General features: G+C 62.2%; 104 protein-coding genes and 1 pseudogene (2 of these 105 running past the window's edge). 60 read left to right on the top strand and 45 right to left on the bottom strand.

The window, feature by feature from the left end; translation table 11 throughout:
- The 3 genes from ACIQH5_RS05715 to ACIQH5_RS05705 form a co-directional block, all read left to right on the top strand.
- Positions 1-550, top strand: the end of a protein-coding gene (locus tag ACIQH5_RS05715) for a 3-deoxy-7-phosphoheptulonate synthase (protein ID WP_400401055.1). The gene continues 599 nt to the left of window position 1, outside the view; the window shows 550 of its 1149 coding nt (coding positions 600-1149); the start codon falls outside the window, past its left edge; its stop codon occupies positions 548-550.
- A gap of 225 nt (positions 551-775) precedes the next feature.
- Positions 776-988: a helix-turn-helix domain-containing protein gene (locus ACIQH5_RS05710; RefSeq protein WP_017199160.1), complete on the top strand. Its 213-nt coding sequence runs from the start codon at positions 776-778 to the stop codon at positions 986-988.
- A 164-nt stretch (positions 989-1152) separates the two neighbouring features.
- On the top strand, positions 1153-1251 hold the full coding sequence (locus ACIQH5_RS05705) for a 30S ribosomal protein bS22 (protein ID WP_003792170.1): 99 nt from the start codon (positions 1153-1155) through the stop codon (positions 1249-1251).
- 264 nt (positions 1252-1515) lie between these two features.
- Here ACIQH5_RS05705 and ACIQH5_RS05700 read toward each other — a convergent pair whose 3' ends face one another.
- Complete coding sequence (locus ACIQH5_RS05700) at positions 1516-2478, bottom strand: DUF559 domain-containing protein (protein WP_400401053.1); 963 nt, start codon at positions 2476-2478, stop codon at positions 1516-1518.
- Between the two features lie 179 nt (positions 2479-2657).
- A complete protein-coding gene (locus ACIQH5_RS05695) occupies positions 2658-3521 on the bottom strand; it encodes an HAD family hydrolase (RefSeq protein ID WP_400401051.1) in 864 nt (287 codons plus the stop codon).
- Between the two features lie 161 nt (positions 3522-3682).
- Between ACIQH5_RS05695 and ACIQH5_RS05690 the strand changes: the two genes are divergently transcribed.
- Both ACIQH5_RS05690 and ACIQH5_RS05685 read left to right on the top strand, forming a co-directional pair.
- Complete coding sequence (locus ACIQH5_RS05690) at positions 3683-3937, top strand: glutaredoxin family protein (protein ID WP_400401049.1); 255 nt, start codon at positions 3683-3685, stop codon at positions 3935-3937.
- Positions 3938-4013: 76 nt separating this feature from the next.
- Positions 4014-4721: a redox-sensing transcriptional repressor Rex gene (locus tag ACIQH5_RS05685; RefSeq protein ID WP_043456823.1), complete on the top strand. Its 708-nt coding sequence runs from the start codon at positions 4014-4016 to the stop codon at positions 4719-4721.
- Positions 4722-4769: 48 nt separating this feature from the next.
- On the opposite strand, the gene ACIQH5_RS05680 is transcribed toward ACIQH5_RS05685, so the two are convergent.
- The 3 genes from ACIQH5_RS05680 to ACIQH5_RS05670 all read right to left on the bottom strand — a co-directional run bounded on the left by ACIQH5_RS05680 (position 4770) and on the right by ACIQH5_RS05670 (position 7324).
- The gene (locus ACIQH5_RS05680; RefSeq protein ID WP_400401047.1) at positions 4770-5576 is read right to left on the bottom strand and encodes a hypothetical protein; all 807 of its coding nucleotides are present in this window, start codon (positions 5574-5576) and stop codon (positions 4770-4772) included.
- 262 nt (positions 5577-5838) lie between these two features.
- Positions 5839-6567 carry a hypothetical protein gene (locus tag ACIQH5_RS05675; RefSeq protein WP_400401045.1) on the bottom strand — a complete coding sequence of 243 codons (729 nt, stop codon included), beginning with the start codon at positions 6565-6567 and terminating at the stop codon, positions 5839-5841.
- A gap of 205 nt (positions 6568-6772) precedes the next feature.
- Entirely contained in the window at positions 6773-7324 is a 552-nt protein-coding gene (locus tag ACIQH5_RS05670) for a YceI family protein (RefSeq protein ID WP_024817916.1), read from the bottom strand.
- A gap of 207 nt (positions 7325-7531) precedes the next feature.
- Here ACIQH5_RS05670 and ACIQH5_RS05665 point away from each other — a divergent pair, with 207 nt between their 5' ends.
- From ACIQH5_RS05665 to ACIQH5_RS05620, 10 genes are all read left to right on the top strand, one after another.
- Entirely contained in the window at positions 7532-8197 is a 666-nt protein-coding gene (locus ACIQH5_RS05665; RefSeq protein WP_400401043.1) for a histidine phosphatase family protein, read from the top strand.
- A gap of 4 nt (positions 8198-8201) precedes the next feature.
- Complete coding sequence (locus ACIQH5_RS05660; RefSeq protein ID WP_400401041.1) at positions 8202-8807, top strand: TlpA family protein disulfide reductase; 606 nt, start codon at positions 8202-8204, stop codon at positions 8805-8807.
- Between the two features lie 5 nt (positions 8808-8812).
- Positions 8813-9568: a cytochrome c biogenesis CcdA family protein gene (locus tag ACIQH5_RS05655; protein ID WP_014922639.1), complete on the top strand. Its 756-nt coding sequence runs from the start codon at positions 8813-8815 to the stop codon at positions 9566-9568.
- A complete protein-coding gene (locus ACIQH5_RS05650) occupies positions 9568-11289 on the top strand; it encodes a cytochrome c biogenesis protein ResB (protein ID WP_400401039.1) in 1722 nt (573 codons plus the stop codon). Before ACIQH5_RS05655 ends, ACIQH5_RS05650 begins: the two co-directional genes overlap by 1 nt.
- Positions 11289-12356 (top strand): c-type cytochrome biogenesis protein CcsB, encoded by a 1068-nt coding sequence (ccsB, locus tag ACIQH5_RS05645; protein WP_400401037.1) that lies wholly within the window; start codon positions 11289-11291, stop codon positions 12354-12356. The genes ACIQH5_RS05650 and ccsB overlap by 1 nt, the downstream gene beginning before the upstream one ends.
- A 209-nt stretch (positions 12357-12565) precedes the next feature.
- A complete protein-coding gene (locus ACIQH5_RS05640; RefSeq protein ID WP_400401035.1) occupies positions 12566-14644 on the top strand; it encodes an Hsp70 family protein in 2079 nt (692 codons plus the stop codon).
- Positions 14645-14647: 3 nt separating this feature from the next.
- Positions 14648-16489 (top strand): LuxR C-terminal-related transcriptional regulator, encoded by a 1842-nt coding sequence (locus ACIQH5_RS05635; protein ID WP_400401034.1) that lies wholly within the window; start codon positions 14648-14650, stop codon positions 16487-16489.
- A gap of 174 nt (positions 16490-16663) precedes the next feature.
- Positions 16664-18031: an IniB N-terminal domain-containing protein gene (locus ACIQH5_RS05630; protein WP_400401032.1), complete on the top strand. Its 1368-nt coding sequence runs from the start codon at positions 16664-16666 to the stop codon at positions 18029-18031.
- A 146-nt stretch (positions 18032-18177) separates the two neighbouring features.
- Entirely contained in the window at positions 18178-20061 is a 1884-nt protein-coding gene (locus tag ACIQH5_RS05625; RefSeq protein WP_400401030.1) for a dynamin family protein, read from the top strand.
- Entirely contained in the window at positions 20058-21542 is a 1485-nt protein-coding gene (locus ACIQH5_RS05620) for a dynamin family protein (protein ID WP_400401028.1), read from the top strand. The genes ACIQH5_RS05625 and ACIQH5_RS05620 overlap by 4 nt, the downstream gene beginning before the upstream one ends.
- A gap of 12 nt (positions 21543-21554) precedes the next feature.
- Here ACIQH5_RS05620 and ACIQH5_RS05615 read toward each other — a convergent pair whose 3' ends face one another.
- Together ACIQH5_RS05615 and ACIQH5_RS05610 are read right to left on the bottom strand one after the other, a co-directional pair.
- The gene (locus tag ACIQH5_RS05615) at positions 21555-22157 is read right to left on the bottom strand and encodes a hypothetical protein (RefSeq protein ID WP_400401026.1); all 603 of its coding nucleotides are present in this window, start codon (positions 22155-22157) and stop codon (positions 21555-21557) included.
- Between the two features lie 5 nt (positions 22158-22162).
- Positions 22163-22603 (bottom strand): PLD nuclease N-terminal domain-containing protein, encoded by a 441-nt coding sequence (locus ACIQH5_RS05610; RefSeq protein WP_400401024.1) that lies wholly within the window; start codon positions 22601-22603, stop codon positions 22163-22165.
- An 87-nt stretch (positions 22604-22690) separates the two neighbouring features.
- Between ACIQH5_RS05610 and ACIQH5_RS05605 the strand changes: the two genes are divergently transcribed.
- Positions 22691-23002 (top strand): DUF4229 domain-containing protein, encoded by a 312-nt coding sequence (locus ACIQH5_RS05605; RefSeq protein WP_400401022.1) that lies wholly within the window; start codon positions 22691-22693, stop codon positions 23000-23002.
- A gap of 87 nt (positions 23003-23089) precedes the next feature.
- Here ACIQH5_RS05605 and ACIQH5_RS05600 read toward each other — a convergent pair whose 3' ends face one another.
- The 5 genes from ACIQH5_RS05600 to ACIQH5_RS05580 form a co-directional block, all read right to left on the bottom strand.
- Entirely contained in the window at positions 23090-23971 is an 882-nt protein-coding gene (locus ACIQH5_RS05600; protein ID WP_400401020.1) for a 1,4-dihydroxy-2-naphthoate polyprenyltransferase, read from the bottom strand.
- 60 nt (positions 23972-24031) lie between these two features.
- Entirely contained in the window at positions 24032-25171 is a 1140-nt protein-coding gene (locus ACIQH5_RS05595) for an AMP-binding protein (RefSeq protein ID WP_400401018.1), read from the bottom strand.
- Positions 25172-25178: 7 nt separating this feature from the next.
- A complete protein-coding gene (locus ACIQH5_RS05590; protein ID WP_062071869.1) occupies positions 25179-26129 on the bottom strand; it encodes a 1,4-dihydroxy-2-naphthoyl-CoA synthase in 951 nt (316 codons plus the stop codon).
- 21 nt (positions 26130-26150) lie between these two features.
- Positions 26151-26588: a VOC family protein gene (locus ACIQH5_RS05585; protein ID WP_400401016.1), complete on the bottom strand. Its 438-nt coding sequence runs from the start codon at positions 26586-26588 to the stop codon at positions 26151-26153.
- 123 nt (positions 26589-26711) lie between these two features.
- On the bottom strand, positions 26712-27440 hold the full coding sequence (locus ACIQH5_RS05580) for a lysostaphin resistance A-like protein (protein WP_400401014.1): 729 nt from the start codon (positions 27438-27440) through the stop codon (positions 26712-26714).
- A gap of 51 nt (positions 27441-27491) precedes the next feature.
- On the opposite strand from ACIQH5_RS05580, the gene ACIQH5_RS05575 reads away from it, so the two are divergent.
- Genes ACIQH5_RS05575 through ACIQH5_RS05565 form a run of 3 tightly spaced genes read left to right on the top strand, consistent with a single transcriptional unit; the run spans position 27492 to position 30043 of the window.
- Positions 27492-28436 (top strand): metal ABC transporter substrate-binding protein, encoded by a 945-nt coding sequence (locus ACIQH5_RS05575; RefSeq protein WP_400401012.1) that lies wholly within the window; start codon positions 27492-27494, stop codon positions 28434-28436.
- Entirely contained in the window at positions 28433-29167 is a 735-nt protein-coding gene (locus tag ACIQH5_RS05570) for a metal ABC transporter ATP-binding protein (RefSeq protein WP_400401010.1), read from the top strand. Before ACIQH5_RS05575 ends, ACIQH5_RS05570 begins: the two co-directional genes overlap by 4 nt.
- 3 nt (positions 29168-29170) lie before the next feature.
- On the top strand, positions 29171-30043 hold the full coding sequence (locus ACIQH5_RS05565) for a metal ABC transporter permease (RefSeq protein WP_400401008.1): 873 nt from the start codon (positions 29171-29173) through the stop codon (positions 30041-30043).
- Here the strand turns inward: ACIQH5_RS05565 and ACIQH5_RS05560 are convergent.
- Complete coding sequence (locus ACIQH5_RS05560; protein ID WP_400401006.1) at positions 30030-30893, bottom strand: DUF4097 family beta strand repeat-containing protein; 864 nt, start codon at positions 30891-30893, stop codon at positions 30030-30032. The two genes, ACIQH5_RS05565 and ACIQH5_RS05560, sit on opposite strands and share 14 nt — an antisense overlap.
- On the bottom strand, positions 30893-31402 hold the full coding sequence (locus ACIQH5_RS05555) for a histidine kinase (protein WP_400401004.1): 510 nt from the start codon (positions 31400-31402) through the stop codon (positions 30893-30895). The genes ACIQH5_RS05560 and ACIQH5_RS05555 overlap by 1 nt, the downstream gene beginning before the upstream one ends.
- Before the next feature lie 203 nt (positions 31403-31605).
- Between ACIQH5_RS05555 and ACIQH5_RS05550 the strand changes: the two genes are divergently transcribed.
- The 4 genes from ACIQH5_RS05550 to ACIQH5_RS05535 all read left to right on the top strand — a co-directional run bounded on the left by ACIQH5_RS05550 (position 31606) and on the right by ACIQH5_RS05535 (position 36383).
- A complete protein-coding gene (locus tag ACIQH5_RS05550) occupies positions 31606-33288 on the top strand; it encodes an ABC-F family ATP-binding cassette domain-containing protein (RefSeq protein ID WP_400401002.1) in 1683 nt (560 codons plus the stop codon).
- 157 nt (positions 33289-33445) lie between these two features.
- A complete protein-coding gene (locus tag ACIQH5_RS05545; protein ID WP_400401000.1) occupies positions 33446-33793 on the top strand; it encodes a molybdopterin oxidoreductase in 348 nt (115 codons plus the stop codon).
- Positions 33794-33806: 13 nt separating this feature from the next.
- Positions 33807-34700: an NAD(P)/FAD-dependent oxidoreductase gene (locus ACIQH5_RS05540; protein ID WP_400400998.1), complete on the top strand. Its 894-nt coding sequence runs from the start codon at positions 33807-33809 to the stop codon at positions 34698-34700.
- 219 nt (positions 34701-34919) lie between these two features.
- Positions 34920-36383, top strand: coding sequence for an amino acid permease (locus tag ACIQH5_RS05535; protein WP_024817890.1), 1464 nt, complete (start codon positions 34920-34922; stop codon positions 36381-36383).
- 174 nt (positions 36384-36557) lie between these two features.
- Here ACIQH5_RS05535 and ACIQH5_RS05530 read toward each other — a convergent pair whose 3' ends face one another.
- Positions 36558-37427: a DUF1295 domain-containing protein gene (locus tag ACIQH5_RS05530; RefSeq protein ID WP_400400996.1), complete on the bottom strand. Its 870-nt coding sequence runs from the start codon at positions 37425-37427 to the stop codon at positions 36558-36560.
- 47 nt (positions 37428-37474) lie between these two features.
- On the opposite strand from ACIQH5_RS05530, the gene ACIQH5_RS05525 reads away from it, so the two are divergent.
- From ACIQH5_RS05525 to paaZ, 10 genes are all read left to right on the top strand, one after another.
- Positions 37475-37954: a MarR family transcriptional regulator gene (locus ACIQH5_RS05525; RefSeq protein WP_400400994.1), complete on the top strand. Its 480-nt coding sequence runs from the start codon at positions 37475-37477 to the stop codon at positions 37952-37954.
- Positions 37951-39819, top strand: coding sequence for an AMP-dependent synthetase/ligase (locus ACIQH5_RS05520; RefSeq protein ID WP_400400992.1), 1869 nt, complete (start codon positions 37951-37953; stop codon positions 39817-39819). The genes ACIQH5_RS05525 and ACIQH5_RS05520 overlap by 4 nt, the downstream gene beginning before the upstream one ends.
- A gap of 110 nt (positions 39820-39929) precedes the next feature.
- Positions 39930-40388: an SRPBCC family protein gene (locus ACIQH5_RS05515; RefSeq protein WP_400400990.1), complete on the top strand. Its 459-nt coding sequence runs from the start codon at positions 39930-39932 to the stop codon at positions 40386-40388.
- The gene (locus ACIQH5_RS05510) at positions 40388-41044 is read left to right on the top strand and encodes a pentapeptide repeat-containing protein (RefSeq protein WP_024817885.1); all 657 of its coding nucleotides are present in this window, start codon (positions 40388-40390) and stop codon (positions 41042-41044) included. The genes ACIQH5_RS05515 and ACIQH5_RS05510 overlap by 1 nt, the downstream gene beginning before the upstream one ends.
- Before the next feature lie 141 nt (positions 41045-41185).
- On the top strand, positions 41186-42412 hold the full coding sequence (locus ACIQH5_RS05505) for a thiolase family protein (protein ID WP_400400988.1): 1227 nt from the start codon (positions 41186-41188) through the stop codon (positions 42410-42412).
- On the top strand, positions 42412-43233 hold the full coding sequence (locus ACIQH5_RS05500; RefSeq protein ID WP_400400986.1) for an enoyl-CoA hydratase/isomerase family protein: 822 nt from the start codon (positions 42412-42414) through the stop codon (positions 43231-43233). Before ACIQH5_RS05505 ends, ACIQH5_RS05500 begins: the two co-directional genes overlap by 1 nt.
- Positions 43230-44093, top strand: coding sequence for a 3-hydroxyacyl-CoA dehydrogenase family protein (locus ACIQH5_RS05495; protein ID WP_400400984.1), 864 nt, complete (start codon positions 43230-43232; stop codon positions 44091-44093). The genes ACIQH5_RS05500 and ACIQH5_RS05495 overlap by 4 nt, the downstream gene beginning before the upstream one ends.
- 16 nt (positions 44094-44109) lie before the next feature.
- Positions 44110-44706 (top strand): GNAT family N-acetyltransferase, encoded by a 597-nt coding sequence (locus tag ACIQH5_RS05490; protein WP_400400982.1) that lies wholly within the window; start codon positions 44110-44112, stop codon positions 44704-44706.
- A 114-nt stretch (positions 44707-44820) separates the two neighbouring features.
- Entirely contained in the window at positions 44821-45543 is a 723-nt protein-coding gene (locus ACIQH5_RS05485; protein ID WP_400400981.1) for a tyrosine-protein phosphatase, read from the top strand.
- 134 nt (positions 45544-45677) lie between these two features.
- Positions 45678-47777 carry a phenylacetic acid degradation bifunctional protein PaaZ gene (gene paaZ, locus ACIQH5_RS05480; protein ID WP_400400980.1) on the top strand — a complete coding sequence of 700 codons (2100 nt, stop codon included), beginning with the start codon at positions 45678-45680 and terminating at the stop codon, positions 47775-47777.
- Between the two features lie 379 nt (positions 47778-48156).
- Here paaZ and ACIQH5_RS05475 read toward each other — a convergent pair whose 3' ends face one another.
- The 3 genes from ACIQH5_RS05475 to ACIQH5_RS05465 are packed head-to-tail and all read right to left on the bottom strand — an operon-like array spanning position 48157 to position 50615.
- Positions 48157-48759 (bottom strand): TetR/AcrR family transcriptional regulator, encoded by a 603-nt coding sequence (locus tag ACIQH5_RS05475; RefSeq protein ID WP_014922600.1) that lies wholly within the window; start codon positions 48757-48759, stop codon positions 48157-48159.
- Between the two features lie 37 nt (positions 48760-48796).
- Entirely contained in the window at positions 48797-50146 is a 1350-nt protein-coding gene (gene paaK / locus ACIQH5_RS05470) for a phenylacetate--CoA ligase PaaK (protein WP_400400979.1), read from the bottom strand.
- A 7-nt stretch (positions 50147-50153) separates the two neighbouring features.
- The gene (locus tag ACIQH5_RS05465; protein WP_400400977.1) at positions 50154-50615 is read right to left on the bottom strand and encodes a hotdog fold thioesterase; all 462 of its coding nucleotides are present in this window, start codon (positions 50613-50615) and stop codon (positions 50154-50156) included.
- A 108-nt stretch (positions 50616-50723) separates the two neighbouring features.
- On the opposite strand from ACIQH5_RS05465, the gene ACIQH5_RS05460 reads away from it, so the two are divergent.
- Positions 50724-51302, top strand: coding sequence for a GNAT family N-acetyltransferase (locus ACIQH5_RS05460; RefSeq protein ID WP_400400975.1), 579 nt, complete (start codon positions 50724-50726; stop codon positions 51300-51302).
- Here ACIQH5_RS05460 and ACIQH5_RS05455 read toward each other — a convergent pair.
- Both ACIQH5_RS05455 and ACIQH5_RS05450 read right to left on the bottom strand, forming a co-directional pair.
- Entirely contained in the window at positions 51295-52848 is a 1554-nt protein-coding gene (locus tag ACIQH5_RS05455; RefSeq protein WP_400400973.1) for a putative bifunctional diguanylate cyclase/phosphodiesterase, read from the bottom strand. The two genes, ACIQH5_RS05460 and ACIQH5_RS05455, sit on opposite strands and share 8 nt — an antisense overlap.
- A 2-nt stretch (positions 52849-52850) precedes the next feature.
- On the bottom strand, positions 52851-53903 hold the full coding sequence (locus tag ACIQH5_RS05450) for a hypothetical protein (RefSeq protein WP_400400971.1): 1053 nt from the start codon (positions 53901-53903) through the stop codon (positions 52851-52853).
- A gap of 107 nt (positions 53904-54010) precedes the next feature.
- Between ACIQH5_RS05450 and ACIQH5_RS05445 the strand changes: the two genes are divergently transcribed.
- Positions 54011-54181: a hypothetical protein gene (locus ACIQH5_RS05445; protein ID WP_017199100.1), complete on the top strand. Its 171-nt coding sequence runs from the start codon at positions 54011-54013 to the stop codon at positions 54179-54181.
- 204 nt (positions 54182-54385) lie between these two features.
- Here the strand turns inward: ACIQH5_RS05445 and ACIQH5_RS05440 are convergent, their stop codons facing one another.
- On the bottom strand, positions 54386-56029 hold the full coding sequence (locus tag ACIQH5_RS05440) for an ATP-binding protein (protein WP_400400969.1): 1644 nt from the start codon (positions 56027-56029) through the stop codon (positions 54386-54388).
- Between the two features lie 217 nt (positions 56030-56246).
- Here ACIQH5_RS05440 and ACIQH5_RS05435 point away from each other — a divergent pair, with 217 nt between their 5' ends.
- Positions 56247-56630, top strand: a complete 384-nt coding sequence (locus ACIQH5_RS05435; protein ID WP_400400967.1) for an STAS/SEC14 domain-containing protein — start codon at positions 56247-56249, stop codon at positions 56628-56630.
- 19 nt (positions 56631-56649) lie between these two features.
- Entirely contained in the window at positions 56650-57462 is an 813-nt protein-coding gene (locus ACIQH5_RS05430; protein ID WP_400400965.1) for a class I SAM-dependent methyltransferase, read from the top strand.
- 66 nt (positions 57463-57528) lie between these two features.
- On the opposite strand, the gene ACIQH5_RS05425 is transcribed toward ACIQH5_RS05430, so the two are convergent.
- The gene (locus tag ACIQH5_RS05425) at positions 57529-59748 is read right to left on the bottom strand and encodes a S9 family peptidase (protein ID WP_400400963.1); all 2220 of its coding nucleotides are present in this window, start codon (positions 59746-59748) and stop codon (positions 57529-57531) included.
- A gap of 268 nt (positions 59749-60016) precedes the next feature.
- On the opposite strand from ACIQH5_RS05425, the gene ACIQH5_RS05420 reads away from it, so the two are divergent.
- The 5 genes from ACIQH5_RS05420 to ACIQH5_RS05400 are packed head-to-tail and all read left to right on the top strand — an operon-like array spanning position 60017 to position 67263.
- Positions 60017-60748: a glycosyltransferase gene (locus ACIQH5_RS05420; protein WP_400400961.1), complete on the top strand. Its 732-nt coding sequence runs from the start codon at positions 60017-60019 to the stop codon at positions 60746-60748.
- Positions 60745-62223, top strand: a complete 1479-nt coding sequence (locus tag ACIQH5_RS05415) for a glycosyltransferase family 4 protein (protein WP_400400959.1) — start codon at positions 60745-60747, stop codon at positions 62221-62223. Before ACIQH5_RS05420 ends, ACIQH5_RS05415 begins: the two co-directional genes overlap by 4 nt.
- Positions 62224-62251: 28 nt before the next feature.
- Positions 62252-65296, top strand: a complete 3045-nt coding sequence (locus ACIQH5_RS05410; protein WP_400400957.1) for an oligosaccharide flippase family protein — start codon at positions 62252-62254, stop codon at positions 65294-65296.
- Between the two features lie 2 nt (positions 65297-65298).
- Positions 65299-66444 (top strand): glycosyltransferase family 4 protein, encoded by a 1146-nt coding sequence (locus ACIQH5_RS05405; protein ID WP_400400955.1) that lies wholly within the window; start codon positions 65299-65301, stop codon positions 66442-66444.
- Positions 66445-67263 (top strand): PIG-L deacetylase family protein, encoded by an 819-nt coding sequence (locus tag ACIQH5_RS05400; RefSeq protein ID WP_400400953.1) that lies wholly within the window; start codon positions 66445-66447, stop codon positions 67261-67263. It begins immediately after the preceding gene.
- Here the strand turns inward: ACIQH5_RS05400 and ACIQH5_RS05395 are convergent.
- The gene (locus ACIQH5_RS05395) at positions 67255-68175 is read right to left on the bottom strand and encodes a diguanylate cyclase (protein WP_400400951.1); all 921 of its coding nucleotides are present in this window, start codon (positions 68173-68175) and stop codon (positions 67255-67257) included. The genes ACIQH5_RS05400 and ACIQH5_RS05395 overlap by 9 nt on opposite strands.
- Entirely contained in the window at positions 68172-71672 is a 3501-nt protein-coding gene (locus ACIQH5_RS05390; RefSeq protein WP_400400949.1) for a response regulator, read from the bottom strand. Before ACIQH5_RS05390 ends, ACIQH5_RS05395 begins: the two co-directional genes overlap by 4 nt.
- A gap of 304 nt (positions 71673-71976) precedes the next feature.
- Here ACIQH5_RS05390 and ACIQH5_RS05385 point away from each other — a divergent pair, with 304 nt between their 5' ends.
- From ACIQH5_RS05385 to lepB, 3 genes are all read left to right on the top strand, one after another.
- The gene (locus tag ACIQH5_RS05385) at positions 71977-72393 is read left to right on the top strand and encodes a VanZ family protein (RefSeq protein ID WP_400400947.1); all 417 of its coding nucleotides are present in this window, start codon (positions 71977-71979) and stop codon (positions 72391-72393) included.
- Positions 72394-72469: 76 nt separating this feature from the next.
- Positions 72470-73111: a hypothetical protein gene (locus ACIQH5_RS05380; protein ID WP_400400945.1), complete on the top strand. Its 642-nt coding sequence runs from the start codon at positions 72470-72472 to the stop codon at positions 73109-73111.
- Positions 73112-73139: 28 nt separating this feature from the next.
- On the top strand, positions 73140-73853 hold the full coding sequence (lepB, locus tag ACIQH5_RS05375; protein WP_400400943.1) for a signal peptidase I: 714 nt from the start codon (positions 73140-73142) through the stop codon (positions 73851-73853).
- Positions 73854-73856: 3 nt separating this feature from the next.
- Here the strand turns inward: lepB and ACIQH5_RS05370 are convergent, their stop codons facing one another.
- Positions 73857-75020 (bottom strand): LCP family protein, encoded by a 1164-nt coding sequence (locus ACIQH5_RS05370; RefSeq protein ID WP_400400941.1) that lies wholly within the window; start codon positions 75018-75020, stop codon positions 73857-73859.
- A gap of 327 nt (positions 75021-75347) precedes the next feature.
- Here ACIQH5_RS05370 and ACIQH5_RS05365 point away from each other — a divergent pair, with 327 nt between their 5' ends.
- Complete coding sequence (locus ACIQH5_RS05365; protein ID WP_400400939.1) at positions 75348-76385, top strand: LysM peptidoglycan-binding domain-containing protein; 1038 nt, start codon at positions 75348-75350, stop codon at positions 76383-76385.
- 7 nt (positions 76386-76392) lie between these two features.
- Here ACIQH5_RS05365 and ACIQH5_RS05360 read toward each other — a convergent pair whose 3' ends face one another.
- Positions 76393-76989 carry a low molecular weight phosphatase family protein gene (locus tag ACIQH5_RS05360; RefSeq protein ID WP_400400937.1) on the bottom strand — a complete coding sequence of 199 codons (597 nt, stop codon included), beginning with the start codon at positions 76987-76989 and terminating at the stop codon, positions 76393-76395.
- Positions 76990-77188: 199 nt separating this feature from the next.
- On the opposite strand from ACIQH5_RS05360, the gene paaA reads away from it, so the two are divergent.
- From paaA to ACIQH5_RS05330, 6 genes are read left to right on the top strand one after another with little or no spacing between them, the layout of a single operon-like run.
- On the top strand, positions 77189-78184 hold the full coding sequence (gene paaA, locus ACIQH5_RS05355) for a 1,2-phenylacetyl-CoA epoxidase subunit PaaA (protein WP_400400935.1): 996 nt from the start codon (positions 77189-77191) through the stop codon (positions 78182-78184).
- Positions 78184-78612, top strand: a complete 429-nt coding sequence (paaB, locus tag ACIQH5_RS05350) for a 1,2-phenylacetyl-CoA epoxidase subunit PaaB (protein ID WP_400400933.1) — start codon at positions 78184-78186, stop codon at positions 78610-78612. The genes paaA and paaB overlap by 1 nt, the downstream gene beginning before the upstream one ends.
- The gene (gene paaC / locus ACIQH5_RS05345) at positions 78609-79529 is read left to right on the top strand and encodes a 1,2-phenylacetyl-CoA epoxidase subunit PaaC (RefSeq protein WP_400400931.1); all 921 of its coding nucleotides are present in this window, start codon (positions 78609-78611) and stop codon (positions 79527-79529) included. Before paaB ends, paaC begins: the two co-directional genes overlap by 4 nt.
- Positions 79530-79534: 5 nt before the next feature.
- Positions 79535-80092, top strand: a complete 558-nt coding sequence (paaD, locus tag ACIQH5_RS05340; RefSeq protein ID WP_400400930.1) for a 1,2-phenylacetyl-CoA epoxidase subunit PaaD — start codon at positions 79535-79537, stop codon at positions 80090-80092.
- Positions 80093-80102: 10 nt separating this feature from the next.
- The gene (gene paaE / locus ACIQH5_RS05335; RefSeq protein ID WP_024817852.1) at positions 80103-81308 is read left to right on the top strand and encodes a 1,2-phenylacetyl-CoA epoxidase subunit PaaE; all 1206 of its coding nucleotides are present in this window, start codon (positions 80103-80105) and stop codon (positions 81306-81308) included.
- 8 nt (positions 81309-81316) lie between these two features.
- Positions 81317-82096, top strand: a complete 780-nt coding sequence (locus tag ACIQH5_RS05330; RefSeq protein ID WP_400400928.1) for an enoyl-CoA hydratase/isomerase family protein — start codon at positions 81317-81319, stop codon at positions 82094-82096.
- Between the two features lie 95 nt (positions 82097-82191).
- Here the strand turns inward: ACIQH5_RS05330 and ACIQH5_RS05325 are convergent, their stop codons facing one another.
- The 3 genes from ACIQH5_RS05325 to ACIQH5_RS05315 all read right to left on the bottom strand — a co-directional run bounded on the left by ACIQH5_RS05325 (position 82192) and on the right by ACIQH5_RS05315 (position 85876).
- On the bottom strand, positions 82192-83376 hold the full coding sequence (locus ACIQH5_RS05325) for a hypothetical protein (RefSeq protein ID WP_400400926.1): 1185 nt from the start codon (positions 83374-83376) through the stop codon (positions 82192-82194).
- A 472-nt stretch (positions 83377-83848) separates the two neighbouring features.
- Positions 83849-84298, bottom strand: a complete 450-nt coding sequence (locus ACIQH5_RS05320) for a hypothetical protein (protein WP_400400924.1) — start codon at positions 84296-84298, stop codon at positions 83849-83851.
- 12 nt (positions 84299-84310) lie between these two features.
- Positions 84311-85876 (bottom strand): chitinase, encoded by a 1566-nt coding sequence (locus tag ACIQH5_RS05315; RefSeq protein ID WP_400400922.1) that lies wholly within the window; start codon positions 85874-85876, stop codon positions 84311-84313.
- 158 nt (positions 85877-86034) lie between these two features.
- Between ACIQH5_RS05315 and ACIQH5_RS05310 the strand changes: the two genes are divergently transcribed.
- Positions 86035-88395, top strand: a complete 2361-nt coding sequence (locus tag ACIQH5_RS05310) for a glycosyltransferase family 2 protein (protein WP_400400920.1) — start codon at positions 86035-86037, stop codon at positions 88393-88395.
- A gap of 482 nt (positions 88396-88877) precedes the next feature.
- A complete protein-coding gene (locus tag ACIQH5_RS05305) occupies positions 88878-90341 on the top strand; it encodes a YdiU family protein (RefSeq protein ID WP_400400918.1) in 1464 nt (487 codons plus the stop codon).
- 400 nt (positions 90342-90741) lie between these two features.
- On the opposite strand, the gene ACIQH5_RS05300 is transcribed toward ACIQH5_RS05305, so the two are convergent.
- The 5 genes from ACIQH5_RS05300 to ACIQH5_RS05280 form a co-directional block, all read right to left on the bottom strand.
- Entirely contained in the window at positions 90742-91158 is a 417-nt protein-coding gene (locus ACIQH5_RS05300; protein ID WP_400400916.1) for a MarR family winged helix-turn-helix transcriptional regulator, read from the bottom strand.
- Between the two features lie 148 nt (positions 91159-91306).
- Entirely contained in the window at positions 91307-91606 is a 300-nt protein-coding gene (locus ACIQH5_RS05295; RefSeq protein ID WP_400400914.1) for a DUF4193 domain-containing protein, read from the bottom strand.
- Between the two features lie 98 nt (positions 91607-91704).
- Positions 91705-92409, bottom strand: a complete 705-nt coding sequence (locus ACIQH5_RS05290) for a flavodoxin (RefSeq protein WP_400400912.1) — start codon at positions 92407-92409, stop codon at positions 91705-91707.
- 13 nt (positions 92410-92422) lie between these two features.
- Positions 92423-93280 carry an aldo/keto reductase gene (locus tag ACIQH5_RS05285; RefSeq protein ID WP_400400910.1) on the bottom strand — a complete coding sequence of 286 codons (858 nt, stop codon included), beginning with the start codon at positions 93278-93280 and terminating at the stop codon, positions 92423-92425.
- Positions 93277-93717 (bottom strand): cupin domain-containing protein, encoded by a 441-nt coding sequence (locus ACIQH5_RS05280; RefSeq protein WP_400400908.1) that lies wholly within the window; start codon positions 93715-93717, stop codon positions 93277-93279. The genes ACIQH5_RS05285 and ACIQH5_RS05280 overlap by 4 nt, the downstream gene beginning before the upstream one ends.
- Before the next feature lie 134 nt (positions 93718-93851).
- Between ACIQH5_RS05280 and ACIQH5_RS05275 the strand changes: the two genes are divergently transcribed.
- Positions 93852-94736: a helix-turn-helix transcriptional regulator gene (locus tag ACIQH5_RS05275; RefSeq protein ID WP_400400906.1), complete on the top strand. Its 885-nt coding sequence runs from the start codon at positions 93852-93854 to the stop codon at positions 94734-94736.
- A gap of 13 nt (positions 94737-94749) precedes the next feature.
- On the opposite strand, the gene ACIQH5_RS05270 is transcribed toward ACIQH5_RS05275, so the two are convergent.
- From ACIQH5_RS05270 to ACIQH5_RS05250, 5 genes are all read right to left on the bottom strand, one after another.
- The gene (locus ACIQH5_RS05270; protein WP_400400904.1) at positions 94750-95262 is read right to left on the bottom strand and encodes a hypothetical protein; all 513 of its coding nucleotides are present in this window, start codon (positions 95260-95262) and stop codon (positions 94750-94752) included.
- Positions 95263-95387: 125 nt separating this feature from the next.
- The gene (locus ACIQH5_RS05265; RefSeq protein ID WP_400400902.1) at positions 95388-95969 is read right to left on the bottom strand and encodes a DUF1349 domain-containing protein; all 582 of its coding nucleotides are present in this window, start codon (positions 95967-95969) and stop codon (positions 95388-95390) included.
- Between the two features lie 150 nt (positions 95970-96119).
- On the bottom strand, positions 96120-97490 hold the full coding sequence (locus ACIQH5_RS05260; RefSeq protein ID WP_400400900.1) for an APC family permease: 1371 nt from the start codon (positions 97488-97490) through the stop codon (positions 96120-96122).
- Positions 97491-97544: 54 nt separating this feature from the next.
- Positions 97545-98246: an alpha/beta fold hydrolase gene (locus ACIQH5_RS05255; RefSeq protein ID WP_400400898.1), complete on the bottom strand. Its 702-nt coding sequence runs from the start codon at positions 98244-98246 to the stop codon at positions 97545-97547.
- 29 nt (positions 98247-98275) lie between these two features.
- A complete protein-coding gene (locus ACIQH5_RS05250) occupies positions 98276-99493 on the bottom strand; it encodes an FG-GAP repeat domain-containing protein (RefSeq protein WP_400400896.1) in 1218 nt (405 codons plus the stop codon).
- A 167-nt stretch (positions 99494-99660) separates the two neighbouring features.
- On the opposite strand from ACIQH5_RS05250, the gene ACIQH5_RS05245 reads away from it, so the two are divergent.
- Positions 99661-100020, top strand: a complete 360-nt coding sequence (locus ACIQH5_RS05245) for an iron chaperone (protein ID WP_400400894.1) — start codon at positions 99661-99663, stop codon at positions 100018-100020.
- Positions 100021-100228: 208 nt separating this feature from the next.
- Here ACIQH5_RS05245 and ACIQH5_RS05240 read toward each other — a convergent pair whose 3' ends face one another.
- From ACIQH5_RS05240 to ACIQH5_RS05225, 4 genes are all read right to left on the bottom strand, one after another.
- Positions 100229-101206: a hypothetical protein gene (locus tag ACIQH5_RS05240; RefSeq protein WP_400400892.1), complete on the bottom strand. Its 978-nt coding sequence runs from the start codon at positions 101204-101206 to the stop codon at positions 100229-100231.
- A 95-nt stretch (positions 101207-101301) separates the two neighbouring features.
- Entirely contained in the window at positions 101302-102300 is a 999-nt protein-coding gene (locus ACIQH5_RS05235) for a class C sortase (RefSeq protein ID WP_400400890.1), read from the bottom strand.
- A gap of 9 nt (positions 102301-102309) precedes the next feature.
- Positions 102310-103812, bottom strand: a complete 1503-nt coding sequence (locus tag ACIQH5_RS05230; RefSeq protein ID WP_400400888.1) for a SpaH/EbpB family LPXTG-anchored major pilin — start codon at positions 103810-103812, stop codon at positions 102310-102312.
- A 90-nt stretch (positions 103813-103902) separates the two neighbouring features.
- Positions 103903-108078 carry a hypothetical protein gene (locus tag ACIQH5_RS05225; RefSeq protein ID WP_400400886.1) on the bottom strand — a complete coding sequence of 1392 codons (4176 nt, stop codon included), beginning with the start codon at positions 108076-108078 and terminating at the stop codon, positions 103903-103905.
- A 664-nt stretch (positions 108079-108742) separates the two neighbouring features.
- Here ACIQH5_RS05225 and ACIQH5_RS05220 point away from each other — a divergent pair.
- From ACIQH5_RS05220 to ACIQH5_RS05205, 4 genes and pseudogenes are all read left to right on the top strand, one after another.
- Entirely contained in the window at positions 108743-109168 is a 426-nt protein-coding gene (locus tag ACIQH5_RS05220) for a hypothetical protein (protein WP_400400884.1), read from the top strand.
- 189 nt (positions 109169-109357) lie between these two features.
- A pseudogene (locus ACIQH5_RS05215) lies at positions 109358-109789 on the top strand (prevent-host-death protein); the annotation flags it as partial.
- A gap of 3 nt (positions 109790-109792) precedes the next feature.
- Positions 109793-110149: a hypothetical protein gene (locus ACIQH5_RS05210; RefSeq protein WP_400400882.1), complete on the top strand. Its 357-nt coding sequence runs from the start codon at positions 109793-109795 to the stop codon at positions 110147-110149.
- Positions 110150-110301: 152 nt separating this feature from the next.
- Positions 110302-110919 carry a hypothetical protein gene (locus ACIQH5_RS05205; RefSeq protein ID WP_400400880.1) on the top strand — a complete coding sequence of 206 codons (618 nt, stop codon included), beginning with the start codon at positions 110302-110304 and terminating at the stop codon, positions 110917-110919.
- Between the two features lie 56 nt (positions 110920-110975).
- On the opposite strand, the gene ACIQH5_RS05200 is transcribed toward ACIQH5_RS05205, so the two are convergent.
- Both ACIQH5_RS05200 and ACIQH5_RS05195 read right to left on the bottom strand, forming a co-directional pair.
- On the bottom strand, positions 110976-111653 hold the full coding sequence (locus tag ACIQH5_RS05200) for a response regulator (RefSeq protein ID WP_400400878.1): 678 nt from the start codon (positions 111651-111653) through the stop codon (positions 110976-110978).
- Positions 111650-113444, bottom strand: partial view of a DUF4118 domain-containing protein gene (locus tag ACIQH5_RS05195; RefSeq protein ID WP_400400876.1) — the 3' portion only. 797 nt of this gene lie beyond the right edge of the window; the window shows 1795 of its 2592 coding nt (coding positions 798-2592); the start codon falls outside the window, past its right edge; it ends in the stop codon at positions 111650-111652. The genes ACIQH5_RS05200 and ACIQH5_RS05195 overlap by 4 nt, the downstream gene beginning before the upstream one ends.

Raw genomic sequence — 113444 nt, 5'->3', positions numbered from 1 at the left:
CATGCCCATCGGCTTCAAGAACGGCACCGACGGCGACCTCCAGGTAGCCATCGACGCGTGCGGCGCTTCTGCCGCTGAGCAGGCCTTCCTGGGAATCGACGACGACGGCCGCGCAGCTCTCGTAGCGACCTCCGGAAACCCCGACACCCACGTGATCCTCCGCGGCGGACGCAAAGGCCCCAACTACGCTGCCGACGACGTCGCAGCGGCCTCGGCCAAACTCGCAGCCAAGGGCCTCAACCCGCGCCTGATCGTGGACGCCAGCCACGCCAACAGCGGCAAGAGCCATCACCGCCAGGCCGAGGTTGCACTGGAAATCGGTGCGCAGCTCGAAGCAGGAGAGACCTCGCCGATTGCCGGGGTCATGCTGGAGAGCTTCCTCGTAGGAGGCGCGCAGAACCTGGATGTGGCTGCTCAGCTCGCGGGAACGCAGGAGCTCGTCTACGGCCAGAGCGTCACCGATGCCTGCATGGAGTGGGACGTCACCGCCTCAGTGTTGGAGCAGCTCGCGGCGTCGGCACGGAAACGCCGGGCAGTGGTTGCGGCTTAGGCTCGGGTGGGCCGCGGCCCGCTACGGGGGTTCCCTGCCGAGCATGCCGTGCGCCCGGCACGGCTGGCAGGGAACCCACGGAATGGGCAGAACCAAGGACCAGGCTCTTTCACATTGGCCCCATCAGCCTCTAGAGTATCTAGCACATGGTTGTTTGATGGCTCAGCATCGGCACACCGTTCCACTGGGGGTGTCCTACTGTCTGAGAGCAAAGGAATATGGGAAATGTCCGCGGAGACTAACTTCTCGAATGCGCGTTTCATGACGGTGGCCGAAGTCGCCGACGTCCTGCGTGTTTCCAAAATGACCGTGTATCGCCTGGTCCACTCAGGGGAAATGCCCGCCGTGAGGTTCGGCCGTTCCTTCCGGGTCCCTGAAGAGGCTGTTGCCCAGTACCTCAAAGGTGCTGTGGTGGACGGACAATCCGAGACCGCCTGAGGCCTGCCGGGGTCCGTCCTCCGGACCGTGGTCATGGGGTGCCCCTTTGAAGCGGTACTCTGTTAAGGAACGTTTTACGTCAATGTAAGAATCTGTCAGTTGTACTGTCTGCTTCCGCGGATCGGTTCCAACAGACAGGAACTTCTAGTTTGTAAGGAACTTTCGTGGGTTCAGTTATTAAGAAGCGCCGCAAGCGTATGGCCAAGAAGAAGCACCGCAAGCTGCTTCGCAAGACTCGCCACCAGCGCCGCAATAAGAAGTAGAGATACTTCATCAAGCGTGAATGCCCGCTGCCTTTCGAGGCGGCGGGCATTTTTGCATCCCCCGATCCTCTCTCACGTCCCTCGGGTTAGGCGTGGACGCTCTCTCACGTCCCTCGGGTTTGGCGTGGACGCTCTCTCACGTCCCTCGGGTTTGGCGTGGACGCTCTCTCACGTCCCTCGGGTTTGGCGTGGACGCTCTCTAACGTCCCTCGGGTTTGGCGTGGACGCTCTCTCACGTCCCTCGGGTTTGGCGTGGACGCTCTCTCACGTCCCTCGGGAAAAGCCCGAGCTGACGGCAGGATCCTGCCATGCTGATCGCAGAGCGCTCTTAATCTTTTTCGTGGCTGACGCAAAGTTGTCGGCCAGGTCATCTTTTCCGAATTTCAAGACTGTCCAGCCTGCTGATTCAAATGCTCTGTCGCGTCGCCGATCGCTAAATATTTGATCCTGCTCAAGGTGATGACCGCCGTCGTACTGTATTGCTACTCGCCGATCACGGAAGCCTAGGTCGGCAGACGGTGAGAACGGATCGTTCTGCCGGAGCTTGACCTGTAGTTCGGGTTCGGGAATGCCTGCGTCCAGCATTGCCAAGCGGAGCAGCGACTCGGGTGCAGAATCGGCGCCCACGCGCATGAGGCCGAGTGCTTCCCTCGCCCGAACAACACCCTGCAAATTCTTGTGTCTGTCTACCATTTTGCGAAGAGCCTCAAGCGTAGTGAAGGGCGTCTCGCGTTCTTCGAACTCGGGCCTTGGAGTTCGAATGAGTTCGTCACCCAGGCATACGAGGTCGGGGACCGGCAAGCGTCGTGCGAGATCCAACCATGTCCGCGCACGAGTGCTCATCCAGATGCCCTCAACGTATTCGATCTCATCCTCGGATGCTGTGACCGTATGACCAATCACTCCTTTGCGGCGCACTGACGGGAGGTTCCTCGGCTTACTGAGGTGCAATTCGTTGGAGTCTGACAACCAAGGTGGAAGACAGATGCCGTGTAGTCTCGCGGCCGTTACATGGGAAATCCAAGCACCGGGAGTGGCAGCTGACAGCGATCTAGCAGCCGCCGACAGCTCGAAATCCCAATCGGAGGGTCGATATAGACCGCGGCTAACCCCGTCGATCCTGACACGATTCCATAGATACGAACGCTTCAGGCCCGCGGCCTCGGCTTCTTCAAGAGTGAAGGGCGCAGCGATCAGTTGGGAAGGAAATGGGGCGGGGTTCTGCATACGGGCATTCTCGCCCAGAAACGCTTGCGGCATCGGAAGTTATCCACAGGCTAGGTGAAGCGCTCGAGGGATGTGAAAGAGCGTTGGGTTGAAGGGGGTGGGATGTGAGAGAGCGTTGGGTTGAGGGGGGTGGGATGTGAGAGAGCGTTGGGTTGAAGGGGGTGGGATGTGAGAGAGCGTTAGAGGCGGGGGCCGCGGAACTTTGAGAATCCGCGCCACAGGCCGTAGACGGCTCCGCCGACGGTCGCGGCTTTGAGCCCAAGTGTTGCGGCGCGGCGTCCGGAACGGAAATCGTAAACGGGCCAATTGTTTTCACGGGCATGGCGGCGCAGCTTCGCGTCCGGGTTGATGACCACGGGATGTCCCACCATGGTGAGCAGGGGGATGTCGTTGGCGGAGTCGCTGTAGGCCCAGCAGTGGTCCAGATCCAGCCCCTCGCGGTCTGCCACGAGTTGGACCGCGATTGCCTTGGCGGGTCCGTGCAGGATGTCGCCCACAAGCTTTCCCGTGTACACGCCGTCGTCCACCTCGCCGACGGTCCCCAGTGCGCCGGTCAGGCCGAGCCGGGTGGAAATAACGGTGGCCACTTCGATGGGCGTGGCCGTCACGAGCCACACTTTCCTGCCAACCCGAAGGTGTTGTTCTGCCAGCGCCTTGGTTCCCGGCCAGATCCGTGACTCGATCATTTCGTCATAGACCTCTTCGCCCAGGGCTTTGATGTCTTTAACGGTGATACCTGCTGCAAGAGTCAGGGCGGAGTCGCGTACCGAATGGACGTCTTCCATGTTCTCGCCCCGCATGACGAACTTGAACTGCTTCCACGCGAATCCAGCGGCCTGGGAAAGCGTGAACGCTTTGCGCTCGTACATCTTGCGCGCCACGTGGAAGAGACTTGCACCCTTCATCAACGTGTTGTCGACGTCGAAGAAAGCGGCCTCGCCAGCATACTTCCGGGCGATGTCCTTCTTGGCCGCGTCCCTCTGTACGGCGTCCTGCTGCACCAAGGCATCTGCGACCACGGCGGCGTTCTTCTCCTCGGGCATGCCTTGAGTCTAGTCAATCACCGGGGCCGGCGTTGAGGACGCGTGCGCTGTCACCCCGGTGCGTGGCATGTGGGAGAGCAGCTGGGTGGGGCACGGATGTGAGAGCGCGTGGTGGGAAGGGTGTGAGATGTGAGGCGGCGTTGGGCCGGTACCTTTGAAACATGGCTATTCCCGACGTCGTTCTCCTCACTAAAGCTGACTGCCACCTCTGCACGGCGGCGCGTGCCGCCGTCGAGCGCGTCACAAAAAGTCTTGGCGTGCAGTGGACCGAGCAGAAGATCGACGGCGACCCCCAACTGCAGGAGCGGTTTGCAGAGGAGATTCCAGTGGTGCTGGTGGACGGCATCCAGCGCGATTTCTGGAAGATCGACGAAGAGCGGCTCACCCGGACCTTGAAGAAAGCCATGGAGGGCTGAGGGTGGAACTACCCGCAAGTAATGGCTTTTGTTGAGTCCGGCCGAGGGTCATAGAGTGGAACAACAAAGCGACGCAATGGAGAGTACCGTGACTGCGCTGGAACCGTCCCCGGAAGCAACAACCGGGGACAACGAACCTGCCACAAAGCAGATCCCGCCCGCGGCTGTGGCCCGGATGACTCTCTATTTGCGCGCACTGAACTCTCTGTTGGCCGAAGGCGTTGAACGGGTTTCCTCTGAAGCCTTGGCGGAAGCCTCGGGCGTCAGTTCATCCACGCTCCGCAAAGACCTCTCCTACGTCGGCTCCTACGGGACCCGCGGCGTCGGTTACGAAGTCCAGTATTTGAGCCGCCACATCGCGGCGGCCCTCGGCCTGACCCACGACTGGAAGGTCGCGATCGTCGGCGCCGGTAACCTCGGCAAAGCCCTTGCCCGGTACGGCGGCTTCGAATCCCGCGGCTTCGACGTCGTAGCCATTTTCGACGCCGACCCCATGGTGATCGGCAACGAGGTGGGCTGGTTGCGGGTTAGTGACTCCGCTGAACTGGAACGGGTCCTGGAACGGACCCACACCAACATGGTGGTGCTGGCACTGCCGGCCACCGTGGCCCAGGCTGTGTGTGACCGGGTCATTGCCGCCGGGATCCGGAGCGTCCTCAGCTTCGCCCCGGTGCTGCTGCAGGTCCCCCCGCACGTCAACCTCCGCAAGGTGGATATGGCAACCGAGCTCCAGATCCTCGCCTACCACGCACAACGGGCGCAGACGCCGGGTCAGGCCGTTTAGCCTTCGCCGGGTCCGCGCCCGCGTGGTGTGTTGGGAGTCCCTGCGTGTTCAGCGGCCGTAGGGGTTCTGGTACGTGTTGCCGAAGGGCTGCGCCTTACGGAAGTAAGGAGCCGACGCCGGTAGGTACAGCAGGACGATTCCGGCAATTCCCAGGAGCGCGGCAAGCGTGGCGAGGCTCAGCGGCACCAGCATGAAGATGGAGATTGCGGCCAGCACTGTTCCAAGGATTCGCGCCCAGTTGCGGCCCTTGCGCACATTAAGGGCAACCAGGGCGTAGAGCCCGGCCCCGATGATTCCGACAGCTACCATGATGCCCACAAAGACACCTTGAAGGTCCTCGAACCTCATATCACCCGCACCGCTGGCTGCCATCTGGTCCTCAAACATGGCCCGCGTCGCGGGGTCGTTGATGGCTGCGATGGAAATGATGATGGAGATGAGCCAGATAGCCGCGGCGCCAACAATCAGCCAGAAAGCAATGTTGACCATTTGCGGCACGGTGGTGGGTCCGGGCTGTTGGCTCGGCCAGTTGGTGTCTTGGCCATACTGCGGGGCCGCAGGAGGCTGGCCGTACTGGGGAGCAGCGGGGGTCTGCTGACCGTACTGCGGAGCAGCGGGGGATTGCTGGCCATACTGCGGAGCCGCCGGAGGCTGACCTTCAGGGGACATCTGGCCGTACTGCGGAGCTGCGGGCTGACCGGGAGACTGCTGGCCGTACTGCGGAGCTGCGGGCTGACCGGGAGACTGCTGGCCGTACTGGGGTGCGGGGGGCTGCGGTGCAGAAGGCTGGGAGCCGCTGGTTTCGGGCTGGTTGTTCTCGCCCGGGTTGGACGGCGGGTACGGAGGGTTGCTCATGGCATTCCTTTGCTTGTTCGACTGCTTGTGCGGCCGCCGGGATCAGCAAAATGACCCTGCCCCCAGCGTGGTTCTGCTACCACCGTACCTCCCGGGTCCTTTTGCGGCAGACGATCACACGCAGGTATTTCACGCTGACGGGAAAAATCATCATGTGGGCTTACGCCTTCATGATGAAGGCCGCGGGATCCCGGAGGATTCAACCGCGGCCTTCAGACTGTTTTTCCACCGACAACGCACGACGGCGGCAGCTGCGTCAGCGTTAGACCTGGCCCTTCACTGCCTTGAACCAGAGCTGCGAATTCGGCAGCCACATGAGGACGACTGCTACAGCACTGACGAGGAAGCCGAACCAGTTGCCTCCAAGTCCCATGCCCGATCCGCCGCCATTTGCTGCGCCGAAAATTGCCAGTAGCAGAGAGACGGCGGCCACGATGGTCAACGCCAGCCGTGCCCACTCCTTGCCTTCCTTCATTTTCATGGCCAGGACAACCTGCGCGGCGGCCACAGCCAAAGCGAGCAGGAGAAGGATCAGTGCGATAGCGGCAAAGGCCGGAGCGAAGGCGAATGCTGCGACGACGGCGAAGAATCCGATGAGCCCAAACAAGAGGCCCAGAAGCCCGGAGATCACCCAAATGAAGTAGGAAACCTTGAGTTCCGTCGGCAGGCCTTGAGTTTTGAACATTCCCGAGAAGCCGCCCTGCGGCATGACGTCGTTGAAGTTGCGGGGGCCGTCCGTGGGCATTTCGAAATGGAATCCAGGCTGCCCCGGGGCAGGCTGGCCGGGGCCGGGGCCGGGGCCGGGGCCGGGGCCGGGGCCGGGCTGCGGCGGTGCGGGCTGTGAATACTGGCCCGGTTGCGACGGCGGCTGGTAACCCTGCGGTGGCTGGTATCCCTGGGGCGGTTGGTAGCCCGCAGGAGGAACATTGCCGGGCTGCGGAGGCTGGGAGCCGGGCTGCTGTGGCTGTGGTGTTTCGTCTGGGGTACTCATGGCATCACTTTAGACCGCAGGTTGAAGGATGCATAGGAAATTTGGAGCTAACGCGCAGCTAAATACAGGCTTTTTACCGAACAATTGCGTAGTGACTTCTCCATATGCGAAACGGCGCCCCCACAGCGTGAGCTGTGCAGGGCGCCGTTTACGGACGCAGGTAGGGAGGATCGGGCCTGCCGTGGATCGGGCCAGCGTTGAAGGACTACGCGGCGGCCGGTGCGATGAACGCGAGCTCGAGATTGATGACTACCTTGTCGCTGACCAGGACGCCACCGGCTTCGAGGACAGCGTTCCACGTGAGGCCGAAGTCCTTGCGGCTGATGGTGGTTTCACCGGAAACACCGGCGCGGGTGTTGCCGAAGGGATCCACTGCTACACCGTTGAATTCGGTCTCGATGGAAACTTCCTTGGTGACGCCTTTGATTGTGAGATCGCCCACGAGGTCGAAGCTGTTTCCGTTGGCCTTGACGTGGCGGGACACGAAGGTGATTTCCGGGAACTTCTCTACGTCGAAGAAGTCTTCGCCCTTGACGTGGCCGTCGCGGTTGACGTCGCCGGAGTCGAAGCTGGCGGTCTGGATGGTGGCGGTGACCTTGGAATCGGTCAGCGTCTCGCCAACTTCCAAGGTGGCCGTGGCGTCCTTGAACTGGCCGCGGACCTTGCTGATGCCTGCGTGGCGGACGGTGAAGCCGATTTCGCTGTGGGAAGCGTCGAGGGTCCAGGTGCCGGTGGTGACGGAAGCGGGGAGAGTCATCATGGTGTTGCTCCTATATCAAGTGGTGGGTACTGCTTGCTTGCCCGGTCGAGCTCATTGCTTGAAGCGTCAACCGAGCTTCGTACCCAGTATAAACATGCATATGCATCTTTTATTCCAACTCCACGGAACATTTCGGGAAAACTTTGAGTTCTACTAGCGGTAGAAGATTTCGGATCGCCCCGCTTCTTTGAGAAACTGGTAAACATGCCCCAAGCAACTGTCCATCTGCTTCGCCATGGCGAGGTCCACAATCCCGACGCTGTCCTCTATGGCCGGCTGCCGGAATTCCACCTCTCCGAACGTGGCCGGGAGATGGCCCGGATGTTGGCGGACCACTTCACGGCCCGTGTCAGCCAGGGTGCCAAGATTGTGCATTTGGTAGCCTCGCCGCTGACCCGCGCCCAGGAAACAGCCATGCCTACGTCCGAGGCGCTGAACCTGGAGATCACCACGGATCCGCGCATCATCGAAGCCGAGAATCACTTCGAGGGACTCCACCCCACCAAGAGTGAGTTCCTCAAACCAAAGCACTGGATCTACTTCCGCAACCCCCTGCGGCCTTCCTGGGGCGAGCCTTACAAGGAGCAGGCAGCCCGAGTGCTGGCAGCGGTGGAAGATGCCCGCGTCAAGGCAATCGAGCTGGGTGGGGACGGCGCTGAAGCCATCCTGGTCAGCCACCAATTGCCCATCTGGTCAACCCGCTTGACCGCGGAGGGGCGTCGCCTGGCGCACGACCCCCGCAAGCGCGAATGCACGCTGACTTCCCTTACTTCCCTGACACTGGACGACGACGGCAAGATCGTTCGCGTTGAATACACCGAGCCTGCTGCCGTTCTGCTCCCCGGCGCGGCAAGCACCCCGGGGGCATAGAAGCATGGACAAGAATCTTTCACGCCGCGGCGTGCTGAGCGCCGGCGGAGTCCTCCTGGCCGGACTGACCATGGGCCTGTCCGCGTGCGCCCAGGAAGACACCCTCGCCAAGCAGGCCAAGGCCGGCGACAACAAGAACTACGTGGCAGGTGACGGCTCGGTGACGGAGTTCGCCAAGGCTGACCGTGCTGCTCCCGTGGCCCTCAAGGGAACCCTCTTCAACGGACAGAGCATCAAGCCCGAGGACCTCCTAGGCAAAGTCACTGTCCTGAACTTCTGGTTTGCCGCCTGCGCTCCGTGCCGCATCGAAGCACCCCAGCTTGAGGCCCTGCACCAGGACTTCAAGGACCAGGGCGTTCAGTTCTTCGGGGTCAACCTTCGCGACGAACAAGCTACCGCCGAGGCCTTCGATAAGACCTTCAACATCACCTACCCGAGCTTCAATGACAAGGATGGCGCAGTGCTGCTGTCCGTGTCCGGCATTGTCCCTCCAGGGGCAGTGCCCACCACCTTGGTACTGGACAAGGAAGGCAAGGTTGCCTCCCGCGTTCTTGGCGAGATTGAGAAGAGCACCCTGAAGGCCCTCATCACCTCCGCAGTGGCCGAGTAGCACCCATGAACAGTCCTTTCGCCGAGACGATCCTCAACGGATCACTGCTGCTGGCTGTGCCGGTGGCATTGCTGGCCGGGCTGGTCTCCTTCCTTTCGCCGTGCGTGCTGCCGCTGGTCCCTGGTTACCTTGGCTACGTCACGGGACTGACCGGCGTCGACCTCCAAAAGCAGCGGCGCGGCCGCATGCTGGCCGGAATCGGGCTGTTCGTCCTGGGATTCTCGGTGATTTTTGTTCTGCTGGGCGGTGCCTTCGGGCAGCTCGGAACGTTGCTGACGGGTCCGCAAAACGCCTGGATCACGCAACTGCTGGGCATCCTGGTGATCATCATGGGTGTGGTGTTCATGGGCGGCTTCGGCTGGCTGCAGCGGGACGCGAAGATCCACGCCAAACCGCCGGCAGGCCTGTGGGGTGCGCCGCTCCTGGGGCTCACGTTCGGACTGGGCTGGGCGCCTTGTATAGGTCCCACGTACTCCGCGGTACAGTTGCTGAGCTTGTCCGGCGGTTCGTCGGCGGCCAAGGGAGCCCTTCTGGCGTTCGTCTACAGCCTTGGCCTTGGCATTCCGTTCCTCCTGATTGCGTTGGCTGTACGCCGGGGCATGGGAGTCATGTCCTTCTTCCGCAAGCATCGGCTGGCCATCCAGCGGATCGGCGGGGGCATCCTGATTTTGCTCGGCATCCTGATGGCCACCGGAGTTTGGGGAACCTGGGTGACCGAGTTGCAGTACTGGTTCCAAAACGATGTGAAGTTGCCAATCTGATGAGCGAGTCCGTGAAAGCCAAGAAGAAGTCACCAGCCGCTGAAAGCACCTCCGCAGAAGGCACAACAGGCGAAGGAAAACTCCAGCAGGCCAAGTCCGAGGCAGCCCTGCCCGCGCTTGGTTTCAAGGGCATGCTCCGGTGGGCCTGGACTCAACTGACCAGCATGCGCACGGCTCTCTTCCTGTTGCTCCTGCTTGCCGTTGGCGCCGTGCCGGGTTCGTTGTTCCCGCAGCGGCCGGCCAACCCGTCAGTGGTCACGCAATACATCAACGACAATCCGTCCTACGGTGAGCTTCTCGATGCACTGCAGCTCTACGATGTTTACTCCTCGGCCTGGTTCTCGGCCATCTATATCCTGCTGTTCATTTCCCTGATCGGCTGTGTCACTCCGCGTGCCATCGCCCACTACAAGGCCATGAAATCCCAGCCGCCGCGCACCCCCAAGCGCCTTTCGCGCCTGCCGGAGTACGGCACCCTGGCCTTGCCCGCCGACGCCGGGATCCCGGCGTCGAAAGCCATCAACGATGCCGCCGGACTGCTCAAGAAGCGCGGCTACCGCGTGGAGGTCAGGGACGTCGACGGCGACTTGCCGTCCTTGGGTGCCGAGCGCGGCTTCCTGAAGGAAGTGGGCAACCTGGTGTTCCACACCTCGTTGATCGGGGTGCTGGTGTCCGTGGCCATTGGCGGCCTGTACGGCTACAGCGGCCAGCGGATCCTGGTGGAGGGCGAAACATTCGTCAACACCCTGGTGGGCTACGACCAATTCACGCCCGGCACCAACTTCCAGAGCAGTTCGCTCCAGCCGTACTCCATGCAGCTGGATAAGTTTGAGGCCAAGTTCGACCGCGAATCCCCAGGTAAAGCCGGCCAGCCCATCGACTACACCGCAGAGGTCACCACCAAGGAAACTCCGGATGCTCCGGGCAAGAAGGAAACCCTCAAGGTTAATGACCCTGTTTCCCTCGGAGGAACCAGCCTCTACCTCACCGGAAACGGCTATGCCCCCCTGGTGACAGTCCGCGACGGCGAGGGCAACATCGCTTTCCAGGGTCCCGTCACAGCCAAGGTTCAGGGCGACAACTACTACTCGTCCGTGGTCATCAAGGTCCCGGACGCCAAGCCGGAACAGCTGGGCTTTGTTGGCTTCTTCCTTCCTACTGCGTTCGTCACTGAGGACAAGATTTCCTTCAGCGGCGCCCCTGAACTCATCAACCCCCAACTGAGCCTGAACTCCTTCTACGGTGATCTGGGCCTGGACAAGGGCGTGCCCCAGAACGTGTTCGAACTGGACGTCAAGGACCTCAAGCAGCTCAATGGGCGCGATCTGGCAGCTGGCGGCATCACCCTGAGCCCGGGCGCCACAGTAAACCTGCCTGAAGGCAAAGGCAGCATCACGTTCGACGGCGTCAAGAAGTACATTGGCGTGGACATTCACCACAACCCCGGCCAGCTGTACGCGCTGATCTTCGGCTTCCTCGCGGTCGCAGGCCTGGTCATGTCGCTTTACATCAACCGACGCCGCGTCTGGGTCCGCACAGGAACCCACGCCGACGGCCGCACCATGGTGGAATACGGCCTGCTGGCTCGCGGCGAAGACCACCGCCTCGCCGGCGAAGCGGCCGCACTTCGCGAAATCTTTGCCCGGGAATGGAACGTCCCGGAGACACCGGACACCGCTACAACAACTGCAGGATCTTCCTCAACCTCGAAGGACCAGTAATGCCCGTCATCAACGAAACCCTGGGCCAGTACAGCGAGCTGTTCATGCTGTTGGCCGCCGGCACGTATACCGTGGCGTTCATCGCCTTTGCCTGGGACTTGGCCAAGAGCAGCAAGATGCTGCGCGCCGTGGACCAGAAGGCTGCGGCCAGCACCGCCGACCACAAGGTGAGCGTTGCTGCAGGCCGCGTCGCGGCAGGTTTGGGAGGCCCCGACGCCGGTGGGCCGGCAGGCCGGGCCGAGCGTCCGACGTCGGGCCTCACCGTTGAGGGCGGTACTGCCGCCGGCGACATGAAGTACGCGGGCGAACGCCGCGCACCTGCCCGCGTGGCAGTGGCGTTGACGGTTTTGGGTGTCCTTATTCACGGTGCGGGCGTGGTGACCCGTGCCTTTGGCGCAGGCCGCGTGCCGTGGGGCAACATGTACGAGTTCCTCACCACCGGTGCTTTTGTTGCAGTAGCTGTCTTCCTGGTGGTCCTTATCCGCCGCGACCTGCGCTTCCTGGGAACGTTCGTGATCGGGCTGGCCATCATCATGCTCGTGGCCGCTTCTGCTGCTTTCTGGACGCCAGTGGGCCACCTGGTTCCGGCCCTGCAGAGCTACTGGCTGATCATTCACGTTTCCATCGCCGTGCTGTCTTCCGCACTTTTCACCCTGACGTTCGCTATGTCCGTGCTGCAGTTGCTGCAGTCGCACCGCCAGAAGAACCTCGCTGCCGGCCGCAAAGACAACCTCGGCTTCATGCGCCTGGTCCCCAATGCACTGAGCCTTGAGAATCTCTCCTACCGGATCAACGCCATCGCCTTCATCGGCTGGACGTTCACCCTCATGTTCGGTGCGATCTGGGCAGAAAAGGCCTGGGGCCGTTTCTGGGGCTGGGACCCCAAGGAAGTCTGGACCTTCGTGATCTGGGTTGTTTACGCGGGCTACCTGCACGCCCGAGCCACCCGTGGTTGGACTGGAACGCGTGCGGCATGGTTGTCGATCGTCGGCTACGCCTGCGTCATTATCAACTTCACACTGGTGAATACGGTCTTCAACGGTCTGCATTCCTACTCGGGGCTCTAAACCGCGGCACCGCCGCTTTGGCCCTCTGAGCAGGGGCTTTACCCGGCCATGCGGTGGTTGGTCTCGGGAAATGACAAATCGGTGTAGCAATTATGACAATTTGGTGTTGCACCTAAGCCTTTTGCCCGTCCGGGGCAGGTGCTAACTTGATCAGAACCCGCTTGTGATGCAGCCCGCTAGCGACGCGCCGTGACCTTTTCGAGGTACCCATGAGCTATGTTCTCGCCATTGACGTCGGGACAAGTTTTACCGCCGCAGCCCTTGTTAAGCCCCAGCAAGGACCCACTCCGACCCCTGAAATTCTTCCGCTGGGATTGCACGGCAGCGCCGTGCCCTCAGTGCTGTTTTATGCAGATGACGGCAGGGTCCTGGTAGGTGAAGCTGCCGAACGTCGCGGGCTGGACCACCCCCAGCGCATGGTTCGGGAGTTCAAACGCCGGATAGGTGACTCGGTACCCCTCGCCTTGGGGGAGAGCTGGCTGGCTCCCGAGGACGTGTATGCCACCATGGCCCGGTGGGTGGTGGACAAGGCCGAAGAGCGCGAGGGCAGCGCGCCGTCGTCGATCATCATGACGCACCCCGCAGCATGGGGTCAGCACCGCACCTCACTGGTCCTGGCAGCCCTCAACGTGGCAGGTCTGCAGGACATCACCCTGATCAGCGAACCTGAAGCGGCAGCCTTGCACTATGCCTCCCAAACGCGCGTGGAGGACGGCAGCATCATTGCGGTATACGACCTAGGCGGCGGTACGTTCGATACCGCCATCCTCCGCAAAGCCGGAGCCGGCAACTTTGAGCTACTAGGCCGTCCCGACGGCATTGAAACACTGGGCGGCGCCGATTTCGACGCCGCCGTCCTGCGCCACGTGATGGGACACCTTGGCGATGGCCCGGCCATGGACCCGAGCTCTCCCGAGACTCTCGCGGCGTTGTCACGGTTGAAGCGGGAATGCCGGGAGGCCAAGGAAGCGCTGTCCCTGGACAGCGAAGCCAGCGTGGCCGTATCCCTGCCCGGCACCCAGCTGTCGGTGAGGCTGGTGCGTTCCGAGTTCGAGGCCATGATTGAGGCCCCTGTCCGGGATACCGTGGCCGCCCTCGAGCGCAGCCTGCGAAGCATCACCCTTGAAGCCCAAGACCTCAGCGCAGTACTGCTGATCGGCGGGTCATCCCGGATTCCACTGGTGGCAGAGCTGATTTCCGTGGAACTGGACCGTCCGATCGCCGTCGACGCCGATCCAAAATCGTCCATCTGCCTTGGCGCTGCCGTAGCTGGCTTGCGCTCCCAAGGGGCGGATGCAGTGGATGCCGCGGCAGCTTCGGCCACGATTGCCTCAGCTGTGGCATCCGGGCCTGCGGCAACGAGTGCGGCCGCCGCGCTGGGCAGCCCTCACGTGCCCGGCCGGGCTCCTGTCTTCAGTCACCTCAAGGCTGCCTCAGCCAAACCGGGTCGGCATGCCCCGCGGCCCCGTGTGCGGATGGCCGCTGCGGCCGCTGCAGCCGCAGCCGCCCTGACCATCGCCACGGCCACGGCGGCCCAGAGCCCCGACGGCTCCGGACTGCTGGCCACCATGTTCGGCAACCAGGCAGCAGACGCGATGCGCGACGGCGGTGCACAGGCTGCCGGCGCACAGGCCGCCGGGGCTGACGGTGGTGGTGCCTCCGGTTCGTCGCCGGTTGCCGGAGGACCGGCCGCTGGACTCGAAGCGAGCGCCAAGGCCGGGGTCACGAGGGCGGGAACCAACGGACGTGCCCCCGCCAAGCAAGGTGCGAACGCAGGTACAGGGGGTTCGGGCGCGGGTAGTGCGGGTTCTGGTACTGCTGGTTCTGGTTCCGGGACCACTGCGGTGACGGGAACGGGTGCAGCCGGCACCACCCCACCGGTTGCCCCGGGAACTCCCACTTCTCCGGTTTCTCAGGCTCCGGGCACCCAGACGCCGGGGACCCCAGCCACGCCAACAACCCCCGCGCCCGATCCCACAGGAGGTGCCGCCAGCGGACCGACTCCTCCACCAACCACCCCAACCACCCCACCGGTAACCGGGCCCACAACACCGCCGGTAGACGAACCGACAACACCTCCCACCACACCCTCAGATCCGGTGACTCCATCCCCATCGCCTGAGCCAACCCAGCCCCAGCCCGAGCCGACGGTGGTCCAAGACCCTCCACCGGCGTCACCGGAACCAACATTGCCGCCGGAGACCACGCCGCCGGCCGCCCCTGAGCCAGCGCCCTTACCAGTGGAAACCGGGCCTACGCCGGATCCAGCGCTGCTCTCGGCGGTCTAACCCATGACGGGACAGGACCACAGGCCCGGGTATGACACCACCGGGGCAGACGATCAAGGCTTGTCCAAGAAAACCTCTGCTGCCCGAATCCGTTCCCAGCAAAAGGACCTTGTGGACGAGGCGATTGAGTTGGGCCAGCCGTTAGGGGAGCTGGCCCGGGATCTCGCGCGGCAAGGGTTCAAGGACCCCCGTGTTGTGGCTGAGCTCGAACGGTCCGCGGATGATGCTTTGGAGGCTGACCCACGTCTGGCCGCTGAGCTGTATGCCGAGGCACTTTTGGCCGGGGGAGACGAGGTTCCCAAGGCCGCGAGGCGCGCCCAGGCTTTAGCGGCAAGTGGTGACTTGGACGCAGCGGGAAGGACAGCGGATCGGCTCTTGGCCGTGCCCGGGGCGCCTGACCTTCGCCTGGGAGTGGACGTGGCCGCGGCTGTCTGGGCGCAGCGTGGGATGCTGTCTCGCAGCGCGGATACGTACAGCTGGCTTGGACCGGCCAGAATGGAGGGCTCGGCCCCTCTTGCTGTGGTGGCCATGATCGGGACGGGTAACGGCGCGGCTACCGAAGAGATTCTGGCAGCTGCTCCCATCAGCGGTTCGCCGACGCTGTTGGCGGTTGCTTTGTCCCTGACCCAGGAAGGGGTCCTCCGGACTGTGGGACCTGCCCCGGATCTGGCGCTGCCTGAGCTCATCAGGGCCTCGGACATGATGAACGCGGCAGGCAGCTCCATCCCGTTGCCGGAAACACCTGGTGCCCTGGCCGCTTTGTGCGCCCTCCACAGCGGGGAGCCGGAGGTGGCGGACGCAGTGCTCAAAGCAGCGTTGGCGGCAGGCCAAGGTGGTGACGCCTGCCGTCCCCGGTTGTTCCTGTTGAGGGCGTGGTCTTCCATGCAGCAGGACAACGCCAACGACGCCCGCCTGGCCATCAACGAGGCCCTCAAAGCGAACCACTGGCCTTTGACACCCCGGGATGGGTTCATGCTGGCGGCCTTGGAAGTGGGGCTTGCCCGGCGGGGCAGTGACGTGCACGAGCTTGTGCTGGCTTGGGACAGGGCCCGTGAAGCGATGATGCACGTGTCCGTGGATCTCTACAGTCTTCTGCCCTGGGGCGAACTCATGATCACCGCTGCCCGTTTGCGGGAATCAAGAAGGGTTGGGCATTATCTGGACAGCGCCTGGGATCTGCTGGCTCGGTTGGGTAACCCCCTCATGTGGTCTGTGCCATTGCACTGGGCAGCGGTGCAGGCGGCCCTGCTGAGCGAAGACCCGGCCGGTCTCGCCCCGCACGCGGCAGCGCTGGTGCGCGCCTCTGAACACAGCCATCTGGCGTCCGTGCTCGCCACCGGCGGTAAGGCTTGGGTCTCCGTTCTGGCAGGCCGTTTTGAAGCGTCCGACGTCGAAACAGCGGCCCGCGGGTTGGCCGCCGTCGGGATGCCGTGGGAGGGTGCCCGCCTGGCGGGCCATGCAGCAGCGCACGCGGATGAGCGACGCGACATGGTGAAACTGCTGGCGTGCGCCAGGGATATTCATCCCCAAGGCGCAGCACCCTCCTCAGGGGCGTCCCAGCGGCAGCAGGACGCTCGAACTACCTCCACCGATCAACCCGTCATGGAGAACGACGGTGGTTCAGGGGCTCATGACTCCTCCGGGCTTAGCGCCCGGGAACGCGAAGTGGGGCGGCTCATCCTGGAAGGCAAAACGTACCGGGAGATCGGCGAGGCCATCTACATCTCACCCCGCACGGCGGAGCACCATGTGGCACGGATGCGGCGACGCCTGGGAGCAGAAAACCGCTCAGAACTCCTGGTCCGCTTGAGGCTGGCTTTGGGGGAGGGGTACCCGCCTCCGTAGCGGCAACCCCCTCCACCCCCTAACGCGAAACCCCGCTATCCCCTAACGGTGGAGGACGCGGTAGGGGGACCACCCCCGATGCCCCGCCACCAGCCCCGGCAATACGTTGAATGCAAGCCCGGCAAAGGCGCCGGGCGTATCAAAATCCATCACAGAATTTGAGGGAGCACTCCAATGCCTACACTCGCACAACAGCTCGTGCAGTTCCTGATGAGCCTGTTCAACGATCCTGATGCCGCCGAAGAATTTGTGCGCGATCCAGAGGCGGCGCTCGCTGCAGCCGGCCTTCGCGATGTGTCTTCGGCCGACGTCGACGCCGTTCGCCCGGTAGTCCTCGACTACGCACCTATCAACGCACGCTCGTCCTTCGACCGCGAATACAACACCGGCGGCAACAACGCCTCCACCGGTGGAGGCGGCACCTGGGGCGGACACGACGACGACGACCGCCCCAACGGCGGTGGCGGCGGCGGACGTCCGGATCGCGACGATGACGACCATGGCCACGGTGGCGGCAACGGTGGCGGCGGCGGACGTCCGGACCACGACGATGACGACCACGGCCACGGAGGTGGCAACGGCGGCGGAGGCGGTGGTGGCTGGGGCGGCCATGACGACGATGATCACGACGGCGGTGGACACGGCGGTGGGGGCGGCCACGACGGTGGTGGACATGGTGGCGGCGGCGACTGGGATGACCACGCACACGCCGTTCAGCAGCTTGTCCACGTGGTGAATAACTACTCGTACACCACCACCATCGACGACCGCGACACGATCACCGACCAGTCAGTCAACCAGAACATCTGGGCCGACGGAGATGTCACGCAGCTCTTCAACCAGGACGCTGTGGTTGCCTCGGGCGACGGCGCTGTTGCTGCCGGCGACGACGTCAGCAATGTGGGCAATACGACCACCACCACAACTACCAATAACAACCAAAACCATTCGGTGAACTACACCGAATCCGGCGACGGCGACCTTGAAGTGGGCAACACGGACATCGAGGTCAAGGATTCGTTCAACGACAATTCCGATCACTCCGTGACCAAAGATTCCTACAATACCGACGTTGACGTGGACGTTGATATTGAGGACTCCTTCAACGAGGACAGCTCCACGAATACGGACAACTCGAACAACTCGGTCAATGTCTCGGATTCGTTCAACGACAACTCGGACAACTCAGACAACTCGGACAACTCCGACAACTCGGTCACGGACAACTCCGTGAACGTGGCTGACTCGTTCAACGACAACTCCACTGATGTGGATGTTGACGTCGAGGACGTTCAACTCATCAACGAGTCGATCGTGGTCCAGGACAACGAGTTGGAGGTGGACAACTCCACCAACCTCGACGTCGAGGACGTCCAGGTCAACTACGATTCCACAGTTATCCAGGACAACGAGTTGGACGTCGACTACACCAACGTGGAGGACAACACCGTCATTGCCGACAACGAGCTCGATGTGGATGTGGAATACAACGACATCGACGACTCGATCGTGGTTGCCAAGAACGATGTGGACATCGATTAAAACCAAAGAGATCCGAGCGTCGTAAAGGAAACACAGGACGTTCACGAACACCCCCAGCAGTGCCCGGCAGATGCGAGAACGTCTGCCGGGCACTTCGTGGCCTCACAGGATCAGACGGCCGAGGCAGCCGGAACAAAGGACAGACGGTGACGGAAACAGGACGCATGACCACCTTGGTGGAGCAGGGCATGGCGCTGGCAGGGGACCGGAACGACCTCCGGCGCCGACTGGAGAATACCCTCTACCGCTTGAGCGATCCCAGCGTCCGCGTGATTGTGGTGGGCGAGTTTAAGCAAGGTAAGAGCCAGCTCATCAACGCCTTGGTGAACGCACCCGTCTGCCCCGTTGATGATGACATTGCCACCTCCGTCCCTACGGTGGTACGGCAGGGGGATCCGGCGTCGGCCGTTGTCCTGGTACCCGTTCAGGACAGCGGCGCGCCGGCAACCGAAGGAGAGACCGGCGGCGGAGAAAGCCGGCTGGAACGGCAACCGGTGCAACTGGATCAACTCGCGGAGTTCGTCTCCGAAAAGGGCAACCCGGGCAATACGAAGAACATCGTGGCCGCCGAAGTTTCACTGCCGCGGAAACTGCTGGCCGGCGGACTGACCATCGTGGATTCCCCAGGCGTAGGTGGCCTGGGTTCAACACACACGCTGACCACACTGACTGCGTTGCCATCAGCTCACGCCATGGTGTTCGTTTCCGACGCCTCGCAGGAATACACCGAGCCGGAGATGCGGTTCCTGCGGCAAGCGATGCGCATCAGCCCCAACGTCCTATGCGTGTTGTCGAAGACCGACCTTTATCCAAGTTGGCGCCAGATCGCTGATCTGGATCAGAGGCATTTGGCAGGCGTCGGCCCGGATATTCCGCTGTTTCCGGTGTCCTCCGAGTTGCGACTCCATGCGGCCCGGCTGCAGGATGCTGAGCTGAATGCCGAATCAGGGTTTCCGGCTGTGATAGGTCATCTGCGGAACAACATTGTGGGCGGGGCCGCCAGAATGCAACGCAGATCCGTCAGCAATGACCTTCAGTCCGTCACCGAGAACCTCAGGCTCGCCCTGAGTTCGGAACTTGAAGCCCTGGAAAATCCGGCAGGAACGCCCCAGATGATCGCTGGCCTGAATGCGGCGAAGGAGGACGCGGACTCGCTGCGCAAACGCTCCGCTCGTTGGCAGATAACGCTCAACGACGGAATTGGTGACCTGATCGCGGACATGGAGTACGACCTGAGGGACAGGTTGCGCAGGATCCAACGCGAGGCCGAAATTGCCATTGATCAAGGTGATCCGGGACCCGCTTGGGAGCAGTTCACGCAATGGCTGGAACAGAGCACGGCAGCCGCGGTGTCGGATACCTTCGTGTGGACCAGCGAACGTTCGCAATGGTTGGCCGCCCAGGTAGCGGAGCACTTCTCAGAAGAAGTGGTGGCACTCCCCGCCTTGAAGGTGGCAGATACGGGCGGCGTCCTGGACCCCGTAGCCGATATTCAGGAGATGCAAAACGGCAAGCTCGGGCCGCTGCAGAAGGTGCTGATCGGGATGCGCGGGTCCTACGGGGGTGTGCTCATGTTTGGACTCCTGACAGGCCTCTTTGGGATGGCCCTCATCAACCCGCTGTCCGTAGGGGCAGGCCTGATGCTGGGCCGGAAGGCCTACCGGGAAGACAAGGAAGCACGGCTCAAGCAACGGCAATCAGAAGCCAAGATCCTGGTCCGGAAGCACGTGGACGATGTTGTGTTCCAGGTGGGCAAGCAGCTCAAGGACAGGCTGCGGCTGGTTCAGCGGGCCACACGGGATCACTTCACGGAGATCGCAGAGGAGCACCACCGTTCCCTCACGGAATCCGTGGCGGCCGCACAGAAAGCGGCAGCCACGTACGCCGTGGAACGCGATATGAGAATCAAGGAGATACGAAACCAACTCAAAGCAGTGGACGCCTTGGCCAAGGCCGCGCAGCAACTGCACGAAGAACCACCCGCGGGCGCGCAGGCCAGCACAGCATCATCGGCAGTCCCGGCAGGATGATGGACTCGGGCATCGCCGGAGCCTCGGCCCTGATCCGGCAAGCGAAGGAGATCTTCCACCAGGACCCAGCTGCGCTTGCGGTGGTGCATGAGCTGGAGGGCAGGCTGGAGGGGCCTTTGCGGATAGCCGTGGCCGGTATGGTCAAAGCCGGCAAATCCACGCTTCTCAATGCGATCATCGGCGAGGAAATCGCGCCCACAGATGCCGGGGAATGCACTCGGATTGTCACGTGGTACCGCTACGGTCACACCCCCAGGATCACGCTTCATCCCATCATCGGAGAGCCGAGGGCGCTCCCGGTCACCCGGGACTATGGCCGGTTGGTCTTTAGCTTGGGCGGGGTCCGGGCCGAGGACGTGGAACGCCTGGTGGTGGACTGGCCCGCAGCGAGCCTGCGGGAGCTGACGCTGATCGATACCCCCGGAATCGCCTCGTTGTCACAGGACGTGTCAGGACGGTCCATGCAGTTCCTCCTCCCCGAAGACGCCCCCATGGCCGCCGATGCCGTCATCTACCTCATGCGGCATCTTCACGCCTCGGATGTCAGGTTCCTCGAATCCTTCAAGGACACTGCCGCGGGTCAATCCGGAACTGTGAATGCGTTGGCGGTCCTGTCCCGGGCCGATGAGATCGGCGCGGGACGAATCGACTCCCTCATTTCGGCAGCAGTGATCGCGGACAGGTATAGCCGCGACCAGAACCTCAGGCCACTTGCCTTGGGTGTTGTCCCGGTTGCCGGCCTGCTGGCGCAAAGCTCGCGGACCATGCGGCAGACGGATTTCGAGGCCATGGGACTGTTGGCGCAGATGGACAGGAATCAGCGGGAGAGGCTGATGCTGTCGGCTGACCTCTTTTCCCGCGCAGCCGGGCCCGCGGGGCTCAGCCAGGAAGCCAAGGCGTCCTTGGTGGAGCGATTCGGCTTGTTCGGCATCCGCCTGGGTGTTGCCTTGATCCGGGGTGGCATCAGCAACCCCACCGAACTCGCCCATGAGTTGGCACGGCGTAGTGGCCTCGGCCAGTTGCTCGACAACATTGCCTCCCTGTTCCAAACGCGGGCGGACGCACTCAAGGCTCGTGCCGCCGTCGTGGGTTTGGAAGCCTTGCTGCGCGGTTCACCGAAGGATGTTGCCATGCAGTTGGAAGCAAGCTTGGAGCGGCTTCAGGCTGGCGCGCACGAGTTCCGGGAATTGAAACTCCTCACTTCGTTGCGCACTGGTGGCCTCATCCTGGCCCCGGAGCTGTCGGCTGAGGCTGAGCAGCTGGTGGGCGGCCGAGGGAACACCCTTCCGCTGAGGCTTGGCTTGGACCCGGGGGCAACCCCGGAGCAGATCAGTGAGGCGGCACGGAACTGCCTGAATCGGTGGCGGCTGATCGCGGAAAACCCCCTCACAGAGCCGGCAGCACTGGACGCGTGCCGGGTGGTCCTCCGAAGCTGTGAAGGGATGCTCGCGGCTCTTCCAGCGGCTCACTCCGTTGGCTGAATAAGCCGTTGGTTAAGTAACCCGTTCGCTCAGCAACCAGGTGGTGGTGGCCGGGAGGAACAGCAGAATCAGACCAGCCGCAGCCAAGATGAACTGGACCGCCAGCAGCGCCGTTGTCAGGGTGCCATCCGCTCCGGGCGCCACCACGAAGTCGGCGGTGATGACGGTGACCACCGCGTGAAGGAGAACCAGCGGGGCAAGTGCCCAGCGGGCCCAGAGGCGGCGTTTGAACAGGATCGCCAGCAGGATCGCTTCCATGGCCACCACCAGGGCAAGCATGGTGAGGCTTCCCAGGAAGACGACGGCGGTGGCCCCCTCCACTGCGTTGGCGTCGCCGTCGGGAACCATGCCTCCGATCACGCCTTTCAGGCGTTCGAAGTGGGAGTCCCGGCCGAGAAAGCCTGTTGCCACCACGGCGATCCCCGCCACGAAGCTGGCCACCCAGAGGGAACGTGAGACCCGGGCGGGTGCGGGCGGTTTGACCACCGCCGCTATGGGCGGCGGCGTGGAAAGCGAAATGCCTGGGCGTGGTGGTGGCGCGGAGGGTGATGCGGGCCCGCTGACTGATGGCGTGGAGGAAGGTGTCTGCCGTGATCCATCAGCTTGCTGGGCCATGTTCCCTACTTCAGCTCGTCAGTATCATGGGGATCCGGCTCGGTGCGTTTGGCGTCGCCGGGTTTGAATCCGTTGTTTTTGGCGTCGCCGCTGCCATCGGCCGGCTTCTCGCCCAGATCGCGTTCCTTGGCTTCCAGGTCCGCCTTGAGCTTCTTCAGGCGATCGTCTTCAGCCTGCTTACGGCGGCGGGTTTCCAGGTTGCGGAGGAATTCGGGGTCGTCATCCGGGGCTGTGGGCTGGCGGCGGACGGGTTTGGCCGTGGGCTTGTTGTACGGCCGGCCGAAAATGAACCAGAGGACCGCGCCCAGCAACGGCAGGACGATCATGACGATGATCCACGCGGGTTTGGAAATCCCGCGTGTTTGGTGGCTGTCGGTGCGGATGACGTCCACCAGGGCATAGACAAAGATGACTAGAACAATAACGACGCCTACAACCCGGAGCATGCACCAAGTCTAGTCGCCGGAAGCCAATCACTGGACGCCCTCTTCCGGCTGTGATCAGAGTGCAACCATCCGGGCGGCTAAACTTGGATGGTGGCTTTCCTGAAGTATTCCCTCATCCGCCTGGTACTGTTCGTGCCGTTGTTCGTGCTGTTCGCCTTTTTGGGGGTTGGATGGATCCTGGCTGTGGTGTTCGCCGGCCTGATCGCGTTCGCCATCAGCTATCTTTTCTTCCAGAAACAGCGCGACGCCGCCACAGCGGCCATGCGTGAACGCTTCTCCGGGCGGGCCAAACCGATTCGCACCGCCGGCGAGGTTGAAGACGCCGCCGCCGAGGACGGCTTGGTGGAGAAAAACCCGGACATCGCAGTCAATAACGACAAACGCCCGGGCACTGTCTAAGTTCTCCGGCACAAGTTTTTTGTACAGCTAACGCCCCCAAGAAGGCTTCTTGGGGGCGTTAGCTGTACAAGAACTCGTATAAAGGTTTTAGAAGCCGCGGCTCAGGATCAGGCCCAGCGAGAACAGCAGGCTGTAGCCGAGGTTGATCAGGCCGGTCTGCTTGAGCACCGGGATGAGGCTCTTGCGCTTCTTGCCGTTGACCATGAGCCAGGCAGGCATGAGGCACGCGGGGATCAGCAGCAGGACAATCAGCATCCAGGGTTTGGTGGGTGCCAGGACAATCACCAGCAGAATGGCGACGGCGAGCATCAGCACGTAGCTTTCGCGGGCATGCCGGTCTCCAAGCCGCACTGCAAGGGTCCGCTTTCCGGCGGCCGTATCTGTGGGGATATCCCTGACGTTGTTGGCCATCAGCAACGCGCAAGCTATGAGCCCGGTGCCGATCGCACCAATCACCGCGGCGAGGCTGACCTGCCCGGCCTGCGTGTAGGTGGTTCCGAGGGTGGCCACGAGTCCGAAGAACACGAACACAAAGACGTCGCCCAAGCCCAGGTAGCCGTAGGGATTCTTGCCGCCGGTGTAACCCCAAGCTGCCAGGACACAGCCGATGCCCACCAGGATCAGCCACCACGTCTGGGTAATGATCACCAGGATCAGGCCGCAGACCATGGCCGCCCCGAACAGCGCGAAGGCCGCCCATTTCACCTGCTCCGGTTTCGCCGCGCCTGAGCCAACCAAGCGAAGGGGACCCACGCGGTCCTCGTCAGTGCCGCGGATGCCGTCGGAGTAGTCGTTGGCGTAGTTCACGCCGATTTGAAGCAGGAGAGCCACAAGAGCTGCCAGGATCGCGTTCGGCAGCCGGAAAGCCTGGAGCTCGTACGCCGCTGCCGAACCGATGAGGACCGGCGCGATGGCCGCGGGCAGTGTGCGGAGCCGGGCTCCTTGAATCCATTGTGCAGCTGTCGCCACGTGTAGTACCTCGTGTATTTCGCGGTTGATCTTGAGTCAGGCTCGGGAGGAAGAACGTGTCTATTGTCCCTGATGCAGATTGGAAAGCAGGTCAATCATGGCCATGCGGTCCGGTTTTCCGTTCGGAAGCATCGGCAATTCCTTGTCAGCCAGCACTGTCTTGGGCGCCAGCACACCCAGTGCTTCCTCGCGGCGGGCGGTAAATCCCTTCACACCCTCGGGCGAAGGATCAGTCACGGCGACGTAGGCCGCCACGGCCTGGCCCCATTCGCGCGACGGTACGCCGGTCACGAAAGCCGCCGTGACGCCGTCGAGCTCTTCCAGCTTGCTTTGGATGTACGCGGCGGAGGCTTTGACACCGCCGGTGATGATGACGTCGTCAGCGCGGCCCAATACGGTGAGCTTGCCGTCGTCGGACAGTTCCCCCAGATCGCCGGTGACGTACCAGCGGATCCCGTCTTCCTCGAAGAATGCTGCCTTTGATGCCCGGGCAGCATCCAAGTAGCCTGCGGCGACGGTGTCCCCGCCCAGCAGGATGCGGCCTTCCAGCTCACCCTCGCCAATCCGGACCTCGACGCCGTCCAGCGGCTCGCCGTCGTACACGCACCCACCGCAGGTCTCGGCGGAGCCGTAGGTGGTCACAAGCTTCAGACCCTCGGCGCGGGCGGTGGCGAGGAGTTCAGCAGAAGCGGGAGCGCCGCCCAGCAGGATAGCGTCGAAGCGGCGCAGCACGGCAAGGGTTTCCGGTGCGGGGGAGTCCAACAGCCGTTGCAGTTGTGTGGGCACCAAAGAGGTGAACCGGATCTTGTCCGTGAGTTCCTCGGCCGCTGCGGTGAAGGCCTCGGGTGTGAAGCCGTTCGACTGGTCCATCACCCAGGGACGTGTTCCCGCATAGAGCGAGCGGACCAGCACCTGCACGCCGGCCACATACTGCAGGGGGAGCGCCAGCAGCCACTGGCCTTCGCCGCGCAGGGCCATGGCGGTGGACACGGAGGAGGCCGCGAGGGCGTCAACGGTGAGGATGGTTGCCTTGGGCGTCCCTGTGGAGCCGGAGGTGCGGACCACCACGGCTGCTTCTTCGACGCCGGTCTCCACCGGAATCGCCTGCGGTTCGCCGTGTTCGTCAAGGACGATTTCGACGGCGGGGCCCTCGCCGTGGAGGGCGGCCATCAGGGCTTTCAGTATGGGATCGATGTTCACAGTGGTCCTAGAAGTAGTACGGGAAGTTGGACCAGTCGGGGTCGCGCTTCTGGAGGAACGCTTCTTTGCCCTCCACTGCCTCGTCCGTCATGTACGCGAGGCGGGTGGCTTCGCCGGCGAAGACCTGCTGCCCGGCGAGTCCGTCGTCGGCCAGGTTGAAAGCGAACTTGAGCATCCGGATGGCCTGCGGTGATTGGCGGGCGATGTCAGCGGCGTACTCCAAGGCCACGTCTTCAAGCCGGGCGTGGTCCACGGCCTCATTCACGGCGCCCATTCGGACCATGTCCTCGGCAGAGTATTCGCGTGCCAGGAAGAAGATCTCCCGCGCGGCCTTCTGGCCGATTTGGCGGGCCAGCAGCGCGGAGCCGTATCCGGCGTCGAAACTTCCTACCGTCGCGTCCGTCTGCTTGAACTTGCCGTGCTCTCGCGAGGCGATGGTGAGGTCGCTGACCACGTGCAATGAGTGGCCACCGCCTGCCGCCCAACCATTGACGACGGCGATGACCACCTTGGGCATGGTCCGCATGAGCCGCTGAACTTCAAGGATGTGGAGGCGGCCGGCCCGGGCGGGGTCGATGCTCTCCTGGGTTTCCCCCTCTGCATAGCGGTAGCCATCCCGTCCCCGGATGCGCTGGTCTCCGCCGGAGCAGAACGAGTGGCCGCCGTCTTTCTCCGAGGGGCCGTTACCCGTGAGCAGGACGGTGGCGACGTCCGGTGTCATGCGGGCGTGGTCCATGGCGCGGTAGAGCTCGTCCACGGTGCCCGGGCGGAAGGCGTTTCGCACCTCGGGGCGGTTGAAGGCGATGCGGACCGTGGGAAGGTCCTTGACGGTGCCGTCCGTTGAACGCTCAACCTGCCGGTGGTAGGTCATGTCCTTGAAGTCGTCGAAGCCGGAAACTGTGCGCCAGCGTGAGGGGTCAAAGACGTCGGAAACCTTGGCAGGGAGTTGGTTGTTCACACTCCGAGTCTAGTAATGGCCTTAGCTGATGCAGAACTCGTTGCCCTCGGGGTCGGCCATGGTGTGCCATTCGTGGGGTCCCTGGTTGGCTGTCCACAGGTGTTTGGCGCCTCGGGATTCCAGTTCTTTGCGCACCACGTCCTTGTCCCGGCCATCCAGCCGGACGTCCCAGTGCACCCGGTTTTTGACGGACTTTTCGTTGGGATCGGTTTGGAAAAGGATCCGCCGGCCGGTCTTGGGGTCTTTGTCCTCCGCCGGGATAATTGCGCAGCCTTCTGCCCACACCAGTTTGCCGTTGTGGGTGATGGTCTGGTCCGCGGTGGCATAACCCTGCTCGATCATGGACCGGATGAACGCCTCGTCTTGGGGTTCCACGGTCCACTCGAGGGTTTCTGCCCACCAATCGGCGAGTTCGTGAGGCTTCTGGCAATCGACTACTACCTGGATGTTCAGTGTCATGCCCTCAAGCTATTCCCGACGGCGGGTGGCTGGGTAGGGCGTTGCGGTCAGCTTCCGTCCGGGTTTCCCAAGTAGGTAGCAGTTCAGGTCGTTCTGAGCGCTGAGAACGACCCGAACTGCTACCTAGTTGGGGAGGAGTTCGGGCGGGACGGCGTAGATGAGGACAACGGCCATGAGGTTCTTGGCTGCATGGACAAAATAGGAGAACATCAGGTTCTTACCCGTCCACACGTAGACCGCCACCAGCACCACGGCCATCCCCAGATACGGCGCCAACGCAGGCAGCGCGAGTCCTTCGCGGCCCACCACGTGGATTGACGCGAACACCACCACGGAGATGACGCAGCAGATCCAGATGTTCAGGTACCGCGACAACTTCCCGATCAGGAGATGCCGGAAAAGGTACTCCTCCACGAATGGGCCCAGGATCACCAGCAGCGGCACCATCAACCACGCAGGCACCTGTTGCAGCATGCCCTGGATGCCCAGCTGATTCTCAGAGCTTTGTGCGCTCCCGAAGGCCGCCACCAGCAGGGCTGTAAGGATCAGCATCACCACGATGGCCAGCGGCACCATGCCCAGCGTGAACCAGGGCCGGGTCCCCAGGATTTTGAGGTCGCGGCCGGCCACTCGCCAGGCAGACGCCACGGCAAATATTCCGACGCCGGCATAAAAGATCGCGTTGACGGCATAGGACGCTGTGGCCGGGTTGGCGAAAAGCTGCAGCATCAGTTGGTTGAGCGTCTCACCGGCCAGGAGGAAGTACGCGGTGAAGCCCACATAGACCGCAACGGCAATGCCATCCAAGGCAGTGAATCTGTACGACGGTGCCTTGGTGGAAAGAGTGCCCATGTGACCAGCCTATCTTTGCCGGGTGGCCCATGCTTGGCTACACTTTTCGGTATGCCTAACTTTCCGTTTCGGCGCGCCAAAGTTGTCCGCCGTTTCGCTGCTGTCCTGACCGCCATCGCACTTGTCCTGGGAGTCTCCGCCTGCGGTGGTGATTCCTCGGCCGGAGATGACGACAGGCCTGTGGTGCTCACAACGTTCACCGTGCTGGCGGACGTCGCCAAGAATGTTGCCGGCGACAAACTGCGCGTGGAGTCCATCACCAAGGCCGGCGCCGAGATCCACGGCTACGAGCCAACGCCGGGCGACATCCGGAAGGCCGCCCAAGCCGACCTCATCCTGGACAACGGGCTGAATCTCGAAGCCTGGTTCGCCCAGTTCGTCGAAGACCTTGATGTGCCTCACGCAGTAGTCAGCGATGGCGTGGACGTCATGCCCATTGCCGAGGACTCCTACCAAGGCAAGCCGAACCCCCACGCGTGGATGTCGCCCAAGAACGTCCAGATCTACGCCAACAACATGGCCAAGGCTTTCGCCACGCTGGACCCGTCCCACGCCGCCGAATTCGAAGCCAACGCGAAGGCCTACAACGCCCAACTCCAGACCGTGCAGGACGAGATGGTGTCCAAGCTGTCCGTCTTGTCGGAGCAGCAGAGGGCGCTGGTCACCTGCGAGGGCGCATTCTCCTATCTGGCCCGCGATGCCGGCCTCAAAGAGGTGTACATCTGGGCTGTGAACGCGGAGCAGCAGGCCACTCCACAGCAGATCACGCGGGCCATCGAGTTTGTTAAGGACAACCAGGTTCCGGCGGTGTTCTGCGAATCCACGGTGTCCGATGCCCCAATGCAACAGGTGGTGGGTGCCACGGGTGCCAAGTTCGGAGGGGTGCTCTACGTCGATTCCCTCTCTGAAGCGGACGGCCCCGTTCCCACATACCTGGACCTCATGCGTCACGACGCCAAGGTCATCACCACGGCACTGACAGGAGGAACCTCATGAGCACACCCGCGATCGCTGTTGAGGACGTCACGGTTCACTACGGTGACGTCCTGGCCCTGGACAAGGCATCCCTCACCTTGGACCATTCGCGGATCTGTGGATTGGTGGGCATGAACGGTTCCGGCAAGTCCACCCTTTTCAAAGTCATCATGGGCATGGTCAAACCCGATTCCGGCAGGGTGCTCATCAACGGTCAACCTCCGGTGAAGATGCGCAAGGATGCGGGGATCGGTTACGTTCCCCAAAGTGAGGACGTGGACTGGGCGTTTCCTTTGTCCGTCCGGGATGTGGTGATGATGGGCCGTTACGGGCACCTGGGATTCACGCGCCGTCCCCGCAAAGCGGACCGGGACGCCGTCGAGCATGCTTTGGAACGCGTGGAGCTGAGCGACTACGCAGACCGGCAGATCGGTCAGTTGTCCGGTGGGCAGAAAAAGCGGGCTTTCGTTGCCCGGGGCATTGCGCAAGGCGCCACCATGATGCTGCTGGACGAGCCGTTCGCGGGCGTGGACAAGCGGTCTGAGGCTACTATCACCAGGCTGCTCCGCGAGCTTGCGGACAACGGCGCCACCATCCTCATCTCCACCCATGACCTCCATGCCCTGCCCCAACTCTGCGATGAAGCAGTGCTGCTGATGCGCAAGGTGCTCATGCATGGAAGCCCGGACACCGTGCTCCAACCGGAGAACCTCGCCATGGCCTTCGGCCTCGACGTCATGAACAGGGGCTAAGCCATGGAATTCCTCCTGGAACCCCTCAGCTACGACTTCATGGTCCGGGCCCTGGCAACCACCGCCATAGCCGCAGTGGTATGCGCCGTCCTGAGCTGCTGGCTCGTCCTCATCGGCTGGTCCCTCATGGGCGACGCCGTCTCGCACGCGGTGCTTCCCGGCGTCGTCCTCGCCTACATCGTGGGTGCGCCGTTTGCCCTGGGTGCGCTGGTTTTCGCGCTCATCGCCGTGACATTGATCGGGGTGGTGCGGAATACCAGTCGGGTGAAGGAAGATGCTGCGATCGGCATAGTGTTCACCTCGCTGTTCGCGCTGGGCCTGGTGCTGATCTCCGTGACCCCGAGCCAGACCGACCTGAATCACATCATCTTCGGAAACCTTCTGGGCGTCAGTGTTCCGGACCTCATCCAGGTGGTGGTCCTGGGCGTGGTGGCCTTTGCCATCCTGATCCTCAAGCGCCGTGACCTCACGCTGTACGCCTTTGACCCCACGCACGCCCACGCGATCGGACTCTCTCCGCGCAGGCTCGGCGCCCTGCTCCTGGGGCTGCTCGCGCTGACCTCCGTGGTTGCCCTGCAGACCGTGGGCGTGGTGCTGGTGGTGGCCATGCTGATCATTCCGGGCGCCACCGCCTACCTGCTGACCGACCGCTTTTCCCGGATGCTGGTGATTGCGCCCGTCATTTCGGTGGTGTGCTCGGTGGCCGGAATTTATCTGAGTTACTACCTGGATACGGCGTCGGGGGCCATGGTGGTCCTCACCCAAGGCGTGGTATTCGGCTTGGTGTACTTGTTCAGCCCGCGGCAGGGACTGATCGGTACGCGACTGGCCAAAGCCCGCAGGAAGCGGGCCGTCGCCACGGCTACCGCGCGCTGACGGGGGAGCGCATCACCGCGATATCGCCATATGAGTTGCGGGCGCGGATCTCCACTTTGTCCGTGGTGTCTCCCGGGCCGTTGGTGGCTTCGAGGCCGTTGCGGACCCGTCCGTATTTGGTGCTGAGGTCAAGCCACGCGGCAGTGCCTTCGCGAACACCCACTGCCAGTGTGCCTGCGGCGGTTTGAACAGTGAGGCTGCCGGCGGCCACGTCAGCCACGGTGATGTCGCCGCTGGATGTTTTGACGGTGGTGGAAAGGCCGGCCCGCTCCAGCGAAATGTCGCCATTGGCTGCGCTGACGCTCAGCTCCCCGGAAGCGTGGGCGATGTACGTGTTGCCATTGCCGTTCTTGACGGTGGCAACTCCGTCCAGGTGGCGGATACGGATTTTTCCTGAGCTCGTCTTGATCCGGGACCGTCCCACAGCGCGCTCCACCGTGATGTCGCCCATGTCCGTGTGTGCCCTCAGCTCGCCGCAGTGATCGACGCGAATGTGGCCCAGGTCGGTTTTGAGGTCGGCTGCGCCGAATTCGCCTTCGCATCGGAGGTCTCCCATGGCGGACTTCAGCTCCAGGCTGCTGCCGCTGGGAACCTCCACGGTGATCTCCACTGCGCCGCCGTCGCTGAACCAACTGTGGCGGAACGATGGGTGCAGCCTTAGCTGCAGGCGGCCGTCAGCGTAGTCCACGGTGGTCTGCTCAGCCATCCTGACGTCCAGGTTTCGTTTGGCCTTGCGGGGCTGGACCGACACCTCGGTGGTGGGATGGTCGCGGGCTACTATCCAGATATCGCCGCGGACGGAGACGTCAATCACGACGGCGATTGGCTGGGGGGTCTGGAAAGTTGCCATTAGCGCGCCCAGCCCGTGAAGTTCTGCTCGCCGGGTTCACGGCGTGGACTCTTCTGGGGCGAGTGGCCGCCGCGGAGCGCCTCTGCGATTGCCCGGACCAGCCAGGAGTTCACGGACAGTCCGTCCCTGCCAGCGGCCTCTTCGACTTGTTGCTTGAGCTGATCCGGAAGCCGGAGCGTGGTCCGCGACGTGGTGGTGCCATCCACGTCGTCCGGCGCAATGGCGTCCTGGATTGATTGTTCGATCATTGCTTCGAAGTCCCCGCTTGGTGGATTGTTGACCACGAATTCGGGGTCTCGGCCGCGGAGCCTGACCTCCACGGAGCCGGGGGCGAGCTCCAAAGTGATCTCGCTCGCGGCGTCAGAGAGGGCTTCCAGGAGGGCCAGTCGAAGGGTGGATTCGACGGCGGCGGTGAGGCGTTCGCTGAGCGCCCGTGCCTCCGGGCCACCAGCCTCGGCGGCGGTTTCTAGCTGTTGTTGCACCGCAGTGATGTACTGGATGAGCTGCATGACACCATTGTGACGCCATAGTGGTGTCATTACAAGAGGTTTTTCCATGGATTTGCGCCATCCCTGGTGTCGCGGCTTGACGCATCCGCTTTCCGCCGTCAGGCTGGACCCATGAAGTCTTGAGCGCAGCCCCTTCCCATCGGCTGCATCCCCAGTACCCACATGGCTTTCTGCCACCCACTGCGGACTTGCGAGGATTCCTCTTGACTGACCACCTTCACCTTTCCGGCGTTTCCCATGGCTATGGGGACCGCGAGCTCCTCAACGCCGTTGACCTGGCCATCCACCATGGCGAACACGTGGCCATCGTCGGCGAAAACGGCGCCGGCAAGTCCACCATGCTGCGTCTGCTTGCCGGCGTGGAGACGCCCGACGACGGCACGGCCGGTTTATCCGGCAACCCCGGCTACCGCGTGGGTTACCTCGCGCAAACCCACGGGTTCTCCGAGTCCCTCACCGTAGGGGACGCCATTGATACTTCGCTGGCTTCGCTCCGTTCCTTGGAGGCACGGATCGCAGAGCTTGAGTCCGGTTTGGCTGACGCTGATCCTGAGGACCTGGAACTCTACGGTAGCCTGCAAACGGAATACCAACTCCGTGAAGGCTACGCTGCCGAATCCCGGGTGGAAGCAGCGCTGGACAAGTTGGGGCTGGGAGGCTTGGACCGGCGTCGAACGCTTGGATCTTTATCCGGCGGTGAGCAGGAGCGGGTAGCGCTGGCCTGCCTTTTGGCCGACCCGGCCGAAGCCTTGCTGCTGGATGAGCCCACCAATCATCTGGATGCGAACGGCACTGCCTGGCTTGAATCGAGGCTGGCGGCGCATCGCGGCACGGTTGTGGTGGTCTCGCACGATCGCGTGCTGCTGAGGAAAGTAGCCACCACCATCATCGAAGTGGACGCTGACCGGCGGGCCGTGAACCGGTATGGGAACGGCTATGAAGGCTACCTCCGTGAAAAAGCGGCCGAGCGTGCCCGCTGGATCCAGGAATACGATCAATGGCTCGACGCCATGGCTGCTGAACGCCTCCAGGCTGCCACTGTTGCGGATGGCATGGGCTATGGCCGCAAACGCGACAACGACAAGATGGCGTTCGGATTCAAGACCGGAACCTGGCAAAGCGCCGCGGCCAGTAAGGTCCGTAACGCCCAGGAGCGGCTCCGCAGGCTCGAGGACAACCCGGTGGAACGGCCACCCGTGCCCCTGAAACTGTCAGCACCGTCCCGGGTGGCGGCTGTGGCAGAGGTGGCGGCTGTGGCGGAGGTGGCGTCCGCTCCTGCGTTGGAAGCAAATGGTGTGAGCGTTCCCGGGCGGCTCCAGTCCGCTGATCTACGCGTGGATGCCGGACAAAAAGTGCTCATCACCGGCCCCAACGGTGCCGGCAAATCGACCCTGCTGTCCATTCTCGCCCGGACGCTGGAGCCGGCCACCGGGACGGTGACCGCCAACGGCAAGGTGGGTTATCTGCAGCAGGAACTCGAGGTGCCCGCCCGGCCTGGGCTGCGCTTGCTCCCCGCGTTTGCCGCCGGGCTGGGCGGCAACATCGATGCACATGCCGAGGGGCTGTTGCGGCTGGGGCTGTTCCGCCCGGCCGAGTTTCACGTTCCCGTGGGAGGCCTTTCAGCCGGGCAGCAGCGCCGGCTCGCCCTCGCCCGGCTCCTCCTGGGTGGTTACGACACCATGATCGTGGACGAGCCCACTAACCATCTGGCGCCTGTGCTGGTGGAGCAATTGGAAGTAGCGCTCGCCTCCTTTGAGGGCACCGTGGTGATCGTCAGCCACGACCGTGCACTGGGGGAGTGGTTTGATCGCAGCGCTTCCGATCATGCGCGTACCGCCCAGGGGTCGTGGGTGCGGTACCAGATGCAGGCCGGCGAATTGCTCTAGTGCTTGCTCCGGTCTCTAGTGCTCGCTCCGGTTGAGCGCGGGTGAGCTGTTGGCAAAGTGATGGTTACCCCGTGGCCGACAGGTGGAAACACGGCATTGAGCGTCCTGAAACAACGGCAGCGCACCATGGGAAGGGAACGGCCGAAAGGACTTTCCCGTGATCATTCAGAACCTCTTCCTGCAGGGCATCTACCACTTTGAAGGCGCAGGGCTGGATAAACCCGTGCCCATCCATGCCGAGCTTGCCCACTTCGTGCCCGACGGCATTATTAACCAAACGCTCTACTTTCGCGGAGGTAATTCCAGCACTGAACTGATCACCGTGGTGCTGATGCGGGACCGCATTCCCATGCGCTATTTCCCCATCGGGGCCAAGAGTGATGTCCACATCCCGCTCAGGGTCGTGGAAGATACCGACGGCGGATCGGTGATCGAGCTCTTCATCGTGGCACCCACCGGAACCAGGGGGTACGTGGTGGTGGATCTGGGAATGGTGGAGCACTGATGAGGGTGAACTGGTGAAGAAAAGGCTGGTGGTGATCGGCAACGGAATGGCCGGGGTGCGGGCCGTGGAAGAGATCCTCGCCAGGGGCGGTGCGGACCTGTTCCACATCACCGTGTTCGGCGAGGAGCCCTACGGGAATTACAGCCGGAGCAGGCTTGGGCGCGTCCTGTGTGGGGAGGAGAGCGAGGCGGACATCCTCCTCAATTCGTTGACCTGGTACCAGGAGAACGCCATCACACTCCACTCGGGGGTCCGGGTGGAACGCATCGACAAGTTCAGCAAGCACGTCTTCGCCGCCGACGGACGAGTGGTCCAGTACCACCATCTGGTCATCGCAATCGGCAGCCACCCGTTCCTGCCACCCATGGCCGGGCTCTACACGCCCAGCGGAACCATCCGCCACGGTGTTTTCACGTTCCGAACCCTGGACGATGCCCGCAGGATGATCAAGTTCGCCCAGCAGGAGCACCACCGACGGGCAGTGGTGATTGGCGGGGACTCGTTCGCTCTGGAAGCAGCCCGGGGGTTGCAGTCCTGCGGTGTGGAGGTGGAGGTTCTTTCCGGAAGCCGGGTCACCGCGATCCTCGGGGCTGATCGCATCACGGGACTGAGCGTACGCAACCAACCCGATATCGACTGCCACATGGTGGTGGTAGCCGCAGGCGTGCGACCGAACGTTGACGTCGCCGTCGTCAGTGGTTTGGCGGTAGAGCGCGGAATCGTGGTGGACGACCACCTGAGGGTGATGGACGAGGAGGACATTTACGCCGTGGGTGAGTGCGCTCAGCACCGCGGCGAGGTGTACGGGATGGTGGCGCCCTTGTGGGATCAGGCTGCCGTGCTGGCCGACCACATCACGGGCTCGGATCGCGGATCCATGTACCTGGGGACCAGGGCCGCTTCCTAACCTGGAACAGCCCTATCCACAGGCCCTTGTTGCCTGCGTCACGGGCATTGGGGTTAATCCCGTAAGATAGACGGGTTGCGCGAAGCTTCGGCGTTCTGCGTTCTTTGTCACACTTCGAGCCCTCCAAAGAGGAAAAGCTCGAATTATGTGTGCCAAAGCCGCCCGTGTTCCGGCACTGGCGTAACACCTACAGCAACACCCAACCCACAAGGAACAGCTGTGCCGCAAAGTACTCCCACAGATCTCCAGAGCTCCAAGGCCTCATCTGCAGCCTCGGACTCCAACCTCAGCGCCGAGGGATATCAGAAGACCCTGAGCCGCCGCCACGTCACCATGATCGCCATGGGTGGCGCAATCGGCGTCGGCCTGTTCATGGGCGCGGGTGGCCGTCTGGCCTCTACCGGCCCGGCCCTGATTTTCTCCTACGCCATTGCCGGCGTCATCGCTTACCTGCTGATGCGCGCCCTCGGCGAACTCATCATGTACCGACAGACCTCCGGCTCGTTCGTGAGCTACGCCGGCGAAATGTTTGGCAAGAAGGGCGCCTTCCTCTCCGGGTGGATGTACTTCATCAACTGGGCCATGACAGGCATTGCTGAGCTGATTGCGATCGGCCTGTACTTCCAGTTCTTCTTCCCCAACGTGCCCATTGAACTGTCCGCCATTGCCGCATTGGTGCTGCTGGTGGCCGTGAACCTGTTCAGCGTCAAGGCGTTCGGCGAATTCGAATTCTGGGCATCCTGCCTCAAGGTCGCTGCAATCGTGATCTTCCTGGCTGTTGGCACGTTCATGGTTGTCACCAACGCCAAGGTAGGCGACGGAAACGCGTCTGTGGCCAACCTCTTCCACGAAGACGGCGGCATGTTCCCCAAGGGCGGCCTGGTGATGATCCTGGTCCTCAACGCCGTGATCTTCGCTTACAACGCAATCGAGCTCGTCGGCATTACTGCTGGTGAAATGGAAAACCCGGAACGCGAAGTTCCCAAGGCGATCCGCGCCGTCGTGATCCGCATTGTGGTCTTCTACGTTGGTTCGGTGACGTTGCTCGCGATGCTGCTGCCGTCCGACCAGTACGTGGCCGGCACCTCGCCGTTCGTTACCGTGTTCGGCCAGATGGGCCTCGGCTGGATGGGTGACGTCATGAACATGATCGTCATCACCGCGGCGCTGTCCTCCTGCAACTCGGGCCTGTACTCGATCGGCCGCATCTTCCGCACCATGGCCAACAACGGCCATGCTCCTCAGTGGCTCACCAAGATGTCCACACGCCACGTGCCGTATGCGGCCATCCTGGCGATTGGCGGCGTCTACCTCGTGGGTATTCTCCTCAACATCTGGCTGGGTGGCTCGCACGCTTTCGACCTCGCACTGAACACCGCGTCCATCGGCGTGATCTTCACGTGGGGCTCCATCTTCGCCAGCCAGATTGCCCTCCGAAAGAAGCGCGGCAACGTCTCCAGCCTGCCGATGCCCGGTTCGCCGTGGACCAGCTGGGTGGGCCTCATTGCCCTGCTGGCCATCACCGTGCTGATTGGTTTCGATTCCATGACGGATAAGGAAACCGGCGAGGTCTTCCTGCTGGGCCTGTGGACCCTTGCCACCATCCCGTTCTTCGCACTGGTGCTGTGGCTCGGATGGCAGAAGGTCAAGAACAACGAGCCCAAGAGCGAGCTGTTCAGCTAAGGCTTCAAACGCTTCAAACGTACGACGGCGCGTGCCTCCTTTCGGGGGCACGCGCCGTTCGCGTTTGTGGGCCTGTGCGTTGTGGGGCCTGGTTTGCGCCCTATTTGGGGCGCGAGGGGCGCAGAGCGGGCCCCGCAACGGGTGGGGCCGGCGTTGTGGGGCCTGGTCTGCGGGTTATCCGAATTTGGGGATCAGTACCGGGGTGTTCTTTTTATATGCCTCGTAGTCAGCCTGGCCACCCCAGGTCTTGTCCGCTTTCTTTTCCAGCAGGGGGATACCGCTGACTTTGATGAGCAGCAAAGCCACGAACACAGGCGAGATCATGGCCACCCACTGCCAACCTTGGAGCACGGGCGCAGCGATGACAGCCACTCCGACCCAGAGCAGGATTTCACCAAAGTAGTTGGGGTGCCGGGACTTGGACCAGAGCCCGGTGGAGATGAACTTTCCCTTGTTGGCGGGGTCGGCTTTGAAGCGGCTCTTCTGCAGGTCGGCCACCACCTCCATACCGAAACCAGCGGCCCAGAGCAGGAAGCCCAGCAGAGCCAACCAGTCGAGGTCCACGCGCTGTGAACTGCTGATGGCGATCCAGGCCGCGGCCGCAGTGAAGACCACCCAAAGGCCTTGCACCGTCCACACGTTGAGGAACCGGATGAACGACGGTTTGATCTCGTCGAAGCGGTCGTCCTTGCCAGATGCGTGGATCCGGCGGGACAGGAAAATGCCCAGGCGCAAGGCCCACACGGCCACCAGCGCTGCCAGCAGGAGTCCGCGGGCATCGATTCCCGGGGTCAGTGCCACCAGCATCACCGTGATCGCTACATAGGTGAGCGATCCCGTGAGGTCGAAGAACTTCTCTGTTTGCGCCTTGAAGGACGGGATGAACACGAGCCATTGAATGATGAAAGCGGCCGTCACTGCCCACGCGAAAAGCGGGAAACCGCCAAGTGTTGCCCCGTTGTGGCTGCCTGCCAGCGCGATGAGCACAGCCAGAACCAGTACTACCGGAAGGGCGATGAGGCCCTTCCTGTCCGTATCCTTCATGATTTACCTCTGCTTGATGTTCAAATTAATTTGATTACTATATAAACATGCAAAATGTTGAAAAGGCCATTGGAGTGCCGGGCAGCCCGGCTTCCGGGACTTTGCAGGCCCTCTTCGGCCTGGCCAATGAGACGGAGCGGGAGGTGGCTAGAGCGCTGGGACTCAATCTCACCGACTACCGGGCCCTCACAGTCCTCTCGGAGTCAGGCCCAGTCACCGTAGGGGCCTTGGCCGTGAAACTCAGCGCGACCGCTGCCACCACCACGGCCATAGTCGGTCGCCTGGAAATGCACGCCTTCGTGGAACGCTCCCGCAGTACGGAAGACAGGCGTCAGGTGCGCGTCAACGTCACCGAGGCCGCTTCCCGGAAGGTCAAAGAGCTGATGCAACCCCTCGTTGCCACCGCCGCTGCCCGGCTGGATGCGCTGGATCCGGCCCAGCAATTGGTGATTACTGACTTCCTCGGTTCCGTGGTGAGCCTCATGGAGGACCACCTGAGGTCACTATCGGCAGAGGGTGCTCGTTGAGAGAGTTCACCTCCCCGCCGCTGGTGGAGCCTTCATTGCACCGCAACGCCACGGACCTGCTGATGCAACGGGTGCGCAGCAATCCGGACCACGCCGCCTTTGAGGTCAGAACCCCTGGCGGCGCGGTCACTGATCCTTGGCGCGAGGTCACCACGGCAGACTTCGCACATGAGGTCCGCGCCCTGGCCAAGGGCTTCATCGCTGCCGGGATTCAGCCGGGGGAGTCCCTGGCCATCATGTCTCCCACCCGGTATGAGTGGGCCTTGACGGATATGGCCGCATGGTTCGCCGGCGCCGTCGTGGTTCCTGTCTACGAAACGTCCGCGGCACCGCAGGTGACAGCCATACTTGCCGATGCCGATGTCCGGCTCGCAGTCGGTGGCAGCGCCGAGCACGCGGCCTTGCTGGAGCAGGGCTTCGCGGGGGCCGGGTTGACGGCGTTGGGGGTCTGGACCCTCGACGCGCGGCCTGGTGCCGACCTTGCCGATTTGGTGGAAAGGGGCGCCCGGATTCCGGATAGTGCCGTGGAGGAGCGCCGCCTGCTTGCCACCCTCGATTCTGTGGCGACCATCGTCTACACCTCCGGAACAACAGCCGCTCCCAAGGGTGCCCTGATCACGCACGGCAACTTTGTGGGACAGGTTCTGAACGTGGCGGCCGCCTACACCGAGGTTGTCCGTGAAGGCGGCAACACCATCATCTTCCTGCCCATGGCACATGTGCTGGCCCGCGGACTGCAGCTGATCTGTTTGGCTAACGGCATGAGGATCGCGCACCTGTCCGATCCCCGTGACGTGGTACCCGCCTTGGGCGCCCTAAAACCCACGTTCCTTGTTGTGGTCCCGCGTGTTCTGCAGAAGATCCAGGCGTCTGCAGCTGCCGCCGCAGCGCAGAAGCGCTTGGGACGCGTGTGGGCTTCGGCGCAACGCACAGCTGTGGAGTGGGGCCGGTTTGCCGAAGCGCACGACGCCGACCCCCAGCTGCGTGCCTCGGCAAGCCTCCGCGTCCGGCGGGCGCTGTTCGACCGCCTCTTCTACTCGCGGCTGCGGCAGTTGGTGGGCGGGCGGCTTGACTACCTGCTATCCGGCGCCGGCGCCCTTGATGCCGAACTGTCCCTCTTCTTCCGAGGGCTGGGGCTTCCCGTGATCGAAGGCTACGGCCTCACGGAAACCACTGCACCGCTGACTGGCAACTTGCCCGGGTCCATCCATTCCGGCTCGGTAGGAGTCCCCATGCCCGGGACCAGCGTTCGAATCTCGGACCAGGGCGAAGTTCTTGCCCGGGGAGTGGGCGTTTTCGCGGGTTACCGCAGGCCAGTGGATAACGCGGAAGCCTTCGTAGACGGGTATTTCCGAACCGGAGACCTCGGCGAGCTGGACCACGTGGGCCGGCTCACCCTGAAGGGGCGGATCAAGGACGTCATTGTCACCGCAGGCGGGAAGACCATATCCCCGGCCATCTGGGAAGGCTATGTGGAAGGAGATCCGCTGGTGGCCCATGCCGTCATGGTGGGGGAAGGCAAGCCCTATCTGGGTGGTCTGGTCCTGCTGGATCCCGAGTCCCTGGCTGCCTGGGCTGAACGCGAAGGCATCGCCGATCTCAAGGGAATCCGCATCCCTGAGGACGGCGGCGCAGTCCAAATAGACGACGCCCGGCTTCTTGCAGTCATCGGACAAGCGGTGAGCGCTGCGAATGCCAAAATTGCCCGCTCCGAGCAGGTGCGCCGGTTCGTGTTGTTGCTGACCGACCTCAGCGAGGCCAACGGATTCGTGACCCCCACCATGAAGCTGAAACGCACTGCTTTCACCAGCCGCGCCAGCCACATCGTGGAAAGCCTCTACAGCCAGTCCCGGAGCCAATCATGAAGCGGTGGCTGCTCGCCTATGGCCTGACCGCAGTGAAAATCCCGTGGGTGGCTCTGCCTCGTAGGCCTGGTGTTGTTGGGAGTGTCAGTGCCCGGGTCTAGGCTCGATGTATGGAACACACCACCACCTTGACGCAGCACGTCAACGCACGCCCGGAGAAGGTTTGGGCCGTTATATCGGACATTCCCGGCTCGGCCGGCACGCTCTCGGGCATCAATTCAATCCAGATGCTCAGCGAAGGCCCTTATGAGGAGGGGACGCGCTGGAAGGAAACCCGGACCATGATGGGTAAGCAGGAGACCGTCGAGATGTGGGTTTCCGAGACGGACCCTCCTCGCAGCACTACGGTCAAGGCAGTTCAGGGCGGTGCGGACTACACCACCCGCTTCACCCTCACCGAGCGCCATGGCGGTACGGATCTGACCCTGACTTTCGGTGCCGAGATGATCAATCCCTCGCTCATCAGCAAGGTGGGGATGGCCCTGTTCGGGAAGTTGGGAATGAGCATGACCCGCAAGGCCCTCAGCAAGGACCTCGCCGAGATCGCTGCCAAAGCGGAATCGCTCTGATGGCGGCTGCAAAGGTGGCGGCGCCCAAGATTTCGCCGGTGCGTCTGGATGAACTGCGTGACGACGACGCTCCGGACTTCCAGCGTGGCGAACGGTACGACGGCGTCAGGCTCACCCGTGTTTCCGCCGACGGAGAGGAACTGAGCGGCGCCGACTTCATTGAGTGCGAGCTGAACGGGGTCTCCTTCAACGAGGCTCAGCTGCGGGGTGCGACGTTCCGCGAGTGCATCTTCTCCGAGCCATACGCCCCGGTCTTCATGGCTGCGCGGACTTCCTGGCAGGACGTGGAGATCACCAATCCACGGTGGGGATCGGCCGAACTCTATGAGGGAAACTGGCGCTCTGTCCGAATTGATGGCGGCAAGCTGGACTATGTGAACCTGCGTGGCTCCAAGCTCATGGATCTTCAGATTTCCGATTGCATCATCAATGAGCTTGATCTTGGCGGTTGCACGGGTACCAGGTTGGCCTTGAAGAACTGCACTATCGGCACGCTGGATGTTACGGGTGCCAAGCTAAAGGACGTGGATCTGCGGACCTCGGAGTTCCGCGGAATCAACGGATTGGCCGGGCTCGCCGGAGTGGTGATCGATGATTACCAGTTGAGCCTCATGGCGCCGCTGCTGGCCGGACATTTGGGAATTCGAGTGCTCTGATACGGGCTGGGGCCGGTCTCTGCTGATCCGTAACCGAGGACTTCAACTGTTGACCGGCTCCCCGGGCCGTGTAATCTTTATAGAACGAACGGTCGGTATATTATTCCTGACCGGTCCCTTTACTTCGCGAAGGATGTTCTCATGGTCGAGGCTTTTCTTGTTGGCGGCGCACGAACGCCTGTAGGTCGCTACGGTGGGGCATTGTCCTCCGTTCGCCCGGACGATCTCGCAGCGCTGGTGGTCCGGGAAGCGGTGGCGCGGGCCGGCGTCGATCCTGACTCGATTGATGAGGTGATCCTCGGCAATGCCAACGGCGCGGGCGAGGAGAACCGGAACGTGGCCCGTATGGCCACCCTCCTTGCGGGACTTCCCCTCCACATCCCCGGCATCACGGTGAACCGACTGTGCGCCTCGGGCCTCAGCGCAATCATCATGGCCAGCCACATGATCAAGTCCGGAGCAGCGGACATCGTAGTGGCCGGTGGTGTGGAGTCCATGAGCCGTGCCCCGTGGGTGCAGGAGAAGCCCACCACGGCGTTCGCCAAGCCGGGCCAGATCTTCGATACCTCCATCGGCTGGCGCTTCGCCAATCCGCTGTTCACCAAGGGTGAGCTCTCCCGCGACGGCAAAATGACCTACTCCATGCCGGAAACGGCCGAGGAAGTGGGGCGAGTGGACAACATCTCCCGCGAGGATGCCGATGCTTTCGCCGTCCGCTCCCACGAGCTCGCACTGGCCGCCATCGCCGGTGGGCGCTTCAAGGACGAGATCGTTCCCGTCACTGTGAAGACGCGTAAGTCCGAAACCGTGGTGGACACGGATGAGGGCCCCCGCGAAGGCACCACCATGGACGTCCTGGCCAAGTTGCGGCCCGTAGTGCCCGGTGGATCGGTAGTCACGGCAGGCAACTCATCCACGCTCAACGACGGCGCCTCGGCCATCATCGTCGCGTCCGAGGCGGCCATCAAGAAGTTCGGCCTGACGCCCCGTGCACGGATTATCGAGGGCGCTTCGGCCGGTTGTGAGCCCGAAATCATGGGAATCGGCCCGGTCCCGGCCACCCAAAAGGTCCTGACACGTGCCGGCCTCAGCGTAGATCAGCTGGGCGCCGTTGAACTCAACGAAGCCTTCGCCACGCAGTCACTGGCCACCATGCGGCGTCTCGGACTGAACCCGGACATCGTCAACAACGACGGCGGCGCCATCAGTTTGGGACACCCGCTCGGTTCCAGCGGCTCACGCATTGCCATCACGCTGCTGGGCCGCATGGAACGCGAACTCGCTTCCTCTTCCGGACCTAAGCTCGGATTGGCCACCATGTGCATCGGCGTCGGACAGGGCACCGCGATGCTGCTGGAGGGCGTGTAATGGCACTGAATCCTCAAGACTTCACCACCCTTCTGCTCGAGGAACGCGAGGACCGGCTCACTGTTCTGCTGAACCGCCCCGAAGTCCGTAACGCGATCGACCAGACCATGGTGGACGAGCTTCACATGGTCTGTGCGGAGCTTGAGCGAAACCCTAAAGTGCTGATCATCGCCGGAACTGAGGGTGTTTTTGCCTCGGGTGCGGACATTGGACAGCTACGCGAACGCCGCCGGGACGACGCCTTGCAGGGGATCAACTCCACCATCTTTGTGCGCATCGCCAAGTTGCCCATGCCGGTCATTGCGGCTTTGGATGGGTATTGCCTGGGCGGGGGAGCAGAGCTCGCCTACGCTGCCGACTTCCGTATTGGTACACCGAGCGTCCGGATCGGCAACCCGGAGACCGGACTGGGAATCCTTGCCGCCGCAGGGGCCACGTGGCGGCTGAAGGAACTTGTGGGGGAGCCGAAGGCCAAGGAGATTCTCCTGGCTGGCGCAGTGCTCCGTGCTGAGGAAGCCTTGCGCATCAGCCTCATCACTGAAATCCACGAAGCGCCCGAGTTGATGGACGCGGCGCACAAGCTGGCGGACCGGATTGCGCGTCAGGACCCCCTGGCCGTGCGGATCACCAAGTCCGTGTTCCATGCCCCTGCTGAGGCCCACCCGCTGATCGATACCCTGGCGCAGGGAATCCTCTTCGAGTCCCAGGCCAAGTTTGATCGCATGCAGGCGTTCCTGGACAAGAAGTCCGCGAAAGCTTCGCAAGACACAGCCGCTGCGGCCGACGCTGCCGTACCCACGCAAGACAGGACCCAGAAATGACAGAAGCACCCGCCATCCCGCACGTCGTTGGAGTCCTTGGTGGTGGCCGGATGGGCGCAGGAATCGCACATGCGTTTCTCACCAACGGTGCCACTGTGATCGTGGTGGAACGCGATCACGAGGCAGCAGCCGGAGCACAAGGTCGCGTCGCTGATGCCGTGACTAAGTCCGCCGCCCGCGGCACCCTGAGCGAAACCCCTGACGAGGCGATGTCCCGCTTCAGCACGTCCACGGACTACGAATCCTTCATCCACTGCGGGCTCGTAGTGGAAGCCGTGCCTGAGGATTACGATCTCAAGGTCACCGCCCTGAAAGCTGTGGAGGACCACCTGTCCGCGGATGCTTACCTGGCCTCAAACACGTCATCACTGTCCGTGACCGGACTGGCCAACAACCTTCGCCGTCCGGCCAATTTCGTGGGCCTGCACTTCTTCAACCCGGTGCCCGCGTCCACCCTCATTGAAGTGGTGCTGGCCAAGGAAACGTCTCCCGAACTGGCTGAAGCGGCGAAAAGCTGGACTGAGGCACTCGGCAAGACCGCCGTCGTCGTCAATGACGCGCCCGGCTTTGCCTCTTCAAGGCTTGGCGTTGCAATCGCCCTTGAGGCGATGCGCATGGTGGAGGAAGGCGTGGCATCGGCGGAGGACATTGATGCCGCCATGGTCCTGGGCTACAAGCACCCCACGGGTCCGCTGAAGACCACGGATATTGTGGGTTTGGATGTTCGCCTCGGCATTGCCGAATACCTTCATTCCACGCTCGGCGACCGTTTCGCTCCGCCGCAGATCCTGCGGGACAAAGTGGTGCGCGGGGAGCTTGGACGCAAGTCAGGCAAGGGCTTCTTCGAGTGGAATGACTAGCCGTTAGGCTAACCGGGTGACTTCTATTGAACCCATCACCCTGACCGGCCAATTCGTAACGCTGGAACCGTTGAGCCAGGAACACCATGACGGCCTGGTGGACGCAGCCCGTGACGGCGATCTTTGGAAGCTTTGGTACACCTCGGTTCCCACGCCTGAGGGCATGGCCGCTGAAATCGATCGCCGTCTGGGCCTGCAGGCAAGGGGGTCCATGCTGCCTTTCGCCACGCGATCGAACGTCACGGGCAAGCTCATCGGCATGACCACGTACATGAACATCGACGCCGAAACGCCTCGTTTGGAAATCGGATCCACGTGGAACGCTGCATCAGCGCACGGCACGGGGACCAACCCGGATTCCAAGCTGCTGCTCCTGCGCCATGCTTTTGAAACCCTGGGCTGCCCGGCCGTGGAATTCCGCACGCACTGGATGAACCAGCAGTCCCGTGAGGCGATCGCCAGGCTCGGCGCCAAACAGGACGGCGTCCTGCGAAGCCATTCCCGCAGCCTGGACGGCGCCCTCCGCGACACCGTGGTGTTCTCCATCCTCGACCACGAATGGCCGGCCGTCCGCAACGGCTTGGAGTTCCGGCTGGCCAAGTACGGCGCGTAGACGGTGTTGCCCCCGCATTGAGGGGTGAGCTCTCGGCTGTAAGAGCTCGCTAATCCCTCGAGATCTAACCCCTCGGCGGGACCCAGCTACTTGCTTTGTGATTAGCTGACCCCTATGGACGGGACTACTTCAGCTCACCAACGTGTCCACTGGGACGGCGCCGTCAACGCCTGGCGTATCGCCGGGGATGTGTATCGCATGGGTCGCCATGAATGGGTCACCACGTCCGGTTGGCAGCAGATGTACGACGACGGCGTCCGCACCGTGATCGATCTCCGCGCCTCGCGCGAGCGGCGGCAGCGCGACACCGACCCCGAGGTGCCCGGCGAGGTGAAGGCGCGCATCGACGTCGTCCACTGCCCAACGGAAGATCCTGACCATGAGGATTTCGACGAGCTTTTTGGCCCGTACCTCAAAGACCCCGCCCAGTATGGGGATTACCTTGACGTGTTCCCGGACAAGATCGCGGCCGTCTTCAGGGCCATAGCCGCGTCACCGGGCAAGGTGGTGGTTCATTGCTCCGCGGGTAGGGATCGCAGTGGGGTCATCGCGGTGATGCTGCAGCGATTGGCTGGCTTTGGCGACGAGGAGATCGTGCACGGATATGAACTGGCGGCGCGGGGTATTAATGAGCGGCATCGTACGCATGGTGCGCCGCACGCCCATGATCCGTACCTGTCCGATGACGAGCTTGAGGCGATGCTGACCAAGCGGCGGGAGAGCCTGCGGGCCTTCCTTGCGAGGTTGGACGCGGCCGGGTTCCTGGCGGCCAACGGCGTCTCGGATCGGGAGCTGGCTGCCGTGCGGGCCAAGCTCGGAGTGGTCGAGGCTGACTGAAGCCTGAAATTCCTGCTGTACTCCGCAGGGCATTCATGTACCCTGTATATATTACCGAACGGCCGGTCAGTAATGTTGGCTCAAGTCAGCAGCGACCGTGCCGATTTCACGTGCCTTGGAAGGACCCGTCGACGATGACCACTACAGCAGTCGCCCCGGAAACCACAGCCGTTGCAACCGTCCCCAGCTACGTCCAGGATGCCTGGTGGACGCCGGCACCTGACGCCAAGAAGGTCCCGGTCCGTGATGCCAGCACCGGAGAGGTCCTGGCAAACGTCAGCACCGACGGACTGGACCTTGCCGCCGTCGTGGATTTCGGCCGCACCACCGGCCAAACGGAACTTGGGAAGCTGACGTTCCACCAGCGCGCACTCAAGCTCAAAGAGCTGGCCATGTACCTCAACGGGCGTCGCAACGAACTGTACGAATCCTCGTCGCAGAGCGGTGCCACCAAGATCGACAACATGATCGACATTGACGGCGGCATTGGTGTGCTCTTCACCTTTGGCTCCAAGGGCCGCCGCGAACTGCCCAACTCGCAGGTTGTTGTGGACGGTCCCATGGAGACGCTGTCCAAGGACGGATCGTTCGTGGCCGAGCACATCTACACCCGCATCCCCGGCGTCGCGGTACAGATCAACGCGTTCAACTTCCCGGTCTGGGGCATGCTGGAGAAGTTCGCTCCCGCGTTCCTTGCCGGCGTCCCCACCATCGTGAAGCCGGCCACGCCCACGGGATACGTTGCGGCTGCGGCCGTGCAGGCAATCGTCGAGTCGGGCATTCTTCCCGCTGGCTCGCTGCAGCTGATTTCCGGTTCCGCCCGCACCATCCTGGATGAGCTCGATTACCGCGACCTCGTGTCTTTCACCGGCTCGGCCTCCACTGCCAACTCCCTGAAGGGCCACAAGAACGTGGTCCAGGGCGGCGTCCGTTTCACCTCCGAAACCGACTCCCTCAACGCCGCAATCCTCGGCCCCGACGCCGTCCCCGGCACACCCGAGTTCGATGCCTTCATCAAAGCGGTGGTCACCGAGATGACCGTCAAGGCGGGCCAGAAGTGCACTGCCATCCGCCGCGTCATCGTCCCGCAGTCGCTGACCGCCGAGGTCGCCGCCGCCGTCGGCGCCCGCATCAACGAGCGCGTTGTCCTCGGTGACCCGCGCGCGGAGGGCGTCACCATGGGCGCTTTGGCATCGCTGGAACAGCTCGCGGATGTCCGCGCCGCCGTTCAATCAATGCTCGACGCCGGTGGTGAGCTTGCGTACGGATCTCTCGATTCGCCGTCGGTCACTTCCGTTGGCGGCACCGTAGGCGTAGTGGAGGACGGTGCGTTCATGTCCCCGGTCCTCCTGAGCTGGGCAGACGCCGAAGCCGAAGAAGTTCACTCGTTGGAGGCGTTCGGGCCGGTTTCCTCAGTGATTGGGTACTCGGATCTTTCCGACGCCATTCGCTTGGCTGCCCGTGGCTCCGGCTCGTTGGTGGCATCTGTCTGCACCAACGATCCCGCTGTTGCACAAGAACTGGTGCTCGGGATCGCGGCTCACCACGGACGCGTCCACATGCTCAACCGTGAAGACGCCCGCTCCTCCACAGGCCACGGTTCGCCCGTCCCGCACCTGGTTCACGGCGGCCCCGGCCGCGCTGGTGGTGGCGAGGAACTGGGCGGCATCCGCTCGGTGATGCACCACATGCAGCGCACAGCAATCCAGGGTTCGCCGAACATGCTCACGGCCGTTACTGGCCTTTGGCACACTGGCGCCGACAGGAACTTCACCGTGGAGACCGAGGGCGAGCACCCCTTCCGGAAGCACCTGTCCACGCTGCGAATCGGTGATGCCGTGCGTTCGGAACTCCGTGAGGTCAAGCTTGAGGACATCACCGCATTCGCGAACTCCACCGGAGACACGTTCTACGCCCACACCAACCAGGAAGCTGCCGAAGCCAATCCGTTCTTCCCGGGCATTGTGGCCCACGGCTACCTGCTCCTGAGCTGGGCTGCCGGACTCTTTGTGGAGCCCGCACCGGGCCCCGTCCTGGCCAACTATGGCTTGGAGAACCTGCGCTTCATCACCCCTGTTGCGGCGGGAGATTCCATTCGGGTCACGCTGACAGCCAAGAAAATCACGCCACGTGAGACTGACGAATATGGCGAGGTGGCCTGGGACGCCGTCCTGACCAACCAGAACGACGAAATCGTGGCTACCTACGACGTCCTGACCCTCGTGGAGAAGTAACCCTCTCTCACATCCCTCGGGTTTGGGTGGGTCCCTCTCTCACATCCCTCGGGGTTGGGCCCGACTGCCCTCGCGCACACGACAAAACGCCTTTCCACGGTATGTGGGAAGGCGTTTTGTCGTTTGACTGTCCTACGGAGCCGGGCGCTCCCCCGGGCACTTCAATGAGCCTGGCAATCCCCAGCACGCCCGCGCGGGGGTAGGGGATGTGAGAGAGCGATCGGCTCAAGGGCGTGGGATGTGAGAGAGCGATCGGCTCAAGGGCGTGGGATGTGAGAGAGTGATCGGCTCAAGGGCGTGGGATGTGAGAGAGCGATCGGCTCAAGGGCGTGGGATGTGAGAGAGTGATCGGCTCAAGGGCGTGGGATGTGAGAGAGGGTCAGGCGGCGGTGTGGAGGCCGTCGAAGGCCATGGTGATGACGTCGTCGGCGAGCTTCTCCGGAGACAGCGAGCCGCCCGGCTTGTACCACTCCACAATCGAGTTGATGGTGCCGAACAGCAGGCGTGTGACGGTGCGAGGATCGATGTCCTGGCGCAGCGACCCGTCTTCACGTGCGGCGGCAATCAGCTCGGCCACCTTGTGGTCGAAGGCGCGCCGCCGTTCCAGCGCATCGCGTTCGATCTCCGTGTTGCCCCGCAGACGCAGGAGCAGGGTCACGAACGGCAGTCGATCCACCAGCACGGCAATGGTCTGCCTCAGCACGAACTCGAGCCGCGCATCGGCTGGCCCGGAGGTAGCAGAGGGCTCCTCAAGGATCGCCTCCAGCCCACCCAGTGCGTGGTCCAGGGCGAGCTTCAGCAGATCGCCCTTGGACGGCACGTGGTGGTAAATGGCTGACTTCGAGATCCCGAGGTTTTCGGCCAGGATGCCCATGGACGTTGCGTCGTACCCGTGGCGGTTGAAGACGTCGACGGCGATGCGGAGCACCGACTGCTGGTCATAACCGGGCCGTCCGCGCTTGGTGGTGGTCTCAGTAGGCATGCTGGCATTTTCTCACGATCTCAGTGGTGGACGGCGCTCAGCCCTTGGGTCGCATGTCGTAGATCCGGCGAAGTTTGCCGTTGGACCGCTCGAGGGAGCCGGGCTCCACCACGTCTACTACGCAAGATGACCCGACGTGAATCTTGATCTGCTCGCGCAAGGTGTGTGCCGCCGTCGTGCCTGCCTCGGGAGACACCGTCTCACGCCGCTCAACACGAACGGTCAGCGAGTCCATGCGTTTGCCCTCGGGGCGGGTGATTTCGAGCTGGAAGTGCGGGCTCAGCTCGGGGATGCGGAGGGCGATCTCCTCGATCTGTGACGGGAAGAGGTTCACGCCGCGGAGGATGATCATGTCGTCGCTGCGGCCGGTGATGCGGCCCATGCGGCGGTGCGCGGGGCGGGCGGTGCCGGGGAGCAGGCGGGTGAGGTCCTTGGTGCGGTAGCGGATGATGGGCAGCGCTTCCTTGGTCAACGATGTGAAGACGAGTTCGCCGGGTTCACCGTCGGCCAAGACCGTGGAGTGATCGAAGGGGTCGATGATTTCGGGGCGGAAGTGGTCTTCCCAGATGTGGCAGCCGTCCTGCGTTTCAACGGCTTCGCCAGCGACGCCCGGGCCCATGACTTCGGAGAGTCCGTAGATGTCCGAGGCCTTGATGTTCATGGTGGTTTCGAGCTCGTGGCGCATTTCTTCGGTCCACGGCTCGGCGCCCAGGACCGCGTACTTGAGCGAGGTGGACCTGGGGTCGATGCCCTGGTGAGCCATGGCGTCGGCGATGGTCAGCAGGTACGTGGGCGTGGCCAGGATGGCGTCCGGCTTGAAGTCCTGAATGAGCTGGATCTGGCGTTCGGTCTGGCCGCCGGAGATGGGGATGACGGTGCAGCCGAGAGCTTCAGCGCCTGCATGGGCACCCAGTCCGCCGGTAAACAGGCCGTAGCCGTAGGCGTTGTGGACCTTCATGCCGGGGCGGACGCCGGAGGCGCGGAAGGAACGTGCTACCAAGGTTGCCCAGTTGGCGAGGTCGTTCTTGGTGTATCCAACCACGGTGGGACGGCCGGTGGTGCCGGAGCTCGCGTGAACGCGTGCCACCTGGTCCTGCGGGACGGCGAACATGCCGAACGGGTACTCCAGGCGGAGGTCTTCCTTGGTGGTGTACGGGAACTTGCCGAGGTCGCTGAGTTCCTTCAGGTCCGAGGGGTGCACGCCGGTTTCATCGAACTTGCGCTTGTACAGTGGCACGCGATCGTAGGCGTAGGCCACGGTGTGCTGGAGGCGGGTGAGCTGCAGGGCCTCGAGTTCGTCGCGGGAGATGGTCTCTTCACGGTCCAGCACGGGGGCAGTTGCCTCGGAGGAGGAAGCTGAGGGTGCGGCCACGGTGTTCTGAGTCATGGGTTTCCTACTTCTTGGAGATGGTGCGGCTGCGGCCACGGAACTCAGCGATGAGTTCCCCGGGCGCCTCGGGGGAGGGGGCTGCGTCGTGGGGTGCCGCATAAATCTGGATGTCGTACAGGCCGCTTCGGCCGGTGCTCGCGCGGCGGTTTGCGACGGCGGTGATCACCTGGCCCTGGAAGGCGGGCTTGATGAAGTTGATGTCGACGCCGGACGCCACCGTGATGTTGGCGGCTTGCTTGGGCGTGGGGTTGGCCGGGTTGCAGGCCAAGGCGAATGCAGTGTCGCCGAAGGCGAAGATCATTCCGCCGTGGGCCATGCCGAATCCGTTGAGCATCTCCTGGCGGAGATGCATGCGGATGGTGGCGTGGCCGTCGTCGAGCTTGAGGACCTCGATGCCCATCCATTCGGACGCGTAGTCGTTCGTCAGGATGTGGTGCTGTGCACCGGAGAGGGTTGTTTCAACCATGCGTCATTGCCTCCAGCTTTATTTACCGAATGTTCATTAGGTAATCCCAGATCGCGCCACGTGTCAAGACTGGGCCATGATTGGCCCGCACCTAGTAGCCTCGGAGGCATGCCCGAAATTGAGCTTCCCATCATCACCGATCGACTCATCCTGCGGCGCTTCGAGGCCGGGGACCTTGAACGGTTCCATGGATACCAGTCTCTTCCCGAAACGGCCCGGTTCCTTTTGCGCAACGAGCTGTCCAGGACCAAGTCCATGGAGGTCCTGGGCCGGTACGCGAACTTCGAGTTCAATCAGGAAGGGGATTGGGTGTGCCTGGCCATCGAGCGCAAGGATCACCCCGGCCTGATGGGCGAGGTTGTGCTGAAGTGGCTGGAGGGGACCGGGCAAGGGGAGTTGGGCTGGATACTGCATCCGGAGGCGCGTGGCCACGGCTTTGCAACTGAGGCGGCCGAGGCTGTGATGAAACTTGCCTTCGAGAAACTCGCCTTCCACCGCATCGACGCCAAACTGGACGCACTCAACGTTGGATCTGCAGGCATTTGCCAGCGCCTTGGCATGCGGCTCGAAGCAACCCTGGTGGACAACTGGCACTACAAGGGTCAGTGGGCCACCGAGAACATCTACGCCATATTGGACTCGGAGTGGCGCACACGGCACCACCCATGGACGCGGACCATCAAGTGACTGGCCAGGTCTTGTGGTGCTTCAGTTGTTCGGTCAGCTGCGCCTCGGGCAGCGGTCGGCTGAAGTAATACCCTTGGCCGCTGGTGCACCCAATGCTCAACAGGTAGTCGGCTTGCTCTGCGCTTTCGATTCCCTCCCACACGGCGGCCAATCCACAAGCACGGATCAACTGAAGGACAGCAGCCAGAAGGGCCGGCTGTGCGGGGTCGCTGCCCAAGGCGGAAAGCAACGTCCGGTCCACCTTGACCGTGTCCACGGGCAGTTGGCGCAGGTAACTGATGGAGGAATAGCCCGTGCCGAAGTCGTCAATTTCCAAGCCCACTCCAAGGCGCCTGAGACTGTTGAGCGTGTAGCGGTCCAGGTCGTTGCCTTGGATGACAGCGCTTTCGGTCAGCTCCAGGACCAGGAGCGAAGGATCCAGATCGGCGGACGTCAAGGCCTCGCGGACATCTTCAATGAACTCCAGCCGCTGCAGGTCGGCAGCGGAAACGTTGATGCGCATGCTGAAGTTGTGGCCCGCCGTAAGGGGGTCGCTGCGCCATTGTTTCAACTGCTCGACGGCGGTGCGGAGCACCCATCCGCCCAGATCGGAGATCATCCCCGTTTCCTCGGCGATGGGGATGAACTCGTCCGGCATGATGATCCCACGGGTGGGGTGGTTCCACCGGACCAGGGCTTCCACGCCTTCAATCCCGCGGGTGTCCAGCCTGATGATGGGCTGATAATAGAGCACTAGCTGGGAACTGGCGATCGCCTCTTTGAGTTCCCCCACCATCTGATTCCGCATTTGCCGGGCCAACAGCATGTCAGGCTCGAACACCTTCAGCTTGCCGCGCCCGTCCGCCTTGGACTCGTACATGGCGATGTCCGCTTCCATCATGAGCTCTTCCGCCCGTTGGCCTGGATCGGCCATGCGCAGGCCCATGCTGACCCCGCAGCGGAGATGTTGGCCCTCAATTTCCATGACCTCCACCACGGCAGAGAGAATTCGGCTGCCGATGGCGCTGGCCTCCGCGGGGGCCACTCCCGGAAGCAGGACGGCGAACTCGTCGCCGCCCATGCGGGCCACCATGTCCTGCTCGCGCACCGCGGCGCTGATACGGGTGGCCACTGTTTCCAGGACTTTGTCACCGATGGTGTGCCCCAGGGAATCGTTGATGGCTTTGAAGCCGTCCATATCCAGTAGGAGGATCGCCGGCCGCTTATTCCCTTGCGCGCCGATCGCTTGGGCCTCACTCAGGGCGGTGGCGAAAGCGGATCGGTTACTCAGGCCCGTCAGGGGATCGGTCATTGCCATGTGCTGCATGGCCAGGTGGGCTTCATTGAGCTGTTGTGTGCGGGCCTCTACCCTCTGCTCCAGCTCTTCGTAGACGATCTGAAGATCTTCGGCCAGGAGGTTGGTGCCCATAATCACGGCGTCAATCTCATCGCGTGCCTCGGAGACAGGGATCCTGGTGTTCAGGTCGCCCGCAGCCAACCGGACGATGCCCTCCAGGAGCAGCCCCAGCCGGGGGTCGTTCGCGGAATATGATTCTGCGTCAGACATGCTCACTCCCCGTGTGGCCTGCCCCGGCGCCCGACACTCTGCCGAAGATGCTCGCGAACCGCTGCGCTGCGCTCCGGCAAAGCCGCCTGGTCGAAAAGTTTTGCTGCTTCTTCGAAAGCAACGAGGCTTTCATCAATTCGATGGGATGACAGCAATGTCCGCCCATAAAGGAAATGCGCCTCGGCGGACGTTTGGGTGGCCAGAATGGAGGAGCGGGCGCACAGCGGTTCAAGGATCGCCAAGGCCTGCTGCATATCACCGGCGAGGTAATTCCAATGGGCACGGACCAAGGACATTTCCAAGTGATCCCGCTCGGATCCGCCCACAATGTCCGTAGCGAGTTCCGCTCTCTCAATGCAGCGAAGTGTGGCCGCGTCACCGAGTTTCGCCTGGAGGCGCATTTCGGCCGAGGCACGGTTGAAGCGTGCCCACAAATCAACATCCTTTGACGGGGAAAGCCTTTCGGCGGCCAGATCGTGATACCGGCTCCCATCCGCTACCCGGTCCGCCAGGAAAGCTACGTTGCCGATCACCCAGTACCCCTTGCCCGCGGTGTCCTCATCAACGTCATCGGTAATCAAGGTTTCCAGAACAAGACATTCCCGCCATGCATCATCCAGCAGCCGGCTCTCGGCCAGTGCTGCAATGAGGGCGCGCTGGGCCAGGACCTGGACGTAGAGGAGATCGGGGTCCGTAGCGGCGAGTTTTGCCGCGTCGGCCGCCATGGTTGCGGCTTCGGCAAGGCGCCCGAGTCCTTGGAGCCCAATGGCCACCATTGTTCCGGCCTTGGCGCCGAGCTCGGGGGAGGAAGCGGTAAGACTGTGATCGTTCAGGGCGATGGCAAGTGCCAGGTAGTCTTCGATGCTTCCCTGATCACGGAGGCATTCAGCCTGCAGGTAGCGCATGTTCCACCAGGCGGTTTCATCGCCGGCATCGCGGGCGAGTTCGGCCGCTTCGGCGGCCAAACTGAAGGCCTCGTCAAAGTCCCGCGCTTTCCATTTGGCGCGTGCATTGAGTCCGGCAACAAGGTGGGGGGCCAGGTGTGGACTTTGCATATGCCCATTATCCATGTCATTGCGGAAGAAAAGCTCGTATAGTTTGCCCCGTGACTTTATTCAAGTCACAGTCATCAAATTCGCATCAGTACGAAAGGGCATAGCGGATGAAAAAATTTGCGGCAACCCTGCTCATGGCGGCGGTTCTGGCAGTAACAGGATTCGCTGCTCCGGCCAATGCCGAGCCTACGCAGGACAGCACGGCAATCGGCTGGTGGCCGAACAGCACCACCACGGGTAAGACGAACACCACCAGCATCGGTTGGTGGCCGAACTAAACATTGGGGGAGCGCCTCTCGAGGCCATATGAGCTAAATTGATGCCCCGGGCTGTAGCCCGGGGCATCAGTTTTGTTTCGTTGGATGTCGATCATTTGTGACGGCAGAGCAAATCTTTGGGGCCCTGCATTGACACCACTGTCATACCGCAGGCCCCACTCGACTACCTACCGGCTGGCTGCTGCGGGCCTGTTCACGTCTGATCTACGGCCCGCCCACCGGCAACTCCACCGACACCGTGGTTCCGGACCCCAGGGTGGAGTCGAAGACCATGCGGCCCATGTGGCGGCTGATGATGTCGTTGGCGATCGCCAGGCCCAGCCCGCTGCCGGGCACTGCCGCTGAGGTGGCGTTGGAAGCGCGGTAGAACCGGGTCAGGATGTGCGGGAGATCGTGCTCCGGGATACCCAGGCCGTTGTCCGCAATTTGGACGAGCGCAGAAGGGCCACCGTCCTGGGAGGCTGACAATGCGCTGGTGATGCCAACGCGGCCACCCTCGGGAGTGAACTTGATGGCGTTGGCAACGATGTTCGTGAACACCTGTTCCAGCTTTGCCTCGTCCGCCGTGACCTCTATGTCTTCGGTAGCCTCCGTGAAGGACACGGAAACGTGGCGGGACTCTGCCTGTGGCCGGAGCGTTGCCACCACCACTTGGAGGAGTTTGTCGATATCAACGGGTTTGAGGTCCAGGTTGCTGCCGTCCTGCATGGAGACCGTGAGCATGTCCTCAATGAGCCTGCGCAGGCGGTCCGAGTTCCGGGCAATGACTTCCAACATTTTTCTGATGCCGTCGGGAACAGGCCCCCCGGAACCGTCCTGGATCATATCGAGGTAGGCAGTTATGGAGGTCAACGGTGTCCGCAGCTCGTGGTTTACGGTGGCCAGGAAGTCCGTCTTGGCCTTATCCAGTTGTCTCAGTTGGTGAAGGACTCGCTGCTGGGCGCTGATGAGGTGGCCTTGGATGAGTCCGTGGGCTACGTTCCCGGCCACGTGCTGCATCAAGGCGATCTCTGGACGGGTCCAGTCGTGCCGTTCCTGCACAGTGGACAGGAGGATGATGCCCATGGCGGAAGCGCCTTCGCCAACGGGGAGCAGCACGGTGGATACAGCTTTGAGCTCTCCGGACCACTCCCTCAGTGCCTTGGCGATCTTTGAGTCCGGGTCTTCCCGGTGGTCCGCCACGGCGAGGACGTCAGCGTCGGCCCACAGCTTGTTGGCGGTCTCAGAGATGATGTTCTCGCTGTCGCCCAACCTGGCGGGCAGCAGCGGAAGGCCGGGACGGTTCCATTGAGCACGGATGCTGGGGACCCGTTCATCCCGGAAAGTAGCGAACCACACATGGTCCACGCCCAGGGCCACGCCGAAACCCCGGACCACGTGTTCTGCGATGAGCTGCGGATCATTGGTCCGTCGGATTTCCGAGGAGACGTTTCGGAGGCTTTCGCGCAGCGCTTCGATCTCGCCGCGGGAGCGCCCACGTTCCCGTGCACGTCCAATCAGGGTTTGAACCCGGTGGACGAGCTCCCCGGGGCGGACCGGGGTGATGACGTAGTCCGCTACGCGCCAGGATTCCACTTCTTCCAGATCCACGGTCTCCTGCTCATCAAGGAGCAGCAGCACAGGAACTCCGGGGCTGCCCAGGCCGTGGGCGAGGGCATTCTCGACAACCACCACTGAGGGGTGTTGTTGCTGAAGAAGGGAGGTCATGGAGGCGGTGTCCGTGGCAGGAAATACCTGGAAGCCCGCGGCATCAAGCGCGGACGTAGTGGCCGCCAAACGGTCATGGTCTGAGTCCGCCACGACAGCCGAATGCGAGGCATGCTGCTCCCCGGCAACGGTCTGGTCCACTGAGCCCCTTCCGTTCCAACGTTCGTCCGCAGTGATTCAGGATTTGGCAACACCCTATCAGCGGCATTGGGGCCAGCGGACGCCCGCATGGAAATGGGCTTTCTGAGTCGTGGGTCACACCTTTACATTGGCTCCTGGATTCGACAGCCTTGAGGGAGTGAGCGCGGGGATCCATCCTGGTTTTTCCTGCAGCTGTGTTGATTGCTCGAGGAGAATTGTGGACCACCCAGCTACACCGCAAGACCACCAAGAGGTGACGTTCGATTTAGAGCTCGAAGAGCCCGGGATCCTGCGCCTGACGTGGCCGCGTGGGGCCCGGATCAAAGAACCGGATGCGCAAAGGGCCATGGACAGGGTCAACGAGCTCTGCGGAACGGACCGGCACCCCATGATTGTTGATATGGCCACCACGGACGATGTCACCAGGGGTGCCCGGTCAGTTTTTGCCAAACCATGTCAGGCTTCCCGGATCGCCCTCTGGGGCTCGTCCCCGGTGGATAGGGTCATTGCCAATTTCTTCCTGGGGATTATGAAGCCGCCATGTCCTACCAAGTTCTTTACCTCCGAAACAGAAGCGTTGGAGTGGTTGGTGGAGGCGTAGCGCCCCATATATTTGGAGGATGTTCTCCGCGCTCAAAAAGTACCTGCTGATACCCCGGCTCATCAGGCTTTCCTCGGCAGCCCCCAAAGATCCACTGACGGCCTGGGATCAGTACTGGGGCAACGTCCGTTCAACCGGTGCCACCGGCGATGTCTTGTGGGATTCGGGAAGCGCTCATGAACTCAACGGCTACCTTCCCTGCCTGTCGCAGCTGGACCCCACCCTCCCCATAGTGGATGTTGGGTGCGGGAACGGCAGTTTCACCCGGCTCCTGGCCCAACATTTCCCGCTCGCCCTGGGGCTCGATTACTCCCCCCACGCAGTGGACCGCGCCCGGCAGGAGGCATCGGGGATAACGACGGCGGCATTCGCAGTGTGCGACATGACGGCACCTGACGCCGCGCAGACCGTGGAAACGGCTCTCGCGGCTGCGGGCTGGACCGGGAATGCGAACGTGTTTATCCGCGGCGTCCTGCACGTATTGGACCGCAGCGGCCAGGCCGCTTTGGCCGCGAACTTGCTGCCCGTCGTCGGGACCCGCGGTGGCGTTTTCCTGGCCGAGACCAACTTCCCGGGCACTCCCGTGGACTACGTCAGCCACCTCGGAGCCACACGAAAATCCATTCCGGCGCCGCTCGAGGGAGCAATCCGGGGACTGCCCATGCCCGGCCGTTTCGGAGCCGCGCAACGGGCCAAGGCCTTCCCGACGGCGGACTGGAACCTCGTGGAGGAAGGTTCAGCGAGCATCGAGACCCGCCCGTTGAGCAACCCGACGTCGCCGGATCTCATCCCGGGCTACTACGCACTGCTCCGCGCCCGTCAACCCAACTGAGTAGCAGATCGGGTCGTTCCCAGCCCTGGGAACGACCTGATCTGCTACTCAGTTGGGTGCGCTTGCCTACTTGAGGCCGGCGCCGGGGAGCAGTTCCGTGGCACCGAGGGAATCAGCGATGAAGGCGTAATCCCATGCCCGCTCGCGCCACTGCACGTACCGGCCGGATGCACCGCCATGGCCGCCATCCATTTCGATCTTCATGACGATCGGCTCGGAACCTGTGGATGCGGAGCGCAGCGCCTGGACCCATTTGGCCGGCTCAACGTAAAGCACTCTGGTGTCATTGAACGACGTTACGGCAGCGATTTTGGGGTAGGGCGCGGCCTTCACATTCTCGTACGGAGTGTACGACTTCATGTAGGCGTAGGCCTCGGGGTCGGTGATGGGGTTGCCCCATTCTTCCCATTCCAAGGCGGATAGCGGAAGCTCGGGGTCCAGGATGGTGGTCAGAGCATCCACGAACGGCACCTGGGCCACCACGGCAGCGTATTTTTCCGGGGCCATGTTTGCCACCGCGCCCATGAGCAGGCCACCAGCGGATCCACCCATGGCAGCTATCCGCGAAGGATCCACCCATCCGGAACCTGCCAGCCAGTCCGTGGCTGCAATGAAGTCCGTGAAAGTGTTCTTCTTGGTGAACTTCTTGCCGTCCTCGTACCACGTGCGTCCAAGTTCACCGCCGCCGCGGATGTGGGCGATCACCATGACGATTCCGCGGTCCAGGAGGGACAAACGGGCCACGCCAAAGCCCGGATCCATGCTCATTTCGTAGGAACCGTAACCGTAAACCAGCCCGGCGCCAGTGCCGTCCTGCGGGACCGAAGCGTGACGCAGCACGGACAACGGCACCTTTGTGCCGTCGTCGGCCGTTGCCCATTCGCGGGTGGCGACGTAATCCGTTGCCGAGTAGCCGCCCAAAACCGGGCTTTCCTTGCGAAGCAGCAGCTCGCCGCGGGGCTGGTCTGATGTTGGCAGGACGAAGTCATAGACGCGCGACGGCGTGAAGTACGAGGTGTAACCCATGCGGATCACCGGGGCTTCGTAATCAGAGCCGGAAACGCCCGCGGTGTACAGCTCTTCATCGAAGGCCGGCTCCACGGGAGCCCCCTGAGCAGCCGTACCCAGTCCGGTCAGCGGGAGTACCTGCACGCGCTCAATGGTGTCCTTGCGGACGGACAACACCAGGTGCGTGGACGTCACGCCCGCGCCGTTGACGCGAACATCCCGGGAATGCTCGACGACGGTGCGCCAGTCCTGCTCGGCCAGCGGCTTGGTGAGCTCTGCCGGGTCCACAAGGCTCACCATCGAGTTGATGGCGTCCTTGTTGTGGGTGAGGAGCAGGGTTTCCTTGCCCTCGAGGAGGAAGGGCTCGGCCTCGTAGAGGACGTGATGGTCGCGGGAAATCACGGTGCTGAGACCGGCCTCGTAGGAGTCGAACCGGAGCAGCCGCGTTTCACTGAACTCGGAGCAGCCGATGCTCAGCACCAGGTGGCGGCGGTCCGAGGAGAGGTCGAAGCCGAGCCACATGGCGACGTCGTCTTCCTGATAGATCACTTCATCCTCAGCTACAGGCGTGCCCAGAAGGTGGGATTTCACCTGATAGGGCCGCCAGGAATCGTCCACCACCGTGTAGAAAAGCCTGGTGCCGTCAGGGGAGAAAGCCACCCCGTAGAAGATGTCCTCAATGACGTCCGGGAGGAGCTCCCCGGTGCGCAGATCCTTAATTCGCAGAGTGAAGCGTTCGTCTCCGGAGTTGTCCACCGCGTAGGCGTAAAGGTTGCCGTCAATGGTCACGGCGGCGCCGCCCACGCTGAAGAACGGCTTGCCCTCGGCTTCAATGTTGCCGTCCAAAAGAATCTGCTCGCCCGGAATCCCGACGCCTGCTTCAACGGCCGGAGGAGTCCAGTCCGCCACAGGATCGCCGGTGTTGTTGGCCAGGACCCGGCATTGGATGCTGTACTCCTTGCCCTCCACCGAACGGCTGTAATACCACCAGCCGTCCTTGCGGCTGGGCACGGAAAGATCCGTCTCCTGGGTCCGGCCCTTGATCTCTTGGAACATAGCCTCGCGGAGTGGTTCCTGGTGCGCCGTGACCGCCTCCTGGTAGGCGTTCTCCGCCTTGAGATGGTCAACAACCTCGGAGGATTCCTTGTCCCTGAGCCACTCATAGTTGTCCACGAAGACATCGCCGTGGTGTTCGCGGCGGGTGGGGATCTGCTGGGCGACAGGAGGCTGGAGAGTAGGTTCCTTGGCAGCGGCAGGCGCGGAAGAAGTGTGGCTCATGTGGCCACTCTATAGACGGGCTCTGACACAGAACCAGCAATTTCGCTCAGAGCGCCCGGGACCGCGGGCAAGGAGTAAGTAGGTCCATCATTTGGACACACCGCCCGGACCGGCGTCATGACTTGCGTGGTGGGTCCACTCCATAGAGTGCGAGCACGATTTTCGCCCCCGTTCCCGGATATTGGAGATTCAGATGGTTCCACTTCACGCGCATAGTGTTCAGACCCTCAGGAGGGGTCGACTCCAGGTAAAACGACATCCAGCCTCTTTGCGTCGCTCCCACGTAGACCTCGAAGTCATCATTCCTGCCTACAACGAGGCTGGAAGGATTTCCAGCACACTGACGCAAACGGTGGATTTCCTGGCAGTTCAGCCATGGTCTTCGCGCATTGTGGTGGTGGACAACGGCAGTGTGGACGACACCGCCGCGGTGGTCCGCCGCATATCCCGGGAAACCCGGGAAAACGGGGATGCGGTGCCGATCTCGCTGGTGGGGTGTTCCCGTCGCGGGAAAGGGGCAGCTGTTCGCCGTGGCCTCCTGAGCGGAACGTCCAGATTTACGGGCTTTTTCGACGCCGACCTGGCCACGCCGCTGGAAACGCTCACCGAAACCATGGCTCATCTCGCAGGTGGGGCAGCGGCGGTTATCGCCTCCCGCCACGCCCCGGGTTCCACCTTTGTTGTGCCCCAACACCTTGGGCGCAGGATGGGCGGCACCGCCTTCCGGGTTCTGACCAAGTCCAAGGTCAAGGGCATCCAGGACACCCAATGCGGCTTCAAGTTCTTTGAGCGGGACGCGCTCACCGCTGCCATGGTGCAGTGCCGCAGCACCGGGTTTGCCTTCGATGTGGAGCTTCTCCTTCGGCTTCAGGACAACGGGGCCAGCATTGTGGAACTGCCCGTGGCGTGGACCGACGGCGCCGAGTCCACGTTCCGTCCCTTCCAGGACGGAGTGGCCAGCTTCGCCTCGGTGATCCAACTTCAGAAGGCCGCATCATGACGGACGCCTCAACGGACCTGAATTCCCCCGGCAGGCTCGCTGGAAAGCACGTACTGGTGCTCAACTGGCGCGACGTCAGGCACTCCCAGGCCGGCGGCGCAGAGCAGTACATGCATGAAATTTCACGCAGATGGGTCAACAGCGGAGTCCGTGTCACGTGGTTTACGGGCCGCGACGCCGGTCAGGCGGCCGAGGAGGTCATTGACGGCATTCGCATATTGCGCGGTGGCGGAGCACTCTCCATCTATGGGTATGCAGCACTCCGGCTCCTGCGTACCAACGGCTGGTTCGATGCTGTGGTGGATTGCCAAAACGGAATCCCGTTCTTCTCGCCGTTGTTCCTGCGAGGGGACATCCCCATCGTCCAGCTGGTCCACCACGTTCACCAGGATCAGTTCCGTACCCGGTTCTCCCCGCCCATGGCCGCGGTGGGCCGCTTCCTCGAAAGCAGCGGTGCCAGGACGGTCTATGGGCAGCGTGCCATGGTGGCGGTCTCGCCTTCCACCCGCATGGACCTGCGGGAACTCGGATTCTCGGCCCCCATCCATGTGGTGCCGAACGGAACCATCGACATTCCGCCGGCTGTTGCCACCCGGGCCGCGGAGCCCACCATCGCCGTCGTGAGCCGCCTTGTGCCCCACAAACGATTGGACCTGCTGCTGGGACAGTTTGCTGTGGCGGCGCGGAAGCTACCGCATCTGCGTATGGACATCATTGGTGACGGGCCCGAACGGGCACGGCTGCAGCAATTGGCAATGGACCTTGGTTTGGACCACGCCGTCACTTTCCACGGATACCAGCCCAACCAGGTCCGCGATGCTGTGCTGAGCCGCGCCTGGATGACAGCTTCCACATCGGCCTCGGAAGGCTGGGGTTGCTCCGTGATTGAAGCAGCAGCGTGGGGAGTTCCGTGTTTGGCTTTGCGGGTCCCGGGTATCAGGGATTCCGTGGTGGACGGCCGCACCGGATGGCTGGTGGACAACCCCACGGACTTGGGCAGCGCCATTGTTGATGCCATCACCGAGTTGGCTGCGCCCGAGGCAGCCATCATCGTCTCCGGCGAGTGCCGCGAATGGGCCCGTTGCTTTAACTGGGACCGCAGCACCAGGCTTCTTACCGGAGTGCTGCTGGAGGAAACCTTGATGCGAAGGGACGGGGGAGACCCCCTGGCCTCTCATTCGGATCTATCCACTGTGGTCCAGTTCGAATTGCCTGGTCAGTTCGACGTGCCTGGCCACTTGGGATCCGGTGACGCCGCGTTCATGGCCGCGCTGAAGCCAACGGATGAATATGCAGTGGTTGACGGCCACGTGTCCATCATCATGAAAGGCCGCGATGAGTTCGAGGCCTTTGCCGCGATGAAAATGATCGGAGTGGCCTCGCCGGAAATTCACTCCGCAGGCCGCAGCACTTTGCTTGCCGGGCCCGGAAGCGTCTTCGCGCCGGCGGATGCCCTCGATGGTCTGCAACGGTAGCTGATCGGTGGCTATATCCGAACAAACAATGACCACAGGAACAAGCTTGAGGCCAAGAGCCGATGGCAGGAAAGGGGCACCGAATCAAGACGCCAAAATAGCTCAAAACAGTGGCTTCCTAGCTGTGTCGGCCGGGTTGGTGGGGGTGGTGAGCTACGCCTGCTCCCTGCTCATGGCCAACATGCTGGGCACAGAGGATTACACACAATTTGCGGCCGCCGCCATGATCCTGGGCGTGGTGGGAATCGTTGCCAACGCACTGGTCCCGCTTCCTCTCTCACATGTGGTGGCTGTCCACAGGCAAGGATCCGAAGAGCGACAGAACGGCATGGCCTTCTCAGTCTTCGTCTCCTGCCTGGCCGGACTTGCGGCCGCCACCATCACAGGCGGCGTGACGCTGGCCATCGCTACGCCGGACCTGGCGGCTGCCGTAGCTCTCGCCGCCTTTGTCATTTTCGTTGTGAATGCGCCCGCAGGGTGGCTCCAGGGAGAGCTGCGCTTCACGTGGTACGCCATGTCCACCATCGGCGAGGTTGTCCTCCGGCTGATCTTCAGCCTACTGGTCATTGTGATGGCCTGGAATGCCGGGGGAGCGATCCTCGGCTTTGTGGTGGGTTGCCTGGCGCCGCTGGTGGTGCCGTGGCAGTTCTATCGGGATCTCCGCTGGCGTCCCCATGTCTTGCTACAGAGGTGGCGATGGGCTGAAACCTCGGATATCGCGTCGGTTCTATGTGTCGTGTCCGTGCTCGTGGGACTGGACGTCATGGTGGTTGGCTTCCTGGATAGCGGCTCAGTGGACGCCGCCGGCTTCCAGGCGCTCGCAACAATAGCCAAGGGGCCCGTGTATGTGGCAGCGGGTACGGCTTTGGTGGCTTTTCCGCTCTTGCGAACCCCGGGCGCGAAAGTTGGTGCGGTGCTTGGTGCTTCCTTCGCGTCTTTCGGGCAGCTCGTGGTGGTGGCCTTCGCTATTATCGCTACCGCCCCGCCCCTGATGTCCGGGCTCATAATTCCGCAGAAGTACCACGGCTCCCTTGGCCTCCTGCCATGGCTGGCGGCTTCCGGTCTCGGCTATGCAGTCCTGATGGTGCTTTCCACCGTCCTCCTTGCCATGCGCGCCTACCGCCGCTGCCAAATAGGGCTCGCTTGTGCGTGCCTCTTGGTGATTGGCGGGCTGTGGATCGGCTGGCAACTGAACGCCGTCACAGGAATGGCCGTTGGCTCGGCTGTTGGCGCTGTGACTGCCTGTGCGGTCCTTGCCGTCCTGGCACGCCCGGCCCTCGCGGCTGCCCACCCCGGAAGGGGCGCCCGCACGTTCCTCGTCCAGGCAATCATCCTGATCGTGACCCTCGCAGTCGCCGCGCAGTTACAGCCTCTGCTCTGGTTTGCCATTGCCGCCATCAGCGGCATCACCGTGCTTGCCCACCAGCGCGGAATGCTGCCGCACAGGAACGACTTCAGAAAGATACGACGGCGGCAGGTTGGCAGACGCAGTAAAGCGACAGGCCGCCGGTCCAAGCCTGAATCATCATCTCCGAGTCCTGTGGTGGCGTGGAGACGCTGGGCGCTTTCGAGCAACCTGACCGCATTTATCGCTGTGGTTGCTGCCGCGTTCGGCCTGCGCGCCCTTGGCCTTGAACGAGGCTTCGAGCTGTGGGTGGACGAAATGTTGTACGTCCGGCTTGGTGAGTCCGTAGCCGCCGGCGAGTTCCCCACCCTGCCTGATGGGCCTTTCTTTCTCCATCCGCCCGGGTACTTCCTCCTGGAAGCCGGGGTAGTGAACATCTTGGGGATCACCGGCGAGATCATTGAGGTGACGCTTCAATTACGTTGGCTCAATGCGGTGATGGGCGCGCTGACTGTAGGACTGGGCTTCCTGCTGGTACGAAGACTTGCAACACCCACGGCAGCTTGGCTCACGGCGGTGCTGTTGGCATTCGAACCGTTCATCCTGAGGAACAACAGCCATGCTTTCCTTGAAACCACGGCCATGGTGCCGGGGCTGGCTGGTTTGCTGTTCCTGATCTCACCCCTCGGGTCTCAGCACAAACCGCTTCCCTTCCTCAAGCTTGCGACTGCCGGACTCCTGCTGGGGTATTCCATCCTCTGCAAGGACTTCTTTTTCATCTGCACCCTGGCTCCCGTGATGGCGGCCATGGTGTGGAAGAGGTCCTTTCATTGGCGGAAGGGACTGGTGGTCGTGGGCTTTGGCTTCCTGCCCTACGGGGTCTACCTGATGGTGGTGGCCGCGCATGGCCACTTTCCCAGCTGGGTATGGGCAAAAAGCAATGGCCTGGTGCGCATGTCCGGCGTGGAGAAGTCCACGGGTTTTACTTCCGAGGGTTCACCGAGCATCGTGTCCAGGCTCATCGAACAGAGTGGACACTTCGGGACCAGCTATTTCCTGTTGGGCCTCTGCCCGGTGGTTGGCTTGCTGTTGTGCTTCAGCCACCATGCCGGCCGTCGTCTCATTGGATTGGCGGGTTTGGCCCTTGGTGCAGCGGGTGCTTACAGTGCGGTGTTCGGCACTTTCGAGGAACAGTACGGCTACGGCGTCATGGTGGCCGGCGCCATCTGCTCGGTTCTGGTGGTGGTGGAAATCCGGGAGAGGTACCCCAAGACCCGCAAGACCTTGGCCGTCATCAGTGTCTGCTATGTGGTGTTGACCGTGATTTTGGGGCTTCGCACGGCCCTGACCACGGACAACGGCTTTGTCCGGGCCAATGACTGGCTGCGGGCCAATCTTCCTGCCGACGCGCGGATCAGCGTTACCAACAGCACCGGCCACTTCGCCTACATGCACGATTCACGGTTCGGGATTTGGCCTTCCGCGCCACTCATGAAAGAGAACGGCGTCAGCTACATCCTGACCCAGTCGAAGCCCACCAGCCAGGGCTACGGCTATGCAAACCCCACCATGCTGGCCTGGCTGAAGGAGCACGCCACTCCCATGGTCACAACGCCTGGTCCCACCAACGGTGAAACCACTGTCTGGTACGTGGATGCCGCTGCCCTTGATGCAGCCGCCGCGGACGGGATTGGCGAGCCTTCAAAAGAGTTTGGGACGGAAAAATAGAGATGAGAGTTTTGCATTTGGGCTTTGAAGACCCCCGCATGCCCGGGGCGGGCGGAGGATCAGTAAGGACCCACGAAATCAACCGCCGCCTGGCGGCAAAAGGCTTCCGCATCACTGTCCTGACCACCCGGTATCCCGGATGGCAGGATCGCATGGAGGACGGCGTGCACTATGTCCCCATCGGCATCGGAGCGGGAAAGAACCGCTTGACCAGGCTGGTGGCCTATGTTGCCCGGTTGCCCTTCGAGGTACGCAAACGCCGATCCACTGCCGAGCTGGTGGTTGAGGATTTCTTCGCCCCGTTTTCCACCATGGCCGCACCACTATGGACTCAACGTCCCACCATCGGTGTTGTCCAATGGCTTCACGCCAGGGACAAGGCCCGGCAATACAAGCTTCCCCTGCACTGGATAGAGCGGCTGGGCGTTCGGAAGCACCGCAGACTCATCGCGGTTTCCCAGGGCATCGGGGAACGGCTTATGGACCTGAACCCGGACCTGCACGTGGACGTCATCGGTAACGGTGTGGATCCCGGCATCTGGAACACTCAACCGCACCTCGGAAAGGATGTCCTCTTCCTGGGGCGCCTGGAGTTCGGGCACAAGGGCCTGGATCTCCTTCTGGAAGCCTGGGCCCATGCCTGCGAGAGGGTGGAGGGCAACCTGCTGATCGCCGGCACAGGCCCGGACGACGAACGGTTGCGCACATCCATCCGGGAAGCCGGCCTATCCGATCGGGTGCAGATGCTCGGTTGGGTGTCCGGGGAGAAGAAGTTCCAGATACTCAGCGATGCCCGACTGTTGGTGGTGCCTTCCCGGCACGAGACGTTCGGGTTGGTGGCCATTGATGCGCTTGCGGCAGGTACTCCGGTGATCGCCTTCGATATTCCTTGCCTGAAGGAGATCGTCCCTCCGGGCACGGGGTGGATTGTGGAAGCCTTCGACGTCCAGGCCTTGGGGGACGAGATTGCCCGGCGCTACCGGCAGGCGGGGCTGGAGCATGTGGGTGAGCAGGGACGGAAATTCGCTGCCGGCTACAACTGGGACGCGCTCGCCGGGATGCAGGCGCAGGCATACGGCAGTGCGCTCACCGAACTACTGAATCCCCAACCCGGCCGGATGCATGCCCGCCACGTTGAAAGGTCTTGAATGCCGCTCCCATCACGAGTTGAACGTTCCCTGGCAGGCGACGCCCCGTGGCTGTTCCTCTCACCCCATCTGGATGACGCAGTGTTGTCCTGCGGCGCGTTAATTGAAGCGCAGGCCCAAGGGCGCCAGATCATCGTGGCCACGCTCTTCACCGAGGCAACACCGGCGCCGCATACGCGCGCAGCACGGTCCTTCATGCGTCAATGCACCGTTCCGGAGGCCGGGGAACTGTTCCAGGCGAGGCAGTCCGAGGACCGCGCCGTGCTGGCGGACATGGGAGTGCAATCCATCCATCTGGGGGAGGTGGACGCACTGTTCCGACGCCGGCGCAAGCCACCGGTGTTGGGGAGCAGCGCATGGGACCGGCTGCTTCCGGAGCTGACTCACCGGTACCCCACCTACAGGTTTGATATCGCGCTGGGCAGGATCGCAAAGGGCGATCACGCGCTCATCAGACAACTCCGCACCGATGTCGCCGGACTCATGGCGCAAACCAAAGCCGAACTGCTGTTCTGCCCGGCGGGGGTGGGGAAGCATGTGGACCACCTCATCACCCGCGAGCTCGGCAAAGGACACCCGGAGAACGTGGTGATGTACTCGGACTTTCCCTACGATCTGACGGCCGGCCCGGATGAACAGCAGCTGTCCAGCATGGGATTCGTGCCGTGGACCTGGGACACAGGGCTCGACGCGAAACCCGGGCGGATCAGGCAGTACCCCACGCAGGCAGATGCGCTGTTCCCCGGCGGAGTTATCCCACTGAAACCGGAAACGTACTTTGTGCCTGGCGGGGGTGAGCTTCCGGCACGCTCATTCTGACCGGAGGGCACCGGCCAGGGACACGCGGTTCCGGCCGGAGGCCTTTGCCGCGTACAGCGCCAAGTCAGCTTCCCGCAATAGTTGCTCGGTTCCGGCACGGTGACCACCGGTAAACGCCGAGATGCCCGCACTGATGGTCAGGACGCCGTCGGGATCGCCGGAATGTTCGATCCTCAAGTCCTGCACGGCAGACCGAACACGCTCCATGACAATCCGTGCGTCGTCCGCCTGCTGATCGCGCAAGACCAGGAGAAATTCTTCGCCGCCAAATCTGTAGACGCCATCGGACTTCCGGACCTCGCCTGCCAGTGTTGCCGCAATGGAAATCAGTGCGGCGTCACCCGCCTGGTGGCCGTAAATGTCGTTGTAGCTCTTGAAGTTGTCCACGTCCACCATGGCCAGGCAGTAGTCGTGCTCCATGGTGCCCCCACCGTGCAGTGTGCCCAGGTCTTCGGCCAGCTTCAGGCGGTTGTGCAGTTTTGTGAGGGGGTCGGTCCGTGCCTGCTCAGTCAGCGCTGAACGGTACCGGGCAAGGTCCGCATGCAGCGAGGTGATGCGGTGTGCCGCCAGGAGACGGATGTGCAGGCTGAACGGATCCAGCGGTTTAGTGACGTAGTCATCAGCTCCGGCTTCCATCCCGGCCAGTACGTCTTTACGCGAACCATGCGAGGTCACCAGGATCACGTAGGTGTAGCTGTCCTCCTCGGCGGCCCGGATGGCGCGGCATAGATCCAGCCCGTTCAGGCCGGGCATCATCAGGTCCGTCACCACAGCTTCGGGGCTGTGTTCCTTGTAGAGCTGCCATGCCGAGTCACCGTCGACGGCCACGATGCATTCGTGCCCGGACTGCTCCACGGCGGCCTTGGTGATCATCCTGGAGATCTGGTCGTCGTCGGCGATGAGGATTTTCATGACGTTCCCCGTAGTGGTGCTTCCCGCAAGTGTGCCCCCGTTAGTGTGTGTTCAAGTGCTTGGTCCACGCGTATGAGTTCGGCGTGCAATTGGTCCAGCAGCAGCGATCCGCTGGCTCCAAGGTCCGGTCCTGTCTGGTTTCCGAGCCGCTCCAGTTCCTTGCAAAGGCCGGCAGCACCAGTGGCTCCGATGTTAGCGGCCGCCCCGGCGAGCTTGTGGGCTGCGGCTGCCACAGTGGCGGCTTGTCCGGTGACCAGCGCCGAGCGCATCGTCGCCAAGGCTCCTTGGGAATCCTGCCGGAAAGCTTTGACGGCTTCAGGCAGCAGACCCAAACCGTCGGCGGGCCCCAGCTCGCGCAGGATTTCCAGCCGCTCCAGGTCAAGGACAGATGTCGACGCCGGTGCTTCCGCCTGCTGTTGCGCCGTATCCGGCGCGGCGACGGCGTCCGAGGCAGCGGCGTCCGCCCCCGCATCCGGCGCGGCAACGGCGTCCACCCCGCCATCCGCCGTCGACTCCTGCTCTTGTTGCGGCACCCACCGTGAGAGTACTTCAGCGAGTTTTGCCATATCCACGGGCTTGCTGATGTAGTCATCCATTCCCGCAGCGAAGCAGCGCTCGCGGTCTTCGTCCAAGGCTCCGGCCGTCATGGCGATGATGGGGATTCTTGCCGAATGGCCGTTGCGGGCACGGATGGCGCGGGTCGCGTCGAAGCCGTCCATGACGGGCATGTGGCAGTCCATGAGCACCGCTGCGTAGGTGCCGGACAGGGCAGCGGAGACGGCTTGTTCCCCGTCGTCCACAATGTGCACCTCGTAGCCGAGCCGGTTGGCCATTCCCCGGGCCACCAGCTGGTTCACTTCGTTGTCCTCGGCCACCAGCAGCTTCCCGAGCCGCGGTACAGGATCCGCCGTTTCACCACGGAAGGCAAGCACCGGCGGGGTAGATGCGCCGGCGGTCTTGGTGGCCAGCACCCGCAGAAGACGGTTGTAGAGCTCGGAGCTGCGGACGGGTTTGGTGAGGTATTCGCGGATTCCGGCGGAGGTGAGGTCGCTCCTTTCCACCTGCATGGTGGAGGTCAGCAGGATGATCCCCGGGCCGCCGGAGCCGTTGGCGTCGTCCTTGATCTTGCGGGCAAGTTGGAGCCCGTCGATGTCTGGCATGCACATGTCCACCACGGCGATGTCGTAAGGGTGGCTCGATCGGGTCGCAGCACGGTATTCGTCCAGTGCGGAGGCGGCGTCGGCTACTGAGACGGGCAGCATGCCCCAACTGGCCAGTTGTGTTTCCAGCACCAGGCGGTTGGTTGCATTGTCATCCACCACCAGCACCCGGCGTCCCGCCAGCGTGGCGGGCAAGGATTCCATGTCCGAGGCGGCCGGGCCAACAGGCAGGTCAAGGTCAAACCAGAACCGGCTGCCCACTCCAGGCTCGCTCTCCAGGCCGATTTTGCCACCCATGACTTCCGTGAGTCGCCGGGAGATGGCCAAGCCCAGGCCGGTTCCACCGTAGCGGCGGGTGGTGGAGGCATCTGCTTGGGCGAAGGATTCGAAGAGCCTCTGATGATTCTCGGCGCTGATGCCAATGCCGGTGTCTCTTACCTCGAAGCGCAGTGAAGCTGTGTTCGGGTCTTGCGCCACGACGGAGACCTGGACTTCCACTTCGCCGGAGGGAGTGAACTTGACGGCATTGGATGACAGGTTCAGCAGGATTTGCCGGATGCGGCCGGCGTCGCCCATCAGGCGGGCCGGAACGTCCGGGTGGCAGTAGGAGATGAGCTCCAGGTTTTTCCCCTGCGCGGCTTCCACCACCAGTCCCGCTACTTCTTCCACCAGCGCCCGGGGGTCGAAGACGTTGATGTCCAGGTCCACTTTCCCGGCTTCAAGCTTGGAGAAGTCAAGGATGTCGTTGATCAGGGTCAGCAGGACCTCACCGGCGCCTTTGACGCCTTGGGCGTACTGCCGTTGACCCTCGCTGAGCGGCGTGTCCATCATGAGCGAGGTCAGGCCGATCACCGCGTTGAGCGGGGTCCGGATCTCATGGCTCATGGTGGCCAGGAACTCGGACTTGAGGCGGCTGGCCTCCAACGCGGCCTCGCGGGCTGTCAGGAGTTCCTTCTCGGCAGCTTTGCGTTCGGTGATGTCCCGGCTGATGGTGGCTACGCCGCGGATGCCGGATTCGCCCCGCACTGGCGACAATGTCACGGACACGGGAATAACCTCGCCGTCGTCGCGTCGCCGCTGGCTTTCGTAGTTCTGCACCTCGCCGCTTTGCGCGGTGTTTTCCAAGGCGAGGCGTTCGTTCGCCAGCAGGTCCTGCGGAACGAAGAAATCGCCCTTCCGCCCGATGGCTTCCGACGCCGGGTAGCCGAAGATGCGCTCCGCGCCGGGGTTCCAGCTGGTGATCACGCCATCGGGGGTCTCGCCAATGATGGCGTCTCCCGAGGAGTTGACGATTGCTCCCAGGCCCTCAAGCTCGGCAGTGCGTTGAGCCACCTTCGACTCGAGATCGCGGGTCAGTGTCACATTCTCGACGACGATGAGCACCTGCCTCACGATCACAAACACCACCACCACGAGCCCGGTGATCAGCAGGACCCGGTCCTCCCCGATGGGACGGGAGCGCGAGAAGAACACGGCACTGAACACGGGCAGGTAGGGGAGCAGCTCGAGGGCGGCCGCATAGGCGCGGCCGTCCTTCTGCGTGGTGCCCGCTTCCGGAAGCAGAGGGCTGAGTCCCACCAGCAGGAAGGCAAACACCCACCCCAGCGCCAAAGGGGATCCCGTGACTCCCCCCACGCCTTGGAGTGTCAAGCTCATATACGCCAGGTCTGTAATGGCGAGGATCCAGAAGCCGACGCCCAGGCTCAACCAGGGCAGCCGACGCCCACGGGCGGCGCGCATGGTCAGGACGATCACTACGGAGACCATGAAGACGTCAGCGATGGGGTAGGCCATCTGCGTTGTGTGGGCAAAAGCATCCTGATCGGTGGCCTCTGCCAGGGGGCCCAATACGGAACTCCATGCAATGAAGAAAGTGGAGCTGGCCACCACTCCTGCGTCCAGAATGGTGCGGCGCAGCGGGATGGGCCGCCCTTGGCCTTTCAACAGCAGCACCAAGCCGATGGAGGTGGGCAGCGCGTACCAAACAAAACCGATATCCGCGAAGGACGGGAACGGGTACTGATGATTCAGGGTGATGCCGTTGATGGTCCACACCGTTTGCCCGGCGCTCCAGATGGCCAAGCCCGCCACGATGAACCAGCGGCCGGAATTGTTGTCCCGGCGTCTCCGGGCGGCGAGGGCGTGTGTGGTCAGCGCGGTGAGTGCAGCGATAAGGATTGCCAAGTCGCCGGCGAGTTGCGCCGTCGAGGTTCCTGCTCCGCTCGCCAGTCCGAATGCCAACAGAACCAAACAGACCCCAACTGGCACCAGGAAGAGCGGCAAAACCTGCCGCGTGGACCAGCGCAGTGGAGAAACCCCGTGCTTAACTTGTGCCACTGAACCCCCGCCTTCAAAAGTGGCCTTACCCCAAGCGAACAACGCCGCTAGTCTGCGCTGAGGAGAGCATACGCCGAAAAGCCCTGGTGAGGGGTGGATCACACACTATTTACGGCTGAAGTCGTAGCGTGTCTGCCACCGGCGGAACAAGTGGCGGCTCCAGGGCAGACATAGCCCACATGTGTCGGTCCATCCGGGCCGCGGCCTGTTCACTCATATAGTTGGTGTAGTTCATTGCGGGGAGCCAGAGCGCCAGAGGGCGCCAGAGCGTCAGACGACGCCGGAGCGTCAAGAAAGGCCAGAGGTGCTTGCTCGGCAGTACGCCACATGGTGGCTCAAGACGCTCTTCATCGCGTACTTGGTTGCGCTCGCCTTCGTCGTCTTCCTGCCTGCGCGTGAAGCCAGCACGGTCACAGGCTTTGTGGGGGTCATCGCCGGCTGGCTGTCCTTCTTCGGCCTTCCACAGGATGCCGCCGCCATCGGAGTGGAATTCGTGGCGAATATCGTCATGTTTGTCCCCTTTGGGGCGTTCGTCCGTCTGCTGAAACCAACACTGGATTTCTGGCCGGTGGCCCTTCTCGCCGCTGTATCCTCCGGGGCCATCGAAGTTCTTCAGCTGCTGATACCTGGCAGAGTGACTGCCTTGTCCGACGTCGTGGCCAACACCTTGGGAGCCTTGGCGGGCCTTGTGGTTGCCAGGAAGCTCGCGTCCGCAGGCTAGCCCTTCCTGCTACAACGGCTGTTGCACTGGGTCCCGGGTATCGTAACGTCGGCTCAAAATGAGCGAAAGAAGAGCAATGAGCAACGACGTCACCGTTTCCAGTCCGCACTCCCGGCGCGCTGTGGTCAAGGGCGCGGCCTGGTCCCTACCCGTGATTGCCGCCGCAGTCGCGGCCCCTGCGGCGGTAGCTTCAGTGAACACTTTGGGCCTTGCTTTCACAGCATCCTCCACCTCGCTACTCAACCTCCGGCTTCTTGATGGCACCAGTGCGCTCACGGCCCAGGCGCTGGTCACGGTCCCCACCATCCTGACGTTCACCAACGGTCCGGGCGCGGTGACGGAGAACGCTCTGGTGACCGTGTCGATCTCCCGTCCTACGGGCATCAACCTTCCTGTTGGCCGGGCACGAGGCTTTGGTGTCTACTCCTTCAACGGGTCACCCACCACCGCCGCCCAACGTACTACGACGTACCAGAGCGCGCCGCTGATCGGACAGTACGGCTTCCCGTCCACCACGTGGAGCAACACTGTCCCTGTCACGGTGGCGAGCAACGGGACACTGAACCTCCCCATTGTTTTCGGATTGGCGGGCACCAGCACTGGCGTGTCCGTCAGCTTGCTCGCCTCCTTCCCCGTCACGGTGACCGTGGTCATTGGAGGACGCACCCTGATCGCCACCAGCAGCATTTCCGTCCCTATCGGCGCGGGCATCCTCTAGGCGTCGTTCGCAGACCCGTCGCGCAAACATGTCTTCCGAGACGGCGAAAGCCGCCCAACGCCGTCGGATGCTTCGCTCGCCGTGGATGCACGTCCTGCTCGCGTTGATGGTGGTCTCCTTGATTCAAGGTTTCCTGGTGAAGGTTTACTCGGTGCCTTCGGGGTCCATGGAGCGGACACTCAACGTTGGTGACCGGGTGCTGGTGAACCGCCTTGCCTACACGGATTCGGCACCTCAACGGGGAGACGTTGTGGTCTTCAGGAAACCGACGGCTTGGGGGCCCGCGCCCCCTAGGGGAGCCCTGCGTACAGGAGTCGGTTGGTTTGGTGAGCTGACCGGAATTGGTCCTGCCAATACCGAATACCTGGTGAAACGGGTTGCGGGTTTGCCCGGTGACACTGTGGAATGCTGCGATGTCAGCGGTCAGGTCACAGTCAACGGTGCCGGCGTTGCGGAACCGTACGTCTTCGACGACCTCGCGTTCGTCGGCGGCAGCACGGACTGCACGACGACGGCGAGGTCACCGCGCTGCTTTGGCCCCATCCTTCTGGGCGTGGATCAATACCTTCTCTTGGGCGACCACCGCTCCAATTCCGAAGATTCCGTGACGTCATGCCGGAGCGCGGGGTCACAGCCCAGTTGCGTCAAGACAGCGGGCCGTGCAGACATCATTGGCCGTGTTGACGGGTTCCTGTTCCCGTTCACCAAGTGGGGTAGCGCCCAGACGCTCACCAACGGCTAACGCTCACTGTCCTTTGTCGAGGGCATGCGCCGTGACGTACGTGCCCAACTGATCCTTGGAGAGTGCGGCTGCGATGTCAGCGATCGCCGTGGTGTCAGCCAGGACGATTGACTGCCCATCCGTTGAGGTTCCCGTGCCCAGGGTGGGGAGGGTGAACATTATGGTGTCTTGGGTGCGGACATCTTTCATGGACAGGGAAAGACTGGCGATCGCAGCAGCGTCAAAATTCTTGTCCACGCTCACGAATGGGGACACCGCCGAGACCATGTTGCTGATAGTCACGGGGTTAGTCAGGGTTTCACGAGCAATGATCTTGCCCATCATGGATTTGAGGTATGCCTGCTGGTTCCGAACGCGCTGGTAGTCGCCGTCGCTGAACGCATAGCGCTCGCGGACAAAGGCGAGGGCTTCATCGCCGTCGAAGGTCTGCTTGCCGGCTTCGTATTCCTGCCCGGCCATGGGTCCTGAGCTGGGCGTGAACGGAATCTTGACGTCCACCTCCACACCGCCCAGGGCGTCAGTGAGTCCCTTGAAACCTTCGAAGTCGATCATGGCCACGTGGTCGATGCGCTGGTGGAAGAGAGACTCCACCGTCTGAACCATCAGGGGAACACCACCGTAGGCAAGCGCGGCGTTGATCTTTGATTCTCCCTTTCCGGGAATGTCTACCCAGAGATCCCGCATCAGGGATATTGCGTAGGCCTTTTTCCTGTCGGCGGGAAGGTGCAACAGCATCAGGGTGTCCGCGCGTTGGTCTGTTGAGGTATTGGTCTCCACATCCACGTCAGCGCCGCGGCTATCGCTGCCCATCACCAGAATGTTCATTGCCGTATTGTCGTCGGCTTTTTGCGGCCGGGTGGATTCTGCCGGAAAAGCATTCTCGATCTTGGTAGAGCCGGAGTTGAAGGTTTGTGCCAAGTTGAAGATATAAGCCCCGGCAATAAGGCCAACCACAAGCACCGCAGCCGCGAATCCGAGCAGCACATTCCGGGCGGTCTTCTTGCGGTTCTTTTGACGGTGGGAACCAGATTCCGCGGAGGGTTTTTGGGCATGGGTGGGCAGCGTCATGTGTTCCTTGGCGTTGGCAGCAGCAGCGTGGGCTTGGGGTTTGGCCCAACGTACTGTGGCTGAGCGCAGCCGAGCTGATCGCTGATCCGTTTGAGCCATGCCCGGAGATCGGTGTTTATTAGCCCTAAGGACGACGGTTAGGCCGACTGGAGCAAGTAGTCCATTTCCGCAAACTGCGTAATGCCCAAGTAACCGTTCAGGCCCTCTGCAGGAAAGTCGAGTAGTTCCTACTCGTGCGGCGGGAGGGGCCCATTCCTACTATTGAAATTCGTAGGGTTATTGCACTTCCGTTCCTCCGGCTCAGCGGTGGACTGCACTCCCGCCACTTGTGGGTGGTGCTCCTCCCAATACGTAGCTGCGCTTTCTCATTCGGGCCAATAACGGCCTGTTATGCGCGGTCCAGAGCCATGGATTCCGGGGTTTCCCATGAATATGAATGACCTAGATCTTCAAACTTCCCTGTCCACCAAGAGCAGCGGCAATGTTCGGCCGCCGCAGTCCAGTAAATCCAAGCTGTTGATTGCCGGTGCGGTGCTGGCGATTTTAGCGTTGATCCCCCTGTTTTTTGGGGTGGTCAATTGGGCGACGCAACCTGCCGGAGACGTTGACCAGACGGTGTCGCAGGACCAAGCACCGTTTTCGAAGGGTGACAGTGCCGAAGCGCCCGCGGCTTTACCCGTCCAAGATGCGGAAGCAGTAGCCGCGCCCCCAGCTGAAGTGCCTGCAGCTGACGTAGCCCCAGCTGACGTGCCCGCAGCTGAAGTGCCGGCACCTGAAGCACCCGCCCCGGAGCCTGCAGCTCCGGCTGCCGTGGAGGCCGCCCCTGCCGTGCCCGCCGGGGACCCTAACCTCTACACGGTGGCGTCCGGTGACACTGTTGGTTCCATCGCTTCGCGCTATGGCGTGGATGTCACGGCGATGTTGGCCGCCAATGGCCTCAGCCCCTACTCGGTGATCGTTCCGGGACAGGTTTTGAAGCTCACAGGACCGCCCATTGCGGTGGTGGCTCCAGCGCCGGCGCCAGCAGCTGCAGCTCCCGCAGCACCGGCAGCGCAAGCTCAGGCCGCGGCCGCCCCAGCCATTGCGGCACCGGCGCCGGCACCCGCACCCGCTCCGGCACCAGCTCCTGCGCCCGCCGTCAGGACCATTTATGTGGCAGGAGCCGGTGGACAATCAATGGTGGACGCCTGCATCGGGCCTATTCATTACACGCCAACCAACGCCTACGCCACCTTTATCACCGAGCATGATTTCTGTGGAGGGTGGGGGCGGTTCTCCGGGATCAGCGTGGGTGAAACCGTCTCAATACCGGGCTATGGAACCTTCACTGCCACGGGCAGGGGCCAGGTACCCAACCCGGGAAGCACCAACGACGTCGCGGCAGTGTTCGGCGGATTCCCGGCAGTTGTCCTGCAGACGTGCATCCCCGGCACCAGCCAGATGTTGGTGATTGCCCTCAACTAGGAATCGACTAGGCCGGCGCCGTCAGGCGTGCGAAACGGAGGATGCCCAGGATGGCCGGGGCCAACTCATCCTCCATCTGGTGGTAGACCTCTTCCGCTCGTCGGTAGGGGTCTACCACGTCGTTGTCTGCAGGATCGGACGGCAAGGCGAGGTGGCGGACGGAGGCCGCGCGGGTGGGCAGTGCGCGCCAGAACTCCGTGATGTCACCGGCAGGGGCGGCATCGCCGCGGTTCTCCAGCACGGACAGCATCCGCGCGAATTCCCGCACTGTGAAGGTGCGCTTCAGCATGGACGCTTCCAGTTGGAGTACTTCGCCGCGGTGCTTGGACGTCATGGCCAGCACCAGGTCAGTTTCCTTGAGGATCCGGGGTGTTAGTTGCCTGGCCGCGAAGCCGTCCGGGTTGCCTCGGAACGTGCTGATGATTTGTGCCGATAGCGGTTGGATGGGCTCTCCCACCATGGCCCGTGTTCCGGCGCTGCGCACCTCGAAGGATCCGGGACTTACCTGGTTCAGCCCGGTCTGCAGCAACCGTTCGGCCACGGGGGAGCGGCAGATGTTCCCTGTGCAGACGGTGAGAATCCTGAAGGGCTGGGGCGATTCCACGTAAGGCTCTTTTCTAGCGGTGAGGGGGACAACCGAGGTCCCACCCCAAGTTAACACGGCCGGAAGCGCGGATCTTGTCAACAACGCAGAGCCGCGCAAACACTTCCGATCATCTGCGGCATCAGGGCACGAACGCTTGACTGAAATCATCCGCTCCGCATATTCTGAACGAACGGTCGGTAATTTATTAGGAGCAACCATGGCATCGCAGAATCTGCAGTCAGTGCCCGCTGAGCTGTCCCCGGAAGAGCAGGAGCGGGAGGCAGCCGGACAGGCGTATTTTGATCGCATCATTTCGGAGGACTCGCGCATCGAACCGCGCGACTGGATGCCGGCGGCTTACCGCAAGACTTTGCTGCGCCAGATCTCGCAGCACGCCCACTCGGAAATCATTGGCATGCAGCCGGAAGCCAACTGGATCACCAGGGCCCCGAGCCTGAAGCGCAAGTCAATCCTCATGGCCAAGGTTCAGGACGAGGCCGGTCACGGCCTGTACCTGTACTCGGCCGCTGAAACCCTGGGCCAGTCCCGGGACCAGATGATGGAAGATCTGATCGCCGGCAAGGCCCGTTACTCGTCCATCTTCAACTACCCCACCATCTCCTGGGCTGACATGGGAGCCATTGGCTGGCTTGTTGATGGCGCCGCCATCTGCAACCAGGTGCCCCTGTGCCGTGCCTCGTATGGCCCTTACGGTCGCGCAATGGTGCGCATCTGCAAGGAAGAGTCGTTCCACCAGCGCCAGGGTTTCGAGATCCTGCTGGAGCTCTCCAACGGCACGCCTGCACAGAAGCAGATGGCCCAGGATGCAGTGAACCGCTGGTACGCACCGTCGCTGATGATGTTCGGCCCGCCGGATGACGATTCACCCAACTCCAAGCAGTCCATGGCCTGGAACATCAAGCGCTTCAGCAATGACGAGCTGCGCAGCCGGTTCGTGGGCATGATGGTGGAGCAGGTCCGTGTCCTCGGCCTGACCCTGCCTGATAAGGACATCCGTTTCAACGAAGAAACCAAGAAGTGGGAGCACGGACCCTTGGACTGGAACGAGTTCAAGGAAGTCCTGGCAGGCCGCGGCCCCTGCAACTCGCAGCGCGTCGAGCGCCGCCGTGAGGCCCATGAAAATGGTGCCTGGGTGCGCGAAGCCGCAGTGGCCTACGCCCGCAAGCAAGCACAGAAAGTGAACGCAGCATAATGGCTCCTCACGGTAACCCGGAAGCACCGGCCAGCGCCGCCAGCGAAATCAACCGCGAAGCCCCCAAGGTTGCGGCCACCACCAACGAAAGCACGACGACGGTACCCGCCTCGGGCCCCGCCGTCACCTCGCATGGTGCTACGGAAGAAACCCCGTGGTCCCTCTGGGAGGTCTTTGTGCGCTCCAGCCGCGGCCTGTCCCACGTGCACGCCGGTTCCTTGCACGCCCCGGATGCGGCCATGGCCCTCCGGAATGCCCGCGATCTGTACACGCGCCGCAATGAAGGCGTGTCCATCTGGGTGGTCCCGGCCGAGGCCATTTCCTCCAGCGACCCGGACTCCAAGGGTTCCTTCTTCGAGTCCCCGCAGGGCAAGGATTACCGCCACGCGACGTACTACACCAAGAGCGAAGGCGTGAAGCACCTGTGACAAACACTAAAGACACCGACTTCGCCATCGACGGTCATGGCGATATCTCCGTGGGCGTCCACGGCGCCGGCGCATCCGGCGATGGCTCGGCCAGCGCTACCCGCATCACCCCGGGCAATGCGTTGCGTCCGGAGGACATCGCGCTCGAAATCCAAAGAGGGCAGGTCAAGCCCACCGAGGATGTTGCAGAGTTCGCCCTGCGCATCGGTGATGACGGCCTGATCCTCGCCCAGCGCCTGGGCCACTGGATTTCCCGGGCCCCGGAACTCGAAGAGGACATCGCCCTCGGCAACATCGCACTGGACCAGCTGGGCCACGCGAGGTCGTTCCTCACATACGCGGGCGCAGCCTGGGGCAAGTCCGAGGATGACCTCGCGTACTTCCGCCGCGAGCACGAGTTCCGTTCCGCACACCTGTTTGAGCAGCCTAATGGCGACTTCGCGGCAACCATTGCCCGGCAGTTCATTGTGAGCTTCTACCAGTACGAGCTCTACACCAAGCTCATGGAGTCCACAGACGCCACTATCGCAGCCATTTCAGCGAAGGCCGTGAAGGAAGTGGATTACCACCGCGACCACAGCGCGCAGTGGGTGCTTCGACTGGCCGGCGGCACGGATGAGTCCCGTGCACGCATCATTCAGGGCTTTAAGCTCGTGTGGCCGTATGTGGAAGAGCTCTTTGAGGACGATGAACTCACCACCCGCCTGACTGCGGCCGGAGTTACTGTTCAACCGTCGAGCCTCCGCGCGGAATTCGATCGACTCACCGGCGACATCATGGCTGAGGCCGAGCTGGAAATCCCGGGCGTCCCGCAGTCCTTGGGCGGCGGCCGGCGCGGCAAGCACTCCGAGTTCCTGGGTTACATCCTCGCTGAAATGCAGGTTCTGGCCCGCGAACACCCAGGCGCGAGCTGGTGACCAGCATGGCGACTCAGTCACGGACGCAGGAAGTGACCGCTGAGCAGCGGGCCTGGGACATCGCGTCCACGGTCTGTGATCCGGAGATCCCAGTCCTCACCATTAAGGACCTGGGTATCTTGCGCGGCGTTCGCGTCTTCCCGACGCAAGCGGCAGGCCAGCACGACGGCGGCGCCTCAAGTACCGCCGTCGAGGTCACCATCACGCCCACGTACTCGGGTTGCCCGGCGATGGACGCCATTGGTGACGATCTGCGGACGGCCTTCGTGAAGGAGGGCTACGCGAGTGTGCACGTCAACCTGGTGTTGTCTCCGGCGTGGACCACTGACTGGATGACCGAGTCCGGCAAGGCCAAGTTGGAGGAGTACGGGATCGCTCCGCCCAGTGGCATGGCTGCCGCAGGTGGCCACTCCGGTCCTGTGCGGCTGAGCCTCGCCGTCAAGTGTCCCCAGTGCAACTCGTTGAACACCAAGGAACTCACTCGCTTTGGTTCCACATCCTGCAAGGCGTTGTTCGTCTGCCAGGACTGCAAGGAACCGTTCGACTACTTCAAAGTCCTCTAAGGAAGCAGCCATGACCACCGAAACACAGACGGCCAGCCGCCGTCGTGCGTCTTTCCATAACCTGACCGTCTCTGAAGTCCGGCGCCTGACGGACGATGCCATTGAGGTCACGTTTGGTGTTCCGGCCGAGCTTGCCGGTCAGTACGACTACTTGCCCGGCCAGTACGTGGCCCTTCGCACCACGTTGCCGGATGAGCAGGGTGAGCCGCACGAGGTCCGCCGCAGTTACTCGATTTGCGCGGAGCCGCGCAGCTTCGAGGACGGCAGCAGCGAGATTCGTGTGGCCATCAAAAAGGACCTGGGCGGCCTCTTCTCCACCTGGGCCAACGCCGACCTCAAGGCCGGCGACGTCCTGGATGTCATGAGCCCGCAGGGTGCTTTCATCTCCCGGCACGGCAAGGACGGCGCCTCAGTCCAGCACAACGTCATGAACTCCATGAATCACCCGGAGGAGCTGGCGGGGGAGCCGGGTAACTTCGTGGCGATCGCAGCGGGTTCGGGCATCACACCGGTCATCGCCATTGCGCGGACGCTGCTGGCAGCCAATCCGGAGACCACCTTTGACCTCGTGTACGCCAACAAAGCTGCCATGGACGTCATGTTCCTTGAAGAGCTGGCGGATCTGAAGGACAAGTACCCGTCGCGCCTTGCGTTGCACCACGTGTTGTCACGGGAGCAGCGGATCGCGCCGCTGATGACCGGGCGTATTGATTCCGAGAAACTGCAGGCGTTGCTCAGCAGTGCCATCCGGGCCGAGGATGTGGACGAGTGGTTCCTGTGCGGGCCGTTCGAGCTGGTCCAGTTGTGCCGTGACACCCTCGCTGCCCGCGGCGTGGAGCCTGAGCACGTGCGCTTTGAGTTGTTCACCACTGGCCGTCCGGACCGTCCCGAGGGCAACGCCGGCCGTCCCGTGGTGGCGGACGAGTCGCAGGACACGTACAAGATCACCTTCACCCTGGACGGGTTGACCGGCGATGTCGCCAGCCCCACCCACGCCCGGGAGTCCATCCTCAACGCGGCTTTGCGCGTCCGGCCGGACGTTCCGTTCGCGTGCGCCGGCGGTGTCTGTGGCACCTGCCGCGCCAAGCTGATCACCGGTACGGTGACCATGGATGAGAACTACGCCCTTGAGCAGGACGAGCTGGACAAGGGCTACGTCCTCACCTGCCAGTCCCACCCCACCAGCGAAGAAGTTACCGTCGACTTCGACGTCTAAGGAGTCCCATGATCGAGCTCTCCATTGCCAACGGCATTGCCGAAATCGTCCTCAATTACCCGGACAAGCTGAACTCGCTGAACGAGGACGCGCTTGCCCAACTGGACAAAGCGTACGACGACGCTGCTGCCGCCGCCGCCCGCGGTGAGGTGCGGGCGCTGCTGCTTCGCGGAGAAGGCCGCGCCTTCTGTGCCGGCCGCGACATTTCAGGGGTGACACCGGAAACTGATGATGCCCAGGCCTACCTCGGCGGACTCGTGGAGCCACTGTTGAGGAAGATGGCTGCGTTCCCGGCACCCACGTTTGCCGCCGCTCACGGTGCCTGCCTGGGGGTTGGGCTGGGATTGCTGTTGGCCACGGACGTTGTGTACGTGGCGGACAACGCCAAGTTCGGTTCACCCTTTGCCAAGCTTGGAGCCACATTGGACTCGGGCGGGCACTGGTACTTTACGGAACGTTTGGGTATGCACCGCACGCTGGACCTGATCTACACCGCCGACCTCATGACCGGCGCCGAAGCTGTGGCGCAGGGAATGTTCAGCAGGGCCATGCCGGCGGATGCTTTGTTGGAGGAGACGCGGGCCATCGTTTCCCGTGTTGCCGTTGGTGCCACTGAAGCCTTCAATGCTTCGAAGGAACTCGTGGCACACATTCGCGATCAGCGCCTGGGCCTGTGGGCCTCCATGGCCGAGGAAAACTCGGAGCAGGCGCGGCTGTGCAAAACCGACGACTACGCCGAAGGTTTCCGTGCGTTCCAGGAGAAACGGGCGCCGGTTTTCAAGGGGTGAGTCTGGGTGTTGCCCCGGATCCCGCCCTTGTTCGCCCCACTCGCAGTAGTGCGCTGGGTGGGACGGACAAGGGCAGGTTTTACTCCGGTGTTCGTTTAGACGAAGTCCTTCAGGAGCTTGTAGCCGGCCACTTTGCCTTCCAAGGAGATCACGGCGGTGTCCTGGTCCGCAGTGCTCACGTCCGTGAGGGCGCCGTAGGTGAATGCGGGGGCCGGGGAGCCACTCTTGAGGCATGGGAATGCGATGTGTGAGCCGGCACGGGTATTGCCGCCGGGCATATCCCCGTTTAAGTCATCCGCCGGTACGGTATAGCTGGTGTTCTTCCAGCAGACGAACGAATCCTCGAAGCTGGCCCCGCGGAACTTTCCTGTGGTGGTGTCCAACAGATTCGAGTCGAAGGGAGTACCCGTGATGGCAAATTCGCCATGGCTTGCTGTCGGTATGAGGCCACTGATGCCCCAGCCGTGCACTTCAACGGCTTTGCTCTCCCATGCGGCATTTCCTGTCAGGGGATCGTAGCCAACCACCTTCGAATGACCGCCCCGGTATGTGCCGGCGGGAAATTCAATGAAGCCGTCCACATATTCGCATCGCACAGGGAATGCGTCGCCGCCCTCCAACTTGGTGGCTTCGATTCCGGTTGTTCGGGCGCATTCGAGCTGGGAGCCGTCCGCCGTCCACAGCACCCGCCCGCTGGAAGCCCGGAAACCCACTGTCGTGGTTGTCTCGCGAAGGTTCAGCGAGAAGGTTCGCTCCGTGAATGTGTCGTGGGAAAAATTGGTGGGGTTAATGCCGACAGAGCCAACATAGAGATCCATTTCTTCCGAGTACTTGAAGTGCCAGCCCATGTCGGTGATGGCGCCCTTACCAAAAATGGTTTCTAAGTCCGCTTCCCACAGAACCTCGCCGTGAGAGACGCGGGCCAACTTTTGAACGTCGTCCTTCCACACCGAATACAGTTCTTCACCCACTGGCCAGAAAATCCCGGAAAGAGAGTTGATGGCAGCACCTGCAGACTCCTCACCGGAGTCAATGGCCACCCAGTGTTCCGATGCCTGGGATGCCCCACCGTAGGTGATAAAGCACAAGTCCAAGAGTCCGTCGCAGGCAAAAGGCCGGGTGCTGATCAGGTCCGGCCGTCCGCGGTATAGCTCCTTGCCGGTGCTCAGATCATAGGCAACAGGAGCAGTCCACCAGTCCTTGTCACCGTCGAAGTCAGCGGGAGCAGTGGCTGGCTGGAGAAAGATCGCGGCGCTTCGTCCCGAGGCTGTCCTGCTCACGACGGGTTCCAAGGGGACCCAGGGCGCATCTAGCCCCGGGTGAACAGGCTGTGTCCACAACTGTTTGCCGTCAGCAACAGAGAATGCATGGGCATTCACTCCGGTGGCAGTTTTCGCGTAAACCAAGGCAACGCCGTCAGCAACCACAGGCTGACCGATCGGTTCGAGCGGTACTTCCCATGCCGCCGTCGCGATTTGTGTATTTCGAGAAACTGGAGCCGGGCTTGAAGGCGAAGGCGACGTGGTGGCCGCGGGTTTTCCCGGAAGGGGAATCATGGTGCACGCGGACAGCAACATTGCGGCGGCAAGGGCCGCGATTCCATACTTCACTGAAGTGATGCGGGCAGGGAATCGCGAGGATCGGGGCTGAATCATTGTTCCCCCAGGAACGTCCATGGTTCAGCACCTGCAGGGCGTAGTTCCAAACCAGAAAAGGCCATCGAGACGTGGCTCAGATAGAGAATACAGCTGTTTACCAACCGAAGGTGTTGGTGATGGCACGGTCGGTTTTGTAGTCGGCCTTATCCGGATAGGCCCACCGCAAGATCTTGTACTCGTTTCCCCGCTGTGCAGCTTCAATGACAACAAACTCTTGGTTCCCTGCCCGGTTAAACTCCACCACTATTCCAAGTACTTCTTCTTTTCCCGGGATCAGTTGGTAGATCTTGGGAACCCACATGATTGGTTCTTGGTCGGCCTGCTGCTTTGCAGCCGCTTCTGCTTCGCTTTTCTTGCACTCGTCCACGGTTTGTTCACTGGAACTGTCAAGGTGGTCGCAGAATTTGCCGTTGTGACCTGCAAGTGAGTAGGCGAAGGTGATTCCGAGGTCACTTGCCTTGGCGTCGTCGTGTCCTTGGGCGCATCCGCTCAAAATCAGGGTGGCCGCTGCAAACGATGCCGCCGCTGACAGGTACTTCCGCATGCTGTGTAACTCCTATTTCGCCGCTTGACCGGCAAGTATTTTGGTCAGTTCCTCGTTGGTCATTTTCGTCCACGCCGAGTCTGTGGAGCCCTGTAATGCGGCTTCCGGACTCTGCGTTTGGACCCACCATTTGGCTTCGAAGACGTGCTGGTCCAGCATCACCCTGTCGCCCTTGTTGTACACGGTTGTGGATGACCACGCAGGGTAGGTTCCGGGGGGAACAGTGACTTCCGGCTGAGGACGGTCCCCGGGCAGCACGGGTCCGATCAGTTTCCACGGAGCAGCAGCGCGGTCCGGGACGGGATCGTTGGGAACGTCGTCTTTGGTCCACCACTTGGCCTCGTAGACGTTGCCTTGCCACACGATCCTGTCTGACTGCACGTATGTGGCCAGTGGCGACCAGATCGGGTAGGGGCTGGTGGCGGGGTCATCCACTACGGCTGTGGCTGTAGTGGTGCCTGTTGGCAGCACCGGGCTGGGGGAGGCAGCGGCAATGGAGTTGATGTCCGCGCCCAGGACGTCGGAGAAACGCGCAGCTCCTTGGGGCACCCCACTGCAGGCGTCAGACACCACAGTGAGGGTGGGGTAGTTGGGTCCGCATTCGGCGTCCCGGTTCAAGGACCACAGGGACATCCGGCCTACGCCCTTGCCCTGGGCGAAGTCGTGCAGACCTTGGGCGTCGGACAGGGTGAACACGTCAGCCACGATGTCGTTCTGGCCGATCATGGGGGTCAGCCCGATCTTGCGCCACAAAGTCTGCGCACCAAGACTTTGCTTCGCTGCCGAATAGATATCGTCCAACTGGGCGTGGGTTGCCTCGGCTGCCGCGATCGAGGCCTGCAGCATGGACTGCCCGGCCACGCGGCTTTCGCCGAAGTCCATGGTCATGATGTTCACGCCGGCCAGTTCCACTCCGGCGGAGAGCATCTGCTCGACGGCGGCTGTTCCGTCGGCGGTCAGGCCCGCCGGAGCCACGGGTAACGTCAGCCAGACGGACAGGCTCTTGCCTTCGGCCTGCCTGTCTTTTTGCACAGCAGTAATGGCTTTGCTTTGCCGTTCAAGAGCGGCTTTGTCTGCGAGGGCGGTGCCCTCGATGTCCAGGTCTATGGTGTTGAGGTCGTAGCGGTTCACTACGTTTGAGTACGCCTGGTGCAGCCGTTCGTCGTCGGTACATGCTGTGGCGAGTTCCTTGTTGGACAACCCGCCGAAGGAAACCGCAATGTCACCGCCGGTTTGCCGGAGGCGGGCGATGCGCCGGTCCAGATCAAGGTCCGTGGCGGCTGCGTCCAAGCTATAGAAGGATCCCCAGGAGGGGGTGCACCCGTCCTTGGCGTCAGCCACAATGAATGACAAGACCACAGATTTTGTGGTGTCGCCTGCCGGTTGCTCAAACGCGTATCGGGGTGTTGCCGTCACATCCACGTATCCCATGAAATGCGATGGTGAGGCTGCCGCGGCACGGGTATCGGTGTAGTTACGCCAGGAAACGACGCCGGCCCCTACAACTACCGCTATGACGGCCAGCAGCACGGAGAGCCGAATCCAGGACAACTTTCGCCCAGGAAAGTGTTTCGACATTATTCCCCCAACATTTAATAATTTCCGGAGACCACACCGGAAACTAAGGCCCCTGATATCGATTACTATAAGGGCAATCGGCGACGCTTCTGCTACGGAAGCGGACGTCCAACCGGCCACGAGGCCGGAAGGCGCGTTTCGCAGTCTGATGGGGAATAATGACAGACCAGTTGGTTGATTTATCCGAAGTCGAGCGGGAGCCCAAAGAGCTTCCCGCTGAGCGTCTGGAAACTGCGGGGCGAAAGCGGCAATGGGGGTCGGAGCGGCGGTCTGAGCCGCTGGCCATTGTTCATCCGACGCCGTCCTCCCGAAAGATCATGCTCGGTAGGCTTGCCATACTTGTGACGGTAGGGGCCTGGATTTATTACGTGGTCTCCACCATTATTCGGCAGTTTGTTGACAACCCGAACTCTGGTTTCCGATTCGGATTTGAGTCGATTTCCTACCTCATTGTTGTTACGTTCCTGACGTTTTCTGCCCTGATGTACCTTATGGCGCGGCAAGGTGCGCTGTATCGATTTAAGGAACACCGCAGGGTGCCCCGTGGCGAGCTTGATGCTCACTTCGCCAATTACAAAGAGGCAGTGACGGTGTTGGTGCCTTCCTACGCCGAGGAACCTCAGGTGGTCAGGGGAACGTTGTGGTCTGCCGCTCTGCAGGAGTTCCCGGACCTGCGGGTGGTGTTGCTGCTGGACGATCCGCCACACCCTACCGAGCCGGATAAGATCCACCGTCTGGAACAGACCCGGGCGCTGGCAGGGCAGATCGCAGAGGCTTTGTCCGTGCCGGCAGCGCGTGCGAACCAAGCTCTCGAAATGTTCCGGGGCAGACACGAGTCGCCCCTTCAACCGGAGAACCCGGCGGCCGATGGGACTGACGAGCTCGGACTCCTGATCGCCGAGTATGAGGCGGCCGTTGAGTGGCTGGAGGCGATGGCTGAGGCCGAAACCGTGGAAGACCACGTTGATGAGTTCTTTGTGGATTTGGTCATCATGGGACTGGCACGTGAACTCCGCCTCGTTTTGCTGGCGCTCAACGCAGCGAAGGCCCAAAACACGGCACCCGACCCCGAGCGGATGGAACAGCTTTACCTGAGGCTCACCTGGATTTTCAACGTTCGCACTGAGACTTTCGAGCGTAAGCGCTACGCCAGCCTCTCCCACGAGGCGAACAAGGCGATGAACCTCAACTCCTACATTTCCCTCATGGGCAAGCGGTGGCGGCGGGAAGAGACTGCTGGGAGTGTGGTGCTTCGCCCGTCCTTGGTCCCGCGTGACGACGATTTGTTGGTCCCGGACAGCACCTATTTGCTGACCCTCGACGCTGATTCCCTGCTCTTGCGGGACTACTGCTTGCGTTTGGTGTACTTCCTGGAATCTGCGGGCAATGAGCGTGTGGCTGTTACGCAGACCCCGTATTCATCGTTCCGCGGCGCCCCCACCCGGATCGAGAGGATCGCCGGGGCCACCACGGACATTCAGCATATTCTTCACCAGGGAATGACATTCTATGGAGCCACTTTCTGGGTGGGTGCCAACGCAATTATCCGCAAATGCGCCTTGGAAGACATCGTTGAAGTGGAGACGGTTGGCGGGTTCGAAATTCGTACCTATATTCAGGACCGAACCGTCATTGAGGACACCGAGTCCAGCATAGACCTGGGGACCCACGGCTGGGCCCTGGTGAATTATCCGGAGCGATTGAGTTACAGCGCCACGCCGCCGGACTTCGGTTCCCTGGTGGTGCAGCGTCGGCGCTGGGCAAACGGTGGCCTGCTGATCCTTCCCAAGCTGTGGCACCAGCTCTCGCAGCGACGCAGTCAGCGCCAACGGATACTCATCCGCGAGGTTCTCCTGCGAGTGAACTACATGGCGTCCATTACCTGGGCCAGCTTCGGGCTTCTCTTCCTCTTGGCGTACCCCTATGACAGCAGGCTCCTCAGCCCTGCAGTCTTCATCGCCGCTCTGCCGTACTTCCTGTGCATGGGCTCCGATCTCCGCGATTGCGGTCACCGTTTCAGCGACATCTTCCGCATTTATGGCTTCAACCTCATCCTGCTGCCCGTCAACCTAGCCGGTGTTTTGAAGTCGCTTCAGCAAGGCCTCACAGGGGACAAGATTCCCTTTGTCCGAACCCCCAAGGTCAAGGACCGCACAGCTGCCCCCGCCATCTACGTCCTGATTCCCTACGCAATCGTCGCGTTCTCTGTCCTGACGGTTTGGCGCGACGCCCAACAGGGCAACTGGGGCAACGTAGCTTTCGCCTCACTGAATGCGGTGTTGGCCATGTGGTGCATCCAGGCGTACATCGGCCTCTGGAACTCCGTAGTGGATGTCGTCCTGGGAGCAATCAACTGGCTCTATGTTGCACCAAAGCCCAAGTCCAAGCCAGAGTCGCTGGTTGTTCCCAAGACTCCAGAAGAGGTGGATTGGGAATCCATCCTCTACCACGGCGACCGCAGGCTCAACCGTGACCTCCGCGGCGGAACGGACCGCCGTCGTCGAATTTCACTGCGTTGATCGTGGGTCAATGACAGCTGTCTAGATGAGGGTGTTGCTGCAGCCGAGCCTACAGGCAGCGTCGTTGCATGGGTCAGCGGTCGATTGTGGCCATGTTCGCCTCATCACCTACCCTCTCAGGGCGGTGCCGGTTGTCACCAGCAATCCTGGGCTGGCATGGTCGCAAGGGCACCCATGCACATCCTGCTACCTGGCTCAGGAGCTGAACCGAATGTGGGGCCTACTCTGCGCCCTAAAACCCTACCCAAACACGCACACCAGGCCCCACAACAAACACCCCTCGTTTGTGGGGCCTACTCTGCGCCCTAAAACCCCACCCAAACACGCACACCAGGCCCCACAACAACACCCCTCGTTTGTGGGGCCTACTCTGCGTCCTAAAACCCCACCCAATGGATCTCCCGCCAAACGGCAGTGGTTCACATGCTAGCCGGGGGTGGACCATCATTTCGCGCCGGGAACAGCATCTATATCCTTGAGAGATGAGTGAAGTAGCGCATTCCACGGTCGCCTTTGAGGGACGTTTCGCCCAGGTGCTCCCGGAGATGGCCATTCCTTGGCGTGCGGAGGAAGCCCCGGATCCGCAGCTGCTGGTGCTGAACCGGCCACTCGCCGTCGAGCTTGGTTTTGATCCTGACTTTCTGCGGAGCCCGGAGGGCGTACGGCTCCTGATCGGTAATGCCGTCCCAGAGGAAGCGACACCGGTGGCTCAAGGGTACTCGGGTCACCAGTTCGGCTTTTATTCACCGCGTTTGGGGGATGGGCGCGCCCTCCTGCTGGGTGAGGTTGCAGGCGCTGACGGGAAGCTCCTTGACGTTCATCTGAAGGGCTCGGGTCGGACGCCGTTTGCCCGGAACGGTGATGGCTTGGCCGCGGTGGGTCCCATGCTGCGCGAGTACATCGTGAGTGAGTCGATGTACGCGCTGAACATTCCCACCACGCGCTCCCTTGCGGTTGTGGCAACAGGACGCCAGGTTCAGCGGGAGACTCTCCTGCCGGGGGCTGTCCTGACGCGTGTGGCCAGCAGCCACATCAGGGTGGGAAGCTTCCAATATGCCAGGGCCAGCAATGACATGGATCTGCTCCGGCGTCTGGCTGATCATGCGATCGAACGCCACCACCCGTCGTCGGCCGGTGAAAGCAACCGTTACCTTGCACTCCTGAAGGGCGTCATTTCGGTCCAGGCGAAACTTCTGGCGCAGTGGATGCTGGTTGGATTCGTTCATGGCGTCATGAACACGGACAACATGACAGTGTCCGGCGAGACCATCGATTACGGTCCTTGCGCCTTCATGGAGGGTTTTGACCCTGACGCGGTGTACAGCTCCATTGATGAAATGGGACGTTACGCCTACCGCAACCAGCCGTTGATAGCGGAGTGGAACCTCGCCCGTTTCGCCGAATCAATAGCCGTCTTGATCCACGAGGATGAGGAGCAATCGGTGGCACTAGCCGTTGAGGCGCTCAACGGATTCCGCACGGAATACAGCGCCACCTGGTTCAGCGGCATGAAAGCCAAGTTGGGGTTGCCTGAGGAAATTGACGACGCCGTTGCCTTACCTCTGGTGGATGACCTCCTTCAGCTGGTTCAGGAGGCGCGCGCGGACTACACCTCGTTCTTCCGGAGCCTTGGCAAAGCGGCGCGAGGGGAAGCTGAACCTGCCCGCCGTCAGATCCTGGATCTGGCCGCGTTCGATTCATGGTTGGTACGGTGGCGGGAAGCCGCCCCGGATGCCGATGCCATGGACAGGGTCAACCCGATCTACATTCCACGCAATCACTTGGTGGAGGAAGCTCTTGCTGCCGCAACTGATGGGGACACTGGCCCAACGGAACAGCTGCTGGCTGCGGTATCTGACCCATACAGCGAACGTCCCGGTTTGGATAAGTATGCCGAGCCCGCGCCGGAGAGCTTCGGCCCGTACCGGACCTTCTGCGGGACATAGAACTGGCGCACTGCTGCAGGGCTGGCGACTCAGCCAAGCTGGGTCGCCCGCCCTGCAGTCGTTGGGTCTAGCTCCAGGCGGCCCGAACCACCATGTCTGCGCCCGCGGCCACATGATTGCCAGTGTGGCCGGCGTCCAGGACGCACACATCTTCGGAACCGGATGTGCTAGTTGAAACGAGGCATTCTGCTGCCCTGAAACTTAGAAGGTCCACTGGCAGGTTGTCGCCTATTTGAAGTTCACTCATGATGCCCTTTTTGTTGGTCCGGGCATCACGTTAAGTGTGGGTAGCCCGGTTTGGTAGGGGAGAGAATTTTTCCCTGGAACGCCGGACTTCATCAGCGGATAACTCCATACTGCCTTGCTTGACGGACTTTCGTCCACGCGGGATGGGTCACGCTTAGTTGAAATTTGTGTGTCGCACTATCGCCAGTAGCTCCTCGCGGAGGCCTTCGGAATCCAGATCGACCACCGAGAGTACGTTGTTCTCTTGGTTGCGGGACTGCTCCAGCAGCGTCAAGCCCAAGTTGGTGATGGATATTAGCTGGCTGCGGCGGTCGAAGCGATTGGGTTGACGCAGGATGTACCCGCGCGCTTCCAGCCTGGTGAGCAGCGGGCCCATGGTTTGGGCCTGAACGCGGACGCTACGGGCGAGTTCGCCGGGCGTAACGGGTCCTGCAGTAGCCACGGCGTCAAGCGTCAGCACCGCCGGATAGGTCAACCCCAAAGGGCGCAATTTGTCGTTCCATGCCAGTTCGACAAGCCGCGCTGCCGTGGATAGCAGTCGGCTTGTTGGCCATCGTTCCATATCAGGCATTCAGGCTCCCCAGGCTTTCACAGATAGTCAGCTTGCTTACTAGGCTACATCAGCCTTGGGTAGCAAGCGGGCCATCGGCCAGGGGACTGGCTCTCAGTAAGGGCACGACGGCGGCACTCGCCTTCAGTGCTCCGGCGTGTGGTGCTTCCTAGCTCTCACATTCCGTGCAGTACTTCTGTCCGTTGGTTTCCCGGGCGAGTTGGCTGCGGTGGTGGACCAGGAAGCAGGACATACACGTGAACTCGTCGTTCTGGATGGGGACGATCTCAACCTGGAGTTCTTCGCCGGAAAGATCAGCGCCGGGGAGCTCGAAAGCATCAGCAAGCGCTGCTTCGTCCAGGTCGATGGTGTCCGTGAGCGCGGTCGCCCTAGCCGGTGCCAGCTCGGCCAGAGGCAGCGACTGTTCTTCCTCTGTCAGGACCCGGGGCGTGTCGTAATCGGTGGCCATGGTGGTGAAACCCCCTTGTGAAAGTGCGGTGTGTTGCTATGTGCGACGGTTGTAACCGCAAGTCCATGCATCGTATTCCCGCACATTTCACCAGACTCTTATCGGGCCGCGAGAAGTCCCGTGCGCTGTAGCCAGGACTCGACGTCGGCTCCAGCGTCGCGGACTTCTTCGCCTTTGACTGCCAGTCCTTCGCCGATGGTTGCCCCTTGGCAGGATTGTCCGTAGTCGCGGGCGGTGTTGCCCAGCCCGCTCATGGCATGGGTGGTGACCGGGTACACGGTCCTGCCGGCGAAGTCGTAGCTTTCCGTGAAAGTGGTCATGATCATTGGCGCCCTGACGTTCCAGATGCCGCTGGCCAGGATCACTGTGTCGTACTGCTCTATGGAGGCCAGCGGGTTGAGGATCGCAGGGCGGGCGTCCTCGTTCTGTTCGCGGGAATTCCGGGCGACTGCGGCGTCATAACTGTCCGGGTATGGATCAGCGGCCTCGATGCGGTGTACCTGGCACGGGATCAGCGTGCTGATCATGCCGGCGAGTACCTCAGTGTTGCCGATCTCCAGGTTGGTTCGGCCGCCGTAGTAGTAGTTTTCACCCGCCCGGGAAAAGTAGGCGAGCAAAATACGCTGACCTCCGTGGTCCGGTCCTGTGGTGATTGGTGACGGCGTGCTGTTGGGTGAGGGCATTTCGGGTGTTCCTTGGGGAGTGCAGGCGGCTGTTGCAGCTGCTAGCAGGGCGCCGGACAGCCCGGCGGCCGCCCCGCGAAGGGCGGACCGCCGGCTGACGCTCAAGGGGTTGGTGGCCATGGGTATAGGGCGGCTAGTTGTATCGACGGCCGCCGAGCCAGCTGACCATGGCGGGGTCGCGGTGGTCGAAGAAGAGGCTGGCGCCGGTGTCCAGGGTGGTGATCCGGGCCATTTGCTCCTCGGTCAGGGCGAAGTCGAAGACGTCCAGGTTTTGGGCCATACGCTCGGGCCGGACCGACTTGGGGATGACCGCGACTTCGCGTTGGATGAGCCAGCGGAGCACCACCTGCGCTACAGACTTCTCGTGAGCTTGAGCGATGGCGCTGAGGACCGGATCGGTGAAGATGTTGTTCTTGCCCTCGGCGAACGGTCCCCAGGATTCGATCTGGACGCCACGTTCGCGCATCAGTTCCTGATCGGTTGCGCGCTGATGGAAGGGGTGCGTCTCAATCTGGTTCACCGCGGGGGCGATTTCGTTGTGGTCTATGAGATCAACCAATCGATCCGGGTGGAAGTTGGAGACGCCGATGGCGCGGGCAACTCCTTGCTTGTTCAAGTCCTGCATGGCGCGCCACTCACTGTAGTAGTCCCCGAGCGGCTGATGGATCAGGTAAAGGTCCACGTAGTCCAGTCCGAGGCGGTTCAGGGAATTCTGGAACGAGTGCTTGGTGTCGTCGTAGACGCTGCCGGTGGGGGCATGCTGTATCCAGAGTTTGGTGGTGATAAAGAGTTCTTCCCGCTTGATTCCGCTGGCTTTGATGGCTGCGCCCACAGCGTTTTCATTGCCGTAGGACGCTGCGGTGTCCAGATGCCGGTATCCGGCGGCGAGGGCTGATTCAACAGCGGCTTGGGTTTCTTCTTCAGGGATCTGGAATACGCCGAAGCCTAGGATCGGCATTTCGACGCCGTTGTTGAGGGTGACATTTTTCATCGGTTTTTCCTTACTGTGGTGCTTGAGGCTTTTGCAGTAGTCGTTTGGGCGGCCTGGTAGTCGCCGTCGCTGACTGGTTCGAGCCACGTCGCCGTGTGCCCGTCGTCGTGCTCCACCATGGCCAGGTGGCACATATGGCTGTCCTGTGTCGCGCCGTGCCAGTGTTCCTCTCCGGGCGGTGTGTGGACCGTGTCGCCGGCCCGCATGAGGATGACTTTCCCGTCGCGGCTGGCCACCAACCCCATGCCCTCTGTGCAGTGCAGCAGCTGACCTAGGGGGTGGGAATGCCAGTTCGTGCGTGCTGCGGGATTGAAACGGACCATGGCAGAGTTCAACCGTGAGGGACTCTCACCAGAGTGCAAGGTGTTCAGATACACGTCGCCAGTGAACTTCTCGGTAGGTGCCTTGCTGGTTGGGCCTGGAATTGCGAGGCGCATGTTTGTGATGGTGTCCTTCCATAAACGGCTCTTACTCAAGACAACCAGCCCTTTTACTGGCGTGGGAGAGCCTGTTGTGCGGTGTACTGGCAGTTCCTGTTAGGCCGTTCCGCTTTCGCCGTAGCCTAGAAGACATGGACAAAACCAATGACGTCCGCGACTTCCTCATGAGCCGCCGGGCACGCATCACCCCGGCCCAGGCAGGGCTGCCCGCCTACGGGGGAACCAGAAGGGTGGCCGGCCTTAAACGCGAGGAAGTAGCCATGCTCACGGGCGTCAGCACGGAGTACTACGCCAAGCTCGAACGAGGTAATCTGCGAGGCGTATCCGATTCCGTTCTCGACTCTTTAGCCCGGGCCTTGCAACTCGATGAAGCGGAACGGGCCCACCTTTATGACCTCGCCAAAGCGGCAGTGCCCACCGCAGGATCCGCTTCGCGGCGTGCACGTGCGGATGTGCGCCCAAGCATCGAAAGAGTCCTTGCCGGGATGACGGGAACGCCTGCCTACGTCCGGAACACCCGGATGGACGTCGTAGCCGCCAACAGCCTGTGTTTCGCTCTTTACACCGAGATCCTCAGCCCCGAAAAGCTTCCGTTGAACCTTGCCAGGTTCATGTTTCTGGATTCGCGATCCAAGGACTTCTTTGTCGAATGGGATACTCTGGCTGACGACTTCGCAGCGGCCTTGCGCACAGAATCCGGTCAGAACCCCCGGGACCGCGCGTTGAACAGTCTCATCGGCGATTTAGCCGCTGGAAGCACCGAATTCTCAACACGGTGGGCCCGGCACAACGTGCGCTTCCACCGCACAGCCCGCAAGACGATGCGCAACCAACTTGTAGGCGAGATCGAGCTCACCGGCGACGCCCTTGAGCTTCCAGGTGAAGGACTAACGGTTATCGCTTACTCTGCCGAACCTGGAAGCCATGCCCAGGATCAACTCGATTTTCTGGCCAGCTGGAGCGCTGGCAAGAAGAACCCCCTCGAACAAGCACCGGTCAATCCGCGGACGGCCTGATGATCGTGTCAGTCTAGGAGAGCTCGTACGCAGGACGTGCGGCGCCTCGCTCAGCACTGTGCACCTGGAGGGCGTGGCGCATGGCTTGGCGGTTTTCTTCGGCAAGTTCAGGCTGGTCGGCCACACGGTAAAGGTCCGCTGCCCATTGAAACTCATCAGCGGCAGCACGGAAGCGGGCTTCGTCGAAGAGCCGCCGGCCAATGTGGTGCCGAACGTAGGCTTCCTCTTCCGGTGACCGGACTGTTCGCAGGGCTTTTTCGTGAAGTACGGCGGCGTCGTGCCAGCGGTATTGACGTTGATTGATTTGGGCAAGGACCAGCAGCAATTCACGGCGGTCGGGCGAGTCGGGCAGCAGCTTGAAGCCCTCGTCCAGAGCTTCAGCGTCCCGGCCTAGTAAAGCCAAGTACCTGACTCGTTCAACGGGTGGACAATCGCCTGCCAAGGCAGCTTCCAAGGCTTGGCGGTTGATCACCACATCGCGGAACGTCGCAGGGTCAGTGCGCCAAAGACTTGCAGTATCTTCCACCGTGATGTGCCCCCCATAGGCTTGTTACGGAGCCAACTGAGTCGCAGCACTGTCATTGCCAGGCTGCCGGAACCTCCATAATCTCATGAACGGTGACGCCCGCAAGCTCACCGGACCCGGCGGCCTCAGTGGAGCTGGCTGTCCGGTGCTGTAGCCCGCCAGGAGTGAAAGGGAACAGTCAGCCCCGAGCGTGTTGGGGCGCAGGTAAAGGGCCCGGCGGCGGCCACCAATTCGGGCGCCAACGGCACAACCCGTACGAGTTGGAGTTCGTTGCCGCCGGAAGCTGCCCGGATGGTGAGGGCGTCGCCGGACCGGCTGACCCGTATACGAACCCGGCCGCCGTTCCATTCGGGAACAGGTGCCAAGGACCAGTCCGAGAAGCGGTCCGTAACCACCGCGCCCAGTTGAGCGGCGCCGTCGGCGAATTCCACGCCCGCCTTGATCCAATGCTCGGCACTGACGCGGACAAAAATGCCCGCTTGGTCGAACTGTTGGGAGAACGCGGCCGTGAACTCAACCTCCATGGCGCTCTCCTGCGGGAAGGGAGCGAGCAGCGCGTGCTCGGTGTCGTGGATGAAACCGTAGGACGTGACGCGCCAGGCGTCGCTGCTTTCGGCCGCGGTGACCAGGAGGTCACCTTCAAGCTCGACGACGGCGGCTGGCTGGTTGGTCCACTCGCCGCGGTTCCAAGGGATGAGGGTTGTCACAAGGCTCCAGAAACTTTTCCATGGTGGACATGACCGATACGACGTTGCCGGTCTCGACTTGGCCTAGCCTAGCGGGCTGGGTATCAGACGAAGTTTTATTGGAGTTCCCAGGTCCAGAGATTCATCGAGGCTGTTGCAGAGAACTCAGCTCTAGGACTCCAAGCGTGCCTTCTGAGCCTCTGGGCGTTGTTTGGCCGCGGGCAGGCCGGTCCCTTTGCGTGCCTGAATCCTGCGTGTAACCAAGAAGAGGACCAGTCCGATTACCAAGAGGATGGCCGCGCGCAACCAGATTTCCGGGCCTTGTTGGAACAGGAGGAGGACGCAGGATGCCAAGGCCAGGCACGGGATGACCACCGGCACGCGGAAGTGCTTGTGTTCCACTTTGTCTTTGCGCAGCACCAGAACGGCCAGGTTGGTGCTGATAAAGACGAAGAGCAGAAGCAGGACCACCGTTTCGGCGAGGGAGCCGAGGTCGCCGGTGACGGTCAGTGCCATCGCGGCCAGCGTGGTCACCACTATTGCTACCCACGGGGTGCGCCGTTGCGGGAGGACTTTCCCTAGCCCTGTAGGTAGCAATGATTGTTCTGCCATTCCAAAAGCCAGGCGACTGGCCATGATCATGGTCAGGAGGGCACCGTTAGCAACGGCGATGAGGGCGATCAGCCCGAAAAGCCAGTCCGGTACTCCAAAACCAGTGGCTTGGACAACCTGCAGCAAAGGGCCTGAAGAACTGCTCAAGTCATTTGGCGGCAGAGCCACGGATGAGGCCAAACCGATGAGAACGTAGATGGCTCCGGCGGTCAATAGAGCCCCAAACAGTGCCTTGGGGTAGACGCGCTGGACGTCCCGGACCTCTTCGGCAACGTTGGCAGAGGTTTCAAAGCCCACGAACGAGTAGTAAGCCAGCAGCGATGCGGCAAGGATTCCCGCGCCGGGGGAGACGGCCGGGTTGAACTCGAGAACGCGGGAAGCATCGCCGTCTCCGCGGCCGAACATCAGGCCCACCAGGACGATCACCAACACCAAGCCTGATACTTCAATGACGGTCATGACCACGTTGGCCCTGACGGATTCCTTGACCCCACGTGCATTCAAGAGGGCGATCAGCAACAGGAAAACCAGGGCGGTGGGGGTAGTGGGCACATCCAGAAAAGGCTTGAGGTAGTCCCCAGCGAAGGCGAGGCTCAAACCCGCCGCGCTGGTCACCCCGGCGGCCAACATGGAGAAACCCACCAGGAACGAAACCACGGGGACTTTGAAGGCCCGTTCTGCGAAGACGGCAGCTCCGCCGGCCTTGGGGTATTTTGTCACCAGCTCTGCATAGGAAGCTGCGGTGAGCATGGCTAGGATCAGGGCCAGCGCCAGCGGGATCCAGACGGCCCCTCCTACCTCGCCCGCGACCTTCCCCACCAAGGCGTAAATGCCCGCGCCCAGCACGTCGCCGAGGATAAAGAGGAACAGCAGCGGTCCGGTAATCGACTGCTTGAGTTTTGATGTCTGGGGCTTAGCCGGGCTGCTCATGAGAACAGATACTACCCCGAAAATAAGGAACCTTACTAAATGATTGTGGTGTTTTCAGCGGGGCAGCAGATCCATGAATTCGTCGAAATGGCTGCACCAAACTGCGTGCGAGGCCCCAGGAACGTCGTGCACAATAACGCCTCGTTGACGCATGGCGTTGGCGTCCTCGTCCGAAACGAAATTGCTGGGTCGTGCACGAATAACAAGGGTGCCCGCAGGGGCCGGCCATGATCCGCTTGCTGCCGACGAGAGCGCTGCCGCCGTCTCGGCGTCGAATTGTTGGGCTGCCGCAGCCTCGACGCGCGCGTCTTTATCGCTGTAATGTGGCCGGGTTCGGCGGAGCTCCTCATAGTTACGCGCTCTCCGGCCCAGTTCGTACTGCTCGTGGGCCAGAGTGGGATCGGTTCCGGGAGGAGTGGAAAGCGGAGAGTCTACGAGGATCGCCTTCATCGGTTGAAGCTCGCTCAGCGCAGCTGTTAGCACGAGCCCACCGAAAGAATGCCCGATGGCAAGGGAAGGCTTGAGTGCATCGTGCAGGCCCGCTGTGGCCACCACGGCAGCAGCCGCTCGTTCCACCGTGAGACTGAGGTCCCGTGGCGAGTGGCCATGCCCGGGGAGGTCCATCGCGAGCACGCGATTTCCCAGCGCAGCGAGGGCCGGCCCAACCCGCCACCAGCTCTCAGACGAACCCATCATCCCGTGGAGCAGGATCACCGCGCGCTCTCCCTCGCCCCACTCCCGCACCTGAAGTTCCATTGCTTTAGTCTTTCAGGTAGCGCAATACATCAAATCAGATGACTGAAGACATTCCAGCCTGTTCCGATCGGGCCTCTTCCTGATAGCCCGGAGTCGACGTGGAAGTCAGGGCTGTACAGGTGGAGATCGCCCTCCTGATCAATTCCGATGACATCATTTCTGGGTCCGCGCGTGGCGTTGTAGTTGCCCCAGTTAGGGTTAAATACGCCTGCTCCGCTGATCTCGCTCATGACATCCCATCCAGGGCCAACCATTGATGGGGATTTCCAGTGGCCGAGTCCATCGGTCGGGTACTGGTAAAGGACACCGTTGTGGCCACGGGCGAAGATGTCCACACCCCCGTCGGCATTGGTGTCTCCGGGGGCGACGATCTTGTCGAAGATTTGCCAGCCTGAGCCAACTTGTGTGGGGCTGAGCCAGCCTCCTTGACCGTCGCCGGGGTAGAGGTGAAGGTTTCCGCGAGGGTCGCGGGCCAGTACGTCGTTGTTCCCGTCCCCATCGAAATCTCCAGCTCCGACGATGGAATCAAAGATGTTCCACCCTGAGCCGACTTGTGAGGGCAGCAGCCAACCGCCGTCACCGTCGCCGGGGTAAAGGTGAAGGTTTCCGCGAGGATCGCGGGCCAGGACATCGTTGTTTCCGTCGCCGTCAAAATCGCCAGGGGAGAAGACTGTGTCGAAGATGTCCCAGCCAGTTCCAACCACCCTGGGCTCGTCCCAGGAGCTGCTGTAATGGCGTGCGTTGCGACTCATGTCATAGAAATCCCAGCGGGACTCATAGGTCCTGGGGTAGAGGACAAGCTCGCCGTCGTCGGTTCGGGCCAGCAGCTCGAAGTTTCCGCGGCCTGTCCATCCTGAAGCGCGGGTGGACGCAGCAATGGGGGCGGTCTCCGCACTCTGGTAGGTCTTTGCTCCCGTGCATAAGCCTTGAACGTTGAAGGAGATCCGGTTACCGCGGTCCTCTGGGATGAGTTTCAGGAACTCTCCTTGGCGCTCCGCCGGAAGGGGCACTCCGTTGCTCAGCCACTCGATATCGAACCGAGGACTCGTCCCTACTGGTGCGCAGCTGCCTATGCTCGTGCTGGCCTGTCCGATGGTCAGTTCCGAGCCCACGTACGGCATTCCAAACATCAAGGGCTCGGAGTCCCCGGACTCTGCGGAGGCCGGGGCGCCGCCGACTACTGCCGTACCCACTAACACGGCAGCTAGAGCCGCCGACTTCAACGCAAAAACACGAAAAGCACGCATGATCCCCCAAGTCCTTCAAGACAGGCATTATTTCCCCCGAGCGTAACAGCAGTCACACGGGCGCCCTGTGAATATCCAAGTGCAGGGCCGACCCGGCCGTATCGACGGCGCGAGTGCGTGAAGCCCGCTGTCATAGAATCGGCCTTGCGGCGACAAGGGGAGATCACATGACAGCGGGTTCCATCAGCGAGTACATCGAGCAGTTCGACGGTGACGTTTGGCAACGGCTGCTGACCGTCTACGACATGATCCGTTCGGCTGTCCCAAGTGAAGCTGAAGAGTCGATCAGCTGGCGAATGCCCACCTTCAAACTTGGCACCGAGCCGTTGTTCTTCTTTACTGCAACCAAGAAGCACATCGGGTTCTATCCGACTCCGGACGCAATGGCGCATTTCTCGGCACAGCTCAGTGACTACGGAACCACGGACCACCTAGTCCAGCTACGCCACAGCGCCCCACTTCCCATCGATCTCCTTCGGGAGATCATCAACTGGCGGCTTGGGCGGCTGCAATTGGACCAGAACTGAACTTCCCGTCAAGGGCTTCGTCTCAGCTACCCGTGTTCTCAGTTGCGCCCAAGTGGCTCTGACTGCGCGCACTGCCAACGCGACGGCAAACGATGACGTCATCAGCACAACTGCTGAGACGGCAACGATCATCACGCCAACTATGTGAACCAACAGGACGGCGGACATTACTAGGGTGTGAGCGTCAACGAGTTCCATTGCTGATCAACTATTCCGCGTACTGGAGGCTGGTCAGGAGGGCCTTGAGCTTGCTGTATTGCTCGGATTCCATCCAGGCAGCAGCGCTTTCGGGTGTCATGGAAACTTCGATATTGGCAGTCGCTTGGGCTGCCCCGTTGCCCATGATCAGAAAGCTGCTTGCTGAGGTGCTGTCCGGGCCCTCGGTCAAGAGGCTATCCACCACCACACCCATGAAGTATCGGGTGTATTCGGTGTCGAACGGATATTCGTCTTTGAAGAAGGCGAAGTGACCGGCGCCGCGCTGGCTATCAAAATTCGTCAGTGGCTGGGAGTCGAGGATGGTGCGGTTCACGGGCCCGCCCACGACGCCGCCGTAAACACCGCTGGCGATTTCCGCTACCTTGATGCCCGTTTCGTCATGGATGTGCGCTTTGGCTGTTTCGTAGTGCTCACCGTTCAGGTCCAGGGGTGTTTCCTCGGTTTGCGCGGTCCAGCCCGCCGGCAGCAGGAAGGAGATGTGCCCATCCGGGAAGGTGTACAACCCGCTCACCGGGAAGTCCGGGGAAACGTGTGGCGTTGAAGGTTCAGTGGGTGTTATGGGCGCTGGTTCTGGAACCGCAGGAGCAACGGTCGACGGCGGAATGGTCGCCTGCGGTGCGGGAGCAACCGGCGGTGCGGGAATAACTGGGTCCACATCAACAGCAGGAGCCGCCGGAGCAGGAGCAATTACGGCCGGAGCAGGAGGGATGACAACAGGCGCCGGAACGGTGACCTCCGCCGGCTGGGCCGCAAGGGAGGGACTGCTCTCTAATGGAGCTACCTGCTCGGAAACCGGGGTAACAAGTGCCTCGGCAATGCTCGCTGCAGGCAACGGGCTTGTTTCTTCTGATGCAGTGGTCAATGAATTACTGTCCGGGATAGACGGTGCGCAGACTGCCAGGGTGAGTGCCAGCGCCAGTGTTGCCAGAGTGGCGTACTTTGCAGTTCCGGATCGGTTGTACTTCATCTTGGGTTCCTTCCCCCACGGAGTGATGGAGCACTTCTTGTGCTCATACATCTTGTTTCCGGCAAGGAACCACTGGTTACAACAGCTTCAAAAAGTTACTGACTATTCGTGACGCGCTGACGCAGAGCCCGCGGTGGCCGTCCTGAAAGCCACACGTAAGTACCTGCGGCCACGATTACTCCGCCCGCGGTGAGCATCCACCACGGAAAGCCCGGGATGTCCGGCCTCTGCCCGGCTGCATCGACGTCGGATTGCGGGGTGGGGATGACGCGTTCGCCGGTCACGAGGATCCGGTGGCTGTTGATGCCTAGAGGGGTGCACGTGACCAGGGTGAGAAGGTCTTTGCCGGGCTGGATGAGGAGGCTCTCAGTTTCTTGGGGCTCAACCACCAGGGTTTCAACCACCCGGTAGGTCAGGACCTCGTTGAAGACTTCAATGGTGAAGGTGTCGTCCACTGCTACCTTGTCCAGATTGGAGAAGAGCTCCGATGTCGCAAGGCCTCTATGCCCGGTGACTACGGAGTGGGTGGATGCTCCGCCAACAGGGAGGGCAGTGCCTTCGAGGTGACCGATGCCGTGTTCGAGGACCGTCTCGCTGGTGCCGTGGTAGATCGGAAGATCAACGTCAATGGAGGGGATTCTGATGCGGGCCATGAGCCCTTCGGAATCTCCACGGAGCATGTCGAGGTACTTTTGCTTATCGGGCTGCGTTTCATGTGCCAGGGGCAGGCGTTCGTTCGCCGCAACAGCTGCTCCGGCCCCGCCCAGGCGCTGGTTGTAGTCCCGTGCTTCGGCGATCCGCTCGCGCAATGTTTCGGCGCCCAGATCCTTGATTCCCTGAGTTAGTTCGTCAATTTTTTGTGACTGCTCCACTGCGCTGAACCATGCGGCCGCGGCCGGGTAGAGGAGAAGCCCTGATCCGGCAATGACGGAAATGGCAACGAGCAGCGGCAGCAGCGGGAGCCGCCATTGAAGCAGCCGCTTCCGCTCGCGACGGGTGAGGTCCACGGTTGGACCGAGCGAAGTGGCTGGTATTTCATCGTCCGGGAACGGCGAAGGCGGGACGCCTTTCTGACGCCCCGCCTTCGCATTCACAGTGTTAGGTTACGCGTTAGCGGGTGCCAGGGTGGCACGACGACGACGCGCGGCGAGGATTCCGGTACCGAGTGCAATGGCAAGGAGCCCAATGCCACCCACGGTGAACCAGAGGGCACCGTCACCACCGGTGAGGGGGAGCGCGAAGGCCGGAACCTGATCGTGCTCGAACTCAACGTAGTTCTGTACCGGCGCCGTGGTGGAGCTCGGCCCGGCCACAACCTGGGTCTGGACCTGGCTCGGCGTCGGCAGCTGGAACCCGGCCGGGGGAGTTATTTCCCGGACGTAGTAGTTGCCCGGTGTGATGATCGGGATAGCTACGAAACCGTTCGCAGCGGTGGACCAGTTTTGAACGCCGTTGATGAAGATTGCGTTCTGGCCAAGGTTGGCATCGTTCTGGTTAAGGAATACCTGGTACTCGGCGCCCGCGAGCGGTGTGCGAACGTTGTTCTCGTTCTGGAAGGCGAAGACCGTGAGCTGACCGATCGGGGTGCTGCCGGTGACGGTCTCCGTGGCGCCATTCACAACGCTCGTGGCTGAGTTGGTGATGATGCCGTTAGCCGGAATGGTGACTGCGCGGGTGAGGACGGTGAGTGTCACGTCTCCTCCAGGCAGGCCAGCCAGGCGGGTAAGCCCGGCAGGAGTGAAGGTGGCGGTGAGGTTACGGCTGGTGGCGTCATACAGCAGGGTGTAATCGGTGCCTTCAACAAAGTTCTGGGCAACGTTTGCCGAGTTTGCTACCCGCACACTGGTGGGAGCAACGCCGGTGGGGCCGGTTGCCAGGTACTCAAGTTCCACAGGCAGCGCGTCCGTGAGCGTGAAGATGTCCAGAGTATCGCCGCCAGCGAGCGTCGGTACGTCAGAGTTGATGGCCCAGCGAACCAGATCGGGGTTGCGGGCTTCCACCGAGTTGGCAGGAGCCGGAACACGGGTCTTGGTCAGATCCGTAACTGCGTTCTTGGGGTACGCGTGAACATCATAGATCCACTGGTTCGCCGGTGCACCGCCCGGGCCTGTGGGGAACGGCAGCGTGACCAGGAACGGCGCGGCCGGGTTGGTGGCCCCAGCCGGCAGCGCGGTCTCGGTCACGAGGTAGAGACCGATCGGCAGGGTGTCGCCATTGTTGAATGTCGCCACACCATTGGAGCCGGTGGTTGCCGTGTAGGTGCCGGCAGCGTTGACGCGTGAAGCAGCCGTAGCGGGTGTCAGCGAGGAGACCTGCTCCCATCCTGCCGGCGTCGTGAGGTCTACACCCTGGACGAGTGCGGCAGTGAAGGTGGCGCCGGAGAGCGGGGTGCCGGGGACGTTAACTTCCTGGCCGGTACCCACCTGCTGGCCGTTTTCCGGACCCAGAGCGTACTTGTGAAGGGTCAGGGTGCGGGCGATCGAAGGATCGATATTTCCCGGTTGAGTGACGGCTGCCGCAGGCGCGACGGCGACGAGAGTCGCCGCTGCGCCCAGCGCCAGCACGCCGGCAGCGGCTGAAAGCCGCTGGAGGATGCGGATGGACATGTGATTTCTCCTATGAGTGAGGTGAGAGTGAGACCGAGTGAAAGAGTGAATTGAGTCTGGGACGTTGGAATGGGACGTGGAGATGCGCATTCACCGAGAGGCGCCTCGCATTCGTCGACGCCCATGCCACACCGAAAGAGCCAGTGCCAGACCAAGCACCAACCCCCCTCCGATGAAGAATGCGTCGGCGCTCGTACCGCCGGTGAGCGGTAGTTTTGTGGGCTCCACAGGGGCGTTGACAAAGCGGTATACCGCCGTCTGGCCCGCCGCCGGAGCTGAAATTGTCCGTGACGATACCGGGATCCACGTTGACCCTGTAAGCAGTTCGAGACGGAGTTCCTTGTAGGCGATTCGCCGGGTTGGGTCGGTGGCTGCCTCGGACAGTGTGTAGCTGTGGCCCGGCCTGACTTCAAAGGTGTTGGCCGGGTTGCCCGAGGCCGCGTAATCGGCGCCCAGACGGCTCTCGGTCGGTAGGGTGACGCCAGCCAGTGCCGCCGGGGTTGCCGTGAGCCTCCAGTCCTGCGCTTGGAAGCCCGGCTGCGGGTTCTGAACCTGCTTCACCAAGGTGATGGCCGCCGTCGTGTTTGACACTGTGCAGGTGATGGTCGCGGCGCCGGGCGGTACAACATCGCCCGCTGCTGTGACGTCCACGGTGGCACCTGTTGCGGTGACGCAGCGCCAGGTGCCGCTCTGCACATAGGTGCCCGGACCGCCGGCCTCAGCCAACCGGTACGCAACACCGGGAGTGACGGGAACTCCTGAGGCGGCGGCCGTGCCGGATCGCCCGGAGGGACCGGGAAGCGTTCCGTTGGGGCCGGTGGCGCTCAGGGTCCAATCAGTGGGCAATGCGGAGCCGAAGGTCACCTCTTTGACGAGTGTGAGCGATGCCGTGGGTCGGTTGATGATGGTGCACTCGATCGCAGAGGAGGGGGCAATGGCCGTAAGGCTCGCACTGATGTTGGTCCCGGCCTGAGTGAACGTGACCGCCCGGGCAGCGCCGTTCACCGTGCATGATCCGCTAACGAACGCGTAGCCTTCCTGCTGGGTTTCCGAAACAACCACCGTTGCCCGTGACGCCGTCGTGCCGAACAGGACAGTCCAGCTGGCCTGTCCCGCAGCATCGGTCTGCTGCGTGGGCGCCCCACTGGGGAGGGCGGTGGCGCTGCCCGTGGTGGCGGTCGCCGTCGTTCCTACGCTCCAGTCCGCGCCGGGGCGGGTAAGTCCCGAGAACTCCCGGATGGTTTTGGTGATCCGCACACTCGACACAGGGGTGGGGGAATTGAAGAAGGTGCAGGTCACGTTCGCGTTAAGCCGGTTCGGCATAGTGACAGTGCCTGTGGTGGACGTTCCCGCGCTTAGCCGGACACCGTCAGACCAGCAGTCGTAAAGTGCGGTGTATGCGCTGATGGCCGAGGAAGACCCGGCGGCCATGGATTCTGAGATGGTGATGGTGTTACCTGCCGCGGTGGGGAACGGGCCGATTTGCGCCGGCTGGCGCCCGTTGGCCGCACCAGTGGTGGTGGCGGTGGCGATGGTTGTCAGGGGAGTTCCCGAGGCCGCCGTCAGCGTGAACTGGTCACTGGCAGCCTGACGGCCCACCACATTCTTGAGCACGGTGAGCGTGGGTGGCGACGAGCAGCCTGCGAGGTCCACGGAGTTGACGGGCACACGCGATGTGCCAGGAACCCTGGCCCACGTTGTGGCGTCAAATTCATAGGCGCTTCCGGCATTGGAGAGGTAGACGGTGCCGCGCGGTGAGAACGCGATGCCGTTGATATTGGCGAAGGCAGCGTCCGTACCGGTTGTCGGCTTGGTTGAAGCGGTACTTACCGCCAGAGTGCCGCCGGAGCCAGCCGCCAAGGCCTCCGCGGAAACTGTGTAGATCGTGGCACTGTTCGTGGAGCCCACCAAGGCGGCGCCCACCACGTAGAGGTTGCCGCGGGCATCGAAGGCCATGTCACCGTTGCCATTTGGCGCAGCACCCGTGGGGAAGGCCCCCACGAAAGCGAAGCGGGTTGCGGTGGGATTGGATTCCGTGAAGCTCCAGATGTAGAACTGTGAGTTGACGAACTTGCCAAAGAGATAGCGCCCGGTGGAAAGATCGATCGCACCGGCAACGATGCTGCCCTCTACCGTGGTCCCGCTTGCGACGGTGGCATATGCCGTGTTCGCCAGCTTCTGGAAGCCTCCGCCCGGGGTCCACTTCAGAATCGACGCGACATCGCTCGCATCAGTTGACCGGTCCAGCGCGTAGGCAAGGTTTCCGCCCGCACCAATGCCGAGGCCATTGGCTGCGGTGACGCCGGTCCAACTACCAACTGGGGCGAGACTACCCGAAACAATGTCACCTTGTTCCAGCGCACCGGCCGCCGTAATGGAGTAGAAGTGGTTCGCATCGCAGAAAAGTCGGGCAGCCTGCACGGTATTCGTAAAGGTGCAGACAACCTCGGCCCCAGCCTCGTCAGGCACGGTGATGGTACCGGATGCTCCCGCCCCGGACGCGATTACATTACCCGCACGGGTGCATTCGTAGGCATTGGAGTAGCCCAAGCCAGCGCCGGAGGTTTGTGCCTCGTGAATGGTGTAAGTGGAACCGGGCTGAACCACTGAGCGGGTTACCTGCGCCGCTTGGATTCCCGTGGCCGTGCCCGTGGTGGTGGCCGACGCGAGCACAGTGGTGCCCGACCGCAAGGACAGGGTGAACTGGTCTGTGGGGGCTGAGCGCCCCGGAAGGTTCTTGCGCACCGTGATGGTTGTTGCGGGCGAAACGGCGAGGTTGGCCGGGGCTGAAACGATGAGCCCGGTAGGCGTCACGGTACCGCTCGTGTAGGTTCCGGCGCTGGCTGCCACCACGGAGACGGAGATGGTGCACGAGGTTGTTCCAGCTGCGAGGTCTCCACCCAGAACCGAGATGTTGCCCGAACCGGCAGTTGCAGTGACGGCGAAAGCGGTCCCGGCAGCATTGGCGCATGAACCCGCCACCGCCGGGGTGGGTGCAACGGTCATCCCAGTGGGGAGCGTCGCTGAGAACCCCCAGTCGGTTTTCGCCAAAAGGTCGCTGGTGTTGGTGACTGTGTAGGTAAGAGTCGTAGGAGCAGTGGCTGTGGCGCTCGCTGAATCGAAAGCAACGTCAAGGGCGGGAGAGACGTCGAGTATCCGCAGGTTGTCCACGCCGAAGCCACTGCCGGCACCGGTGACGGTGTTCACCAGCTGCACCTGAGATGTGGAGATCTGGGCCGGGGTAAGGAGGGCGGCGTTGTTGCCCGTGAGGTTGCCGGCCCGGACCGAGGCAGCCCACGCGGGGTCGAGGATTCCGGAGATGGTACCCAGGGTTGGGAGTGCGGGTGAGGTGTAGTAGACGTTGCCGGTCCGGCTGCAGGGGACCACGGGGGCGGTGTATCCGCTCAGTAAAGTGGTGGCACCCGAGACCAGGTTCAGCGAAAGCGAGGCGTTGTTGGTGCCACATTGGGCGCCTACAACATTCATCCCTAAGGCGTAGTAGCGCGAATCCGGGGCGACGATGCCGGTTCCAGCAGTGGACTGGAGCACTGTGGTGCCGCCGGCAACCGTGGCGTATGGGATGGAGACAAGCGCGTGGTTGCTTTGCGTGGCGGCGGTTGAGCCGTTGGCAGGTGCTGAAGCTGACGTGGTGCCAACAACACCGGCGGACACTTGACCGAGGACGTCCGCCATGCGGCGGGCGTCACGAGCGGCGAGGGAGGATTGCCCGACGGCGGCGATCGGCTGAGTGGGGCAGAAGGCAGCGTTGGGGAACGGGGACGTGTAGTTGACGAGAACGCCCGTGCAGCTGGTGCCGCTTCTCCAGCCTGTGGAGGCCGTATATTTGCCTCCGGAGTAGGTGGGAAGACCGCTCGCGGCGGTTGTGAGGCCCTGTTCGAAGGACTCTGTCCATACTTGGCGGGGCGCTTCGGCAACTCCGGCGGCGAATATGGTCGCATCGGCGAAGGCTGTGAATTGCTCGGATGAACCCTCTGCTGCTGGTGGTCCACGCCCGGATTCAGCCACTGATTCATGCCCCGGCACGTTGGAGTCCGGTGTTGCGGGAAGGCTGGCGAGCGGGTCCGGCTCGGTGGGCTTGCGGGAATCGGTGGCGGCGGGCTCAGGCTTTTCCGGAGCCGGCTTTGCAGAAGTCGACTCCTGCGTTGATGGTTGATCAGGAACCAGTGAGGGCGCCGGGGCCGGTGTTTCCTGGGCCGCAGTTTCGGTGGGTTCCGCTTGCGGCGGGGACAACGGTTCAGCAGGCATTCTCACAACACCGGCTTGGGCGGGGAGGGGAGCTGTGATTGGTCCCCATCCCGTCAAAACGACCGCGAGGGCAGCGGCAGCGGCGGCAACGCCGAAACTGCGACGCGCTCTCGATCCGGCACTAGTGTGCCTGGGGCCGTTGGAGTATTTCAAAAGGACAGGGCGCCTCTCGGGGAAGTGGGCGTTCGAGAGACGACCACAACGGAAGGCACGCAAAATGTCGCCTTATCCGAGGAAGAGCCCCCCAACTCAGGTGTCAGCAATCATTGGATTCTCGCTGACACCACGAATATAGCGCACGCATAAACCCTGCACAATTGTGATTTCCGCGACTACTCCATCAAAAGTAGAGAGAGATCGTGTGACTTTACAAGCAGAAGAACCAGGGTAATAATGCGCACTGTTTTGGCAGATCCTCGAGGGCTTGAGCTGGGACAACATCATCGGCAAGGGCGCTCAAGCAGTCCGGTGTTCCCCTTCAACATCATTGGAAAATAATTGCACTCCATGAGGCAGGAGCGTTCCGGATCAATTCCGAATCCAGCAAGTTGAATGCTGGATAAACTCCTCATTCTACGATGACTGCACCGTTGGGTTCGGGCCCCGCATTCACATGTGAAACACTAAATAGCTCAGCACCACGAGCGAGTTGGGGGACATCGGAATGCGTCGTGGAACAAAAATAGGCTTTGCCCTGATTGCCTTGCTAACGCTCACGGCCGCGGGCTGTGATGAGCGGCCATTCACCCGCGACTACGCCCGGTCCACTCCAAACTCGGCCATTCAGGTGGGTGAGAAGAGGGATAGGACCTGGGAGTACGTGGACCGGGATGGCGTATCGAGGGAACTCGAGACCTGCAAAGACTTAAGTCCATGGAACGTTGCGTACCGCTGTACCTCGCAGAACGGCACAGTTGAGCTGACCTTCAATAACTCGAAATACGGCATCGACGAGCCCACGCTCCATATCGGGGGCGAAGCGGTGTCGCTGTTCTGCACCAATAGCGGATTTTGGGGCGACGGGCTGAGGTTCTGTATACCGGCGTCGGACGCTGCCGTCCCGCCCCAGCCGGTTCCTCGCCGCGATTAGTCCTGAGGGTCTTTCAAGGTTGCCTGCCCACGCGGTGCAGGTTCCACGGCAGGCTCGGATTAGGTCGCTGAAGGTCGACTTCAGAACACGTTCTGAGTTAGTGTGGACGCTATGAGCGCTGCAACAAAATCACACAGAACGTCTCGTGCTACCGAAAGTTCGGAAACTTCCGGGTCGGTCAAAACACGCACTTCTTTCCAGTCTTCTGAACTTAGCCGCTCGTCCGCGGAGGTATTCGCGGCAGCTGCCGACCATCCTGTTCAGGTCACCCGCCGTGACGGGGAGTCCTTGGTGTTGATGTCGGAAAGCGCAGACGCGGCACGTCGTTCTTTATTGGAACTGGCTGCTCAGCTCGTTGCCGTCTCAACCAGTGCTGAGGGGACGCTTGCTGCACGGATGAGTGACCGCTTCCCCTGGATGCTGGCACTGAGCCCGGCCGACCAAGAGGCGTGCGCAGCTGATGTTTTGGCAGCTGCGAGGGCATCCTTTGCCACAAATCAGCCCCACTTGGCCATAGCGGAGCTGAGCTCGTGGCGGGAGACCGCCACTGCCATCGCCGCAGGACTTGGTCGTGAATCCCTTGAGTGGCTCAAGGACCCGGGCGCAGTAGAGCGTCCGTAGAAAATGGTGAAGAACGAAAGGAAGAGCGACAAGGTCGAAAGACCAACAAAAAAGAGCGAATACGAGTTGCGTTTTGCCTCGGTGCAGGCGCAGCGGGGTTGGACAGACCTCAAATCAACGATAAGAAACCCCCTAGCCGATGTGTGGGATTTTCTGACCCAGACACCTGAGCAGGTGACCCCCACTAACTATCGCCTACGCGGTGAACTTGGCCTAGTTAGCCGCAACGGGGTCACCCATGAGAGATGGCAGCACAAGCCAACTCTCAAAGGCAATGCTCGAATTTGGTTTTACGTTGTGGATCGAACGGTCTTTCTAGAGCAGGTCCACACGAGTCATCCCAACCAGACCAAAGCTTGATTGCTGAGGCCGCGGTGGATGCTGCGATTCACTCAGAAATGTCCCGGACTTAACGGGGCTAGACTGTGCGGGTCAGGACGGATTGGGGGATCCCGTGCGAGTTCTTGTCGCCGTTCCGCTGGTCGGTCGCAGCAGCGGACTGAGGACACTGTATGAACTTCTTCGATGACTTTCCCAAGCCCGACCCCATGGAACGTGCCAAGAACGCGAAGTTCGTACCCCCTCCGTGGGTTGGGCCGCCGCAGGACGAGCTACCTGCGGTCTTGCACATAGGGCAGTTCTTATATCGCAGTCCCACACGGGTTCTAACGGTCAAGAGCGCGGATGTTTACACCACGGGTTGTTCGTTCCAGCTGGCGTGGATCATTCGTAGGGGTGAGGAGAGCGAGGAAGAATGGACCAATCTTCACGCGTCGGTTTTCCAGCACGGTCCTGGGATGGGGCCCACCAGCGCGGACCTGCAGTTGATGTTCGGCGTCCAGCTACCGGATGGAACCAGCGCAAGGACGGGCATTTTTGGCTGGGGTAGACCGGTGAATCTCGACAAGGAGCCCGAAGCTCCGGCACTGACGTTCCGCGGTGGCGGGGGCAGCGGCAACGACGACGAAGTCTCGGCCTCAGGCAGCCTATGGTTGTGGCCTCTGCCGGCCGACGGTGAACTGCGGTTGCTGGCGCAGTGGAAAGGGCTCGGCATTGAGGAGTGTTCCGTTGCGATTGACGGAAGTAACTTCAGCTCTGCTGCGGCCCGCGCACAGAACCTCTGGCCGTAGCCCAGTAAAAACGCGTACGACGGCGGTGCTGCCGCCACCCCGGGGACGGACGGCGGCTACGGAACAAACCTGTAGCCCATCCCTGGCTCGGTGATCAGGTGCAGGGGGTTGCCCGGCTCTGTCTCGAGCTTGCGCCTGAGCTGTGCCATATAAACGCGAAGGTAGTTTGCTTCTTTTGCGTAGGCGGGTCCCCACACCTCCGTGAGGAGTTGCTGCTGGGTAATGAGTTTGTCCGGATTCCTGAGCAGGATGTCAAGAATGTTCCACTCCGTGGGGGTCATCCGAACGTCCAGGCCTGACTTGGTGATTTGTCTCTTGTCCAGATTCGCGGTGAAGGAGCTGGTTGTCACCATGGTGATGTCTTCACTGGAGTCGTTTCTGCGACGCAGCAACGCCCGGAGTCGCGCCAGGAGCTCATCCAGTCCGAACGGTTTGGTGATGTAGTCGTCAGCTCCAGCGTCCAAGGCCTCCACTTTGTCGCTGGATCCATGTCTGGCTGACAAGACCAGAATGGGTACTGAGCTCCACTCCCGCAGGGCAGAAATGACAGCCGTGCCATCCATATCCGGGAGTCCAAGGTCCAGGATCATCACCGAAACGGGCCGTTGCGCGGCTGAGTGAAGTGCCGATTGCCCGTCGGTTGCCGTGACCACCGTGTATCCCTGGCCCTTCAACGTGATGGCGAGCGCCCGCACGATGTGGGGGTCATCGTCCACTACCAGGATGGTGTTCACTCGAGGCCTTTCGGGGCAGGCAGGGCAGGAATTCCAGGGGCTGTGAAGCGTTGCGGCGCATCAGGGGCTGGGCCCGTTGAAAGGGGCAGCCTGACCAGCATAGTCAGCCCGCCGCCAGGCGTTTCTTCAGCGGTGAGGGTCCCTCCCATGGCTTCAGTGAAGCCCTGTGCCACAGCGAGCCCTAGACCTACGCCGGTGGCTGCAGGCACGTCGTCGAGCCTTTGGAAGGGCTGAAACATTTTGAGCACATTGGCCGCGGGTACGCCTTGGCCGTGATCGATGATCCGGAGTTCGCTGGCTGGCCTGCCGGCCAAAGTGGTGGTGCTGAGACCACCGGCGGCACCCACGATCACAATGTCGGAGTCTGGGGCGTACTTCACCGCGTTTTCCACGATGTTGGCGATGACTCGTTCCAGCATGCCGGCGTCGGCGTCCACCGCGGGCATGTTCGGTGGCAGGTCCACCCGGACCCTGCCGGGGGTGATGCCGTGCAGGGCGGCCGGAATGACGTCGTACCAGCGGATGGGTTTGATGAGGGCATTCACGGAGTCTGAGGTGATGCGGGACATGTCCAGCAGATTGCCTACCAGCCCATCCAGGCGGTCCGAACATTCATCGATGGTGGCCAGTAGCTCATCCTCTTCCTGTTCGGTGTACTTCACACCGGGTTGGCGGAGGCCTCCCACTGCGAGTTTGATGCCGGCCAGCGGAGTTCGCAGATCATGGGACACGGCTCGCAGGATGGATGTCCGCATGGTGTTGCTCTCGGCCAGGCGCATCATTTCACGTCGGGTGGCTGCGAGTTGTCGGCGCTCAAGCAGCGCCGCGAGATGTGCCCCGAACGCGCCCAGGAGCCGGAGGTCACTGGCGGGCAGGACTCTGCCGATGAGGACAAGCCGGGTGTTGCCATCGACCTGCTCGATGTTCTCGGTATCGTCCGGGTCAGCCTCTGGGCTGCCTGCCGATGCCACCAGCTGCCACGAGGCGGAGGCGGAAGCGGACGCCGCAGCAATGTACAAAGCAGCGGTGCGGACCTGGAAAACGTCCAATGCCTGTTCCAAGAGTCCTTGGACGGGGTCGTCCGCGGTGTACGCTCCGCGGGTGAGATCCCCGAGGGTGGCCGCTTCGGAACGGGCTCGTGCAGCTTCTTTCGAGCGCCGGGCGGAGAGGTCCACCACCAGCGCGACAGCGGAGGAGACCCCGGCAAACACCAGGAGGGCCAGAAGGTTTTGGGGGTCGCTGATGGTCAGCGTGCCCAGCGGAGGGATGGAGAAGTAGTTCACCAGGAAGCTGCTCCAGAGTGCACCCAGCAGCGCGGGCCACAGTCCGCCGATCAGGGCGACGGCAACAGATCCGGTGAGCTGTATGAGCACCGCCGTTGCGATGTTGTGGGACGGTGCTACTGCCAGCAAGAGTTGCAGCAGCACCGGCACCACGAGGGCCATGGCAAATCCCACTATTACGCGCGCACGCCCGAGGTCGCGTTTCCGGGTGCGTTCTATGCCGCGGCCTCCCAGGGGGTGGGAAACCATGTGCACATCAATATCGCCGGAACCCCTGACTACCCGGCTTCCAACGCCACCCTTCAGGAAACTGGACACGAGCTTGTGGCGTGACACTCCCACCACAATCTGGGTGGCGTTCACACTGCGGGCAAAGTCAAGCAGCGCCTTGGCTGGGTCCTCCCCTGACACGGTGTGGTAGCTTCCGCCGAGGTCCTTGATCAAGGTTCGTTGGGCTTCCAGATCGTGGGGGGATTCGGCAGCCACGCCATCGGCAGCGCGGACGTGG

The organism is Paenarthrobacter sp. NPDC091711 (assembly GCF_044756605.1).
In the GTDB taxonomy this organism is placed as follows: domain Bacteria; phylum Actinomycetota; class Actinomycetes; order Actinomycetales; family Micrococcaceae; genus Arthrobacter.
The sequence above is the reverse complement of the archived record's forward strand: the minus strand, read 5'-3'. Positions and strand labels throughout refer to the sequence as shown.

Bases quoted from the DNA above. Each gene is read 5' to 3' on its own strand.
- ACIQH5_RS05710 (WP_017199160.1), top strand. From the start codon at position 776: ATGTCCGCGGAGACTAACTTCTCGAATGCGCGTTTCATGACGGTGGCC.
- ACIQH5_RS05700 (WP_400401053.1), bottom strand. From the start codon at position 2,478: ATGCAGAACCCCGCCCCATTTCCTTCCCAACTGATCGCTGCGCCCTTC.
- ACIQH5_RS05695 (WP_400401051.1), bottom strand. From the start codon at position 3,521: ATGCCCGAGGAGAAGAACGCCGCCGTGGTCGCAGATGCCTTGGTGCAG.
- ACIQH5_RS05690 (WP_400401049.1), top strand. From the start codon at position 3,683: ATGGCTATTCCCGACGTCGTTCTCCTCACTAAAGCTGACTGCCACCTC.
- ACIQH5_RS05685 (WP_043456823.1), top strand. From the start codon at position 4,014: ATGGAGAGTACCGTGACTGCGCTGGAACCGTCCCCGGAAGCAACAACC.
- ACIQH5_RS05680 (WP_400401047.1), bottom strand. From the start codon at position 5,576: ATGAGCAACCCTCCGTACCCGCCGTCCAACCCGGGCGAGAACAACCAG.
- ACIQH5_RS05675 (WP_400401045.1), bottom strand. From the start codon at position 6,567: ATGAGTACCCCAGACGAAACACCACAGCCACAGCAGCCCGGCTCCCAG.
- ACIQH5_RS05670 (WP_024817916.1), bottom strand. From the start codon at position 7,324: ATGACTCTCCCCGCTTCCGTCACCACCGGCACCTGGACCCTCGACGCT.
- ACIQH5_RS05665 (WP_400401043.1), top strand. From the start codon at position 7,532: ATGCCCCAAGCAACTGTCCATCTGCTTCGCCATGGCGAGGTCCACAAT.
- ACIQH5_RS05660 (WP_400401041.1), top strand. From the start codon at position 8,202: ATGGACAAGAATCTTTCACGCCGCGGCGTGCTGAGCGCCGGCGGAGTC.
- ACIQH5_RS05655 (WP_014922639.1), top strand. From the start codon at position 8,813: ATGAACAGTCCTTTCGCCGAGACGATCCTCAACGGATCACTGCTGCTG.
- ACIQH5_RS05650 (WP_400401039.1), top strand. From the start codon at position 9,568: ATGAGCGAGTCCGTGAAAGCCAAGAAGAAGTCACCAGCCGCTGAAAGC.
- ccsB (WP_400401037.1), top strand. From the start codon at position 11,289: ATGCCCGTCATCAACGAAACCCTGGGCCAGTACAGCGAGCTGTTCATG.
- ACIQH5_RS05640 (WP_400401035.1), top strand. From the start codon at position 12,566: ATGAGCTATGTTCTCGCCATTGACGTCGGGACAAGTTTTACCGCCGCA.
- ACIQH5_RS05635 (WP_400401034.1), top strand. From the start codon at position 14,648: ATGACGGGACAGGACCACAGGCCCGGGTATGACACCACCGGGGCAGAC.
- ACIQH5_RS05630 (WP_400401032.1), top strand. From the start codon at position 16,664: ATGCCTACACTCGCACAACAGCTCGTGCAGTTCCTGATGAGCCTGTTC.
- ACIQH5_RS05620 (WP_400401028.1), top strand. From the start codon at position 20,058: ATGATGGACTCGGGCATCGCCGGAGCCTCGGCCCTGATCCGGCAAGCG.
- ACIQH5_RS05615 (WP_400401026.1), bottom strand. From the start codon at position 22,157: ATGGCCCAGCAAGCTGATGGATCACGGCAGACACCTTCCTCCACGCCA.
- ACIQH5_RS05610 (WP_400401024.1), bottom strand. From the start codon at position 22,603: ATGCTCCGGGTTGTAGGCGTCGTTATTGTTCTAGTCATCTTTGTCTAT.
- ACIQH5_RS05605 (WP_400401022.1), top strand. From the start codon at position 22,691: ATGGTGGCTTTCCTGAAGTATTCCCTCATCCGCCTGGTACTGTTCGTG.
- ACIQH5_RS05585 (WP_400401016.1), bottom strand. From the start codon at position 26,588: ATGACACTGAACATCCAGGTAGTAGTCGATTGCCAGAAGCCTCACGAA.
- ACIQH5_RS05580 (WP_400401014.1), bottom strand. From the start codon at position 27,440: ATGGGCACTCTTTCCACCAAGGCACCGTCGTACAGATTCACTGCCTTG.
- ACIQH5_RS05575 (WP_400401012.1), top strand. From the start codon at position 27,492: ATGCCTAACTTTCCGTTTCGGCGCGCCAAAGTTGTCCGCCGTTTCGCT.
- ACIQH5_RS05570 (WP_400401010.1), top strand. From the start codon at position 28,433: ATGAGCACACCCGCGATCGCTGTTGAGGACGTCACGGTTCACTACGGT.
- ACIQH5_RS05565 (WP_400401008.1), top strand. From the start codon at position 29,171: ATGGAATTCCTCCTGGAACCCCTCAGCTACGACTTCATGGTCCGGGCC.
- ACIQH5_RS05560 (WP_400401006.1), bottom strand. From the start codon at position 30,893: ATGGCAACTTTCCAGACCCCCCAGCCAATCGCCGTCGTGATTGACGTC.
- ACIQH5_RS05555 (WP_400401004.1), bottom strand. From the start codon at position 31,402: ATGCAGCTCATCCAGTACATCACTGCGGTGCAACAACAGCTAGAAACC.
- ACIQH5_RS05530 (WP_400400996.1), bottom strand. From the start codon at position 37,427: ATGAAGGATACGGACAGGAAGGGCCTCATCGCCCTTCCGGTAGTACTG.
- ACIQH5_RS05525 (WP_400400994.1), top strand. From the start codon at position 37,475: ATGCAAAATGTTGAAAAGGCCATTGGAGTGCCGGGCAGCCCGGCTTCC.
- ACIQH5_RS05515 (WP_400400990.1), top strand. From the start codon at position 39,930: ATGGAACACACCACCACCTTGACGCAGCACGTCAACGCACGCCCGGAG.
- ACIQH5_RS05510 (WP_024817885.1), top strand. From the start codon at position 40,388: ATGGCGGCTGCAAAGGTGGCGGCGCCCAAGATTTCGCCGGTGCGTCTG.
- ACIQH5_RS05505 (WP_400400988.1), top strand. From the start codon at position 41,186: ATGGTCGAGGCTTTTCTTGTTGGCGGCGCACGAACGCCTGTAGGTCGC.
- ACIQH5_RS05500 (WP_400400986.1), top strand. From the start codon at position 42,412: ATGGCACTGAATCCTCAAGACTTCACCACCCTTCTGCTCGAGGAACGC.
- ACIQH5_RS05495 (WP_400400984.1), top strand. From the start codon at position 43,230: ATGACAGAAGCACCCGCCATCCCGCACGTCGTTGGAGTCCTTGGTGGT.
- ACIQH5_RS05485 (WP_400400981.1), top strand. From the start codon at position 44,821: ATGGACGGGACTACTTCAGCTCACCAACGTGTCCACTGGGACGGCGCC.
- paaZ (WP_400400980.1), top strand. From the start codon at position 45,678: ATGACCACTACAGCAGTCGCCCCGGAAACCACAGCCGTTGCAACCGTC.
- ACIQH5_RS05475 (WP_014922600.1), bottom strand. From the start codon at position 48,759: ATGCCTACTGAGACCACCACCAAGCGCGGACGGCCCGGTTATGACCAG.
- paaK (WP_400400979.1), bottom strand. From the start codon at position 50,146: ATGACTCAGAACACCGTGGCCGCACCCTCAGCTTCCTCCTCCGAGGCA.
- ACIQH5_RS05465 (WP_400400977.1), bottom strand. From the start codon at position 50,615: ATGGTTGAAACAACCCTCTCCGGTGCACAGCACCACATCCTGACGAAC.
- ACIQH5_RS05460 (WP_400400975.1), top strand. From the start codon at position 50,724: ATGCCCGAAATTGAGCTTCCCATCATCACCGATCGACTCATCCTGCGG.
- ACIQH5_RS05455 (WP_400400973.1), bottom strand. From the start codon at position 52,848: ATGTCTGACGCAGAATCATATTCCGCGAACGACCCCCGGCTGGGGCTG.
- ACIQH5_RS05450 (WP_400400971.1), bottom strand. From the start codon at position 53,903: ATGCAAAGTCCACACCTGGCCCCCCACCTTGTTGCCGGACTCAATGCA.
- ACIQH5_RS05445 (WP_017199100.1), top strand. From the start codon at position 54,011: ATGAAAAAATTTGCGGCAACCCTGCTCATGGCGGCGGTTCTGGCAGTA.
- ACIQH5_RS05430 (WP_400400965.1), top strand. From the start codon at position 56,650: ATGTTCTCCGCGCTCAAAAAGTACCTGCTGATACCCCGGCTCATCAGG.
- ACIQH5_RS05425 (WP_400400963.1), bottom strand. From the start codon at position 59,748: ATGAGCCACACTTCTTCCGCGCCTGCCGCTGCCAAGGAACCTACTCTC.
- ACIQH5_RS05415 (WP_400400959.1), top strand. From the start codon at position 60,745: ATGACGGACGCCTCAACGGACCTGAATTCCCCCGGCAGGCTCGCTGGA.
- ACIQH5_RS05410 (WP_400400957.1), top strand. From the start codon at position 62,252: ATGACCACAGGAACAAGCTTGAGGCCAAGAGCCGATGGCAGGAAAGGG.
- ACIQH5_RS05405 (WP_400400955.1), top strand. From the start codon at position 65,299: ATGAGAGTTTTGCATTTGGGCTTTGAAGACCCCCGCATGCCCGGGGCG.
- ACIQH5_RS05400 (WP_400400953.1), top strand. From the start codon at position 66,445: ATGCCGCTCCCATCACGAGTTGAACGTTCCCTGGCAGGCGACGCCCCG.
- ACIQH5_RS05395 (WP_400400951.1), bottom strand. From the start codon at position 68,175: ATGAAAATCCTCATCGCCGACGACGACCAGATCTCCAGGATGATCACC.
- ACIQH5_RS05380 (WP_400400945.1), top strand. From the start codon at position 72,470: ATGAGCAACGACGTCACCGTTTCCAGTCCGCACTCCCGGCGCGCTGTG.
- lepB (WP_400400943.1), top strand. From the start codon at position 73,140: ATGTCTTCCGAGACGGCGAAAGCCGCCCAACGCCGTCGGATGCTTCGC.
- ACIQH5_RS05370 (WP_400400941.1), bottom strand. From the start codon at position 75,020: ATGGCTCAAACGGATCAGCGATCAGCTCGGCTGCGCTCAGCCACAGTA.
- ACIQH5_RS05365 (WP_400400939.1), top strand. From the start codon at position 75,348: ATGAATATGAATGACCTAGATCTTCAAACTTCCCTGTCCACCAAGAGC.
- paaA (WP_400400935.1), top strand. From the start codon at position 77,189: ATGGCATCGCAGAATCTGCAGTCAGTGCCCGCTGAGCTGTCCCCGGAA.
- paaB (WP_400400933.1), top strand. From the start codon at position 78,184: ATGGCTCCTCACGGTAACCCGGAAGCACCGGCCAGCGCCGCCAGCGAA.
- paaD (WP_400400930.1), top strand. From the start codon at position 79,535: ATGGCGACTCAGTCACGGACGCAGGAAGTGACCGCTGAGCAGCGGGCC.
- paaE (WP_024817852.1), top strand. From the start codon at position 80,103: ATGACCACCGAAACACAGACGGCCAGCCGCCGTCGTGCGTCTTTCCAT.
- ACIQH5_RS05330 (WP_400400928.1), top strand. From the start codon at position 81,317: ATGATCGAGCTCTCCATTGCCAACGGCATTGCCGAAATCGTCCTCAAT.
- ACIQH5_RS05320 (WP_400400924.1), bottom strand. From the start codon at position 84,298: ATGCGGAAGTACCTGTCAGCGGCGGCATCGTTTGCAGCGGCCACCCTG.
- ACIQH5_RS05315 (WP_400400922.1), bottom strand. From the start codon at position 85,876: ATGTCGAAACACTTTCCTGGGCGAAAGTTGTCCTGGATTCGGCTCTCC.
- ACIQH5_RS05310 (WP_400400920.1), top strand. From the start codon at position 86,035: ATGACAGACCAGTTGGTTGATTTATCCGAAGTCGAGCGGGAGCCCAAA.
- ACIQH5_RS05305 (WP_400400918.1), top strand. From the start codon at position 88,878: ATGAGTGAAGTAGCGCATTCCACGGTCGCCTTTGAGGGACGTTTCGCC.
- ACIQH5_RS05300 (WP_400400916.1), bottom strand. From the start codon at position 91,158: ATGCCTGATATGGAACGATGGCCAACAAGCCGACTGCTATCCACGGCA.
- ACIQH5_RS05295 (WP_400400914.1), bottom strand. From the start codon at position 91,606: ATGGCCACCGATTACGACACGCCCCGGGTCCTGACAGAGGAAGAACAG.
- ACIQH5_RS05290 (WP_400400912.1), bottom strand. From the start codon at position 92,409: ATGGCCACCAACCCCTTGAGCGTCAGCCGGCGGTCCGCCCTTCGCGGG.
- ACIQH5_RS05285 (WP_400400910.1), bottom strand. From the start codon at position 93,280: ATGAAAAATGTCACCCTCAACAACGGCGTCGAAATGCCGATCCTAGGC.
- ACIQH5_RS05280 (WP_400400908.1), bottom strand. From the start codon at position 93,717: ATGCGCCTCGCAATTCCAGGCCCAACCAGCAAGGCACCTACCGAGAAG.
- ACIQH5_RS05275 (WP_400400906.1), top strand. From the start codon at position 93,852: ATGGACAAAACCAATGACGTCCGCGACTTCCTCATGAGCCGCCGGGCA.
- ACIQH5_RS05260 (WP_400400900.1), bottom strand. From the start codon at position 97,490: ATGAGCAGCCCGGCTAAGCCCCAGACATCAAAACTCAAGCAGTCGATT.
- ACIQH5_RS05255 (WP_400400898.1), bottom strand. From the start codon at position 98,246: ATGGAACTTCAGGTGCGGGAGTGGGGCGAGGGAGAGCGCGCGGTGATC.
- ACIQH5_RS05250 (WP_400400896.1), bottom strand. From the start codon at position 99,493: ATGCGTGCTTTTCGTGTTTTTGCGTTGAAGTCGGCGGCTCTAGCTGCC.
- ACIQH5_RS05245 (WP_400400894.1), top strand. From the start codon at position 99,661: ATGACAGCGGGTTCCATCAGCGAGTACATCGAGCAGTTCGACGGTGAC.
- ACIQH5_RS05240 (WP_400400892.1), bottom strand. From the start codon at position 101,206: ATGAAGTACAACCGATCCGGAACTGCAAAGTACGCCACTCTGGCAACA.
- ACIQH5_RS05230 (WP_400400888.1), bottom strand. From the start codon at position 103,812: ATGTCCATCCGCATCCTCCAGCGGCTTTCAGCCGCTGCCGGCGTGCTG.
- ACIQH5_RS05225 (WP_400400886.1), bottom strand. From the start codon at position 108,078: ATGCCTGCTGAACCGTTGTCCCCGCCGCAAGCGGAACCCACCGAAACT.
- ACIQH5_RS05220 (WP_400400884.1), top strand. From the start codon at position 108,743: ATGCGTCGTGGAACAAAAATAGGCTTTGCCCTGATTGCCTTGCTAACG.
- ACIQH5_RS05210 (WP_400400882.1), top strand. From the start codon at position 109,793: ATGGTGAAGAACGAAAGGAAGAGCGACAAGGTCGAAAGACCAACAAAA.
- ACIQH5_RS05205 (WP_400400880.1), top strand. From the start codon at position 110,302: ATGAACTTCTTCGATGACTTTCCCAAGCCCGACCCCATGGAACGTGCC.